This window comes from Campylobacter concisus (genome assembly GCF_003049705.1).
Classification (GTDB): domain Bacteria; phylum Campylobacterota; class Campylobacteria; order Campylobacterales; family Campylobacteraceae; genus Campylobacter_A; species Campylobacter_A concisus_AR.
Genome location: NZ_PIRF01000002.1, coordinates 1 through 115,343 on the forward strand (window position 1 = coordinate 1; position 115,343 = coordinate 115,343).

Annotated in this window: 111 protein-coding genes, 1 other RNA gene and 2 pseudogenes (1 of these 114 running past the window's edge); 81 read left to right on the top strand and 33 right to left on the bottom strand. The window is 38.3% G+C overall.

Annotated elements, in window-relative coordinates; translation table 11 throughout:
• The 3 genes from CVT05_RS01830 to CVT05_RS01840 all read right to left on the bottom strand — a co-directional run.
• A partial coding sequence (locus CVT05_RS01830; RefSeq protein WP_107697635.1) for an Rrf2 family transcriptional regulator occupies window positions 1-358 on the bottom strand: 358 nt, incomplete at its 3' end.
• Window positions 359-473: 115 nt separating this feature from the next.
• Window positions 474-1,109: an NAD(P)-dependent oxidoreductase gene (locus CVT05_RS01835; RefSeq protein WP_107697636.1), complete on the bottom strand. Its 636-nt coding sequence runs from the start codon at window positions 1,107-1,109 to the stop codon at window positions 474-476.
• A gap of 30 nt (window positions 1,110-1,139) precedes the next feature.
• Window positions 1,140-1,514, bottom strand: a complete 375-nt coding sequence (locus tag CVT05_RS01840; RefSeq protein WP_021091938.1) for a cupin domain-containing protein — start codon at window positions 1,512-1,514, stop codon at window positions 1,140-1,142.
• Window positions 1,515-1,664: 150 nt separating this feature from the next.
• Here CVT05_RS01840 and CVT05_RS01845 point away from each other — a divergent pair, with 150 nt between their 5' ends.
• The 7 genes from CVT05_RS01845 to CVT05_RS01875 all read left to right on the top strand — a co-directional run bounded on the left by CVT05_RS01845 (window position 1,665) and on the right by CVT05_RS01875 (window position 7,592).
• Window positions 1,665-2,549 carry an ABC transporter six-transmembrane domain-containing protein gene (locus CVT05_RS01845; RefSeq protein ID WP_107697637.1) on the top strand — a complete coding sequence of 295 codons (885 nt, stop codon included), beginning with the start codon at window positions 1,665-1,667 and terminating at the stop codon, window positions 2,547-2,549.
• On the top strand, window positions 2,524-3,447 hold the full coding sequence (locus tag CVT05_RS01850; RefSeq protein ID WP_234400524.1) for a cation diffusion facilitator family transporter: 924 nt from the start codon (window positions 2,524-2,526) through the stop codon (window positions 3,445-3,447). The genes CVT05_RS01845 and CVT05_RS01850 overlap by 26 nt, the downstream gene beginning before the upstream one ends.
• Before the next feature lie 80 nt (window positions 3,448-3,527).
• Complete coding sequence (lepA, locus tag CVT05_RS01855) at window positions 3,528-5,318, top strand: translation elongation factor 4 (RefSeq protein ID WP_107697639.1); 1,791 nt, start codon at window positions 3,528-3,530, stop codon at window positions 5,316-5,318.
• 189 nt (window positions 5,319-5,507) lie between these two features.
• Window positions 5,508-5,738 carry a 2-hydroxymuconate tautomerase family protein gene (locus CVT05_RS01860; RefSeq protein ID WP_107697640.1) on the top strand — a complete coding sequence of 77 codons (231 nt, stop codon included), beginning with the start codon at window positions 5,508-5,510 and terminating at the stop codon, window positions 5,736-5,738.
• Window positions 5,732-6,454, top strand: coding sequence for a hypothetical protein (locus CVT05_RS01865; protein WP_107697641.1), 723 nt, complete (start codon window positions 5,732-5,734; stop codon window positions 6,452-6,454). Before CVT05_RS01860 ends, CVT05_RS01865 begins: the two co-directional genes overlap by 7 nt.
• A gap of 11 nt (window positions 6,455-6,465) precedes the next feature.
• Window positions 6,466-7,023, top strand: coding sequence for a YajG family lipoprotein (locus CVT05_RS01870; protein ID WP_107697642.1), 558 nt, complete (start codon window positions 6,466-6,468; stop codon window positions 7,021-7,023).
• The gene (locus tag CVT05_RS01875; protein WP_107697643.1) at window positions 7,023-7,592 is read left to right on the top strand and encodes a ComF family protein; all 570 of its coding nucleotides are present in this window, start codon (window positions 7,023-7,025) and stop codon (window positions 7,590-7,592) included. The genes CVT05_RS01870 and CVT05_RS01875 overlap by 1 nt, the downstream gene beginning before the upstream one ends.
• A 97-nt stretch (window positions 7,593-7,689) precedes the next feature.
• Here the strand turns inward: CVT05_RS01875 and CVT05_RS01880 are convergent, their stop codons facing one another.
• The 10 genes from CVT05_RS01880 to murJ form a co-directional block, all read right to left on the bottom strand.
• The gene (locus CVT05_RS01880) at window positions 7,690-8,328 is read right to left on the bottom strand and encodes a YggS family pyridoxal phosphate-dependent enzyme (protein WP_199906723.1); all 639 of its coding nucleotides are present in this window, start codon (window positions 8,326-8,328) and stop codon (window positions 7,690-7,692) included.
• Window positions 8,325-9,434: an RIP metalloprotease RseP gene (gene rseP / locus CVT05_RS01885; RefSeq protein ID WP_107697644.1), complete on the bottom strand. Its 1,110-nt coding sequence runs from the start codon at window positions 9,432-9,434 to the stop codon at window positions 8,325-8,327. Before rseP ends, CVT05_RS01880 begins: the two co-directional genes overlap by 4 nt.
• A 196-nt stretch (window positions 9,435-9,630) precedes the next feature.
• Entirely contained in the window at window positions 9,631-10,176 is a 546-nt protein-coding gene (gene pgsA / locus CVT05_RS01890; protein ID WP_107687294.1) for a CDP-diacylglycerol--glycerol-3-phosphate 3-phosphatidyltransferase, read from the bottom strand.
• 33 nt (window positions 10,177-10,209) lie between these two features.
• On the bottom strand, window positions 10,210-10,998 hold the full coding sequence (locus tag CVT05_RS01895) for an enoyl-ACP reductase (protein WP_054196728.1): 789 nt from the start codon (window positions 10,996-10,998) through the stop codon (window positions 10,210-10,212).
• Complete coding sequence (gene dapA / locus CVT05_RS01900; protein ID WP_219336837.1) at window positions 10,998-11,867, bottom strand: 4-hydroxy-tetrahydrodipicolinate synthase; 870 nt, start codon at window positions 11,865-11,867, stop codon at window positions 10,998-11,000. Before dapA ends, CVT05_RS01895 begins: the two co-directional genes overlap by 1 nt.
• A 26-nt stretch (window positions 11,868-11,893) precedes the next feature.
• On the bottom strand, window positions 11,894-13,135 hold the full coding sequence (locus tag CVT05_RS01905) for a M16 family metallopeptidase (protein WP_107687277.1): 1,242 nt from the start codon (window positions 13,133-13,135) through the stop codon (window positions 11,894-11,896).
• A gap of 11 nt (window positions 13,136-13,146) precedes the next feature.
• Window positions 13,147-14,220: a quinone-dependent dihydroorotate dehydrogenase gene (locus tag CVT05_RS01910; RefSeq protein ID WP_107697645.1), complete on the bottom strand. Its 1,074-nt coding sequence runs from the start codon at window positions 14,218-14,220 to the stop codon at window positions 13,147-13,149.
• A 53-nt stretch (window positions 14,221-14,273) separates the two neighbouring features.
• Entirely contained in the window at window positions 14,274-15,998 is a 1,725-nt protein-coding gene (locus CVT05_RS01915) for an ABC transporter ATP-binding protein (RefSeq protein ID WP_107697646.1), read from the bottom strand.
• Window positions 15,991-17,385 (bottom strand): cysteine--tRNA ligase, encoded by a 1,395-nt coding sequence (cysS, locus tag CVT05_RS01920; protein WP_107697647.1) that lies wholly within the window; start codon window positions 17,383-17,385, stop codon window positions 15,991-15,993. Before cysS ends, CVT05_RS01915 begins: the two co-directional genes overlap by 8 nt.
• Window positions 17,372-18,772, bottom strand: coding sequence for a murein biosynthesis integral membrane protein MurJ (gene murJ, locus CVT05_RS01925; protein ID WP_107697648.1), 1,401 nt, complete (start codon window positions 18,770-18,772; stop codon window positions 17,372-17,374). The genes cysS and murJ overlap by 14 nt, the downstream gene beginning before the upstream one ends.
• Window positions 18,773-18,893: 121 nt before the next feature.
• Between murJ and CVT05_RS01930 the strand changes: the two genes are divergently transcribed.
• The 7 genes from CVT05_RS01930 (at window position 18,894) to CVT05_RS01960 (ending at window position 25,356) form a co-directional block, all read left to right on the top strand.
• On the top strand, window positions 18,894-20,807 hold the full coding sequence (locus CVT05_RS01930) for a flagellar assembly protein A (protein ID WP_107697649.1): 1,914 nt from the start codon (window positions 18,894-18,896) through the stop codon (window positions 20,805-20,807).
• Between the two features lie 17 nt (window positions 20,808-20,824).
• Complete coding sequence (gene ruvA, locus CVT05_RS01935; RefSeq protein WP_021091363.1) at window positions 20,825-21,379, top strand: Holliday junction branch migration protein RuvA; 555 nt, start codon at window positions 20,825-20,827, stop codon at window positions 21,377-21,379.
• Between the two features lie 11 nt (window positions 21,380-21,390).
• Window positions 21,391-22,431: a D-alanine--D-alanine ligase gene (locus tag CVT05_RS01940; protein ID WP_107697650.1), complete on the top strand. Its 1,041-nt coding sequence runs from the start codon at window positions 21,391-21,393 to the stop codon at window positions 22,429-22,431.
• Between the two features lie 64 nt (window positions 22,432-22,495).
• Entirely contained in the window at window positions 22,496-22,726 is a 231-nt protein-coding gene (locus tag CVT05_RS01945; RefSeq protein ID WP_107697651.1) for a type II toxin-antitoxin system Phd/YefM family antitoxin, read from the top strand.
• Entirely contained in the window at window positions 22,716-23,498 is a 783-nt protein-coding gene (locus CVT05_RS01950; RefSeq protein WP_107697652.1) for an alpha/beta fold hydrolase, read from the top strand. The genes CVT05_RS01945 and CVT05_RS01950 overlap by 11 nt, the downstream gene beginning before the upstream one ends.
• Window positions 23,495-24,919, top strand: coding sequence for a Mur ligase family protein (locus CVT05_RS01955; RefSeq protein WP_107697653.1), 1,425 nt, complete (start codon window positions 23,495-23,497; stop codon window positions 24,917-24,919). Before CVT05_RS01950 ends, CVT05_RS01955 begins: the two co-directional genes overlap by 4 nt.
• Window positions 24,916-25,356: a hypothetical protein gene (locus CVT05_RS01960; RefSeq protein ID WP_107697654.1), complete on the top strand. Its 441-nt coding sequence runs from the start codon at window positions 24,916-24,918 to the stop codon at window positions 25,354-25,356. Before CVT05_RS01955 ends, CVT05_RS01960 begins: the two co-directional genes overlap by 4 nt.
• A gap of 11 nt (window positions 25,357-25,367) precedes the next feature.
• On the opposite strand, the gene CVT05_RS01965 is transcribed toward CVT05_RS01960, so the two are convergent.
• Window positions 25,368-26,381, bottom strand: a complete 1,014-nt coding sequence (locus tag CVT05_RS01965) for a hypothetical protein (protein ID WP_107697655.1) — start codon at window positions 26,379-26,381, stop codon at window positions 25,368-25,370.
• 61 nt (window positions 26,382-26,442) lie between these two features.
• Between CVT05_RS01965 and CVT05_RS01970 the strand changes: the two genes are divergently transcribed.
• The 4 genes from CVT05_RS01970 (at window position 26,443) to rnpB (ending at window position 29,906) form a co-directional block, all read left to right on the top strand.
• Window positions 26,443-27,264 (top strand): thiamine-phosphate kinase, encoded by an 822-nt coding sequence (locus CVT05_RS01970; protein WP_107697656.1) that lies wholly within the window; start codon window positions 26,443-26,445, stop codon window positions 27,262-27,264.
• Complete coding sequence (gene truD, locus CVT05_RS01975) at window positions 27,242-28,366, top strand: tRNA pseudouridine(13) synthase TruD (RefSeq protein ID WP_107697657.1); 1,125 nt, start codon at window positions 27,242-27,244, stop codon at window positions 28,364-28,366. Before CVT05_RS01970 ends, truD begins: the two co-directional genes overlap by 23 nt.
• A gap of 449 nt (window positions 28,367-28,815) precedes the next feature.
• Window positions 28,816-29,433, top strand: a complete 618-nt coding sequence (locus tag CVT05_RS01980; protein ID WP_159071212.1) for a Type 1 glutamine amidotransferase-like domain-containing protein — start codon at window positions 28,816-28,818, stop codon at window positions 29,431-29,433.
• Window positions 29,434-29,579: 146 nt separating this feature from the next.
• An RNA gene (gene rnpB, locus CVT05_RS01985) (RNase P RNA component class A) lies at window positions 29,580-29,906 on the top strand.
• Window positions 29,907-29,920: 14 nt separating this feature from the next.
• Here the strand turns inward: rnpB and CVT05_RS01990 are convergent.
• Genes CVT05_RS01990 through CVT05_RS02005 form a run of 4 tightly spaced genes read right to left on the bottom strand, consistent with a single transcriptional unit; the run spans window position 29,921 to window position 32,680 of the window.
• Window positions 29,921-30,148, bottom strand: coding sequence for a hypothetical protein (locus CVT05_RS01990; RefSeq protein ID WP_107697659.1), 228 nt, complete (start codon window positions 30,146-30,148; stop codon window positions 29,921-29,923).
• Window positions 30,141-30,512 carry a flagellar export chaperone FliS gene (gene fliS / locus CVT05_RS01995; RefSeq protein WP_072594313.1) on the bottom strand — a complete coding sequence of 124 codons (372 nt, stop codon included), beginning with the start codon at window positions 30,510-30,512 and terminating at the stop codon, window positions 30,141-30,143. The genes CVT05_RS01990 and fliS overlap by 8 nt, the downstream gene beginning before the upstream one ends.
• 9 nt (window positions 30,513-30,521) lie before the next feature.
• The gene (gene fliD, locus CVT05_RS02000) at window positions 30,522-32,282 is read right to left on the bottom strand and encodes a flagellar filament capping protein FliD (RefSeq protein ID WP_107697660.1); all 1,761 of its coding nucleotides are present in this window, start codon (window positions 32,280-32,282) and stop codon (window positions 30,522-30,524) included.
• A gap of 2 nt (window positions 32,283-32,284) precedes the next feature.
• Window positions 32,285-32,680 (bottom strand): FlaG family protein, encoded by a 396-nt coding sequence (locus CVT05_RS02005; protein ID WP_107697661.1) that lies wholly within the window; start codon window positions 32,678-32,680, stop codon window positions 32,285-32,287.
• Between the two features lie 120 nt (window positions 32,681-32,800).
• On the opposite strand from CVT05_RS02005, the gene CVT05_RS02010 reads away from it, so the two are divergent.
• From CVT05_RS02010 to CVT05_RS02075, 14 genes are all read left to right on the top strand, one after another.
• Entirely contained in the window at window positions 32,801-33,145 is a 345-nt protein-coding gene (locus tag CVT05_RS02010) for an ornithine carbamoyltransferase (RefSeq protein ID WP_087577118.1), read from the top strand.
• A complete protein-coding gene (gene rsmD / locus CVT05_RS02015; protein WP_107697662.1) occupies window positions 33,142-33,708 on the top strand; it encodes a 16S rRNA (guanine(966)-N(2))-methyltransferase RsmD in 567 nt (188 codons plus the stop codon). Before CVT05_RS02010 ends, rsmD begins: the two co-directional genes overlap by 4 nt.
• Before the next feature lie 64 nt (window positions 33,709-33,772).
• Window positions 33,773-34,825 carry a flagellar basal body P-ring protein FlgI gene (locus CVT05_RS02020; protein ID WP_107697663.1) on the top strand — a complete coding sequence of 351 codons (1,053 nt, stop codon included), beginning with the start codon at window positions 33,773-33,775 and terminating at the stop codon, window positions 34,823-34,825.
• A complete protein-coding gene (locus CVT05_RS02025) occupies window positions 34,825-35,124 on the top strand; it encodes a rod-binding protein (protein WP_054196705.1) in 300 nt (99 codons plus the stop codon). The genes CVT05_RS02020 and CVT05_RS02025 overlap by 1 nt, the downstream gene beginning before the upstream one ends.
• 58 nt (window positions 35,125-35,182) lie before the next feature.
• A complete protein-coding gene (locus CVT05_RS02030; RefSeq protein ID WP_072594307.1) occupies window positions 35,183-35,386 on the top strand; it encodes a flagellar biosynthesis anti-sigma factor FlgM in 204 nt (67 codons plus the stop codon).
• A 13-nt stretch (window positions 35,387-35,399) separates the two neighbouring features.
• Window positions 35,400-35,831, top strand: coding sequence for a flagellar export chaperone FlgN (gene flgN, locus CVT05_RS02035; protein WP_072594306.1), 432 nt, complete (start codon window positions 35,400-35,402; stop codon window positions 35,829-35,831).
• A gap of 3 nt (window positions 35,832-35,834) precedes the next feature.
• On the top strand, window positions 35,835-37,706 hold the full coding sequence (gene flgK / locus CVT05_RS02040) for a flagellar hook-associated protein FlgK (protein ID WP_107697664.1): 1,872 nt from the start codon (window positions 35,835-35,837) through the stop codon (window positions 37,704-37,706).
• Window positions 37,703-38,470 (top strand): TIGR02757 family protein, encoded by a 768-nt coding sequence (locus CVT05_RS02045; RefSeq protein WP_103588683.1) that lies wholly within the window; start codon window positions 37,703-37,705, stop codon window positions 38,468-38,470. The genes flgK and CVT05_RS02045 overlap by 4 nt, the downstream gene beginning before the upstream one ends.
• 66 nt (window positions 38,471-38,536) lie before the next feature.
• Window positions 38,537-39,073, top strand: a complete 537-nt coding sequence (locus CVT05_RS02050) for a superoxide dismutase family protein (RefSeq protein ID WP_103593958.1) — start codon at window positions 38,537-38,539, stop codon at window positions 39,071-39,073.
• 154 nt (window positions 39,074-39,227) lie between these two features.
• On the top strand, window positions 39,228-39,989 hold the full coding sequence (locus tag CVT05_RS02055; protein ID WP_087577113.1) for a TSUP family transporter: 762 nt from the start codon (window positions 39,228-39,230) through the stop codon (window positions 39,987-39,989).
• Between the two features lie 65 nt (window positions 39,990-40,054).
• Window positions 40,055-40,738 (top strand): F0F1 ATP synthase subunit A, encoded by a 684-nt coding sequence (locus tag CVT05_RS02060; RefSeq protein ID WP_054196701.1) that lies wholly within the window; start codon window positions 40,055-40,057, stop codon window positions 40,736-40,738.
• Between the two features lie 162 nt (window positions 40,739-40,900).
• On the top strand, window positions 40,901-42,322 hold the full coding sequence (gene gatB, locus CVT05_RS02065; protein ID WP_103593959.1) for an Asp-tRNA(Asn)/Glu-tRNA(Gln) amidotransferase subunit GatB: 1,422 nt from the start codon (window positions 40,901-40,903) through the stop codon (window positions 42,320-42,322).
• A 12-nt stretch (window positions 42,323-42,334) separates the two neighbouring features.
• On the top strand, window positions 42,335-43,225 hold the full coding sequence (locus tag CVT05_RS02070) for an NAD(P)H-dependent glycerol-3-phosphate dehydrogenase (RefSeq protein WP_103579507.1): 891 nt from the start codon (window positions 42,335-42,337) through the stop codon (window positions 43,223-43,225).
• Window positions 43,222-44,277 carry a glycoside hydrolase family 3 N-terminal domain-containing protein gene (locus tag CVT05_RS02075; RefSeq protein ID WP_103593960.1) on the top strand — a complete coding sequence of 352 codons (1,056 nt, stop codon included), beginning with the start codon at window positions 43,222-43,224 and terminating at the stop codon, window positions 44,275-44,277. The genes CVT05_RS02070 and CVT05_RS02075 overlap by 4 nt, the downstream gene beginning before the upstream one ends.
• Window positions 44,278-44,292: 15 nt before the next feature.
• Here CVT05_RS02075 and CVT05_RS02080 read toward each other — a convergent pair whose 3' ends face one another.
• The 5 genes from CVT05_RS02080 to rarD (CVT05_RS02100) are packed head-to-tail and all read right to left on the bottom strand — an operon-like array spanning window position 44,293 to window position 49,479.
• Window positions 44,293-45,489, bottom strand: coding sequence for an McrC family protein (locus CVT05_RS02080; RefSeq protein ID WP_103593961.1), 1,197 nt, complete (start codon window positions 45,487-45,489; stop codon window positions 44,293-44,295).
• 16 nt (window positions 45,490-45,505) lie between these two features.
• Window positions 45,506-47,230: an McrB family protein gene (locus tag CVT05_RS02085; protein ID WP_107697665.1), complete on the bottom strand. Its 1,725-nt coding sequence runs from the start codon at window positions 47,228-47,230 to the stop codon at window positions 45,506-45,508.
• 45 nt (window positions 47,231-47,275) lie between these two features.
• Window positions 47,276-47,728 (bottom strand): aryl-sulfate sulfotransferase, encoded by a 453-nt coding sequence (locus CVT05_RS02090; RefSeq protein WP_107697666.1) that lies wholly within the window; start codon window positions 47,726-47,728, stop codon window positions 47,276-47,278.
• Complete coding sequence (rarD, locus tag CVT05_RS02095) at window positions 47,721-48,608, bottom strand: EamA family transporter RarD (protein ID WP_107697667.1); 888 nt, start codon at window positions 48,606-48,608, stop codon at window positions 47,721-47,723. The genes CVT05_RS02090 and rarD (CVT05_RS02095) overlap by 8 nt, the downstream gene beginning before the upstream one ends.
• Entirely contained in the window at window positions 48,592-49,479 is an 888-nt protein-coding gene (gene rarD / locus CVT05_RS02100) for an EamA family transporter RarD (protein ID WP_107697668.1), read from the bottom strand. The genes rarD (CVT05_RS02095) and rarD (CVT05_RS02100) overlap by 17 nt, the downstream gene beginning before the upstream one ends.
• Window positions 49,480-49,623: 144 nt before the next feature.
• Between rarD (CVT05_RS02100) and CVT05_RS02105 the strand changes: the two genes are divergently transcribed.
• From CVT05_RS02105 to lpxD, 12 genes are all read left to right on the top strand, one after another.
• A complete protein-coding gene (locus tag CVT05_RS02105; protein ID WP_107697669.1) occupies window positions 49,624-50,964 on the top strand; it encodes a class II 3-deoxy-7-phosphoheptulonate synthase in 1,341 nt (446 codons plus the stop codon).
• A 23-nt stretch (window positions 50,965-50,987) separates the two neighbouring features.
• Entirely contained in the window at window positions 50,988-51,944 is a 957-nt protein-coding gene (locus CVT05_RS02110) for an NAD(P)/FAD-dependent oxidoreductase (RefSeq protein WP_107697670.1), read from the top strand.
• Between the two features lie 2 nt (window positions 51,945-51,946).
• Complete coding sequence (locus CVT05_RS02115) at window positions 51,947-54,199, top strand: vesicular transport factor Uso1p (RefSeq protein WP_107697671.1); 2,253 nt, start codon at window positions 51,947-51,949, stop codon at window positions 54,197-54,199.
• On the top strand, window positions 54,196-54,903 hold the full coding sequence (locus CVT05_RS02120; RefSeq protein ID WP_107697672.1) for a tRNA1(Val) (adenine(37)-N6)-methyltransferase: 708 nt from the start codon (window positions 54,196-54,198) through the stop codon (window positions 54,901-54,903). The genes CVT05_RS02115 and CVT05_RS02120 overlap by 4 nt, the downstream gene beginning before the upstream one ends.
• Window positions 54,900-55,265 (top strand): YkgJ family cysteine cluster protein, encoded by a 366-nt coding sequence (locus tag CVT05_RS02125; protein WP_021091298.1) that lies wholly within the window; start codon window positions 54,900-54,902, stop codon window positions 55,263-55,265. Before CVT05_RS02120 ends, CVT05_RS02125 begins: the two co-directional genes overlap by 4 nt.
• On the top strand, window positions 55,244-56,509 hold the full coding sequence (locus CVT05_RS02130; protein ID WP_107697673.1) for a tetratricopeptide repeat protein: 1,266 nt from the start codon (window positions 55,244-55,246) through the stop codon (window positions 56,507-56,509). The genes CVT05_RS02125 and CVT05_RS02130 overlap by 22 nt, the downstream gene beginning before the upstream one ends.
• On the top strand, window positions 56,506-57,291 hold the full coding sequence (gene trpC, locus CVT05_RS02135) for an indole-3-glycerol phosphate synthase TrpC (protein WP_107697674.1): 786 nt from the start codon (window positions 56,506-56,508) through the stop codon (window positions 57,289-57,291). The genes CVT05_RS02130 and trpC overlap by 4 nt, the downstream gene beginning before the upstream one ends.
• Window positions 57,291-57,773, top strand: coding sequence for an HIT family protein (locus tag CVT05_RS02140; protein WP_107697675.1), 483 nt, complete (start codon window positions 57,291-57,293; stop codon window positions 57,771-57,773). Before trpC ends, CVT05_RS02140 begins: the two co-directional genes overlap by 1 nt.
• The gene (mnmH, locus tag CVT05_RS02145) at window positions 57,760-58,767 is read left to right on the top strand and encodes a tRNA 2-selenouridine(34) synthase MnmH (RefSeq protein ID WP_107697676.1); all 1,008 of its coding nucleotides are present in this window, start codon (window positions 57,760-57,762) and stop codon (window positions 58,765-58,767) included. The genes CVT05_RS02140 and mnmH overlap by 14 nt, the downstream gene beginning before the upstream one ends.
• A gap of 270 nt (window positions 58,768-59,037) precedes the next feature.
• Window positions 59,038-60,732, top strand: a complete 1,695-nt coding sequence (locus CVT05_RS02150; protein ID WP_199906728.1) for an acetolactate synthase large subunit — start codon at window positions 59,038-59,040, stop codon at window positions 60,730-60,732.
• A 2-nt stretch (window positions 60,733-60,734) separates the two neighbouring features.
• Window positions 60,735-61,196, top strand: a complete 462-nt coding sequence (gene ilvN / locus CVT05_RS02155; RefSeq protein ID WP_223154204.1) for an acetolactate synthase small subunit — start codon at window positions 60,735-60,737, stop codon at window positions 61,194-61,196.
• On the top strand, window positions 61,196-62,149 hold the full coding sequence (gene lpxD, locus CVT05_RS02160) for a UDP-3-O-(3-hydroxymyristoyl)glucosamine N-acyltransferase (protein ID WP_107697678.1): 954 nt from the start codon (window positions 61,196-61,198) through the stop codon (window positions 62,147-62,149). Before ilvN ends, lpxD begins: the two co-directional genes overlap by 1 nt.
• A gap of 122 nt (window positions 62,150-62,271) precedes the next feature.
• Here lpxD and CVT05_RS02165 read toward each other — a convergent pair whose 3' ends face one another.
• Together CVT05_RS02165 and pta are read right to left on the bottom strand one after the other, a co-directional pair.
• On the bottom strand, window positions 62,272-63,468 hold the full coding sequence (locus CVT05_RS02165; protein WP_085657298.1) for an acetate kinase: 1,197 nt from the start codon (window positions 63,466-63,468) through the stop codon (window positions 62,272-62,274).
• A gap of 1 nt (window position 63,469) precedes the next feature.
• A complete protein-coding gene (gene pta / locus CVT05_RS02170) occupies window positions 63,470-64,837 on the bottom strand; it encodes a phosphate acetyltransferase (protein WP_107697679.1) in 1,368 nt (455 codons plus the stop codon).
• A 68-nt stretch (window positions 64,838-64,905) separates the two neighbouring features.
• On the opposite strand from pta, the gene flgH reads away from it, so the two are divergent.
• The 16 genes from flgH (at window position 64,906) to hypA (ending at window position 80,194) form a co-directional block, all read left to right on the top strand.
• Window positions 64,906-65,613 (top strand): flagellar basal body L-ring protein FlgH, encoded by a 708-nt coding sequence (gene flgH, locus CVT05_RS02175; protein ID WP_072594280.1) that lies wholly within the window; start codon window positions 64,906-64,908, stop codon window positions 65,611-65,613.
• A 344-nt stretch (window positions 65,614-65,957) separates the two neighbouring features.
• Window positions 65,958-67,103, top strand: a complete 1,146-nt coding sequence (locus tag CVT05_RS02180; protein ID WP_103559628.1) for a hydrogenase small subunit — start codon at window positions 65,958-65,960, stop codon at window positions 67,101-67,103.
• 9 nt (window positions 67,104-67,112) lie between these two features.
• Window positions 67,113-68,831, top strand: a complete 1,719-nt coding sequence (locus CVT05_RS02185) for a nickel-dependent hydrogenase large subunit (RefSeq protein WP_107697680.1) — start codon at window positions 67,113-67,115, stop codon at window positions 68,829-68,831.
• Between the two features lie 9 nt (window positions 68,832-68,840).
• Window positions 68,841-69,521 carry a Ni/Fe-hydrogenase, b-type cytochrome subunit gene (gene cybH, locus CVT05_RS02190; RefSeq protein WP_107697681.1) on the top strand — a complete coding sequence of 227 codons (681 nt, stop codon included), beginning with the start codon at window positions 68,841-68,843 and terminating at the stop codon, window positions 69,519-69,521.
• Complete coding sequence (locus CVT05_RS02195) at window positions 69,521-70,063, top strand: HyaD/HybD family hydrogenase maturation endopeptidase (protein ID WP_012001820.1); 543 nt, start codon at window positions 69,521-69,523, stop codon at window positions 70,061-70,063. The genes cybH and CVT05_RS02195 overlap by 1 nt, the downstream gene beginning before the upstream one ends.
• Window positions 70,060-71,532, top strand: a complete 1,473-nt coding sequence (locus CVT05_RS02200; protein WP_107697682.1) for a hypothetical protein — start codon at window positions 70,060-70,062, stop codon at window positions 71,530-71,532. Before CVT05_RS02195 ends, CVT05_RS02200 begins: the two co-directional genes overlap by 4 nt.
• Window positions 71,516-73,741 (top strand): carbamoyltransferase HypF, encoded by a 2,226-nt coding sequence (gene hypF / locus CVT05_RS02205; protein ID WP_107697683.1) that lies wholly within the window; start codon window positions 71,516-71,518, stop codon window positions 73,739-73,741. Before CVT05_RS02200 ends, hypF begins: the two co-directional genes overlap by 17 nt.
• 45 nt (window positions 73,742-73,786) lie before the next feature.
• Window positions 73,787-74,200, top strand: coding sequence for a nickel-responsive transcriptional regulator NikR (nikR, locus tag CVT05_RS02210; RefSeq protein WP_021091291.1), 414 nt, complete (start codon window positions 73,787-73,789; stop codon window positions 74,198-74,200).
• A gap of 16 nt (window positions 74,201-74,216) precedes the next feature.
• Entirely contained in the window at window positions 74,217-74,585 is a 369-nt protein-coding gene (locus CVT05_RS09660) for a Na+/H+ antiporter NhaA (protein ID WP_107697684.1), read from the top strand.
• 95 nt (window positions 74,586-74,680) lie between these two features.
• On the top strand, window positions 74,681-75,940 hold the full coding sequence (locus CVT05_RS02220; RefSeq protein ID WP_107697685.1) for a DUF2157 domain-containing protein: 1,260 nt from the start codon (window positions 74,681-74,683) through the stop codon (window positions 75,938-75,940).
• Window positions 75,937-76,542 (top strand): GDYXXLXY domain-containing protein, encoded by a 606-nt coding sequence (locus tag CVT05_RS02225; RefSeq protein ID WP_107697686.1) that lies wholly within the window; start codon window positions 75,937-75,939, stop codon window positions 76,540-76,542. The genes CVT05_RS02220 and CVT05_RS02225 overlap by 4 nt, the downstream gene beginning before the upstream one ends.
• A gap of 170 nt (window positions 76,543-76,712) precedes the next feature.
• A complete protein-coding gene (gene hypB, locus CVT05_RS02230) occupies window positions 76,713-77,525 on the top strand; it encodes a hydrogenase nickel incorporation protein HypB (protein ID WP_107697687.1) in 813 nt (270 codons plus the stop codon).
• Window positions 77,525-77,764 carry a HypC/HybG/HupF family hydrogenase formation chaperone gene (locus CVT05_RS02235; protein WP_054196671.1) on the top strand — a complete coding sequence of 80 codons (240 nt, stop codon included), beginning with the start codon at window positions 77,525-77,527 and terminating at the stop codon, window positions 77,762-77,764. Before hypB ends, CVT05_RS02235 begins: the two co-directional genes overlap by 1 nt.
• The gene (gene hypD / locus CVT05_RS02240) at window positions 77,764-78,852 is read left to right on the top strand and encodes a hydrogenase formation protein HypD (protein ID WP_107697688.1); all 1,089 of its coding nucleotides are present in this window, start codon (window positions 77,764-77,766) and stop codon (window positions 78,850-78,852) included. Before CVT05_RS02235 ends, hypD begins: the two co-directional genes overlap by 1 nt.
• Window positions 78,853-78,860: 8 nt before the next feature.
• On the top strand, window positions 78,861-79,853 hold the full coding sequence (hypE, locus tag CVT05_RS02245; RefSeq protein WP_103579815.1) for a hydrogenase expression/formation protein HypE: 993 nt from the start codon (window positions 78,861-78,863) through the stop codon (window positions 79,851-79,853).
• On the top strand, window positions 79,853-80,194 hold the full coding sequence (gene hypA, locus CVT05_RS02250; protein ID WP_054196668.1) for a hydrogenase maturation nickel metallochaperone HypA: 342 nt from the start codon (window positions 79,853-79,855) through the stop codon (window positions 80,192-80,194). Before hypE ends, hypA begins: the two co-directional genes overlap by 1 nt.
• A gap of 225 nt (window positions 80,195-80,419) precedes the next feature.
• Here hypA and CVT05_RS02255 read toward each other — a convergent pair whose 3' ends face one another.
• Window positions 80,420-82,885, bottom strand: a complete 2,466-nt coding sequence (locus CVT05_RS02255; protein ID WP_107697855.1) for an AsmA-like C-terminal domain-containing protein — start codon at window positions 82,883-82,885, stop codon at window positions 80,420-80,422.
• A gap of 73 nt (window positions 82,886-82,958) precedes the next feature.
• Between CVT05_RS02255 and mltG the strand changes: the two genes are divergently transcribed.
• The 18 genes from mltG (at window position 82,959) to CVT05_RS02335 (ending at window position 105,125) form a co-directional block, all read left to right on the top strand.
• A complete protein-coding gene (gene mltG / locus CVT05_RS02260; RefSeq protein WP_107697689.1) occupies window positions 82,959-83,903 on the top strand; it encodes an endolytic transglycosylase MltG in 945 nt (314 codons plus the stop codon).
• 63 nt (window positions 83,904-83,966) lie between these two features.
• Window positions 83,967-86,141, top strand: a complete 2,175-nt coding sequence (locus CVT05_RS02265; RefSeq protein ID WP_107697690.1) for an NADP-dependent isocitrate dehydrogenase — start codon at window positions 83,967-83,969, stop codon at window positions 86,139-86,141.
• 4 nt (window positions 86,142-86,145) lie between these two features.
• Window positions 86,146-87,039, top strand: coding sequence for a lactate/malate family dehydrogenase (locus CVT05_RS02270; RefSeq protein ID WP_107697691.1), 894 nt, complete (start codon window positions 86,146-86,148; stop codon window positions 87,037-87,039).
• Window positions 87,040-87,047: 8 nt separating this feature from the next.
• A complete protein-coding gene (locus CVT05_RS02275; RefSeq protein WP_103604010.1) occupies window positions 87,048-87,359 on the top strand; it encodes a 4Fe-4S dicluster domain-containing protein in 312 nt (103 codons plus the stop codon).
• Window positions 87,356-88,486: a 2-oxoglutarate synthase subunit alpha gene (locus CVT05_RS02280; protein WP_107697692.1), complete on the top strand. Its 1,131-nt coding sequence runs from the start codon at window positions 87,356-87,358 to the stop codon at window positions 88,484-88,486. The genes CVT05_RS02275 and CVT05_RS02280 overlap by 4 nt, the downstream gene beginning before the upstream one ends.
• Window positions 88,476-89,321, top strand: a complete 846-nt coding sequence (locus CVT05_RS02285; protein WP_107697693.1) for a 2-oxoglutarate ferredoxin oxidoreductase subunit beta — start codon at window positions 88,476-88,478, stop codon at window positions 89,319-89,321. Before CVT05_RS02280 ends, CVT05_RS02285 begins: the two co-directional genes overlap by 11 nt.
• Complete coding sequence (locus CVT05_RS02290; protein WP_107697694.1) at window positions 89,318-89,869, top strand: 2-oxoacid:acceptor oxidoreductase family protein; 552 nt, start codon at window positions 89,318-89,320, stop codon at window positions 89,867-89,869. Before CVT05_RS02285 ends, CVT05_RS02290 begins: the two co-directional genes overlap by 4 nt.
• A gap of 305 nt (window positions 89,870-90,174) precedes the next feature.
• Window positions 90,175-90,483, top strand: coding sequence for a hypothetical protein (locus CVT05_RS09430; RefSeq protein WP_234400527.1), 309 nt, complete (start codon window positions 90,175-90,177; stop codon window positions 90,481-90,483).
• A 117-nt stretch (window positions 90,484-90,600) separates the two neighbouring features.
• Window positions 90,601-92,373, top strand: a complete 1,773-nt coding sequence (locus CVT05_RS02295; protein WP_234400528.1) for a TonB-dependent receptor — start codon at window positions 90,601-90,603, stop codon at window positions 92,371-92,373.
• A gap of 85 nt (window positions 92,374-92,458) precedes the next feature.
• Entirely contained in the window at window positions 92,459-93,298 is an 840-nt protein-coding gene (locus tag CVT05_RS02300; protein WP_107697695.1) for a class I SAM-dependent methyltransferase, read from the top strand.
• A complete protein-coding gene (locus CVT05_RS02305; RefSeq protein ID WP_107697696.1) occupies window positions 93,291-94,301 on the top strand; it encodes a FecCD family ABC transporter permease in 1,011 nt (336 codons plus the stop codon). Before CVT05_RS02300 ends, CVT05_RS02305 begins: the two co-directional genes overlap by 8 nt.
• A complete protein-coding gene (locus tag CVT05_RS02310; protein WP_107697697.1) occupies window positions 94,298-95,074 on the top strand; it encodes an ABC transporter ATP-binding protein in 777 nt (258 codons plus the stop codon). The genes CVT05_RS02305 and CVT05_RS02310 overlap by 4 nt, the downstream gene beginning before the upstream one ends.
• A gap of 11 nt (window positions 95,075-95,085) precedes the next feature.
• A complete protein-coding gene (locus tag CVT05_RS09435; protein ID WP_234400529.1) occupies window positions 95,086-95,580 on the top strand; it encodes a hypothetical protein in 495 nt (164 codons plus the stop codon).
• Complete coding sequence (locus CVT05_RS09440; protein ID WP_234400530.1) at window positions 95,520-96,098, top strand: ABC transporter substrate-binding protein; 579 nt, start codon at window positions 95,520-95,522, stop codon at window positions 96,096-96,098. Before CVT05_RS09435 ends, CVT05_RS09440 begins: the two co-directional genes overlap by 61 nt.
• A gap of 397 nt (window positions 96,099-96,495) precedes the next feature.
• Window positions 96,496-98,358, top strand: coding sequence for an 8-methylmenaquinol:fumarate reductase flavoprotein subunit (gene sdhA / locus CVT05_RS02320; protein ID WP_107697698.1), 1,863 nt, complete (start codon window positions 96,496-96,498; stop codon window positions 98,356-98,358).
• Between the two features lie 9 nt (window positions 98,359-98,367).
• Window positions 98,368-99,333 (top strand): 8-methylmenaquinol:fumarate reductase iron-sulfur subunit, encoded by a 966-nt coding sequence (gene sdhB, locus CVT05_RS02325; RefSeq protein ID WP_107687219.1) that lies wholly within the window; start codon window positions 98,368-98,370, stop codon window positions 99,331-99,333.
• Window positions 99,334-99,335: 2 nt separating this feature from the next.
• Window positions 99,336-100,193, top strand: a complete 858-nt coding sequence (sdhE, locus tag CVT05_RS02330) for an 8-methylmenaquinol:fumarate reductase membrane anchor subunit (RefSeq protein ID WP_107697699.1) — start codon at window positions 99,336-99,338, stop codon at window positions 100,191-100,193.
• Between the two features lie 225 nt (window positions 100,194-100,418).
• On the top strand, window positions 100,419-105,125 hold the full coding sequence (locus tag CVT05_RS02335; protein WP_107697700.1) for a hypothetical protein: 4,707 nt from the start codon (window positions 100,419-100,421) through the stop codon (window positions 105,123-105,125).
• Window positions 105,126-105,182: 57 nt separating this feature from the next.
• Here CVT05_RS02335 and htpG read toward each other — a convergent pair whose 3' ends face one another.
• On the bottom strand, window positions 105,183-107,039 hold the full coding sequence (htpG, locus tag CVT05_RS02340; protein WP_107697701.1) for a molecular chaperone HtpG: 1,857 nt from the start codon (window positions 107,037-107,039) through the stop codon (window positions 105,183-105,185).
• 309 nt (window positions 107,040-107,348) lie between these two features.
• On the opposite strand from htpG, the pseudogene CVT05_RS09665 reads away from it, so the two are divergent.
• Window positions 107,349-108,182 (top strand): annotated as a pseudogene (locus CVT05_RS09665) (Cache 3/Cache 2 fusion domain-containing protein); the annotation flags it as partial.
• 27 nt (window positions 108,183-108,209) lie between these two features.
• Window positions 108,210-109,262: pseudogene (locus tag CVT05_RS09670) on the top strand (methyl-accepting chemotaxis protein); the annotation flags it as partial.
• 144 nt (window positions 109,263-109,406) lie between these two features.
• On the opposite strand, the gene CVT05_RS02350 reads toward CVT05_RS09670, so the two are convergent.
• From CVT05_RS02350 to CVT05_RS02375, 6 genes are read right to left on the bottom strand one after another with little or no spacing between them, the layout of a single operon-like run.
• Complete coding sequence (locus tag CVT05_RS02350) at window positions 109,407-110,081, bottom strand: lysophospholipid acyltransferase family protein (protein WP_234400536.1); 675 nt, start codon at window positions 110,079-110,081, stop codon at window positions 109,407-109,409.
• Window positions 110,062-111,369, bottom strand: coding sequence for an SH3 domain-containing protein (locus CVT05_RS02355; protein ID WP_107697704.1), 1,308 nt, complete (start codon window positions 111,367-111,369; stop codon window positions 110,062-110,064). The genes CVT05_RS02350 and CVT05_RS02355 overlap by 20 nt, the downstream gene beginning before the upstream one ends.
• Window positions 111,363-112,028 carry a phosphoribosylformylglycinamidine synthase I gene (purQ, locus tag CVT05_RS02360; RefSeq protein ID WP_107697705.1) on the bottom strand — a complete coding sequence of 222 codons (666 nt, stop codon included), beginning with the start codon at window positions 112,026-112,028 and terminating at the stop codon, window positions 111,363-111,365. The genes CVT05_RS02355 and purQ overlap by 7 nt, the downstream gene beginning before the upstream one ends.
• Window positions 112,025-112,261: a phosphoribosylformylglycinamidine synthase subunit PurS gene (purS, locus tag CVT05_RS02365; protein ID WP_002941745.1), complete on the bottom strand. Its 237-nt coding sequence runs from the start codon at window positions 112,259-112,261 to the stop codon at window positions 112,025-112,027. Before purS ends, purQ begins: the two co-directional genes overlap by 4 nt.
• An 8-nt stretch (window positions 112,262-112,269) precedes the next feature.
• On the bottom strand, window positions 112,270-112,980 hold the full coding sequence (gene purC, locus CVT05_RS02370; protein ID WP_107697706.1) for a phosphoribosylaminoimidazolesuccinocarboxamide synthase: 711 nt from the start codon (window positions 112,978-112,980) through the stop codon (window positions 112,270-112,272).
• Window positions 112,981-112,997: 17 nt separating this feature from the next.
• The gene (locus tag CVT05_RS02375; RefSeq protein ID WP_374057345.1) at window positions 112,998-114,314 is read right to left on the bottom strand and encodes a S41 family peptidase; all 1,317 of its coding nucleotides are present in this window, start codon (window positions 114,312-114,314) and stop codon (window positions 112,998-113,000) included.
• 207 nt (window positions 114,315-114,521) lie between these two features.
• Between CVT05_RS02375 and CVT05_RS02380 the strand changes: the two genes are divergently transcribed.
• Window positions 114,522-115,343 carry the 5' portion of an ATP-dependent Clp protease ATP-binding subunit gene (locus CVT05_RS02380; RefSeq protein WP_107697707.1) on the top strand. Its footprint extends 1,752 nt past the window's final position, so 822 of the gene's 2,574 nt are visible here — the first part of the coding sequence; its start codon is at window positions 114,522-114,524; its stop codon lies off the right edge, out of view.

Below are 115,343 nucleotides of genomic sequence, written 5' to 3' on the forward strand. Positions count from 1 at the left end.
CTAAAGCTTCTTGTGCTTTTAGGAAGTGGGTGGTTAAGAGAGTTTCGATCTTGCCACCAAGCGGGCAAGCTTTGGGTGAGTCAGAGTGGATCTTGAAAAGTTTTTCTTTATTATTTACTGCTTTAAAAATTTGAAGGAGGGTTATATCTTTTGGCTCTTTTGCAAGACTCACACCACCAACTCCAGCTACGACATTCACGAGTCCTGCAGCCTTTAGAGTGCCAAGCAGACGCCTAACTATGACCGGATTTGTGTTTATACTACCTGCTATAAATTCGCTCGTGACTTTCTCGTCTTTGAAAAAACAAGCTGCTAAGACTACATGAATCGCGATTGAAAACTTAATCCCTACTTGCACAATCGTCCTTGAAATTTTTTCTGATTATACTTTAAATTTTTACTAAAAACAGTTTATTTTCAGTTTGGATTTGACAAGCCGACTTTTTGTGCCAGCTATGTCAGATCTATAATTTTTATGCTCGCTCGCTAACTGCTGTGAAGCGTTTTTGTATAAATTTTTTGTTTTTTAGCTCGTCTATGATCGCAAGCGCAAGGTCTGCATAACTTATATAACTCTCATTTTTTGAGTTTAAGATGAGATTATCTCCACCAAGCACGTATTTGCCAGTACGAGCACCATTTGCGTCGTAGTCGCCTGCTGGGCTTACGTATGTCCAAAGCAAATCGCTCCTATCTTTTAGCTCAAAATAAGACTCCGCAGTCGCCTTTGCCACACCCATATACGCAGCCGGGAAGCCTGGCGTATCCATGAGCATAGTGCCCTTGTCATCAACAAATAACGTACCAGCGCCGCCAACTACGATGAGCCTTGTACTAGTGCCTTCTAGTAAATTTATAAGGTGAGTGGCCACTTTTTTGTGAAGCGCAAAGGTATCTGGCGTCCACGCTGCAAATGCACTGATCACTGCGTCAAAGCCAGCCAGATCAGTCTTTGTAAGCTCGAAAATATCTTTATAAACGACCTTTACGCTTTTGTTTTTATACTCTTTATTTCTAACGATCGCTGTGACGTCGTAACCTTGTTTTATGGCCTCATTTACTAAATTTGCACCGCTTTTGCCGTTTGCGCCTATGATTGCTATTTTCATTATTTCTCCTTTAAATTTTGTTTTTAAATTTTACAGCCAGCTTGGCTTTACGTCATCAACTATCACGCCGTCACTCATTGTGTATTGCTCTAGGCTACCGCGTTTTGTCTGGATACAGATCATTTTGATGCCGTTTTTGCCAGCTTTAAAGCACCTTTTGCCCTCTGGATCTATGCGTACCGCATCTCCTTTGCTTACTTTTAGCACCTCACCGTCGATGAAAAGCTCACCCTCACCCTCTAGGATGATGTAAAGCTCCTCGTTTTGCTTATGTGCATGGACAAATGGCACGCTCACATTTGCTGGAAGCTCGTTTATAGATACCTCACAGCCGCTTAAATTTAAAGCCTCTTTTAGCTCGACTCTTGGCTCGTTTGCGATCTTTGCAACCTGAAAATTTTTCATTTTGTTCTCCTTATTTTTTGTTGTAATATTTTTATTTACAACTGATGAGTGAAGTATAATAATTTTTTGTTGTAATGTCAATAGTTACAACAAAAATTTTTCAAAATTTATAAATTTTGGCTAGAATTCGCGAAAATTTTAGGATTAAATTTGCAAAATAACGCCTTTAAAACGCTAAAGAGCATAGCGACCGAGCACAATAAAAATCTCATTTTGACCTTTACTTTGGTGCTAGCAGAGAACGGACTTTTTCTAGCATACCCAATATTTGCGGGCTTTGCGATCAATGCAATCATGCAAGGAAATACGTTAAATGCTCTCATTTACGCACTTTTTGTGCTCATAGCGTGGCTTGTAGGAGCCATTAGGCGCCGCGTGGATACGCAAGTTTTTGCAAATATCTACGCAAAGCTTGCTGTAAATGTCATCATGAATGAAAAACAAAATGCCAAAGACGACTCCGCCATTATCGCCAGAGTAGCGCTCTCGCGAGAGTTTGTAAATTTCTTTGAGACGCATTTTCCTATGTTTTTTACATCGGTTATTTCGATCATCGGCTCAGCGTTTATGCTCATATTTGTCGAGCCAAAGGTCGCTGTGGCGTGCTTTGCCGTGATGATCACTTTTCTTATATTTTTGCCAAGATATATCAAGAAAAATGACGACCTTTATCTTCGCTTAAATGACCGCTTAGAAAAAGAGGCAAAGGTGATAGGTGTTTTTAATAAAAGCACGCTAAATAGGCACTACGACGTCGTTTCTAAATTTCGTATAGCGATCTCAAACAGGGAGGCGATGAGCTATTTTATCATCGGCATTAGCGCTTCACTGCTCTTTTTGGTGGCGATAATAGTGCTAAGCTCGCAGCAGACAAATGCCGGCCACATCTACTCTGTGATGACCTATATATGGAATTTCGTCATCAGCCTTGACGACTCGCCAAAGCTCATCGAGGAATTTTCAAATTTAAAAGATATCGGCAAGAGGATCGATGCCCAAAAGAAGGACAATGATGCACAACAAGAGCGTTCTTAGAAATTCATTTTTTCTAATTTTCACGTTTATGATAGTTGAGGCCGTTTTTGGCTTCGTTTCAAACTCGCTTGCGCTTATTAGCGACGCATTTCACATGCTCTCAGACGCTGCGGCTCTCTTTTTGTCGCTGGTCGCTTTTAAGATCGCAGAAAAAAGGGCAAATTTGCAAAAGACCTTTGGCTACAAAAGGGTCGAGATCATTGCTGCTTTTGTAAATGCCTCGGCTCTTGTTGCTCTAGGTATTTTTGTGATAATTGAAGCAGTTGTGAGATTTTTTAACGAGCCGCAGATCGAAGCCAAAACGATGCTTGCTATTAGCATTTTGGGGCTTATTATAAATTTGATCGTAGCTATTTATATACATAAAAGTAGCGATATAAAAGAGAATTTAAATATAAAAGGAGCTTATCTTCATGTCCTTGGAGATACGTTTGGTTCGGTTGGAGCGATCATTGCAGCACTAGTCATCATGAAATTTGGCCTTACGCAGGCTGATAGTATTGCAAGTATATTTGTTTCGATACTTATCATAAAAAGTGGCTTTGGCTTGCTAAAGGATAGCTTTAATATCCTTATCGAAGCCGTGCCAGTCGAGCTTAATGCGGATGAAATTTTAGCTATCATAAAAGGCGTAGATGGCGTTAGGCAGGTGCATGATCTGCATATTTGGGCGATAAGTGCCGGTTCAAATGCAATCATCGCTCATGTGGTGGTAGATGATGAGCTAAGTGTAGGTGAAATTTCAAAAATGATAAAAGATATCGAACATGAGCTATTTCATGTTGGAATTAGTCATGTGACGCTTCAGTTTGAGAGCAAGACCATTGGGCACAAAGATGAGCTCATCTGTGAGATAAAAGGCAAAGAAGAGCATAGACACTTTGGTCACAAGCATTAACATCGCTTTTCTTATGCAAATTTTAAATCAATTTTAGGCAAAATAAAAGTCAAAAATTTAACAAAAAAGTAAAAGAGTAAATGAAAAATATTAGAAATTTTAGCATCATCGCTCACATTGACCACGGCAAAAGCACGCTTGCTGATCGCCTCATTCAAGAGTGTGGCGCCGTTAGTGACCGTGAGATGAGCTCGCAAATCATGGACACGATGGATATAGAAAAAGAGCGTGGCATCACGATCAAAGCTCAGTCTGTCCGCCTAAACTACGCACTAAATGGGCAAAATTTTGTTCTAAATTTGATAGACACCCCAGGACACGTTGATTTTAGCTACGAGGTGAGCCGTTCTTTGGCTAGCTGCGAGGGCGCGCTACTTGTCGTGGATGCTTCTCAGGGCGTGGAGGCGCAAACCATCGCAAATGTCTATATCGCACTTGAAAACAACCTAGAGATCATCCCAGTCATCAACAAGATCGACCTACCAGCGGCTGATCCTGCTAGGGTAAAAGACGAGATCGAGCATATCATCGGACTTGACTGCTCAGGGGCTATCGAAGTGAGCGCAAAAACAGGCGTTGGCATAAAGGAGCTGCTTGAAGCGATCATCACGAGAATCCCTGCGCCAAATGGCGACGCAAACAAGCCTACAAAGGCGCTCATTTACGATAGTTGGTTTGACAACTACCTTGGCGCGCTTGCTCTTGTGCGTGTTTATGATGGTGAAATTTCAAAAAATGATGAAATTTTAGTCATGGGCACGGGCAAAAAGCATATCGTGCTAGACCTCATGTATCCAAACCCTATAGCTCCGATCAAGACCAAAACGCTTAGCGCTGGCGAGGTTGGCATCGTGGTTTTGGGGCTTAAAAATGTTAGCGACGTGCAGGTGGGCGATACGGTGACGCAGGCTAGAAACCCGCTAAAAGAGCCAGTTGGCGGCTTTGAGAGGGCTAAGCCGTTTGTTTTTGCGGGACTTTATCCTATTGAAACTGATAAATTTGAAGATCTGCGTGACGCGCTGGATAAGCTAAAGCTAAATGATAGCTCCATTAGCTACGAGCCAGAGACCTCGGTCGCACTTGGATTTGGCTTTAGGGTTGGCTTTTTAGGTCTTCTTCACATGGAGGTCGTCAAAGAGAGGCTGGAGCGCGAATTCGACCTTGATCTCATCGCCACAGCGCCGACTGTGACTTATGAAGTCATCCAAACTGATGGGCTAAATTTAAAAATTCAAAACCCAAGTCAGTTGCCACCAGTCAATAAAATAGACTCGATCCTTGAGCCATACGTGAAAGCGACTATCATCACACCAAGCGAGTTTTTGGGCAATATCATCACACTCTTAAACAACCGCCGCGGCATACAAACAAAGATGGACTACATCACGACTGACCGCGTATTACTCGAGTATGACATACCGATGAATGAGATCGTGATGGACTTTTACGACAAGCTAAAGTCAAGCACCAAAGGCTACGCGAGCTTTGACTACGAGCCAAGCGACTACCGCGTGGGCGATCTAGTGAAGCTTGATGTCAAAGTGGCCGGCGAGACGGTCGATGCGCTCTCTATCATCGTGCCTGAGAGCAAGGCGCAGACAAAGGGCAGGGACTTCGTAAAGGCGATGAAAGAGATCGTGCCACGTCAGCTCTTTGAGGTGGCGATACAAGCTAGCATCGGTAATAAAATAATCGCCCGAGAAACCGTAAAATCAATGGGTAAAAACGTCACAGCTAAGTGCTACGGCGGCGACATCACGCGTAAGAGAAAGTTGCTTGAAAAGCAAAAAGAGGGTAAAAAACGTATGAAGGCGATAGGAAAGGTGAATTTGCCGCAGGAGGCGTTTTTATCCGTCCTAAAAATAGACTAATGCGTTGTCTCGCTTTGTCATACTTCGTTGTGTCTAAAATTTACTCGGTCATTACCTGCCATGGTAACTCCCATCGTAAATTTTATCCACGCCTTGTCTGACTTTGCGATACTGCCGCAGCAAGGATATTGTTTTGGTGGATAGGTCTTTGATTAAAATTTAAGTGCTAAATTTACAAAAAGGAATGCTATGCCGTTTGTGAAAATTTGCGTGACAAAAGAGGGTGATAGCCCAAGTGTGGAGCAAAAAGAGAAGATAATAAGCGGAGTTACAAAGCTAATAAGCGAAATTTTAGGTAGAAGCGCTCAAAATACCGTTGTCATTATCGATGAGATCGATACGAACAACTACGGCATTGCAGGCGAGAGCGTGAAAAATATCCGCAAAAAACAAAAAGAGCAAAAGGAAGTAAAATGCTAAGAACGACATTACTAGCAGTTTTTGTAGCTATCTTTCTAACTGGCTGCGTGGCTAAAGCTAGCCTTTGTCTATCATGTGAGGGAATAGATGGTGTGCAAAGTGCGAGCATAAACAGCGAAGATAAGATGTATTTTGAAGAGGTTATGAGGATACCGGCTGATTGCAGTGCTTGTAAAGGCAGGGGCGATGGTCTTTTTATAAATGGTGTTAAATACAAAAGTGATGTAGCAATAAACTGCTGCTTAGAAAAAAACATGATCGATACTAATGTTGGATTAAAAAAGGTTTATTTCCACAGGATCGTCGATGCTAGAAGTAGTGCAAGATCGATATATTACACAGGTGTTGAAGGAAATACTGCAGTTTTTAACTCAAACCCACGCCTTGAAGTGCTTTTTTACATGTTTTTGCAGCGTGAGTTAAATTCTCGCGGAATCGTTGTTGTCGATACTCAAACATCACCTTATACGTACAGGCTTGATTTTAGATTTGACGAGCTTAGAGGAAGCTATTCGGGAAGTTCAGAAATTTTAAATGGACATCTAAATGGGCTTCTTATTCTTTCAAATATAAATTTCAAAAAAACATTACCTATCTCGACTAGGCACCATGTGGAGAAGCTAGAGGCTTCAGAGTCTGGTCAGTTTGACTTTTTTATCGCACTTTTGGTTAAACAAGCCGCGATAAAAGTAGCCGATGAGATTACTAAACTTTAAAAGGAAAAACGATGAATAAATTTAAATTTTTAGCTATTTTTGGACTTTTTGTTTTATTTTTAACTGGTTGTGCACCAAGTCAAAGTGTTGTCGCATTTGATCCATATAAGGCTGCTGCGAGCCAGCAAAATAGCGGTTTTGAGGCCTACATAAGCGCAGTGCATGATAACCGCAAAAATAAAAGTACCATTGCTACGATCACTGATAGCAAAGGTACCGTAAAAGAATATGTCGTGCTTCAAAACGATCTTGCTACTTATTTTAGTGATTCGCTCAAAAAAGAGCTTATGGCGCGCGGTGCAAATGTAAATGGCATGGGTGGCGTTGTAGTTGAAATTTTTATCAACGAGTTTGAAGCAAATATGAGCGGATACGGCACTGATAATACAAAAGGTAATATTAAGATTACACTTAAGATCCAAAAAGGCGATCAAAGCATCGTTAAAAACATTTCAAATAATCAAACCAAATTTGAGTTGATTCGCATAGGTGGAGCATTTAAATCATTTTTAACTGAGATCATAAATGATGCCATCAAACGCACAGCAATTGCTATTTTAAATAGCTAATGTTTTGTGCGTTTTGCAAGAGCTTTACGCTAAATACATTTTGTAAAATTTGCTCACAAATTTTAAGCGAGCCAAGCCCGATAGTAAGAGAACTAGAGGGCTTTAAAATTTATAGCTTTTACGGCTACTCTGAAATAAAAGAACTCATCCACTCCAAGCACCAAATGCACGGATATCTTATATATAAAAACTTAGCCAAATTTGCATTTAATAAATTTGCTAAAAGCTTTAGCTTTCCGGAGAAAGTCTATGCTCTGCCTATAGATGATAGAGTTCATTTTGGCTACTCACACACGGCTATTTTGGCAAATGCACTAAGGGCTAAAAATCTAAAGCCCATATTTCATGCACTGCATGCAACCAGTAAGATCAGCTATAGTGGTAAGGATTTACAATTTAGACAAAATAACCCAAGAAATTTTAAAATCCTAAAAAAGATCACTGCGCCAGTTATTTTGGTAGATGATATCGTAACCACTGGCACAACGATACTTGAGGCTAAAAATACTATAGAAAAAGCTGGTGTAAAAGTACTTTTTGCTCTAGTTTTGGCTGACGCTAAATATTAAATTTTAATTTTTCGCTCAAATCTTTTTGGCTAGAAATTTACATAGCTCTAGCAGTAATCTACTTCGTTAGCAGCAAGAGCATGCAAAAGCGATAAATTTATAGATAAAGCATTGTCCCAAGGCGAATCATATTTGATCCACATTTTATTGCTAGCTCGAAGTCACTACTCATACCCATCGAGCAGATAGTCGCACCTTTTGGCTTTAGGCTATCAAAAATTTTATAAGTTAGCTCAAAGCTCTTTTGAATCTCTTTTAGCTCATCCACATGCGCTCCGATACTCATCACGCCTTTTAGATTGATATTTTTGCACTCGCTTTGGATACGCTCATAAATTTCTGCCGCATTTGCTACGCTTACGCCTTGCTTTGTATCTTCATCAGCTGAGTTTATCTGAAGCAAAGTATCTAGCTTATAGCTAAGCCTTTTATCGACTTCTACGGCTCTTTCAAAGCTATCGCAGCTTTGCCAAAGTGTAGGCTTTAGACTTACCATTTGATTTATTTTGTTATTTTGCAAGCGGCCGATCATATGCCATTTTATATCAGTAAAATTTTGCAGTTCTAGCTCTTTTTTGGCTAGCTCTTGGACTCTATTTTCACCAAAATTTCTTTGCCCTTGTGCGTAAAGCTCTCTTACTTCAGCGCTTGTGACATTTTTACTAACGGCGATGAGCGTCACATCTTTGCTTAAATTTTCTATCTTTTCAAGCAGCTCTTTTAAAACTATCATCATAAACCTCCACTTAATCTCATAATATCATTAAAGGTTGCAAGCATCATTATGCCAAGCAGTAGCGCCCAGCCGCAGTAGGTGAGCATGATGAGCACTCGCTCATTTACCTCGCGTCTAAAAATTAGTTCATATAGGTTAAAAAGTATGTGTCCGCCATCAAGCGCTGGGATTGGGAATAAATTTAAAACGCCTAAATTTACTGAGATTAAAGCGACAATCGTCAAAAGCACGCCAAGACTTATTTTTGCGGCTTTTGAAGTGACATCAGCGATTTGTACGATGCCACCGACCTCTTTTAGCGGCACAGCTCCACTTACTAGTTTGGTAAAGCTTTTAAAGATTAGTTTTGATGCCTCGATCGTCTCACTAAAGGCAAAATTTATGCCTGCAAGACCAGTGTGGTAAATTTTTATCACTTCGCCATTTGGAGAGATCCCGATCAATGGGCGCTGTACCTTTTCATTAAATAGATTTATCGTCTCGCCTATCTTTGGTGTTAAATTTATAGTCATTTGCGAGCCGTTGCGATCTATCAAAATGGTGCTTGGCTCTAATTTCACATTTTTACTGATCTCATCCCACTCGTTTATCTTTACGCCATTTATTGCTAAAATTTTATCATTTTTAGCTAGTCCAGCGCTTGCAGCTGCCGAGCCTTCAGCTATGTGGCCTACACTTGGTGCAAGTCTTTCAACTCCGATAGATCCAAGCAAAATGTATATAAAAAACGCTAAGATAAAGTTAAAAAATGGCCCTGCAAAGAGGATGTAAATTCGCTTTATAGGACTTAACACGTTATAGCTGTCCGTGTCGTAATTTTTGGCCTTTGGGTCGGTGTCGTCTTGTCCTTTTAGCTGTACATATCCACCAAGTGGGATCGCGCTTAGGCAGTAGTCGGTGCCACCAATGTTTTTGGTATAAATTTTCTCACCAAAGCCGATACTAAAGGTATTTACCTTTACTCCAAGCGTTCTTGCTGCCAAAAAGTGGCCAAGCTCGTGAAAAAATATGAGAAAACTAATGGCTAAAATGGTCACTAAAAAATAAAACGAATACGCATAAAGCCCAAGGCAAAATAGGACTAGCGTGAAGAGAATGCCTTTCAAAACTTACCTTTTTTGAAAAATTGATGAGATTTTAGCCAAAATTTATAAATTTACTCTCAAACGGCGTTTAGCTAAAAATTTCTCTTAGCTAGGAGAAATTTTTAACTTGATTTTACTTATTTTGAAAATGAAGATTTGATTATTTTATATAAGAATTTGAAAGTAAAAACTTTGGGTCTTACGAGCGAAAGAAATTTTAGCTCTTTTTCATCGCCTTTATATAGGCAAAGATATATTCAAATCCAGAATAAAGCGTAAGCGCAACAGCTATCCACAGCAAAAGCTCTCCGCCTGGCCAGCTCATCAGTAAAAATCCAACCGCAAACATCTGCGAGACTGTTTTTACTTTGCCAGCCATTGATGCAGCGACCTCGACGCCGTCACTTGCCATCACGACACGAAAACCAGTTATAAAAAATTCCCTCACCAAGATAAGATAAACAGCCCAAGCGCTCGCTCTGCCAAGCATCATAAGACCTAAAAATGCAGCCAAGATCAGCATCTTATCAGCTAGCGGGTCAAGGATAGCGCCAAGCTTGGTCTTTTGATCCCAGCTTCTGGCGATGTAGCCGTCAAAAAAGTCAGTCACCGAGGCGATCACAAAAATAAGAGCTGCAAAGTAGTTTATCCAGCTTATGTGAATCTGCGTAAAAATTCCTGGCGCATTTACAAGCATAAAAAACATAAGTGGAGCCAGTAATATCCTAAAAAATGCCAATGCGTTTGGTAAATTTAAACTCACAAATATGCCTTTATGCTTAAAATTTCAATCTTCTCATTTAAAAGTCGTGCCACCATCTATTATGAATGTATGTCCAGTCACCCAGCTAGCCTTAGATGAGCACAAAAATAGACATGCTCCAGCTAGGTCAGTCGGCTGTCCCATGCGGTTTAGTGGGCTAAGCTTTGCTGTCATATCGCGCACCTCTTCGTAGTTAGTAAAGGCTCTTAGCGCGTCTGTCTCGATAGGGCCGCCACTTACGACATTTACACGGATATTTTTCTCGCCAAGCTCGGTCGCGGCGTATCTTGCCATGGCTTCAACGGCTGCTTTTGCTGTGCCGTGACCTGCGTAGTTTTCGATATAGACTAAATTTCCAGTAGATGATAGGCTAATGATGCTACCACCGCCAACTTTTTCCATGCGTTTTGCAGCTTCTTGGGTGCCTACGACAAAGGCATTTACGGTTGCTGTAAAGATATTGTTTATGCCTCTTGGTTTTAGCTTCATAAATTTAGTGTATCCACCAGCTACTGCGCGACCTGAGATGATAGCATTTGAGATGAAAAAATCAATCCTATCAAAATCCTCGTCTATCTTTAAAAATAGCTCTTTATAAGTCTCTGGCTCGAGGATATTTAGTGCATATGCTCTTGCTTTTATCTTATAAGTAGCTTCAAGCTCTTTTGCCTGCTCTTTGGCAAGCTCTTCGTTTGAGTTGTAGGTAAATGCTATATTTACGCCGGCTTTTGCAAATTCTTCAACTATGGCTCTGCCAATGCCTCTAGTGCCACCACTGATAACTAGCGTTTTACCTTTAAATTCGTTTAGTGTGTCCTTCATTAAAAACCCTTTATTTCGTAATTTTTTATTACTTCTTCTATCTTTTTGAAATTTTCTTTACTTGGTTTGCAAAGTGGCAAGCGGTACTCTAAAGAGTCGATTAGTCCAGCTAGATACATCGCTGCTTTGATTGGTATTGGATTGCTTTCGCAAAAAAGTGTTTTATTTATCGTGTATAGATTATCATTTATTAATTTTGCTTTTTTGTACTCTTCGTTCATCGCAAAGTGCGTAAGCTCTGAAATTTGATCTGGCAAGAGATTTGCTGTAACTGAGATAACACCTTTGCCGCCATTTGATATGATAGGATAGTTGATCGCATCTTCACCGCTAATGACTACTAAATTTGGCTCGTGAGCTAGTAGATCGACGCATCTATCTATGCTGCCTGTGGCCTCTTTGATACCATAGATATTTTTACACTCTTTAAAAAGCCTAAAAACAGTCGCTGGCAAGATATCCACGCCAACTCTGCCAGGAACATTGTAAAGAAGCACAGGGATTTCAATGCTATTTGCAATGGCTTTGTAGTGCTCGTAAAGCCCTTCTTGTGTTGGTTTGTTGTAATAAGGGGCAACTGAAAGGATACCATCAGCACCATGAGCTTGGGCAAATTTAGCGATACCAATAGCCTCGTGAGTCGCGTTACTGCCAGCCCCAGCAAGTACTTTTACATTTGTACCTTTACATGCATCAACGGCTATTTCGATACAAATTCTATGCTCATCATGCGTTAGTGTTGCACTCTCGCCAGTAGTTCCAACTGGTACAACGACATCTATACCGTGCTTTATCTGTCTTTTTATTAGTTTTTCAAAACTGACTTCATCTACTTTTTGATTTTTAAATGGCGTAATGAGTGCGGTCATCGCACCTTGAAGCGAATTTTCCACGTTTATTCCTTTTTTAATATTATTGTTGTGCTGGTTTTTTCATTAAAATATCTATTTGCTATCTCTTTTAAAAGCTTGGCATCTATCTTATCGATATTTTTTTCAAGCTCGTAAAGTGGCTTTATGTCGCCTCTAGCAAGGTATGAGCCATATAAATTTGCAACCTTGCTTGCACTCTCAAATGAGTAAATAAAATCAGTTTTTATCAAATTTTTAACTCTTAAAACATCATCTTTGTCGATTGGCTTATTTTTTAAATCATCTATGATCTTTAAAATTTCAGCTTCAACTACGTTTGCTTCGACATCTGGGTTGCAAACTGCTAAAAATATAAATAAATTTTCATCAACACAGCTCATATTATAAGCATAAATTTGGTTTACAAGCATTAGCTCATCGACTAGGCGCTGCTGCAAAATAGAGCTTTTGCCAGTGGCTAGATACTCGCTTATCGCGTTTAGCCCCACTTGATCAGCGTGTTTAAAATTTGGGATTTTGTAAGCAATCGCTAGCATTTGTGTTTGGCTATCTTTATAGATGATTGCTCTTCTAGCGCCGTCTTGCTCAGGCTCTTTGCAGTGAGTTTTTGGGATAGCTCTTTTGTTTTTTATGCCGCTAAAATTTTTCTTAGCTAGCTTAAATGCCTCATCCTTGCCGATGTCGCCACTTATCATCAAAATCGCATTTTTTGGCTGATAAAAAGTAGCGTGAAATTCTTTTATGTCGGAGATATTCCAGTTTTCGATATCTTTTATAAAGCCTATCGGTGTCCAGTGATATGGATGATAGATAAATGCGTGGTTGTAGAGCCTAAAGTATAGATATCCCATAGGGTTGTTGTCTGTTCGCCACCTGCGCTCTTCATGCACCACGTCTCGCTCTGGCTGAAATTCTTTATCTTTTAGGCTTAAATTTTTCATAAGCTCGGCAAAAAGACCAAGCGTTTTGTCTAAATTTTCATTTGAGGCTTTTATGAAGTAGTGAGTGTAGTCAAAGCCTGTACTTGCGTTATTTACGCCGCCAAAGCCTTTTACGATCTCATCAAACTCCCCGGCTCGTAAATTTTTGGTTGACTTGAAATTTAGATGCTCTAGCATGTGAGCTATGCCACTTTTGCCCATTACTTCGTTTCTTGATCCAACTTTATAAAAGACATCTACGCTTATCACTTTTGAACCAGGATTTACTGGTACGTGATAAATTTCTAGTCCGTTTTCTAGTTTTGTTTTATTAAATTTTATCAATCTTTTGCCTTTTATTTTTTAACATCTATGCCGACCGCTTCGCTAATAGAGGCAAAGCCATCTCTTTTTAAAAGTTCTAAAATTTCTAAATTTATATCTCTTGCGATCATTGGCCCTTTAAAGATAAAGCTTGTAAAAATTTGGACCAAATTTGCTCCCATTTTTATGCGCTCATAAGCCTCTGCACCGCTATCTATGCCGCCACATGCGATAAGCGTCGTCTTGCCGTAAAGCTCGTCTGCCACGGCTTTAAATATCTCTTTTGACTTTTTAGCGATTACCTTACCGCTTAGTCCGCCAAAATCCTTTAAATTTGACGAGTGAGAGAGTGAGTAATCAACGCTTGTATTTGAGACAAGCACGCCACTAGCACCGTTTTCTACAGCGCAGCTGCAAAGATTGATCGCATCTTCGTGACTCATATCAGGAGCGATTTTAAAGATGATTGGCTTTTTAGTAAGTGGTAAAATGACACTAAAAAGCTCTTTTATGAAGCTCTCATCTTGCAAAGCTCTTAAATTTGGTGTATTTGGCGATGAGACGTTTATGACAAATGTGTCGCAAATTTCACTAAATTCCTTTACTAAAATTTCATAGTCTTTTATTGCGTCTTCGTTTGGTGTAACCTTGTTTTTACCGATGTTTGCCCAGATAGGTAAAGTATAAGGATAAAGTTTTTTGACTCTATTTTTAATAGTCTCACAGCCGTCGTTGTTAAAGCCCATCGCATTTTGGATGCTCTCTTCGTCTACGAGCCTAAAAAGTCTTGGTTTGTCGTTGCCAGGTTGAGGTTTTGGAGTAAATGTGCCAAATTCTAAATACCCAAATCCAAGAGCTGTGAGCGCTTCAAACATTGTGGCGTTTTTATCAAAGCCCCCAGCTATACCAACTGGGTTGTGATAAGTGCTTGAGAATAAATTTTGTTTTAGTGCATTGTCATCGACCACGCACTTATTTGCTACAAAGCTTAATGATCCTGGAAAAATTTTATTTGCTCCGATCATTGCAAGTTCTGCTATTTTATGGGCAGTTTCAGGATCAAATTTAAAAAATATAGATTTTAAAGTATCGTAGTTTAAGCTCATTTTAACCTCTTTAAAATGCCTAAAAATTTATGCAAATCTTAGCAAAAATCGCCTTAAACTAAGGCTTTGCCTTTAAGTTTTGCATAAATTTCATTTCTCTTGCTAAGCTCTTCATCACTTCCGATATCAACGACCTTTCCACCACTTAAAACCGCGATCTTATCAGCACTCTCAACCGTGCTTAGACGGTGAGCGATGACAAAGATGATCTTTTTGTTTCTTAGGTTGTTTATAGCCTTTGTGATCTCTTTTTCACTCTCGTTATCAAGCGCTGAAGTAGCTTCGTCAAAGATAAGAATTTGTGGGTTTTGATAAAGTGCTCTTGCTATTGCGATGCGTTGTCTTTGACCGCCTGAAAGGTTTGTGCCAAATTCGTTTAAAATGGTGTGGATACCATCATCAAGCTTGCTTACAAACTCATAGGCATTTGCCATTTTTAGAGCATTTACGACTGCTTCTTCGTCAAATTCTCTGCCATAAGCTACATTTTTAGCAATCGTATCATTAAAGATATAGACACGCTGTGTTACAAGGCCAATATTTTGGCGAAGTGAGTGGATCTTGATATCTTTTAAATTTGTATCATTTATTAAAATTTCGCCGCTATTTACGTCGTAAAATCTCATAAGTAGATTCATGAGCGAGGTTTTTCCGCCACCACTTGAGCCAACAAGGGCTATAAATTCTGATTTACGAGCCTCCAAATTTATACCTTTTAAAACCTCTTTATTGCCGTAGCTTAGGCAGGCATCATTAAATTTAATTAAATTTATCTCTTCACTTAATACTTTTTCGCCATCTTTTATCTGGCTTACTTTATCTATCAAGAAAAAGGTTCTCTCGCTTGCAGCGATCGCATCTTGCATTTTATTGTATATATTTACGATACGTTTTAGAGGGGTGTAGAGCATGAAAAGCGCAGTTAAAAATGAAAAGAAAGCACCCATGTTTATATTTCCGTCGATGACGTCTTTGCCGCCTATTATGATGACAGCAGCTACGCCAATTGAGCCAATTGTTTCCATTAGTGGGCTTACTAATTGCTCGATTTTTACGGTTTTAAGGTTTAACTTAAAAAATTTGTTATTTTCTTCAACAAAACGTGAATGCTCGTATTTTTGGGCATTATTTGCCTTGATGATCTCGATATTTGTAAAAATTTCACTCAAGGCTGAAGTGATATCGGATGTCTTTTCTTGCGACTGCTTTGAAATTTTTTTCATCTTCTTTGCAAGGCGCGAGATCGGATAAATGGCTACTGGCATGACCACAAGTGCAAAAAACGCCAATTTAGGGCTTTGATATATGACTACACAAAGCAGACCCATGATAGTTACAAGCTCTCTAATAAGCTCAGGTATGAAACTTGAAACAATAGATCTTATGCGCTCTATGTCGTTCGTGGTTCTGCTTATTAGCTCGCCTGTTCTAAAATCATTAAAAAATTTCATGTCCAAATTTAGTAAATTTTCGACCATCTTTTCACGAAATCTTCTAATCGTATCTTGGCCGATATATGCCGTAAAATAAGCCTGCATAAATGTGCCTATATTTTTTAACAGATAAATAGCGATGATCGCACATGGTAACAAATAAAGCAGTGTTTCGTTTTTTTCAACAAAAATTTTATTAAGTACTGGCTCCACCAGATACGCACTGACTGCTGTTCCACCACTTGCAAGCCCCATACCTATAAAGGCTAGGATAAAGTGTGGAATGTAGTCTTTAAAATACGGGCCAAAGCGCTTTAGCACATCTTTTAAGCCAAAATTATTCATTATTTCTCTCCCAAACTGCGCCATTTGGCGTATCCATGATAGAGATATTTATTTTTGCTAGCTCATCTCTTATCTCATCAGCTCTTGCGAAATTTCTCTCCTTTTTAGCTACCGCGCGCTCATCAAGAAGCTTTTGAATTTGCTCTTTTTGCTCGCCAGTTATGCCAAACTGAAAATACTCCACATAGTTTGTGATAGCAATGCCTAAAATTTCGCCTATCAGCTCTAAATTTGCCGCTACTTCGGCCTTATATGCTTTATCTTTTGGATTACTATCAAGTCTTTCATTGGCCGTTTTTACAAACTCATCGACACTTGCAAGCGCTTTTGAAGCGTTTAGATCATCGCTTAGCGCCTCAAGCAGCTCATTTTTAAAACTCTCATTTGCCATGCCTACTTGCACGCCATCAACTCTTTTTTTGAGGCGATAAATTTTATCAAGTCTCTTTTTTGAAGCTACTAGATCTTCATCTGAATAGTTAAAATGAGCCCTATAATGGCTCGTAAGCAGGTAATATCTAAGCACTTCGCCATGAACGTTTTTTAGGGCGTCTTTTACAAAAAAGCTGTTGTTTAGGCTCTTGCTCATCTTTTCGTTATTTACCTTTATAAAGCCATTGTGCATCCAGTATTTGCTTAAATTTTTGTGATAGGCGCATCTGCACTGGCTAGCTTCATTTTCGTGGTGCGGAAAGAGTAGGTCGATACCGCCAGCGTGGATGTCGATCTCAAATTTATCATTTTCTTTATCGCTTAGAAATTCTCTTATCATCGCCACGCACTCAGTGTGCCAGCCAGGGCGACCCTTGCCAAATGGGCTCTCGTACCATTTCTCGTCAAATTTCCAAAGCACAAAGTCTTTTTCATCTCTTTTCTCGCAAAAACATACTACGCGTGCGATTAGATCGGTGTTGTTGTCCTTGCCGCTAATGCTAAAATAGCCACTATCCTTGCTCGTATCAAAGTAAATTCCATCGCTCGTTTTATACGCCACACCTCTATCCATAAGCACTTTGATGTAGTTAATGATCGCCTCCAAGCACTGCGTAGCCTTTGGTTTAAAGTCTGGATCAAGCACGTTTAAAGCGCCCATGTCGCTCTCATAGTGTGCTATATATTTGCTTGTGATCTCTTCTAGGCTTTGTCCGGTTTGCGCCATTTTATTTAAAATTTTATCGTCGATGTCGGTGTAGTTTCTTGCAAATTTGACCTTGTAGCCAAGCGCTTTTAAGACCCTTCTTAAAAGATCAAAGCTAACGGCTGACTTTGCATGTCCCAAATGCGCGTCGTCATAGACCGTTGGACCGCACAGATAGATGCTAGCTTCGCCATCTTTGATCGGGCTAAACTCAACCTTTTCTCTTTTAGAAGTATCAAAAATTCGCATTAAATATATCCTTTAAAAATGTTAAACCAAAATAGAGCAAAACCGCCGCAAAAGCGATAGCGGCTATAAATTTAGGCTCGATTATAGCTAAAAATCGCTTAGCCCCAAAGGCTCTTATATATAAAATAAGCTGCAAAAATCCCCCAAGCGAGCTTGCAAATGCAAGGCCAGCTGCTCCAAATTTCTGCATCAAAATGACAGCTAGGATCAAATTTGCCACAAGGCAGATGATAGAAATTTTGGCTGCCTCTTTTTGCTTCATATTTGCGTAGAGCCAAAGTGAGAAAATTTTAGCCAGTCCAAATGGCGTAAGCCCCACCAAATAAGCACTTAGCACCTTGGCGCACTCAATGGTGTTTGCTCTTACGAAATTCCCTCTCTCAAACAAGAGCCAGATGATAAACTCACTTAGCACAACGCCTGTGATCGTGGCTGCTAGCAGGGCACAAAGGAGCGGATAAAAGCTCTTTTTCGTCCAAACTATGGCGTTTGCTTCGTCTTTTTGCTTTAAAAGTCTGGTGATCTTTGGAAATAGTGCCTGAGAGAGTGCGATCGCAAAGATGGCAAGCGGGAGCTGAAAAATTCTATTTGCATAAAAGAGGTAGCTTATTGAGCCACTTACCAAAAAACTAGCTAGCCAAGTATCCATAAATGCGCTTATCTGCATAGCACTTGAGCCAAGCAAGCCGTGATAGAAATTTATAAAAAAGCCTTTGCTCTGCGCTCTTTTGCCTTTAAAATATCCGCTTAGGCCACCCCAAAAAATTTTATTTAAGGCGTTAAATTTCATAGCGATTAGATGCACCAAAACCTGCAAGATGCCGCCTGCAACGACACCAAAACTAAGATAAAGTGCGACCACGCTCTCACTCTTGCCACGAGCTAAAAGTAGCGATGCGATCATGGCTAAATTTAGTAGCACAGTAGAAAACGCAGTCGTTGCAAAGTGCCCTTTATACTGAAGCAGTGCACCCATGAAAGTGACGATATAAACAAGGGCTAGATAGTAGAAATTTATACGCACAAGCGGCACTGCATCTATGATATTTTGCTCGCTTAAACCGCTTGCGATGATCTTTATAAAGTAGGGCGTAAATAAATTTACAAGAAGCGTCAAAACGCCTATAAAAAGTAGAAATTTGATGAAAATTTCAGCCTGAAAGATCGCTTTTTTCTTGTTATTTGTAAAATTTGGCAAAAATGCCTGTGTAAAAGCGCCCTCGCCAAAGATACGGCGAAATAAATTTGGTATCTTAAATGCTATGAAAAAAAGGTCGCTAAATATGCCAGCACCAAGGATAGAAGCCGTTAAAAGATCTCTTATAAGCCCTAAAATCCTTGAAGTCATGATGCCAACTGAGTTTGAAAAAAAGCCTTTTATAAACATCGCCCACCTAGTAAATTTAAAACGCAATAGTAACAAAAGATGCTTTAAAGCTTACATAACCCAAATTTAATAAAGTTTTAGAGATAATAAGAGCCAAAATTTTATGTGAAATGGATCAAATTTGAGCGAGAACGTGCAAGAAAACGAGAGATTTTTACCGCCAACGCAAATTCAAACTTCTACGCCTTATCTATCGCTTAAAGAGCTAAGCAAACAATATAGCGTGCCGGTGGAATTTATAGACTTTAAACTCTCAAATATCTTAACTTACTACAAAAATAAAGATAACGTCGAGCCAGTTTTTGTCCCTGAAGAAAATTTAAGCTTTTTTGATGACAACACATTTTATCTTGACGAGACGCTAGAGATCGAGCAGGTCTATGATGTGGAATTTTTTGATGTTAGGCTAAATGCTGTGCCAAAGCTTCCAAAGATAGAAATCGGCGTAAATTCAACAGTTACAAAAGTAGTCGCAAAGGTAAAAGCTACAAAAGATTGTGAATACGAACAGCATTACGAAGATAAACTTTTTGAATATATCGCCAAACAGCTTATGAAAGCTCAAATTTTAATAGGTATAAGGATTGGCAAACTAAAAGACGAGTTAAAACAAATCGCCTCAGTTGTGCATGTAAAGGGCGAACTTGATAAAGACTACATACTAAACATAACACAAGGTATAAATCCAAAAAAAGCTACCGATGCAAAGATACTTTACTACTACAAAGATAAACTTGATGCGATAAAAGAGGAAGATAAGATTGATTACGCTGATAGAGGTTTTGTTTTTGGCGTGGCACAAGATGAAGTGATAATGGAAGAGAAAAAGTCTCACGAAGGGCAAAATGGCCGTGATGCGAGAGGCAAATTATTAGCAGTAGAAAAGCCAAAAGAAGATACTGGCAAAGAGATAAGTATAAGCGAAAATATAGAGAGAGTAGAAAATGACGATAGCATAATATATATCGCTAAAAAATCAGGATATGTAGTTGAGAAAAATGGCTCATTTGATATTGAAGAGCGTATAGAGATAAATGAAGCAAATTTTAAAACAACTGGCTCTATTCAAGCAGGTACTGATACAAATGTGACTTTGGTGGTTAGGGAAACCGATACTATAAAAGATGCCATCGGCACTGGTATCATCGTGGAGGCTGACGAGATCGAGGTTAAAGGAAATGTCGGTGCAAATGCGATGGTTAAAGCAAATGAAGTAATAATCGGCGGTCAAACACACCAAAAGGCTAAAATTTATGCAAAGAATGCAAAAATTTCTATCCATATCGGTAAGGTTGAAGCTGAAAATGTCGAGATAGATAGGCTAGAAGGCGGAAACGTCGTAGCAAAAAGAGTTAAGATAAATAGCGTCGTTGGTGGCTCTATAACTGCTCAAAATATCCAAATAAATACGCTTGGCTCAAACTGCACTATCACAGCTTCACACTTAATAGACGTAAGATATCTAAGGGGCACTGACAATAAATTTATAATCGATACTAGCAAAATGCCTGAAAGTGCTGAGGCTACGCAAGAGCAATTAAATAAGATCGAATATACAAAAGCAGAGCTTGCCTCACTTCTAAAAAATATTGAAACAAAGAAAAATGTCATAAATGAAAATAAAGACTCGATTTATACCATAAAAGCAAAGGTAGAAGAGCTCTCAAAAGCTAAAGTGATACCGCCAGTTACCTTTATGAAAAAGCTAAAAGAGTATCAAGGTCTAGTCAATGAATATAACACTTTGTTAAAAATTTTTAAAGATAAAAAAGAGTTGCTAGCTACTCTAAAAGATGAGCTTGAGATCATGCAAAATGGAATATTTTCTGCAAAAGTGATAAATAGAGGCAACTGGGTTGAACTAAATGAGATTAGATTTGTTATCGTTGATCCTCCACAAAATGTCACTTATATCTCAAAACAAAATGAAACCGCTCATGCTATTACTTTGGAGAAGATCTGCGATGGCGATGAGGCTGAGTATAAGATCAAAAAGTCAAATAAATTAGAAGACTACACAGATACAAATTTTTAATAATAAAAGGTTAAATGATGATAAAAGCGATCGAAGGTATCGTCAGCAGAAAAGATCCCGCATTTGTGATACTTAAAACAAATAGCGGCGTAAGCTATGGAATTTTTATCTCGCTTTTTTGCTCGGCCAAGCTTAGCAAGGGCGAAAAAGTCGAGCTTGCCATAACACAGATCATAAGAGAGGATGCAAATTTACTCTACGGCTTTTTAGACGCAAACGAGCAAAAGATGTTTGAGATGCTTATAAAGCTAAATGGCATCGGAGCTAGCACGGCTATGGCAGTTTGCTCAAGTCTTAGCTCGCAAGCATTTACAAATGCCATAATAAGCGGCGATGCTGACACTTTTAAAAGCGTGCCAGGCATCGGACCAAAGACGGCTAGACGCATAATAGCCGAGCTAAGCGACGCAAAACTTATAAGTGATGAGAGCGTGCCAAGCTACCAAAATGAGGCACTTTTGGCACTTGAGGCGCTTGGCTTTAAACGTGAGAAGATAGTGAAAATTTTGCCTGAGTGCAAGAGTGAAAATACGAGCGATCTTATAAAAGAAGCATTAAAAAAATTAGGATAAGGATTAAAAAGATGAATTTAGGTGTGGTATTTGGAGCAAAGAGCTATGAACATGAGATAAGCATAGTTAGTGCGATAGTTTTAAAAAATGTCCTAAAACAAGAGCTAAAATTTATATTTTGCGACACAAATAGAGATTTTTATCTTATTGAGCAAAAAGATATGAGAGCAAATTTCTTTAGCTCTGGTAAATACAAAAATTCAAAAAAGCTCATTTTGTCTAAGGGTGGATTTTTCATACACTCTCTCTTTGGCGATAAAAAAGTAGAGTGCGATGTTATTGTAAATTTGATCCACGGCATGGACGGTGAAGATGGCAAGATAGCGGCACTTTTTGACTTTTACGGCATAAAATATATAGGTCCAAGGCTTGAAGCAAGCGCACTTAGCTACAACAAAGAGCTTACTAAATTTCTAGCGCAAAAAGCTGGTGTAAAGATGCTTGATTATGAGATGCTAACTCGTGAGAGCCAGCCAAAATTTCACTATCCTATTATCTTAAAGCCAGCAAGACTTGGAAGTAGCATCGGCGTAAATATAGTGCATGACGCCAGCGAACTAGCTTATGCAAAAGACGTAGCATTTGAGTTTGACAAGGATGTGCTTGTCGAGCCTTTTATAAAGGGAGTAAAAGAGTACAACCTTGCAGGCTGTAAGATAGATGGAAAGATAAAATTTTCTATCATCGAAGAGCCAAAAAAGAAAGAATTTCTTGACTACGAGCAAAAATATCTTAGCTTTTCAAATGAAAACAAGGTAAAAGAGGCTGAAATTTCTGAAGAGCTAAAGCAAAAGCTTAAATTTAACTTTTCAAAAATTTATGATTGTGGATTTGACGGAGCGATCATTAGATGCGACTTTTTTGTGATAGATGATGAGGTCTATCTAAATGAGATAAATCCAAATCCAGGAAGCCTTGCAAACTATCTATTTGAGGATTTTGAGAGTACTTTAAATGCTCTTGCAAACTCACTTCCAAGAGAGCGTAATATAAAGATCGATTATAGCTTCATAAACTCGATCACTTCAGTAAAAGGTCGCGGGAAAATTTAGACCATTTAGTAGATTATAAAGTAGTTTGTGATATTTTACGTAAAATTTTACACAAAGAGCGACAATGGTAACTTTTACAAAAGATGAAATTTATACGGCAACTGAGGTGGTTAGAAATTTTAGCTCTGTCCTTTCTCGTGTGGGAGCTAGCGAGCTAAAGCGCGCTGTCATCGTTAAAAATAATAAATTTGAAGCGGTGCTTTTAAATATGGAAGAGTATGAGCGCCTTTGCGAAGCAGTGAGCGTGCTTGAGAGTATTTATACTGCAAAAAAAAGAGAGAACGATGGCGAGTAGGGCGGTAAAATACGGCTCAGACGAGTATGAGATCAGCTACGAAGTAGTAAATCCAAAATGTAAAAAAATAGTGCTTTTCTTGCACGGCTGGGGCGCTAATAAAGAGATAATGAAAAAAGCTTTTGGCTCATATTTGAGCGAGCTGTGCCACGTTTATATCGATATGCCAGGCTTTGGTAAAAGCTCAATTACTGATCCTTTAAAAACAAGCGATTATGCAAAAATTGTTGAAAATTTCTGTGATGAGCTTGGCATAAAGCCAGATATCATCGTAGGTCATAGCTTTGGTGGCAAGGTCGCAACGCTTCTAAAACCGCCACATCTTGTGCTTTTAAGCTCAGCCGGTATAGTTGTTAAAAAGCCATTTATCGTGCGCGCAAAGATCACTATTTTTAAAATTTTTAAGCTTTTTGGATTTGGAAAATTTTATAAACTCTTTGCCACAAAAGATGTAAGCGGTATGAGTAGAGTGATGTATGAGACCCTAAAAAACGTCGTTGATGAGGATTTTACAAAGCATTTTGCCAGCTTTAGTGGCAAAGCTTTGATATTTTGGGGCGAAAATGATAAGGCAACGCCCATAACAAGCGGGGAGAGTATACATAAGCTCATAAAAAATAGTTCATTTTTTCCGCTTAGTGGTGATCATTTTTTCTTTTTACTTCACGCTAAATTTATAAGTGACGAGATAGAAAAAGGGATAAATTTTGAGCCAAATGAAGCAAAAAATGTTGTACTTGACGATGAGAGCGGTATTGAGGAGATAAGATGAATATATTTTTAAGCATAAGCACAGTTTTGTTCATCTTTGCGCTCGCTTTTTATGTGATTACTTGCTTTCAGTGGTTTTCATATAGGCCTGAGCGCGTACTCTTTCACTTCACAAAGCCTGCTTGGCACGTCCTTTTCTTCATCGTGCCTTTGGTGCTATTTTACATGACTGGCAAGTGGTTTTTTATCTATTTTTACTTTGCACTTTTGCCAGCTCTTTATCTTTGGCACAAAAAGCTTGATAAAAAGCTAGTAATTACTGGCAGGATCAAGCACTTTTTTGTAATCCTTACTTGCGCTATTATCTTAAACTACGCTCTAAATTTCATCATTCACAAGGCGTTTTTGGCTCCGATGCCACTTTTTGTCTTGGTTGTGAGCCTATTTTTTAGTGAAATTTTAGAAAAGATAAAATTTCAAGGCTTTAAAAACAAGGCACTTAAAAAACTGGGTGCAAATAAAGATCTAAAAATCATCTTGATCACAGCAAGCTACGGCAAAACTAGTATCAAAAATTTCTTATTTGAAATTTTAAAAGATAGCTTCGTCTGCTATAAAACACCACGCAGTGTAAATACAATGGCTGGCATAATTAAAGACATCAATGAAAATTTAAGCGAGCAAACGCAAATTTACATCGCAGAAGCAGGTGCTAGGCTAAAGGGCGACATCCTAGAGATCACAAAATTTCTAAACCCGCAAATCGTCATCGTTGGCGAGATCGGCGCACAGCACATTGAGTATTTTAAAACGCTTGATAATATCCGCTCTACCAAGCTTGAAGCACTTCAAAGCGCTCGTTTGCAAATGGCATTTTTACATAGCTCGACAAAGAAAGAGCCAAGCCAAAATTTAGAAATTTACGATGAAAGTCTAAAAGATATAAATGCAAATTTAGATGGAATTTCATTTATGCTTGATGACAAGAGTTACGCTTCGCCGCTGCTTTGTAAATTTAATGCTACAAATTTAGCCGTTTGTATAAAGGTGGCAAAATACCTAAAAATGAGCGATGAGGCGGTAGATAGAGCGCTATCTAAGATGAAAAACGTCGAGCACCGCCTAAGCAAGATCGAGGCTGGCGGTAAGTTGATAATTGACGATAGTTTTAATGGGAATTTCTCAGGCATGAGCGCAAGCTACGAGCTAGTAAGCACCTATGCTGGCAGAAAAGTGCTGCTAACACCTGGTATCGTAGAAAGTGATGCGGAGCAAAATGCAAGTTTAGCCAAGGTGATAAATGAAATTTTCGATCTTGTCATCATTACAAGCTCACTAAACGCCGAAGTTTTGCTAAAACACATCATAAAGCCAAAGATCATCATCTTAAAGGATAAAAATAAAATGCAAGAAATTCTAGCTCAAAATACGCGTGCTGGCGATCTCATACTATTTTCAAACGATGCACCGAGCTTTATATGAAAAAGATAGTTTTTTTAATCCTAGCTTTAAGTTTAGCATTTAGCTTTGACATCGATGATTATGACAGAGGTATTGAGGCGCTAAATGCCGGAGATTACGCAACTGCGTATGAAATTTTCTATGATGGCTGTGAGCAAAAAGATGTGCTTTCGTGCGAGGCTTTGGGTGATATGTTTGTAAATGAAGAGATAAATGAGCAAATGGATAGTGATCTAAAAAAACACTCAAATATCGAGCTTGGCGTGAGTTATTATATGAAAAGCTGCGACCTTGGCTACCAAAATGCTTGCGATGATGTGATGAGCTTAAGGGACGATTTAAACATAAGCCTTCCAGCTGGTGTTTATGAAAACGCCAAAGCAAGGTACGATGAGATAAGGCAAGAAGACGAAAAAGAAGAAGCCTTAAGCGAGCAAAATGCGACTTTGCAAAAATAAATTCTCTAGTTTTAGACTAGATTTACTTTTAGCGTATGCTCTTTTAGGCTTCCTGGAATTTTGCCATTTTCAAGCTCGATCAGTTCGCTAACTCTTAAAATATAAAAATCCTGCAAACTTCTGTTTGTAAATTTTTCAAGCTTTTTTGAAAGCGTGTCAAATATATAAAACTCAGCCTCATTGCTAGCTAGTAAAAAATCAGCCCCACTATCAAACGCATTAAAAATAATCTTACTTGCAAGTGCAAATGCAAGCTTTTCGTTTACTTTTAAAAGTTCAAATCCACAAGGAATTTTGATGTTTAGATTTATAAAATTTGCTCTAAATTTATCTAAATTTACAGGGATTTTATCGCTTACGGCTATTTTGAACTCTTTAAATTTATCCAAGCTCTTTATCTTTTCAAGCTCATTTTTTGAGGTTTCATTCTCTTTTATCTCTAAAATTTCTTTAAAAAACCTAATCGCTTCGTTATAAATTTCGCTTCCACCAAAGATAAAATCATTAATCTTGTAAGCTATCAAAATACCATTTTCATTGTTGATAAGCCTCATGATCTCATCATTTTTTTCTTTCTTATAAAGATGTTGAGCCAGTATGATAGCAGCTGCACCTATAAAATTTGGCTCATAGTCTCTCACAAAATCAGCATAAAAATATGGCTTTAAGCTTGCATAAAATTCTTTGTCTGCTTGATCGCAAAATTTATCAAATGGCTTAAATTTCTCCCAAAAGTCATCATCGTTTATCTCAAGATCTAAAACCGCTCTTTTTTCATCAAGTGGCGAAATCACAAGCTCGTCTGCAATTTTTTTATATAAATTTACTAATGGTTCAGCAGTGCTCACTACGACATCATTTACTTTCACAAAGCCAGTTATTGGCTGAAAATAGGGATCAATTTTTTTAACATGCAAAAATAGCTCGTCAAGGTTTGTGTAATCTAAAATTTCTAAAAAATATGGTTTAAAATACGACAAAATATCCTTTTTTGCATTAAATCTAAAAATTTCTATTTTTTGCATTTGGCTCCTTTTTTGGCTTATTTTATCCTAAAATTAAAAGGAGTTTCATTATAATGGCCCGATGGATAAAGAAAATTTCACGATTGAATGCTTTGGTAACGCTTATATTGGCGATGATGCGGCCGTGCTTGGCAAGCAGGTCTTTAGCAAGGATATTTTTGCTGAAAATTCGCACTTTAAGCATGGCTGGCTAAGCCTTGAAGAGATCGGCTATAAGGCGATGATCGTAAATTTTTCAGATACGATCGTGATGAATGCTAGGCCAAAATTTGTGCTTCTTGGACTTAGCTTGCCAAAGAATTTTTCGCCGCAGCAAATTAAAGAGCTAAGTGGCGGCATAAACAGAGCTTGCGAAGAGTTTGGCGTAAAGATAATCGGTGGCGACACGATAAGTAGTAAAATTTTAAATATAAGTGTTAGTGTAATTGGCGAGCTAAATGGTAAAGCTGTGATTAGAAAAAATGCTAGATTTGGCGATCTGGTGGCATTTACAGGCGAGCTTGGAGGTAGTCAAAAGGGGCTAAATTCACTTCTTAGGCTTGGCCAAATTTCAAAAAACTCACGGTTTAAAAAGCCTATCTTAAGAGATAAATTTTTTTACGAAGCAGCTCATCTTATAAACTCCGCTATGGATATCTCAGATGGACTAAATGCTGATCTTGTTAGGCTTTTAAAAGCTAGCAAAAAGGGCGCTAAATTTACAAAAAAACTAAGCAGATCCGAGCTTAGTAGCGGCGAGGAGTACGAGGTTTTATTTACCTTTAGTCCTAAAAATTTAAATGCTATTAAAAGGATTGCCGCAAAAACTAGGACAAAGATTAGTATCTTTGCAAAAATTTCACACAAAAGGTTAAGACAAAATGCAAGAAGCCACCACTTTTAAGCCACTTTATGCACTCACTCATGCGCCTATCGAGGCCTACTTTTCTAAAAATTCAGATGATTTTGTCGTGCGCGAAATACCACTTTATGAGTTTAGCGGTGACGGTGAGCACTTAATCGTTGAAATTTCTAAAAAAGATATGACGACACAAGAGGCCTTGCATGTCTTAAGCGAGGTTACAGGAGCTAAGATGCGTGATTTTGGCTACGCTGGGCTAAAGGACAAGCAAGGCATGACGACTCAGTTTATCTCGATGCCACGTAAATTTGAGAGCAATCTAGCAAACTTTAGTCACGAAAAGATGAAAATTTTAAGCCTAAATGTGCATCAAAATAAGCTTCGCATCGGACATCTAAAGGGAAATAGCTTTTTCATTCGCTTAAAAAAGGTGCTACCAAGTAATGCCAAAAAGCTAGAGCAAGCATTTGTTAGTATCGATAAAATGGGCTATGCAAACTACTTTGGCTATCAGCGTTTTGGTAAATTTGGCGATAATGCTGAAACTGGACTGGAGCTACTTAAAAACGGGACGATAAACGGCAAAAAGAGTAAAAATCCAAAGTTAAACGACTTTTTGATCTCGGCATATCAAAGCGATCTTTTTAACCGTTGGCTTAGCAAACGCGTGGAGATTTCGAGATTTGCGCAGGATTTTAGCCTCTCTGAGCTAGCTCAAATTTACCCGTATCTGAGCGGCGAAAATTTGAAAAATTTAAAATCGCAAAAGAGATTTTTTAAGCTAATTGAGGGCGAAGTTTTGGGTCACTATCCGCACGGCAAGTGCTTTTTGTGCGAGGATTTGGACGCAGAGGGCGCGCGCTTTGACGCTAGAGATATCACTAGCTGCGGGTTGATCGCGGGCGCGAAGGCGTATGAGGCGCAGGGTGCGGCGAGAATGGTTGAGGATCAAATTTTCGCGCAGGCAAATGAATATAAATCTAAAATGACGGGCTCAAGGCGCTTTGCGTGGTGCTATTTGGAGGATACGAGCTACAAATATAACGAGGAAAAAGCGCACTTTACGATAAATTTTACGCTGCAAAAAGGAAGCTACGCGACTGTTGTGCTAGAAGAAATCTTGCATAAAAATATCTTTGAGTAGGGCGGCGGCTTGTCTTGCGAGCGCTTTTAAATGATTTTTGCATCTATGCTCGCAAGTGCAAGCAGAGTATAAATTTTACTCTGCGATAGGCTGTATGCCTTATTTTTGGACGAAATTTACTTCTTTTGTTTAGCTACCGAGCATAGTGGCACATAAAACATTTAAAACCATCTCGCAAAACTTCGCCTTAACTTTCTTAAATTTTGTAAATCAAAATCTGCCTCGCCTAATGCTCTTTAAAAGCTGTGAGCCAAGCGGTGCAAAAACTTTACATTGTCGTTTTAAGCTCAAATTTGAGGAAAAATTTATCAAATTTTTATACCAACATCCATATCTTAAATTGCTAAAATTTATCCGTGGAGCAAGACGCGAGCGACGTGAAATACAAGCGTTTTTAGGCTCGTTTGGATATAATGGGTTTACAAATTTATATTTTAAAAGGATTAAAAATGGCAAATATTTTTCTTTGCTCTTACTTTGCGGAGGTTGCGAGCAAGATTAATGAAGTGGTAAATTTTCAAGGCAAAGATATTGTTTTTATAGATACTGCGGCCAAATTTGAAGAGGTAAATTTCTACGTCGGCGAAGCGGTGGAAATTTTAGAAAATTTTGGTGCGAAGCTAAGACGCCTTGACGTCTCTTGCGCCAAGAATTCGGCGGCACTAGTATCTAGCCAAGATGAGCCATCTTGTGAAGATGAAATTTTATCTGCCATTAGTCAGTGTGATATCATTTACGTTAGCGGTGGAAATACATTTTATCTGCTTAACGAGCTGCGAAAATCGTGTGCCGCCCAAGCTATAAAAAATGCAGTCAAAGCGGGCAAAATTTATATCGGTGAGTCGGCGGGAGCGATCGTGGCCGCACCAGATACGAGATATGCTACGCTGATGGATGAAAATAGCGCGAAAACGAGTGATTTTACAGGGTTAAATTTGGTTGATTTTTACATCGTACCGCACTTTGGTTGCGAGCCTTTTACGCAGGCCACGCACGAGATAATGGAGAAATTTGGGAATTTGTACGATTTACGACCTATAAATAATGCTGAATTTATTGCGCTTTGAGATAAATTTTTAACAAAACATACGCTAAATATTTACTCAAAGCACTCTATCTGTTTGCAAATCTGCCTTTTAAATAAAAAACATAAAGTTAAAAGTCTAAAGCTTTTAAAGCTAGAAATTTAAGCCAAAGCCGCTATAATTTCGCTCTGGCACGGTAAGCGATCGCTTTTGATTTTTGAAAAAGAGGAAAGTCCGAGCTGCGATAAGACAAGGTTCCATCTAACGGATGGCTAGGGAAACCTAAGGGATAGTGTAACAGAAAGTAGACTTCCGCTTCGGCGGTAAAGGTGAAACGGCGGAGTAAGAGCCCACCGGCACGCTTGGTAACTTGCGTGGCCATATAAACCCAACCTGCAGCAAGAAGGGATGGTTTTGGTCTTATATTAAAACCCTTCGCTAGAGCTTGTTTGTAAAAGCAAGCGTAGATAAATGATCGCTCAAGACAGAACTCGGCTTAACGCCGTGCCTTTAAATTTATAAAAACAGATTAGTTTGTTACGTATTTTTGAGCTTTTTGTAGTTTTATAAGCTCATTTTGGATGTGTGAAGACTTGCTTTTTAAAAGCTCTATTGCACCGCCAATTAGTGCTTGTGCTTCTTGCGCTAGAGCTAGGCTTGTAAACATATCTTCACTAAAATTTTCTGACAAAGCAGCTATCTTGCTCGTGTCTTCGTTTATCAATGCTAATTTAAATTCATTGATCCAACTATTCACCTGAAGTTACCTCTCTCCATGCTTCAGATAGTTGCTTTACGACATTGGTTACTTCATTTAAGGCTGCGACATCGTTTTGTATATTTGCCATAGCAAGAAGCTGCATTTGTCTTGTATAAAGGCCGCTAAGATAGTGAGCTACGTCGCCTTGAGAATAATCAAGCGAATTTAAAAGCTCAACAAAAATAGCGTTTGTCCTATTAATATAATAAACTTTTTTCTCTATATCTCCAGCTTCTATCGCCTTTTTTGTACGAAATATAAATTTTAAAATTCCATCATAAAGCATTTCTATTAATTTAGTTGGGGACTCTATGCCCCCAAAACTAGACTGTGCGTATGCACTATATGCACTTTGATTCATCTTTCTCTCTTATTTTCTGCTATTTATCTCTGCATCGATCATTGATTTTAGTGTTGAGAACTGATTTTCTAAACTCGCGATGATAGCGTTATACTTAATAAAACGCTCTTGCATTGTTGTGTATTTCTCATCTAAAAGCTTTTGTGTGCTCTCTTTGTTTTTTGTGATCGACTCGTTTTCGTCTTTTAACTGATTTTGCATAGCAACCATCGTGCCACTTTTGCCAACGACACCATCAAGCATTTTAGCTAACTTTGTAAATAGCCCATCTGTCTTTTTGGTTACTGGATTTATAGTAGCTTCATTCATGCCTAGAGTTGTTAAGGCTGAATTTTTACCTTTTACCTCGATATTTTCGCCATCGCTTCTTTTTAAGACGATTCTTTTGCCACTTTTATCAAGACTAGCTGTAACCCCAGTTATGCCAGCGTCATTTATAGCTTGTTGAAGCTTTAGTGCGTTCTCTTCGGCTGTGGCTGTGGCTGTAGTTGAGAATGTAACTGACTTGCCGTTTATCGTAAGATCACCAGCTTTTATGTCTAGTGCTCCAGCGCTAACAGTCGATGCTCCCATATAGCTTATTGGCTCGATCTTGCTTGATCCCATGAAAAATTTCTGAATCTCTTCAGGATCTTTGCTAAGAGCTGCATTTAGTTTATTTAGATCAAGCTGAAGCTGTCCGTCTTTATCAGGCACTATGCCATATTTGCTTAATGCTTTGCCTTCGCTATCTTGTCCATTTACAAGACGACCAATGTTTGATCTTAAGCTTGAAATTTCGCTAACGCCTTGGAAAGTGCCAGCTCCTTTTTCCTCGTCATATTTTGTAGCTATACCAAGGTTCATGGTCATTAGGTTGTAGTCTTTGATAAATTCTTCAACCGCTTTTATTACCTCTTTTGTATCTTGAGAGACGCTTACGTTTGTTTTACCAGTTTCATTTAATGTAATAGAAATTCCCGGCCTTAAGTCGTTGAAGGTGTTTTTGCTTCTTTTTACATTTACTCCGTTATATGTAAATTCCGCATCTTGTGCCTTTAAAATTCTATTTTTTTCAAAATTTGATGTCATCTTTGGTGTGCCATCAGGATTTGTTAGTAGAGTGCCATTTGCATCTTTATCCTGAAACTGTGTACTATCCCAGCCAAGCTTATCTAAAACACCAGCCGTATCATTTGAAAATTTAATAGTCTGTGTTGCACCAGTGTTGCCTGATTGAAGCATGATTTGATTTGGCTTATCTCCGCCAACATTTAAAATTCTAGCTTGTAATTTACCGCCACTGATATCATTTATCTTGTCTACAATATCTTGATATGTGGTTGATCTAGTTACGCTAATAGAAAATTTTTGTCCATCGATTTCAACGTCAAAAGAGCCGTTATTTGTCGCACCTACTAAGCTTGAAGTGTTTTTGAAATTTGAGCTTTGAAATGTGTCTTTTTGAGCAAGTTTTTGCACATCGATACTAAAATTTTGCACGCTAACGCCATTTGCTGCTGAGGCTGTTACGCTTTTGCCAGCATTATTTGTAGTTCTTTTTAGATAAAGTGCCTCTCCGCCAAGTGTTTTACCACTTACATTTACGTTGCTAACTAGAGTTTTTAGCGCTGCAAGGTCTTTTTGCTTTAGGTCATTTCTTTCTAGCCTTTTTGTTAAAGGCTTGATCTGTCCTGCTTCATCTGCTTCTTTTAATTTCTTGATAAGATCATCATTTAGTCCGCTATTTTTTGTGCCGATGCCTAAATTTGTTACATTACCTACTGCCATTTTTAACTCTCCTTGTCAAAAAGTATTCCGATACTTTCCTTGAAATACTCACTTATTCTTATAGCTTCTTTGCTTGGAAGTTGTGTTATCTCCTCGCCAGTTTTAGCGTCTTTTACTTGCACGACCATTAAATTTAGCTTCTCGTTGTAAGCAAATCTTACATTAGTATCGAGCTGCTGCATTTGATAGTTTAGTCTATCGGTGACCTCTCTTGTTCTTTTGGCAAGCTCTTCGTTGCTAAGTCCGTCTAGCTCGTTAACATCTTTGGTTTCATTGTTTTTATCAGCATTTAATTTTATATCAGAATGCTCAATAGGTCTGCTGTCTATTTGACGCTGAGCAGATGTGCTCATGCTCGTATCTAGTACCTGATTTGCTGCTGCCTTAAAGATTTCCATAGTTTTACTCCTTAAAACTTACGTTAGTTTCTACATCGGTAAAATTTTAAAATCCTTTAGTGTTTATATAAATTTTTGATTATTTAGGCTAAAATCGAGCAAAAATTTATAGGAAGAGATATGAAAATTTCATTTGAGTGCGAGTGTATTTTACTTCAAAAGACACTGCTGCTTTTTTGTGGAAATTTAGCTGCTCATCATAAGGATTGTGATTTTGTAGTGAGTGACCGCGAGATTGCGACAAAAAAACCACTATTTATAATAGGAAAAAATGCTCATCTTTCTCATCCTTTTACCAAAATGGCACTTCTTGATACGCTTGAAGAATTTTACTCAGCTATGCAAATTTCAAAAGCAAATGAGCTAAATGAAGCTAAAAATGAAAAGGGCTTAGAAGAGAAAATTTCACTTTTGATAGATAAATTTAAAGCCGATCTGCTTGAAATTTTAAGGGCAAATCAGTGAAGCTTTACACTAAAATTTCAAGTGGTAAATTTAAAGGCAAAAGGCTTGAACTACCAAGTCTAAGCACGACTAGAAGCACAAAAAGTATCGTAAAGGAGTCCTTCTTTAACGTCATTAGAGATGAAATTTACTCGCTTACATTTATAGAGGGCTTTGGTGGAAGTGGTGTGATGGCAAGCGAGGCCGTTAGCAACGGAGCACGTGAGGCTATCGCTATCGAAAAAGACAGAGCCGCTTTTAAGATCACGCAAAGCAACCTTGCAAGCCTAGGGTGCTCAAATTTAAAAGCGATAAATGGTGATTCCTTTTCTGTCTTGCCTGATCTTATAAATTCTCAAAATGGCAAGGTCTTGCTCTATCTTGATCCGCCATTTGATATAAGAGCTGGCTTTGATGATATCTACGAAAAGCTTGTAAATTTAATCTCACAGCTAAAAAAAGAGAAAATTTATATGATAGTTTTTGAGCACAACAGCGACTTTAAATTTAGCGATGAAATTTTTGCATTTAAGCTTGTAAAATTTAAAAAATTTGGAGCTACTTCACTCTCTTACTTCCAATAATTTATAAAAATTTGGAACATCTTTTGCTTTAAAAACCTAAAATAGCTAAATTTTAGGAAAAAATATGAAAAAATTTTTATCTTTTGTAGCAGCTTCGGTGATAGCTACTTCAGCCTTTGCTACGCAGATAAAAGAGCTTGCAAGCATAGTTGGCGTAAGGGATAACCAGCTAATAGGCTATGGCCTTGTAGTTGGGCTAAATGGCACAGGTGATGGCTCAACGTCAAAATTTACGATTCAGTCTTTATCAAACATGCTTCAAGGCGTAAACGTAAAGATAAATCCAGATGATATCAAGTCCAAAAACGCAGCTGCTGTTATGGTAACAGCTAAGCTTCCTGCATTTGCAAGGCATGGCGATAAGCTTGACGTCGTGATCTCATCTATTGGCGATGCAAAAAGTTTGCAAGGTGGTACGCTTCTCATGACACCACTAAAAGGCGTTGATGGTGATATTTACGCTTTGGCTCAGGGTGCTTTAAGTATCGGCGGAAAAAGCATGGGTAGATCAGGTGGCAACCACCCAACTGTTGGCTCTATCCTAAATGGAGCTTTGGTTGAGCGAGAAGTTACTTATGACATTTACAATCAAGATAGCATAAGACTAAGCCTAAAAGATACAAATTTTAAAACCGCTCTTGATATCCAAAACGCCATAAATGCAAACATTTCAGACGATACTGCAAAGGCGATCGATCCAAGAACGGTCATCGTTAAAAAGCCAGATGATGTTAGTATCATCGAGCTTGCAAGCGCTGTGCTTGATCTTGATGTGGAGTATAAGCCAGATGAGAAGATAGTGGTTGATGAAAGAACTGGCACAATAGTAAGCGGCATAAATGCTGTGGTTAGCCCAGTTGTCTTAACGCATGGTGCAATCACAATAAAAATAGAGCCAAATAGCTATGACGAGGCAGCGCAAAATGATGTAAATATAGGAAGCGATACGTCGGTCGCACCTAGTCAAAATTTACTTAAAATTTCAGGTGAAAAAACAACCGTTGCAAATGTAACAAGAGCGCTAAATAAGCTTGGGGCAACACCAAGTGATATCATATCGATACTTGAAAATTTAAAGCGAGTTGGTGCGATACAAGTTGATTTGGAGATAATATAATGCAAATAGATAACACCTTAGCGCTAAATTCATACAATGAAATTTCTACAAATAAGATAAAAAACGCAAATGCTAAACAAGATGCTCTTTTAAAAGAGCAAACTGATGCATTTGAGGCTTATATGGTAAAGGCTGTGCTTGATATTGCTTTAAAAGAAGATGAGCACAACTCGCTATATCCAAAAGCTGCTGGTAGCGACATTTATAGGTCAATGTATAACGATGCAATGAGTAAAGCATTGAGTGGAAATCTTGGTTTTTCAGAACTTTTGTACGATTTTTTAAAGAGAGACTCTTAAGTAAATTTATATTCTGCCGATGTAGTGATATAAACATTTTATTTTAAGAGGTATGAATATGATAAGGCCTTTGAACCAAAGACCAAATTTTCAGGCAAATACGCTAAATAAAAATAGCGATGCCAAGGTCGAAACTCAGAGTAAAGAAGTAAGAACAAACGAAAACGCAAAGCTAAAAGAGATAGCTGATGCCATAGCAAATGGCACTTATCAGGTTGATATCTCAAAAACGGCTAGGGCTGTGGCTGATGCGTTGCTGTAATTAAGGAATTTAAATGATTAAAAAGCTTTTGGACGAGGCTATAGGCGAGCTTGATGAGCTTATAAATTTAACCATACAAGATATCGCAAATATAAAAGAGGCTAAACACTCAAGCGTTGATGAGAGTGTAAAGAAAAAAAATGCCTTAGTTCGTGCATTTGAAGATACAAAAAGAGCACTAGATAAAGAGCTTTTAAAGGTATCAAAAGAGAGCGGTACGACTACACTTGCTAGTGTTTTAGACGATGAAGTGAAGTCAAAGCTTGTACTTATGCGTTCAAAGCTTGAAAATTTACATAAAGTTAATAAAGAATATGCAAGGCATGTCGTTGCTGTTAAAGAATTTTTTGACTCACTTAATGAAAAAATTTTTGGCACTAAAACAAGTGAATACGGCCAAGATGGAAACAGCATAGATAATAATTTTTATAAATCAAGGGTTTAAAAAATGGCTAATATTTTTATGTCATTAGGCACGGGTGTTTCGGGACTAAATGCAGCCCAGCTTCAAATAAGTACAACCGGAAATAATATAGCAAACGCCGATAGCAACTACTATACAAGGCAACGTGTTGTCCAATCTGCATCTCCAGCGATGAATACAGTCCCTGGCGGAGTTGGTACAGGCACACAAGTAGATACTATAACAAGACTTCATGATGAGTTTGCCTACTCAAGATTAAAATACTCATCATCAAATTTAGAAAATACAGCCTATAAACAAAGAATTTTGCAAGAAGCTACAAAATATTTTCCTGATCTAAAAGATAATGGAATGGTGAAGGACATTCAGGAGTATTTTTCCGCGTGGAATAACTTTGCTTCAAATCCTAATGCTGGTGCTCAGAAAGTAAATTTGATAAATAAAGCAAGTGTATTGACTGCAAGTATCAACCGCTCATCAAAGATGCTTTATGATATGCATGAAAAGATTGATGAAACAATAAAAATAAATATAAAAGAGATAAATTCTCTAGGCAGACAAATAGCAAACATTAATAAGCAAATCCAAAGAATAGAATCAGGCGCAGACGCTGGTATAAAAATAAATGCAAATGATCTTCGTGATAAACGTGATGAATTAGAACTTGCTATGTCAAAGCTAGTAAATACAGCTGTTTATAAAAGCGATCTAAAGAGCAATTCTAGGGTAGATACAGGAATAACAGATCAAGGAAAATACTACAATCTAAATATTGGCGGTGTAAGTATCGTTGATGGTGTAAATTTTCATGAAATTTCTATGAGTTCAACTGAAAGTGGACGATATACAAAAATTTATTATGAAAGAGAAGATGGCAGAAGAATCCCAATGGAAGAAAAGATCATAGGTGGTAAAATCGGAGCTGCACTTGATCTTAGGGGCCGAAACTACGAGCCAGATAATGATAAATTTAGCGACGGAACGATCCAAAAATACATTGATAATTTAAATACATTTAGTAAAACCTTGATAACAAGTACAAATAATATCTATGCCGAATCTGCAGTTGAAATTTCTAACTCAGATCCGATAAGCTATTTAGAAGGTGATAAGACATTGATGAATCATGATAATAGTATAAGAAACGGAAGTTTTGAAGCTATTGTTTATGATAACAAAGGCAATGTCGTGGCCAGAAAAACTATAAATGTAAATGGAACGACGACGATGAATGATACAAGATATGGCAACTCTATCGTCAAAGACTTTAACTCAAACTCAGATGACAATAAAGACAATAATATGCTAAATGACGTTGATGACTTTTTTGAGGCGTCATATTTTTATGATAAAAATACTAAAAAAGGCACATTTTCTCTCATTCCAAAACAAGCTCAAGGGCTTTATAGCATATCAATAGTCGATCACGGCACAAATTTCCCAGGTGCTGTTGGTATAAATAGATTTTTCTCAGGTACTGACTCAAATAGTATCGGTATAAATCAAAATTTTACCCAAGACCACACAAATCTTCGTGCCTACTCAAAGCCAGTTATCGGAAATAATGAAGTTGCAAATAAAATGATCCAGCTTCAGTATCAAAAGCAGACCTTTTACTCAAGTGGCATAGCGCTTGATAGAGATGAAACGATCGAGGGATATTACCGCTATCTTACGACTGACATGGCGAGTGATACAGAGGCAAATAATACTATCCACGACACAAATACGTCTTTGCAAAAGACAGCTGAAGAAGAATTTCAATCAACAAGTGGCGTAGATACAAATGAAGAGCTTACAAATTTGATCCGCTTTCAAGCAAGTTACGGCGCAGCGGCAAAGATCATCACGACAGTTGATCAAATGCTTGACACGCTTCTTTCACTAAAACAATGATCGAACTAAAGAGCCTTTTAGACTCACACGTACTTAGCAAAAATACAAATTTGGGGCTGTTTGAAGCCCCAGATCCACTTCAGGTAGCCACTAAATTTAAAGAGCCAAACATAGCGCTCATTTGTGCGTTATTTGCTTATGGTAATGCAAAAATGATAGTGAAATTTCTAAATTTACTTGATTTTAGTTTGCTTGATGAGAGCGAGCAAAATATCAAGAAAAATTTATCAAATTTCAAATATCGCTTTCAAAATGAAAATGATGTAAAAGAAATTTTCATCACTCTCTCACGCCTTAAAAAAGAGGGCGAAATAGAGGAAATTTTACGCCAAGGCCTTGCAAAAAATGGCGAGATGATAGAGGGCGTAAATGAGCTTATAAAATTTATATATAAGCTAAATTCTTACCGCTCTGACGGATATGAGTTTTTCTTTGGTAAGAGTTTTGACAAAGAGCCACAAAGCCCATATAAACGTTACAATATGTATCTTCGCTGGATGGTAAGGGATAGCGACATTGACCTTGGACTGTTTAAAAATTTACCAAAAGATAGGCTTTTGATGCCACTTGACGTGCATACGCATAGAGTTTCTTTAAATTTAGGACTTATAAACAGAAAGAGCTACGATTTCAAAGCAGTCATGGATCTTACAAAAAAACTTAGAGAATTTGATGAGTTTGATCCGATAAAATACGACTTTGCGCTTTATAGAATAGGGCAGAGTAAAGAGTTAGAAACTATCATAAAAAATCTTAATCAATAAAAATTATTGCTAAATTTTTAAATTTAGGGTAGACTTGCCATACAATTTTATCCATAAGGAGCTTGTATGAAAAAAATCGTTTTACTAAGTGCAGTTTTAGGAACTTTGCTTTTTGCTCACGAAGGCCATCACTTTGATCCAAAGGCTGGAGAGCATCTAGTTATACCTGTTAATGAGCTAAGCGAGAAGGGCGATAAGAGTGTCGGCGAAGTAGTAGCTGTTAAGACAAACTACGGCGTTGCATTTTTTCCAAATTTAAAAGGACTTACTGCAGGGCTACACGGCTTTCACATCCATGAAAATGCTGACTGTGGTGCGACTGAAAAAGGTCTTGGCATGAAAGCAGGTGGCCACTGGGATCCAGCTGGCACAAAAATGCACTCTTTTGCCTGGGATGATAAAGGTCACAAAGGTGATTTGCCAGCACTTTATGTAGATGCTGAGGGCAATGCGAACTATCCAGTACTAGCCCCAAAGATAAAAAATCTTGACGAGCTAAAAGGTCACTCACTAATGGTTCATGTTGGTGGCGACAATCACAGCGACAATCCAAAAGCACTTGGCGGTGGTGGCGCTAGAATGCTTTGTGGCGTTATTAAGTAATCACTTTAATAAACGAGTCTTTGAGCTAGATCTAAAGGCTCGTTTAAATTTATAAATTTTAAAAATCTCTCATTTTAAATATAAAAATTTTACAAAAAGATAAGTACAAATAAATTACAATCTGCTTTTATTTCAATTATCAAAAGAGCAAAAAATGGAATTTGATCTACTTAGCTATGTCGTTTTTTTTGTAGCTGCGTTTTTAGGTGGTTTTATCGATTCTATCGCTGGTGGAGGTGGGCTTATAACGCTTCCAGCTATTATGGCGATGGGCGTACCACCACACCTTGCACTTGGTACAAATAAGCTTCAAGGAGTTTTTGGTAGCTTTACAGCGACTCTAAATTTCACAAAACGGGGATTAATTAATTATAAAGAGTGCTTTGTAGGTATCGTTTTTACTTTCATTGGAGCTATCATTGGAGCAGTGGTTATTCTATTTTTAAATACAAATTTTTTAAAGATAATTATCCCATTTTTGCTGATTGCTATTTTCATCTACACGCTTTTTATGCCAAAAGTCGGCGAAAATGATAGAGCCGCAAAGATGAATGAAAAGCTATTTTATGTAGTTTTTGGACTAATGCTTGGCTTTTATGATGGTTTTTTTGGTCCAGGAACAGGCTCTTTTTGGACATTTGCGATAGTGGCATTAATTGGGCTAAATTTAAAAAAGGCTGTCGCTCATACAAAACTCTTAAATTTTACTAGCAATATCGTTGCTCTTGGCATTTTTATAGCTGGTGGACAGATGCTTTGGGCTGTTGGACTTTTAATGGCAGTTGGTCAAATTTTAGGCGCATATTTTGGATCAAATCTTGTCATTAAAAAAGAGGTTAAATTTATTAGAACAATGTTTTTAGTGGTAGTTGCAGTGACTATTTGTAAATTGATTTTCGATTATTTCAGAGTTTAAAATTAAAAATGTTTTAACAATAATTTTGTTACAATCACGCAAAATTCTAAATCCAAGGTAAATTAATGAAAGATTTGTTTCTATTTTCAAATTTCCTAAATAGCTCCCACGCCTTTATCTATGCGTTTCACTTTCTGCTTGTAGCTTTGATTGTTATCATAGTTGCTTATATAGCAAGGAGTAAGATGCAGCTTGTACCAAGAGGTCTTCAAAATATAGTTGAAGCCTATTTAGAAGGCGTTATATCTATGGGAAGAGATACTTTAGGTAGTGAAAAACTAGCAAGGAAATATCTTCCACTTGTTGCAACTATCGGTTTTATCGTATTTTTTTCAAATGTTGTAGGTATTATTCCTGGATTTGAGTCACCAACATCAAGTCTAAATTTAACTCTAGTTTTGGCTTTAGTTGTATTTGTTTATTATAACTTTGAGGGCATTAGAGAAAATGGATTTTTTAAATACTTTGGACACTTTATGGGGCCGAATAAATTTCTAGCTCCTATTATGTTTCCAGTTGAAGTCATCTCGCATCTTTCACGTGTAGTTTCGCTATCATTTCGTCTTTTTGGTAATATCAAGGGAGATGATTTATTCTTGCTAGCAATGCTTACACTTGCACCTTGGTTTGCTCCACTTCCAGCTTTTGCACTTCTAACGCTTATGGCTGTTTTGCAAACATTTATCTTTATGATGCTAACTTACGTTTATTTAGCTGGTGCTGTTGCTATTAGTGAGCACGAGCATTAAAATTTAAAGCCATATTTTTATATGGCTTTTTCCTTTTTAAACTATTTAAATTTTTGAATCACCTTCTTTATTTTCCAGTCAAAACGCTCATTTTTAGATATTTTAAAAGAAAGTATCGCTAAAATACGCCTTAAAAATTTGCATAAATTTAAAGGTAAAAATATGTTTGAAGTCGTTATCGGTTTAGAAGTTCATACTCAGCTTAATACAAAAACTAAAATTTTCTGCTCTTGCTCGACTAGCTTTGGCGACGAGGCAAACACTCACGTTTGTCCGACCTGCCTAGCTCTACCTGGAGCGCTACCTGTGCTAAACAAAGAGTCCGTTAAAAAGGCGATCAGCTTTGGCACAGCGATAAACGCTAAGATAAATAAAAAATCAGTCTTTAATAGAAAAAACTACTTCTATCCAGACCTTCCAAAGGCATATCAAATTTCCCAGTTTGAGATCCCTATCGTAGAAGGTGGCGAGCTAATAATCGACGTAAATGGTACTAAAAAACGTATCGGTGTAACAAGAGCACACCTTGAAGAGGACGCTGGAAAGAACATCCATGAAGAAACCGAGAGTTTGGTTGATCTAAATAGAGCCGGCACGCCACTTCTTGAGATAGTTAGTGAGCCAGATCTTAGAAGCAGTGATGAGGCGGTGGCTTATCTTAAAAAATTGCACTCGATCCTTCGCTTTTTAAATATAAGTGATGCAAATATGCAAGAGGGCAGCTTTCGCTGCGACGCAAACGTCTCTATCCGTCCAAAAGGCGATACCAAGCTTTACACAAGGGTTGAGATAAAAAATCTAAACTCATTTAAATTTATCCAAAAAGCGATCGATTACGAGGTGGAGCGCCAAAGCGCAGCTTGGGAAGACGGCAAATACGACCAAGAAGTCTATCAAGAGACAAGGCTGTTTGATACGACAAATTTAGTGACAAGATCTATGCGTGGCAAAGAGGATAGCGCGGAGTATAGGTACTTTCCTGACCCTGACTTGCTGCCTGTTGAAGTGTCAGAGCAGATGTATAACGAAGCGATAAAAATTCCAGAGCTTGCCGAGCAAAAGGTCGCAAGATATGTTAGCGAGCTAGGCGTAAAAGAGAGTGATGCACTAAATTTAACTCAAAGCGTTGAGATGGCTAGATATTTTGAAGAGCTGATCGCCGCTGGAATTCAACCAAAGCTTGCTACTACTTGGCTCATAGTCGAGCTTCTTGGTCGCTTAAATAACGGCGTAACGATCGAGACAAGCCCAGTTAGCAGCGCTAAGATGATAAATTTACTAAAACGCATAGAAGATGGCACGATAAGCGGCAAAGCTGCAAAAGAGGTGCTAGACTATCTAATGGAAAATGACGCGGACGTTGATAGCGTCATCGAAAAGCTTGGCTTAAAACAAGTGAGCGACGACTCAGCGATCATCGCGATCATAGATCAAATTTTAGCTGCGAACGCCGACAAAGTCGAAGAGTATAAAAACGGCAAAGATAAGATATTTGGCTTCTTTGTGGGTCAGGTGATGAAAGAGGGCAAGGGTGCCTTTAATCCAGGCAAGGTCAATGAGCTTTTAAAGGCCAAAATAGGCTAAAAAAGGGCTAAAATGAGCATAGCAGTCATCGGAGCTGGCAAGTGGGGCAGTGCGCTATTTCACGCATTTAGTGAAAATAACGAGTGCGTCATCAGCTCAAGAACGCCAAGAGAGATGCCAAATTTTGTAAGCTTGGATGAAGCTTTGGAGTGCGAATACCTAGTCTGCACGATCCCAACGCAAGCTACAAATTTATGGCTAAAGCAAAACTACAAAAACAAAGGTCAAAAGATCCTAGTCGCCAGCAAGGGCATAGACACGGCAAATCTTAAATTTCTAAATGAAATTTATGAAGACTTTGTTAATAGAGAAAATTTAGCCTTTCTTTCGGGACCAACCTTTGCAAAAGAGATCATGCAAAAGCTGCCTTGCGCCTTGGTAGTAAATTCTAAAAACCAAAATTTAGCTTCAAAATTTGCCTCATTTTTCCCAAGCTACATGAAAGCCTACACCTCAGATGATGTGATCGGCGCTGAAGTATGTGGGGCGTATAAAAACGTGATCGCCATAGCTGGTGGCATCTGTGACGGCCTTGGCCTTGGCAATAACGCAAGGGCGAGCCTCATTTCACGTGGGCTTGTCGAGATGGCTAGATTTGGCAAATTTTTTGGCGCAAAAGATGAGACATTTATGGGGCTAAGCGGCGCAGGGGATTTATTCTTGACCGCTTCATCGATACTTTCACGCAACTACCGCGTAGGTCTTGGCATTGCAAGGCACGAGAGATTAGAAAAAATTTTAAATGAGCTTGGCGAGGTGGCCGAGGGTGTAGATACAGCAAAGGCAATTAGCAAGATCGCCAAAGAAAAGGGCATATATGTGCCGATCGCTAGCGAGGTTGAAAATATGCTAAATGGCAAAGATGTTTTTGAGAGCGTTAAATCACTTTTAGGAAGAAGATGAGAGCTTTTAAATTTATACTTTTTATGGCTATTTTTGCTTTGGGGCTTAATGGCGCAGAAGTGAGCCTAAGAGCCAAAGTCTCGCAAATGATAATGGTTGGCTTTAATGGGGCTAGCACAAAAGATGCTGCATTTCGCGCGATGTTAAGCGACGCTGGATATGAGAGATTTGGCGGTGTGATGCTACTTGGCAGAAACGTTACCAACAAAGCCCAGCTAAAAGCTAGCATAAAAGCAATCAAAGAAAAAAGTCCTAAAATTTTTATCGCTATTGATGAAGAGGGCGGCAATGTAAGTCGCATGAAGGATAGTAGCTTTAACGGTCCATATCCTAGCGCATACGAGGTTGCAAGTACGCTTGACATCAAAAGCGCATACGATCTCTACTCGAAAATGGCTATAAATTTAAAAGAGTGTGGCATAAATTTAAATTTCGCTCCAGTGGTCGATCTGCACGATGAAAACTCGCCGATCATCGCCGCTAAGCAAAGGGCGTTTAGCGAGTATGCAAGCAAGGTGGTGATCTATGCTGATGCTTTTATGGACGCATTTAAAGAGCAGGGTGTGATAACTACGATCAAGCACTTTCCGGGGCATGGCAGCTCAAAAGAGGACTCGCATAAAAATAAGAGTGAGATCACGCTAAGCAAAGATGCGCTACTACCATATAAAGACGCCATAAGCACAGGTAGAGCGCAGATCATCATGGTAGGGCACCTTTTTGTAAAAGGTATTGACGAGGACAATCCGGCTACACTTTCTAAAAAAATAATAACCGATCTACTGCGAAATGAACTTAAATTTAATGGCGTAGTTATCAGCGATGATATGCTGATGAAAGGCGTTGGCGACGATGCTTTGGCGCAAAAGGTAGTGAAATTTATAAACGCTGGAGGCGATATCTTACTTTTTAGTGAGTTTAAGATAAACAACCAAAGAACGGCTGATCTAGTTACTCAGATGATAATTGACGCTGTAAATGAGAAAAAGATCAGCAAAGAGCGAATAGACGCTTCATACAAGAGGATAATGGCTCTAAAAGCGAAGCTTTAAATTTGACTTTTAAAGTTATGTTAGTAAATTTGCGTTATTTTCATCTTTTTCAAGTTCAAAATATAAAATTTCAAGTTGCATATTTTTTTCATATTCAAATTTCATAGGCTCTTGTTGTATGCCGTCTATCTTTGGATAGATGAGGTATAGCTTGCCGTCACACTGATGCTTTTTTCCGTAAGCATATAGCTGATACAAGTCGGCTTGTGAGATATTATTACTTGAGCTTATGATCTTCCATTTTGTGTCAGCTATAAATTTGCTTTCTAAAAATATATCAGGCTTTAGTCTAAAGCTCCTTGGATTTTCTACGAGGTGTTTTTCTGAGTGTTGCAATATAATATCTGGAAGCTTTTTCTTTATGAAATTTCCGACATAGCTTTCAAAAAGCGTATTCATATCAAACAGCAAAGCAAAGGCCACATCGTTACCTCTATACGGGCCAAACGACTTGTTTTGTAAAAATATCTTGCTCCATAAAAGCGCTTGCTCATAGTGTTTTGTTTGGCGATTTAGTTTTAAGCGGCTAAAGTCCGCGTTTATATCGGAGCTAGATAAAATTTCATCAAAAATAAATAAATATTCCCTAATAAGCCGTTGATTTTTGCTTGATTTTGAGCGTCTGTATAAAAACTCGAGCGTACTTTTTATGAGGCGATTTTCGGCTCTATCTATGGAAAATTCCTGATAACAAACGTAAAATCTCTCTTTATGGACGATATTTTTACGTATTTGCTCCGAGATTTTAAGCTTTCCTTTTAAAAATTTTAGGTTATCTTCTAGCTCTATGTAGTCGCTTTTTATTCCTATTTTTATGAGTTTTGATACTTCGTCGAGGAACATTGATATAAAAATTTCAAAAAGCGGTAAATTTAGGCTTTTTAAATTCGCTATGTTTATATTTTTAAATGGATGATTTTTTAAAGTTTTTAACATTCTCAGTAAAATTCTTTTAGAATTTTCTACCGCTTCTTTATTGCTGCCATTGTCGTTATCATGGATTTTTGGAAGTATCTCAAGGCTATCGCCACTTTTTGTCTGGATGATACCGACGTAGTTTTGAGCTTGTAAAAAATCGCCCTTTTTGTCTCTGCCGGGCCTTAGAAACTCTACTGTGGCAAAATTTTCTCTAGTAAATGCATCTACTGCGTTAAATAGGTCTTGGTCGTCTTCCGGGCGAAATTTTTCAAACTCTATTAAGTATTTGGTCATTGCTTTGCGTTTTTTTTCATTCGTAAATTTTTATATAGCTTTGAGGATTGTTGAAAATTTCTTGGTCGCTTATCTCGTATAAGACTTTATCGTCTATATCGTCGATTTTTGATCCAAATAATTCTTTTACAACCATATTTTTCTTGACTTTAATAAACTGCAAATCCTCATCTTTTTGATTATCGCCCAGAACTAGTCTTATTTTCTCCCAATCGTCATAAAAATACTCTTGTAGCAGCGGTAAAATTTTGTTTTTAAAGACATTTGCAAGCATTTCCATGTCTGACACATTTATAAAATAAGCATGTCCTATCGTGTGATCTCTGTCGTAAAGATACTCTATGCGCTCATTTATCGTTTTTAGCATTTCTCCTACATTGATGCCTTCAATGACTGTTTCATTTAGCGTGTCGTATTCTGGCATCATCTCCACAAACTCAAACCTTCTTCTAAGAGCCGTATCCATAAGGGCTATGCTTCGATCTGCCGTATTCATCGTGCCTATTATGTATAAATTTGACGGCACTCCAAATTTCTCTTTTGAGTATGGCAGCTCGACCATTATCTCATCATCTGCGCCGAGCCTTTTTGACGGCTCTATAAGAGTTATGAGCTCACCAAAAATTTTAGATATATTTCCGCGGTTGATCTCGTCGATAAAGATGGCATATTTTGGTGTATCGTCATTAAAAAACTTTTGTCGCTCATATTTTGGCAAATCGCAAAAGTCCTTAAGTTTGCCTTTGTAATCACTAAGAAGTAAAGCATTTTCGCAGCACTGATAAAAAATTCCTTTTGATATTTCATAAGTTATATCGCCATCTTCGTTTTCACTATCAAATAGAGGCTTTATGCCCTCAACAAATTCCTCATATCCATAGCTTTGGTGAAATGTTATAAATTTTATTTGTCTACTTCGTATATATTCATCAAATTTATTTTTTAGATCATTTCTGTTTTCGCTTATATCAACTTTTCTTTCTTCTATTATCTCAATAGCCTTTACTACTGTGGTGTATGTCTTTCCAGTTCCTGGAGGGCCGTATAAGATTTGATTAAGTGGATAAGTTAATTTCTTGTCATTGTCGGTCATTTTATATCCTTCATTATCACTATTGTTTAGTATATCGTGTGTTGACTTATTTTCCTTTGCATATTGGTTCCATAATAGAGACGAATATTCATAAAAGTCCATATAACTCGGCTTATTTTTTAGTAGTTCTTTTTGAATTTGTGATATGTTTTTTGATTTTATATTATTTTTTTGAGCCAAATACTTGAAAGCTTCTTTTGAGACAATGTGTAGAAGTGTTTTGTCTGGTGCATATAAAAAGGCTATTTTCCATTTTATGGCATTGCCAAGATCAATATCATCTATACTTTCAAATTCTTTGTTTTGTGCATATTTTATAATTTGTAGAATAAGACTTTTTATTTTTTGAAATGCTTGATTTCTAGTCTCTCCATATTTTTCATACCATCCATATTCTGCATCACCAGTTTGTCCACTTTTTAGTTCCTTTTCGACATCGTTTTGTGCTCTTTTAAAAATTCCAAATTTATAAGCAGATCCACCCCATATACTTATAAGATTTTCCGTTTTACTTTCAAGCCAAAAGGTAAAAGTATCCTTGCTCTTAACGCCTGTGTATTGCTCTAAGGTCATATTTTCTACAGCTTGAAAAGGCCATCTTTGTTGAAAGTCATCCCTTAATTTCAAGCGTTCTTGCCATGAAACCATTTTTGCTCCTTGTTTATTTACTTAAATTTAGTGTCCTATTTTATCTCACAACCCATCAAATTCTTTTTTTAGTTCGCCCCTTAGCTCTTCAGCTCTATCTTCGCCGTTTTTGAAATTTGCCTTTACAAAGCCATCGATCTCGTCTAAAATTTCAATAAGTTCGCTCTCCCAATTTGCGTTTTCTTGTTTCAAAAGTGCTTCTAGCTTGTCTCTTGTCTGCTCAAGCTGATCTAGTGCTTTGTCCTTGTCGCTAGCCTCATTTAGCGCATCTTCAAAGAGTATGTCTTGTCTTAAAGCGTTTATCTTTTTTTGTATGACATTGCAAAATTTAGGGTATTTCTCAGCGTTGTTTAAATTTTGCAAAACCTCTTGCGCAGCTTTTTGATAAGCTGGCACTGCTCCTTCATCGTCAAGTTTTTTTGTGAGTTTTTGTATCTGAAAATATAAAATAAGCGCCGCAAAAAATGCAAGCAGCAAATAAATCGTAACGCTATTCATTTTTACTCCTTTTTCTAAATTTATCTACGCTAATTATCGCAAGCGCCAGCCAGATCATACAAAATGAGATGACCTTGTAGCCGTCTAAAATTTCGCCGTAAATGAAGACCGCACAAAGGATCGCTATGGTTGGCGAGATGTATTGCAAGTAGCCAATCGTTGTTAAATTTATCCTTGTAGCAGCTGCGTTAAAAGCGACAAGTGGCACGATGGTAACGATACTTGAAGCGATCATTAGTAACGAGTCTTCGTTTAGCCCAAAGTGGCTTTTGCCTAAAAATGCTATGTAAAAAACGTAGCCAAGCGCAAATGGGAACATAAAAAATGTTTCGATAAAAAGCCCATTAAATGCACTGATCTTCGCTGCCTTTCTAACCATCGCATAAAATCCAAATGAAAGTGGCAAGATGATAGAGACAAGTGGCAGGCCGCCTTTGGCATAAATTTGTACGCAGACTGCTGCGATGACGATGCAAACGGCTATGGCGCTAGCTTTGCTCAGGCGCTCTTTAAAGATGATGACGCCAAGGAGCATGCTTATCAAGGGATTTATAAAATATCCCAAACTCGTGTCTAAAATTTTGCCGCTACCCACCGCATAGACATAAATGCCCCAGTTTATGGTGATAAAAATACCACTTAAAAATAGAGCCTTTAGCGAGCGGATATCTTTAAGAAGCGCAAAAATTTCGCCCATTTTGCCATTAATGCAAAGCACTGCCGCCATCAAGAAAAATGACCAGATGATCCTGTGGGCTAAAATTTCATAAGCATCGACATCTTTGCTAAATAGGTTGAAATAAACCGCCAAAAACCCCCACATAAAAAAGGCGCTAAGCGCGAGAATAACGCCTTTTTGGCTCTCATTTAGTCTTGGTATTTTTGTCGCCTTTTATAGAATTTATACTATCTATCATCAAAAGTGTGACAGAGATGGCTAGGCAGATCATCAAAAAGTATGAGCTTTTCTCCAGTCTCTCGCCGATGGCAAATGAGACAAAAAGCATCATTATAGGCTCAAAATATGTAAGCAAACCTAGTACATTTATCGGCACGAGCGTGCTTGAGAGGATCTGGGCGATGAGGGCTATGCCGCTGATAGCACCAAGCAAGATGAGCAGATAGTAGATGTTTGGATTTTGGCTCATTACGTAGTCCATATCGGCTGTGAGCGCAAAATAAAATGAGAATAAAAACATAAAAATTATCTCGATAACAAAGCTTGAGAAATTTGCAAGGTTGTAGTACTTTCTAATGGTAAAATAGACTGGATAAAGGCAAAAAACTACAGCGCTCTCCCACGAGATGCCGCCGCTTAGTATAGCTGTGCTAAAGACGCCAAGGGCTGCAAAAAATATCGAGGCTAGCTTTGTTTTAGAGAGGTGCTCTTTAAAAAATATCCGTCCAAAAAGGACCATGACTATTGGCATGATGAGGTAGCCGATAGAGACTTTTAGCGCTGATCCGTTGCTTGGAGCCCAGAGATAGAGCCACATCTGAAATGAGACAATGAGCGAGGTAGCTAGTAAAACTAGTAAAATTTTAGGTTTTAGCTTTATTTTTAGAAGTAAAAATTTGAAATTTCGCTGCTGTTTTAACAAAAAAATGGCTGCGATGACAAAAGGCATGGCAAAGATCATGCGGTATCCAATAAGAGCTTGCGTGCTGATGGGGTTCATGAGCACTGACATGTAGTAGATGCAGTTAAACAAAACAGATGCCAAAAGCGAATAAAATATGCCTTTTATCATGAAAAAATTCTGCTCCTTTTTGGGTAAATTTAAAGTAGCGATTGTAGGCAAAATATCTTTAATAGCCCATTAATGGCTTTTATTTTTTAAGTTTGCCGTGATATAATCAGCGTCTAATTTAAGGCAAAAAAGATAGGAAAATAAATGACTTGGAACCGCGATAGCTGGAGAGAATTTAATATCTTGCAACAACCAAAATACCCAGATTTAAAAGAGCTTAAAGAGATCGAAGAAAAATTAAAATCACTTCCTCCTTTGGTCTTTGCTGGCGAGGCTAGAAGTTTAAAAGAGGAGCTTGCAAAAGTTTGCAATGGCGAGGCATTTTTGCTTCAAGGTGGCGACTGCGCTGAGAGCTTTACAAATTTTAATGCAAATAACATCAGAGATATGTTTAAGGTTTTACTTCAAATGGCGATAGTTTTAACCTTTGCTGGTGGCTATCCAGTGGTCAAAGTGGGCCGCGTGGCAGGGCAGTTTGCAAAGCCTAGAAGTAGCGATTTTGAAGAGGCAAATGGCATTAAGCTTCCAAGCTATAGAGGCGACATCATAAATGGCTTTGAATTTGACGAAAAAGCAAGAGTGCCTGATCCAAAACGTATGATAGAGGCGTATTATCAAAGCGCATCTACGATGAACTTACTTAGAGCCTTTTCAAGAGGCGGTTTGGCCGATCTTCATCAAGTGCATAAGTGGAATTTAGGCTTTGTCAAAAAGCCAGAGATCGGCGAGAAATACGCAAAACTAGCTGATGAGCTAACAAAGACGCTTTCATTTATGGCAGCTTGTGGTATCACTTCAGCAAATACGCCAGTCATAAATCAAACCGCGGTTTATACATCTCACGAGGCACTTTTACTACCTTATGAAGAGGCATTGACTAGGGTTGATAGTCTTAGCGGTGAGTGGTATGACTGCTCGGCTCATATGCTTTGGATAGGTGAAAGAACGCGTGGTATAAATGACGCTCACGTACATTTTTTAAGTGGTGTGAAAAATCCTATCGGCGTAAAGATCGGACCAAGTGCAAAGGCTGAAGATGTCGTCGCGCTTGCAAATAAGCTAAATCCAGAAAATGAAGCTGGCAGACTAAACGTGATAATTAGAATGGGTGCTGATAAGATAGGCGAAAATTTACCAAAAATTTTAAGAGAGCTAAAGCGAGAAGGGCTAAATATTGTTTATAGTATCGATCCGATGCATGGCAACACTGTAAAAACCTCAAATAACTACAAAACTAGAGAATTTGACAAGATAATAAGCGAAGTTAGAAGCTTTTTTGAAATTCACAAAGCTGAGGGTACAAGAGCTGGCGGTGTGCATCTTGAGATGACAGGACAAGACGTGACTGAGTGCACGGGTGGGGCATTGAATATCACTGAAAGTTTGCTTGAGCAAAGGTATGAAACACAATGTGACCCAAGGCTAAATGCTGATCAGGCACTTGAGCTTGCATTTTTGATGGCTGATCTGGTTAAAAAAGCTTAAAATTATAAAATTTGGAGAAAAAGATGGTAAATGTTTATGACTTAATCGTTGTTGGTGGCGGACCTTGTGGAATTGCTAGCGTAGTTGAGGCAAAAAGAAATGGCTTAAATAATGTTTTGCTTCTTGAAAAAGGCGATAATCACAGCCAAACGATCAGAAAATTTTATAAAGATAATAAACGTGTAGATAAAGAGTATAAAGGGCAAGATAGCACGATACATGGCGTAGTTTCATTTGAGGATGGTACGAAAGAGAGCACGCTTGATTATTTTGATAGGCTGCTTGATACTGAAAAGATTGAAGCTTTTTTTAACTCTGAAGTAGAGAGCGTGAAAAAAGATGGAGAAATTTTTAAAGTAACTACCTCAAAAGCCGTCTATGAAGCTAAAAATGTGATGATATCAATTGGCAAAATGGGACGACCAAATAAGCCTGATTATAAAATCCCACCTTCACTAAACGCGGTTGTAAATTTTAACCTTGATAGCTGTACAAACGGCGAAAAGGTGCTTGTCGTAGGTGGCGGAAACTCAGCAGTTGAGTATGCGATCGAGCTTTGCCAATACAATAAAACCACAATCGCTTATAGAAAAGATAATTTTAGCCGCGTAAATGAGACAAATTTAAGCGCACTTTGGGAGCTAGAAAAGCACGGCAAGATAAAAGTTAGGCTAAATCACGATATAAAAGAGATAGATAACGAATCAGGCAAAGTTAGAGTGCATTACGAAAATGGCAAAATTCGCGTTTATGATAGAGTTGTTTATGCCATAGGCGGCTCAAGTCCGGTTGATTTTTTACAAAAATGTCAGATAAAAATCGATGAAAAAGGCACTCCAATAGTTGATAGCAACTACCAAAGTAGCGTGCCAGGACTTTATGTGGGCGGTGACATCGTGCTAAAAAATGGTGGCTCAATAGTCGTTGCTCTAAATCACGCTCATCACGTCATAAAAGACATTTTAAAGGGCAAGGTATAAGCTTGATAAATAAAATTTTACTAGCTATTTTTTGTTTGATAGTTGGCTTTTGCCTATCGTTTTTTAAATCTCCAAAAGAAGATGAAGCGCCAAAAGATACTAATCAAACGATTTATTCTATAAATTTTGACAATTTGCCAGAAGAAGAGAGACAAAAGTACATCAGCAAAGATGATCTTTACGAATATGGTGGATATATAACTCCAAAAAGCTATATCCAAAATTTTACTGAAACGAACGATCAAAATTTATCAAATGATGTAAATGAACTTCAAGAACAAGTTCGTGAGCTAAGTAAAAAAAATAAAATTTTAGCTACTGATAATGTCGATATCAGCGAGAAAAATTTAGACTTTATAAGCAAAATTTCAGAGATGAAAAAAAATATCGAAAATGAAAAAAATGAGATAGTTGAGAAAAATCAAAAGACACTAGGCGAGCTTGAAGCGCAACACTTTGAAAATATACAAACTCTCACAAAACGGCTAAATGAAGCTCAAGCTGATATGATTGAGAGCTCAAAAGCCTATGAAAAAAAGATAATAGACCTTGAAAATGCGATAAATGAGGCAAAAAATGGCGATGAAAGTAAGGTAAAAGATATCGAAGCAAATTTTGCTAAATTTAAAGAGATGGCTGAGGCAAATTACACAGCTTTAAAAGAGCAAAATATAGAGCTAAATACGACACTGGCTCAAAAAGACGCGCTAATAAAAGAGTACGAAAATACTCAAAATGAAAAAGATAAAAACGAAAAAAGAGAAATTTTGCTTTTAAAAGAGGAGATTGAGCGAGCAAAGAGTGATGCTAAGACACAAAAATTTAGCTACGAAAAAGAGATAAATGCACTAATTGATGGCTTTGAAACGCAAAAGAGTGTTATGGAGGATGAGCTTTCCAAAAAGGCAAATAAGATAATTGATCTTGAGGAGGCTCTTGAGTCAAGCAAGACTGCCTTAAAAGATAGAATTTATGAACTTGATGAGATAAAGAAAAATTTAAACTCAAAAGATTTGGCAGTTGAGAACTATAATGGTAAAAATTTAGAGCTAAACGCCTCTCTTGCGGCACTTCATAAAAGTTTTAATGATCTAAAAGAAAAAAATCTTAAAAGCGAGCAGGAAAATAAACTCGCAAATGAAAATATAAATTTGCTTAAAAAAGAGCTTGAACGGATAAATTTGATAAACAAAAAGCTAGAGAAGCAAAATTTAGATGCAAATGCAAGTCTAAGTGAGCTAAATAAAAAGCTAAATTTAAGTGAAGAGAGCTTTAAAAATGCACGAGATGAGCTAAAGACGCTTGATGCAAAGACGAATAAATTTTTAAAAACTTTGTTTGAGCAAAATCAAACTATCTCTTTGCAGACTCAAAAGCTTGGTTTAAATGACAGTGAGTTAAAAAATTTAAGTGCAAAGATAAACTTAAAAGATGAAAAGATAAAAGAGCTAGAAAATAATCTCACGCAAACAAGTCAAATGCTAGCAGCAAAGCAAAGTGAGCTAGAAGCTCAAAAAAGGACGCTAAAGATCGATATGCAAAATTATGAAATTTTGCGTCAGCAAATAAATATTTTGCAAAAAAAGATAGCCGATACGTCGGCTCTTTTTGCTGATAGTAATAAAAGTGGTGGTAAAAATTTACTAAGCTTACAAAATGAGCTAGAGAGTGCAAAACATAAGTTAAACGAGAGCAATAAGACGATTGAAAGGTTAAATTCTAAAATAAACGAACTTAGCTCATCTAGCGCAAAAGGAAGTCCAGTAAATGCCAAAATCATCGAACTTCAAAAAGATATCGAGCAAAATTTAAATAGGCAAGATGAGCTTGAAAATGAAAATGTGAATTTAAAAAATATCTTACAGGCGACAACTAAACCAGAGACGCCAACAAAGCTAGTTTTGATCTCTAGCCTTGAGTGTGATGACATGGACGCAAAAGATAAGATTAGCGTGATGTGTAAGAATAGAGTGAGCGAATTTTTGCAAAGATTTAACTCAAACTACCTTTATGAGATAATTCCGATCGTAGATAAGAAAAATTTTGTCATCCCATCAAATGTGGCTCAAAGCATCAAAAAAGATGATCTTGGCAGGCTAAACAACTATGTAAATTATGGCGTTGGTAAAGAGCGCGCAAAGGCAGCAGCCGAGCTTATAAAAGAGGAATTTGGCGATTTTGCAAGGATCAGCTTTAGCTCAGAAGTGATCGTGAAAGATGTCACGCGCGGCTTTATTATCAAGGTTTATAGATGATCTTGGCTCAGCTAAAAAGTGGCTATCGCTACAACAGCGATACGCTGGTACTTTATGATTTTATAAGCTCAAGTTTGAAAAATTTTTCAGGCAGGATTTTAGACGTTGGCGCAGGATGTGGGATACTTGGGCTTTTGCTTAAACGCGACTTTAAAAATTCTAGCCTAAGCTTGCTTGATATCTTGCAGATAAATGGTGAAATTTCTAAATTTAATGCCAGCCAAAATAACCTGAAAGCAGAAATTATAAATACTGACTTTGCAAAATTTAAAGATAGCGAGAAATTTGACCTCATCGTATCAAATCCTCCATTTTATCACGAGGGTACGAAACAAAGCGAAGATGAGCATATAAAGGCTAGTAGATACACAAGCTCTTTGGATTTAAAAGACTTTATAAAAGCTATAAGTGTAAATTTAAAGCCTCACAAAAGGGCATTTTTTTGCTATGCACCTGATGATCTTGGTCAGATTGTAGCGTGCCTAAAAGAGTTTAAGCTAAATTTAGTAAGCCTAAAATTTATTCATACAAAGGCTGATAAACCAGCAAATTTGGCCCTGTTTGAGGTAAGAAATAATTCAAACTCAAAGCTAAAAGTTTTGCCGCCTTTAGTGATGAGTGAAAATGGCTCGCATACAAAAGAGGCGATTGAAATTTTAAAAAAAGCTGATACAAACAGCGTTGATTATCAGGAGCTAGCGTGAGAGTGCAAGGCTTTAGCTATGAGTTTGATGCCAGCTTTTGCGAGAGCTGTGGCGGCAAGTGTTGCACGGGAGAGAGTGGCTACATTTGGATAAACGAAGAAGAAATTTCAAAATTTTGCACCGCATTTCATATGAGTAAAGATGAGTTTGAAAAGCAGTTTTTAATAAGAGTTGGGCTAAGGTGTAGCATAAAAGAGAAGCCTTATGAAGATGGCTTTGCTTGTGTATTTTTTGATGAAAAAAATAAAAACTGCTCAGTTTATGAGCTAAGGCCACAGCAATGTAGGACTTTTCCGTTTTGGAATTATTTTAAAAAAAATTTAAAGGAGCTAAAAGCAGAATGCATTGGCGTAAAATTTTAGTATTTTTTATGAGCGTATTTTTTAACTCTCAGCTACTTTTGGCTGACGATAATAAAAGTATAAATTTACGCCTAATGCAGGCTTTATTGTTTCAAGATAGTGGAGATGTGAATGCTAGCATTCAAGCTTACTCAAACATTTTTAAAGATACGAATCAAAAAGCTTATTTAAAAGAGGCGATCAAGCTCGCCTTTGCTACAAAAAATGAAAATTTAGACGCTTTGATAAATGAAGGCGAAAAAAGCTTAAAAGACGATAGCGATTTTATCCGTATAAAGGTGGCAAATTTAGTAAATCTTTCAAAGCTAAATGAGGCTAAAAGTTTAATGCAAGAGCTTGCTACAAAAGAGCCAAATGCCCAAAATTTACTCATGCTTGGCACAATTTGTATGATGCAAAATGAAACAACGACTGCACTAAAATACTTTGAAGAGGCATACTCACTAAAGCAAGAAGAAGAAAATTTGCTCCGCATCGTTGATATTTTGATAAATCGCATGGATAAGATAAAAGACGCTACAAAATATCTTGAGAAATTTAGAGATGAACAAGGTTGCACGCTAAAGACTTGCGAGCTTTTGGCTGAAATTTACTCCCAGCAAAGAAATTTCCCAAAAGTGATCGAACTTTTTGAAGAGCTCTATGAGCTAAGTCACGACACTTCGTATATTGATAAGATCGTGCAGTTTTTTATCTATGATAAAAATTACAAAGCAGCAATTGAAATTTTAAAAAAATATAGCTACAACGATATGGCGCTTATGGATCTTTATGCGGCAACTAGTAATTTTGGTGATGCATATATACTTGCTGTTAAAATTTATAACGATAGCAGGGATTTAAATTTTTTAGCAAAAGCCGCGATTTACGAATACGAGATGAATAAAGATAACTTGAACGAACAAAAAATGTCTGAAATTTTAGACAAATTTGAAGCTAGCGTGCCAAAGCTAGAAAATGATATGTTTTTTAACTATTATGGCTACTTGCTGATAGATCATGATATTGACCCTAGAAAGGGTATAGAGCTTGTGCAAAAGGCGCTTGCTATCTCGCCTGAGTCGCCTTATTATGAGGATTCGCTAGCGTGGGGATATTTTAAGCTTGGTGAGTGCAAAAAGGCAAAGGGCATTATGCAGCACGCGATGAAAGATATTGATTTTAGAGCTTCAAAAGAGGCAAAAGAGCATTTGCACCTCATAGAGCGCTGTATAATAAATCTAAATAAAAGGCTTAAAAAATGATACTTGATGAGATAATTAAAAAAACTAAAGATGATCTTGAAAAAAGAAAAGCAGACTTCCCTGAGGAGTGGCTTGGTCGCTCGCTCGCGTACAATCCATACGTGCCAAGAGATGTTTTAAATGCTCTTAGAGCAAGTCAAAATGAGCCTATAAAAATCATAGCCGAGATCAAAAAAGCAAGCCCAAGTAAGGGCGTGATAAGAGAGGATTTTGAGCCTATAAAGATCGCTCAGGAATACGAGCCATACGCAAATGCCTTTAGTATCTTGACTGAACCACATTGGTTTAAAGGCAACATCGAGTACATCACGCAGGTTCGTCGCTACGCATCAAGGCCGATCCTTAGAAAAGATTTTATCGTTGATAAGTATCAAATTCTTGAAGCTCTTGTTTATGGGGCAGACTTTATCTTGCTTATCGCAAAAGCATTAACTCAAAACGAGCTAAAAGAGCTTTTAGACTACGCTTATCATTTAGGTCTTGAAGTTTTAGTTGAAACTCACGATACGAGTGATGTGAAAAAAGCTATCTTTGCAGGAGCAAATATAATAGGTATAAATCACCGAAATTTAGATGATTTTACGATGGATATGAGCCTTTGTGAGAAGCTCATACCGCTTTTACCAAATGGCAAGATAATAGTTGCTGAAAGCGGTCTTTACGAGCATGAACAGCTTAGAGAGCTAAGCAAAATAGGCGTAGATGCTTTCTTGATAGGAGAGCATTTTATGAGGCAAGACGATATAAAAAATGCCGTTAAAAAGATAAAGGAGGGCGAGTAATGCAGCACCTTTGTGCCCCTTGGAGAAGCGAATACTTTAGCGCTAAAAAAGATAGCTGTGTTTTTTGTGATGTTATAAACTCAGATTATGATGATAAAAATGGCGTACTTTTTCGAGCTAAACATTGTTTTGGGATTATGAATTTATATCCGTATTCTCCAGGTCATTTTATGATAATACCAAATCAGCATACCGACAAGATCGAAGAGCTTGATGAGCAGACTTGGTTTGAGATGAGTAAATTTGTAAGGCTTGGAGTTGAAATTTTAAAAAAAGAGCTTTATGCTAATGGCGTAAATATAGGTATGAATTTAGGCAAAGCAGCAGGAGCTGGCATAGCTGAGCACGTGCATTATCACCTTGTGCCAAGATGGAGCGGGGATACAAATTTTATAACCACCATCTCTGATGTGAGAGTAAATGGCACGCCATTTCATCCACTTTTTGAGAAACTAAAAAAGGCATTTAGTGCCGTTATTTGAGCTTGATGTAGAGCAGTGGCTAGAGAAAAGAAGCTCTTTTGAAATTTTAATAGACGCAAGATCACCACATGAATTTTTATATTCTCACATAAAAGATGCCATAAATTTATACGCTTTAAATGACGCGGAACATAAAGAGGTGGGTACGATCTATAAAAGCGATAGATCCCTAGCAAAGAGTCTTGGTGCAAAGTATATTTGCAAAAATTTACAAAATATCATTGATGAGGTTTATAAAAGAGCCAAGGTTGGTTCAGCTATTGGCATCTACTGCGCTAAAGGTGGGCTTAGATCAAATTCTGTTGGCCATGTGCTTAGCATGATAGGATATAGAGTTTTTAGGCTTAGTGGTGGCTATAAAGCTTATAGAAATCATGTTTTAGAATTTCTAAATCGACCTTTAAGCACAAAATTTATCACTCTTTTTGGAAATACTGGCTGCTATAAAAGTAAGCTAATAAGGGCTCTAAGCCCGTCAATAGACCTTGAAGCTATGGCAAATCATTTAGGATCTGTCTTTGGGGCGATAAATGGCGCGCAGCCAAGCCAAAAAAGCTTTGAAGATGCGTTGTTTGAAAAGCTCATCATGCTAAAAGATGAAATTTGCTTTATCGAGGGTGAGAGCAGAAGGATAGGCTCGTTAAGTTTGCCAAAAAGTCTTTATGAGGCGATGCGTAGTGGCATAAATGTCGAAGTGAGCGCAAGTTTGGAAAAAAGAATTTCTTGTATAGTAGATGACTATAAAAGTGTGGATAAAACCTTTTTTGACGAATGTATGAAGAAAATTTCGCCATTTATCGATAAAAAAGCTAGAGATGAAGCTGTGGCTAAATTTAATGAAAATGATATTGCTAAAGTAGCTGAAATTTTACTCACAAAATACTACGACAAAGTCTATAAGAAAAATGAAAATATTAATGTTTTCATAAATTCTGATGACTTTGACGAAGCCGTTAAAAAGCTAAATGATATAAAAAATGAAGCAAAATTTTAGGCTTATTTTAATTAAAAAATTAAGCCTAAAATTTATACAAATGAATTTTGTCTCTTAAAATTTTATAGCCTTTGCTCACTTAAATTTATCAATTTTACTAGAAATAATATGTTTAATTTTATGTAAAATATTTCGTATTATTCTTTTAAACTAGTTAAAAATTTTTCAATAAAATCAAAGCAATACCTAAAATTCGCTAGAAAGTTAAAATGGATTTAAAATGCTTTGGGATATAATCTGCGATAAATTTATCAAAAGGCTAAAGTGATGATAAAACAGATTTCTGGTTCACAGATGATAAGCGAGGCCTTGCACGAAGAGGGCGTTGATATAGTTTTTGGCTATCCTGGCGGTGCAGCTTTAAATATCTACGACGAAACATATAAGCAGACTTATTTTAAACACGTTTTGGTTCGCCACGAGCAAGCAGCCGTTCACGCGGCCGATGGATACGCTAGAGTCAGTGGTAAAGTTGGCGTTGCTTTTGTGACAAGTGGCCCTGGCTTTACAAATGCTGTCACTGGCCTTGCAACAGCTTATAGCGATAGTATTCCGATCGTGCTTATAAGCGGTCAGGTACCAACATTTATGATCGGTACAGATGCTTTTCAAGAGATCGATGCGGTCGGCATTTCACGCCCCTGTGTTAAGCATAACTTTTTAGTTAATAGCGTTGAAGAGCTACCTCGTATTATAAAAGAGGCCTTTTACATCGCAAGATCAGGCCGCCCAGGACCAGTTCATATCGATATCCCAAAAAATATCACATCAAGACTTGGTGACTTTGTATATCCAAAAGAAATTTCTATCCCAAGCTATAAGCCAACTTATAAAGGCAACCAAAAGCAGATAAAAAAAGCAGCGGTTGCGATAAATGAAGCTAAAAGGCCGCTTTTATACATCGGTGGTGGCGCGGTCGCATCTGGAGCTAGCGAGATCATCCGTAAATTTATGCAAAAAACTGGTATCCCAGCGGTTGAGACGCTGATGGCGCTTGGCGTACTTGATGCAAAAGATAAGCTAAATTTAGGCATGGCAGGTATGCATGGTAGCTACGCTTCAAATATGGCTTTAAGTGAGTGCGACCTTCTTATCTCACTTGGAGCTAGGTTTTGTGATAGGATTACTGGTAGAACGGATGAATTTGCAAAACATGCAAAGATAATTCACATTGATATAGACCCAAGCTCTATTTCAAAGATCATAAACGCCCATTTTCCAATAGTTGGCGATCTTACAAACGTGCTAACTGAGCTTTATGAAGAAGTCAATGCAAAGCCTGAAAACTACGCACCTTGGAGAGAAATTTTAGATAGATATTCTAAACTAAATCCACTTGGCTACACAGATAGCGACAAGGTCTTAAAGCCACAATGGGTCATCGAAGAGACCGCTAAGATAGCAGGAGCTGATGCGATAATCTCAACAGACGTCGGGCAGCACCAAATGTGGGTAGCACAGTTTTATCCGTTTAACCGAGCAAGACAGCTTGTCACAAGTGGTGGACTTGGCACAATGGGATACGGCCTCCCTGCAGCAATCGGCGCAAAATGTGCAAAACCAGACAATCTTGTTATAAATTTTACAGGTGATGGCTCGATACTTATGAATATCCAAGAGTTAATGACGGCTCATGAGATAAATATGCCTGTTATAAACATCATTTTAAACAACAACTTCCTAGGTATGGTGCGCCAGTGGCAAACATTTTTCTATGAAAAACGCTACTCATCGACTGATCTTAGCTTGCAGCCTGATTTTGTAAAGATCGCTGAAGGATTTGGCGGAGTCGGCTTTGTTTGCAAGAGCAAGGATGAGTTTAGAAAGGCTTTAAAAGAAGCGATCGATAGCAAAAAATCAGCGATGATCGATGTTAGGATCGACCGCTTTGAGGACGTACTTCCTATGGTTCCAGCTGGAGCTGCGATTTATAATATGATATTAAAGAGCAAGGAAGAAAAATGAGTATCAGAAGAACGATTTCGGTTATAGTTTTAAATGAACACGGCGTTTTGGCTAGAATTTCTGGGCTTTTTGCAGGCAGGGGCTACAATATTGACACGCTTACAGTTGCTCCAATACCTGAGAGCAACTTCTCAAGACTGAGCATCGTAACTAGTGGCGACGAGAGGGTTTTAGAGCAGATCGTAAAACAGCTTCACAAGCTCATACCAACGTATAAAGTCATAGAAAGTGGCGAATTTGTCGAAAAAGAGATGGCTCTTGTGAAAATTCCGCTTGGTGAAAATTTTGCCGGTCTTGAGGCGATACTAAAGTCGTACAATGGTATCGTTACAAATACAAACGAAAACTACATCGTTGTCATGGTGGCTGACGATGCGAGTAGGATCGAGAGCTTTTTAAAATCGATAAAGAAATTTAACCCAGTTGACGTCGTACGCGGCGGATCTGTGATAATGGATATATGATGAAACTAAGTGAAATAGCCTCAAAAGTAAACGCTACTTTTAGCGGAGAAGATATAGAAATTTTTGCCTTAAATTCTTTAAAAAATGCAAATAAAGCTGAGCTAACATATTGTGACGGCGAGAAAAATGCAAAATTTATAAGTACATCAAACGCTGGAGCCATATTGGTGACAAAATCGCTTTTAGACTTGGTGCCAGCTGGTATGGTCGCACTTGTGTGTGATAACCCGCACCTTGCATTTGCCTTGCTTAGTAAAGATTATGCTAAGCCACTTTTTTGTGAGCCAAAGCCATCAAATATCGCCAAGAGTGCAAAGATAATGCCAAATGTCTATATAGGCTCAAATGTGAGCGTGGGCGAAAATACGGTAGTAATGGCTGGGGCATTTTTGGGCGATAACGTGACTATCGGCAAAAACTGCATCATCCACCCAAACGTAGTCATTTATAACGACTGCGTCATCGGTAACGAGTGCCATCTGCTGGCAAACTGCGTTATAGGCAGTGACGGTTTTGGCTATGCACATACAAAAACTGGCGAGCATGTAAAAATTTACCACAATGGCAACGTAGTTTTAGGCGATTTTGTCGAGATCGGTGCTTGTACGACGATAGATCGTGGTGTTTTTGAAAGCACAATGATCGCAAGCTACACAAAGATAGACAATCTCGTTCAAATAGGTCACAACTGTGAGCTTGGAAATGGCTGCCTCATCGTCTCACAAACTGGCCTTGCTGGCTCAACAGTGCTAGGCAGAAACGTTGTAATGGGCGGACAAAGCGGCTCAGCTGGTCATGTAAGTGTTGGAGACTTCGCGCAGATCGCAGCACGCGGCGGTGTTAGCAAAGATCTGCCTGGTGGCAAAAAATACGCTGGAGCTTATCCTATAATGGAACTTTCAGATCAGTTTAAACTCCAAGCAAAAATTTTGAGATTTTTTAAGAAAAATTAATTGCAAGCTTTTGCGAGCTTAAAATCGCAAAAGCTCTTTATCTCGTAGCCTAAAAATGCTAATTCTATTTTAAAACTAATTAGGCTTAAAATTTATATATCAAGTCTGGCTTAAACATCTATTTATTTGGCTTTACTCTCTTTTATTACTCTAGCCGTTTCTATCGCGATTTCTAGCTCTTCGTTTGTTGGGATGATGAGTGTTTTTATCTTAGCGTCATCCCCGTCTATGCATCTCTCACCTCGCATGTCTTGGAAATTTAGATCGTGATTTATGTGAATGCCAAGATGTTTTAATTCGTCACAAATTTTTTGCCTTGTATTTGGTGCATTTTCGCCGATACCGCCAGTAAATATAAGTGCATCAACGCGTCCTAAAATGGCGTAATATGAGCCAATATATTTTTTTACTCGGTAGCAAAACATCTCAAATGCAAGCTTTGCTCGCTCATCATCTTGCATTTTGGCCACAACCTCTCTCATGTCGCTTGAGCCACAAATTCCAAAAAGTCCGCTTTTTTTATTTAAAAAGTTATCGATCTCGTTCCACTTTAAGACGCCGATATTTAGCAGATAGATGACCACGGCTGGGTCCATATCGCCGCTTCTTGTGCCCATTATGAGCCCTTCAAGCGGACTAAGACCCATCGAGGTGTCGATGCTTTTGCCATTTTGCACTGCACAAGCTGAGGCGCCGTTGCCTAGATGAAGCGAGATAGCGTTAAATTTATCAAATTCTATGCCAAGCATTTTGGCCGCTTGCTTGCAGACATATCTGTGTGAAGTGCCGTGAAAGCCGTATTTTCTGATGTGATGAGTCTTGCAAACGTCATAAGGTAGAGCGTAGCGGTAGGCGTACTCTGGCATGCTTTGATGAAATACCGTGTCAAAAACGACCACGTGAGGTACATTTTTGCTCTCTTTCATCGCGTTTTTAATGCCAGCAAGGTGCCCTGGGTTATGAAGTGGGGCAAGTGGGCTTATCTCCTCGATCTTTTTGATGACGCTTTCATCAACGATCATTGAGCTAAAAAAGCTCTCACCGCCGTGAACTATCCTGTGTCCGATACCATCAAGCTCGCTTAGATCGTGCAATGTGTGTGATGTAACAAAAAGCTCGTTCATCGCCTCAAGTCCGTCATGGTGGTCTTTTATAAAGCGTTTTATCTCGTAGGTTTCGCCATTTGCTTTTAGTACCGCTCTTGAGCTGGAGCTACCGATTTGCTCGACTAGACCGCTTGCTAGACTGGTTTTGGTATCCATTGCAAAAAGTTGAAATTTTATTGAGCTACTACCCGAGTTTAAAACCAAAATTCTCATATTATTCTCCTGCTTGTATGGCACTGATTAAGATGGTATTTACCACGTCTTCAACGAGGCAGCCGCGACTTAGGTCATTAACCGGCTTTTTTAGCCCTTGAAGTATCGGACCCACAGCTAGAGCGTTTGCACTTCGCTGAACCGCTTTATAGCAGATGTTTCCACAGTTTAAATTTGGAAAGATAAAGACATTTGCACGTCCAGCAACCTCTGAGTTTGGCATCTTTTTGCTAGCCACGCTTAGATCAACGGCTGCGTCAAACTGAATTGGCGCTGCGATCTTTAAATTTGCATCAAGCTCTCTCGCCTTTTTGGCAGCTTCTTTTACAAATTCCACATCAGGTCCACTTCCACTATCAGCCGTAGAGTAGCTCAGCATAGCGATCTTTGGGTTAAGGCCAAAGGCACTTGCCGTTTGAGCGCTGCTTAGCGTTATGCTAGCTAGCTCATCTGTGCTTGGATTTGGCGTGACAGCGCAGTCTGCAAAGAGCAAAATTTCTTCTTCAAGTGCCATAAAAAATGCCCCACTTACCACACTTACATTTGGCTTTGTTTTTATTATCTGCAAGGCTGGGCGGATCGTATCAGCCGTGCTCATCGTAGCGCCACTTACCAAGGCATCGGCTATGCCTTCATGAATTAGCATCGTAGCAAAGTAAATTTTATCTTTAGCAAGTGCGTTTGCCTTGACTTCGTCCACGCCTTTGTGCTTTCTAAGCTCATAAATTTTCTTTACAAATTCCTTTGTTAGCTCGTTTTGTGCTGGGTCGATCACTTTGGCTTTGCTTAAATTTAGCCCCAAAGCGGCCACTTTTTTTGAAATTTCATCTTTAAGTCCTAGCAAGATGATATTTGCCGCCCCTTTTTCTAATACGATGTGAGCCGCTTTTAAAATTCTCTCATCGTCACTCTCTGGTAAAACAACGGTTTTGTTTGCAACTTTAGCTCTTTTTAGAAGCAAGCTTTGAAATTTAAATTGTGTGATGATATCTGCTTGATAGTTTAAAATTTCGTCGATCTTATCGGTGATTAGAAGCTTTGAGTTCGGATTTAGCGCTTTTAGCTCGCTTGCATTTTCATCAAAGACTGGAGTATTTAAATTTCTAGCTAGCTTTAAATTTAGCTCGCTTTTGCCAAAGACACTAAAACTCTCACAGCCAAGAACTATGACAAAGTCGCTTTTGGCCTTTAGCTCTTCAAATTTGTCTATAAATTTTAGAAAAAACTCTTTTTCATTTGAATTTATTAAGTTATTTTTATCGTTTTCATCTGGGATTATCTTAAAAATCTCAACTTTTTTGAATTTTGTAGCTATAATTTCTTGCAGATGTGCTAAATTTTTGTCTGTAAAAACGTAACAACTTTTCATTTGCGACCTTTTTAGGAACTTAAATTGCTTAATTCTAGCACAAAGATACTTATTTTAAGGCATTTTTTATGAACCATAAAACGATTTGGCTCGTCTTATCTGCGGGCATTATTTGCACTGGCTGCACACCAAGTGCTGATCCTCATATCAATATGAAACCCCCGGTTTATGTCGAGCAACTCCCTTCAAAAGATAGTGGAACCGGACAAAGCAACGCTGGCAGCCTCTTTGGAAAGGGCGAAAATCCTCTTTTTTCAGATAGAAAAGCGATGAATGTAAATGACATCGTGACTATCGTTATCTCAGAAAATGCAAGCCAAACTTCAACTGGTAGCAAAAGTACAAATAAAGATAGTACTATATCGCTTGGTGGCGGTGTATTTACGGCTGGAGCTGCTCCACTTTCAAATATAGCTGATAATCTAAACAAATACGGCGACATAGGCTTTAAAGCAGGTGGTGGTAATAAATTTACAGGTAGTGGCACGAGCAACAGAAGCGAGAAATTTACCGCAACCATTTCAGCCAGGATCATAAAAATACTAAATAATGGCAATTACTTTATCGAGGGTAGCCGTGAGCTACTTATAAACGGCGAAAAGCAGATTATGCAAGTAAGCGGTGTCATCAGACCTTACGACATCTCACAAAATAACGAAATCGACTCAAAATACATAGCTGATGCCAAAATTTTATATAAAACAGAGGGCGAGCTAGACAAATCTACCAAAAAACCTTGGGGCACAAGGCTTATGGAAGCTATCTGGCCATTTTAATGCAACTTTAAAAGCCTAAATTTCATCCATTTGGGCTTTTAAAAATTCATATCTCAAAAATTTCTCTCGCCTTAAATATGCTAAATTTTTAAAAATCATTAAAAATTATAGTTGATATTTACTTTCAGAATAATATGCTTAAAATATTGAAAATTCATCAAAACAAAATAAAATTTCTCAAAATATTATTTTTTATATTTTGAAAATATATCGCAAAAAAGGGATTTTAATTTTTTTAATTAAAATTTATTTAATTATAAATATTAATTTTTTAAAATAATTTTTTACTTCTTTAAACAAAGATATTATTAACAAAAGTAAAATTTTCAAGCAAAGGAGCTTATATGAATAATGACTTGCGTCAAAAGATAGATAGACGCTTAAGTGAGCTTAGTGCGTTACCTAAGATGAAAAGCGACTCGAGTATTGCGCAGCTTTTAAAAGAGAAAGGCTTTACGAGGCGTGATTTTATGAAGTGGGCTGGTGCAATGACAGCTTTTATGGCTCTACCAAGTGCGATGACACCGATGGTTGCTCGTGCTGCTGAGCTTAGCGATAGGCTTCCTGTGATATGGCTTCATATGGCAGAATGCACAGGCTGTAGCGAGAGCTTGCTAAGAACTGATGCTCCAAGCATAGATAGTCTTATATTTGACTACATAAGCCTTGAATACCACGAAACTATTATGGCAGCTTCTGGTTGGCAGGCTGAAGAAAATTTAGAGAGCGCGATCGAAAAATATAAAGGCAGATACATTTTGCTAGTTGAGGGCGGTATCCCAACTGGTGCGACTGAAAATTTCTTAACAGTAGGACCTCATGGCACAACAGGTAAAACTCATGCTGTAAATGCTTCAAAAGACGCAGCTGCTATCTTTGCGATCGGCACCTGTTCTAGCTTTGGTGGCATTCAAGCAGCTAAGCCAAATCCAACAAATTCAGTCGGTCTTTCAAAGGTGACTGATAAGCCAGTCATAAACGTGCCAGGCTGTCCTCCAAGCGAGAAAAATATCGTTGGCAACGTGCTTCACTACTTGCTATTTGGCACCTTGCCTGCACTTGATGTTTATAACAGACCAAAATGGGCTTATGGCTTAAGAATTCACGATCTTTGTGAGAGACGCGGACACTTTGACGCTGGCGAGTTTGTCCAAAACTTTGGCGACGAGGGTGCAAAAAATGGCTACTGCTTATACAAAGTAGGTTGCAAAGGTCCATATACATTTAATAACTGCTCACGCGAGAGATTTAACCAGCACACATCATGGCCGGTTCAAGCGGGACACGGCTGTATAGGCTGCTCAGAGCCAGACTTCTGGGATACGATGGGACCATTTGAAGAGCCTATGGCAGATAGACTCTTTGATACTGTTTTAGGTCTTGGGGCTGATAATGTCAGCGATAAAGTTGGCATTGGAATTTTAGCTCTTACTGGCATTGGTATAGCAGCTCACGCTGTTATAGCTTCTATGAGTAAAGATAAAGAATAAGGCGAAAAAATGAGTGAAAAAAGAATAGTAATAGACCCTATAACACGTATCGAGGGGCACTTAAGAATAGAAGTTGTTGTAGATGACAATAATGTCGTAAAAGAGGCGTATTCTGGCTCAACTCTTTGGAGAGGCTTAGAGCAGATTGTAAAAGGTAGAGATCCAAGAGATGCTGGCTTTTTCATGCAAAGAATTTGTGGTGTTTGTACATACTCACACTACCGAGCAGGTATTATCGCAGTTGAAAATGCTCTTGGCATCAAGCCTCCATTAAATGCTGAGCTAACTAGAACGCTGATGAACGCAGCTTTATATCTTCACGATCATATCGTGCATTTTTATCAGCTCCACGGCATGGACTGGGCGGACGTAGTCTCTGCACTAAGCGCAGATGTGCATAAAGCTAGCGAAGAGGCGTTTAAATACACTGATTTGCCATTTGCCACAGGAGCTGACAAGCTAAAAGAGGTAAAAGAGAGAGTTGAAGCCTTTGTTAAAAAGGGCAACCTTGGACCATTTGCCAACGCATACTGGGGACATAGTACATATAAATTTACGCCAGAGCAAAATTTAATCGTCCTCTCACACTACTTAGAGTGCTTAAGGATTCAAAGAACAGCAGCTCAGATGATGGCTATCTTTGGTGCTAAAAACCCACATCCACAAAGCCTAACAGTTGGCGGTGTGACTTGCGTGATGGACCTTATGGATCCAGCTAGAATGGGCGAATATATGAGTAAATTTGCTGAGATCAAAGAATTTGTTGATAGAGCTTACTATCCAGATATCTTGATGGCAGCTAAAGCTTATGGTAACGAGCCAAGCGTTCTAAACGATGTTGGTGTGGCAAATTTACTCTGCTACGATGAGTTTTTGATCGGCAAAAATGATCATCTATTTAAAGGTGGCTATATCTTAAATGGCGATCTTAACAAGGTTTATGATATCGATGAAAATAAAATCACTGAAGAAGCTACTAGGTCTTGGTATAAAAACGACAAAGCACTTCACCCATATGACGGCGAGACTGAAGCAAACTACACAGGCCTTATTGATGGCGAGAGCATAGACGCCGAGGGCAAACTAGCTCACAGTAAGCTTTTTGATACAAAAGGCAAATATAGCTGGATCAAAGCACCAAGATATGATGGCTTGCCTATGCAAGTAGGACCGATCGCAAGCATCGTCATAAACTACGCTAGAGGCAACGAGAGAGTTAAAAAAGTAGTTGATGAATTTTTAGCAAAGAGTGGCTTGCCACTAAGTGCAGTTTTCTCAACTCTAGGCAGAACCGCTACTCGTATGCTTGAGGCAAAAGTAGTAGCAGAGCACACTATGGACGCATTTAATGCCTTAGTAGAAAATTTAAAATCAGATCAAGAGACCTGCGCAAAATATGTAATCGATAACAAAAAAGAGTACAAAGGAAATTTTCAAGGCAACGCTCCAAGAGGTGCGCTTAGCCACTGGTGCCGCATAAAAGATGGCGTCATCACAAACTGGCAAGCGGTCGTGCCAAGCACTTGGAACGCCTCTCCAAAAGACGCACAAAATCAAATGGGAAGCTACGAAGCGTGCTTAGTTGGTTTAAAGATCGCTGATCTTTCAAAACCACTCGAAATAATACGAAAAATTCACTCTTACGATCCTTGCATCGCATGTGCTGTGCATGTTATGGATACGAAGGGAAATGATTTGAGTACCTATAAGATAAATCCAAATTTGTAAGGAGAGAATATGTCACATAAAAATGCTGACAGGATCAGCGAATACGAATTCTCCATCGGCGTTAGGCTGACACACTGGATTAGATTTGCAGCGATCACACTTTTGGTTGTGAGTGGCTACTATATCTCGTACGTTTTTGTGAGTCCAGAGATCACGAGCGAGCCTACAAATTTTATGCAAGCAAAGTGGCGTATGGCTCACCAGATCGCTGGCTTTGTGCTGATAGCGGCGTTTATCTTTAAATTTTATCTATTTGTCTTTGATAAACATAGCAAAAAAGAGTGGATGAGTGTGGTTGATTTTCTAAATCCAAAAATTTGGATCGCACAGATCAAATACTATCTTTTTATGGGGCCACACCCGCATTTAAGGGGTGTTTATAACCCATTGCAGTTTGCCTCATACTTCTTCTTTTACGTCATCTTAGCACTTATCTGCCTAACTGGCCTAGTGCTTTACGCTCACGTTTATCACAATGGACTTGGCGGAGCGATCTACGAGCCAGCAAGATACTTTGAAGAGCTTATGGGCGGACTAGCAAATGTTAGGACGATACATAGAATTTGCATGTGGATCATCATGATATTTGTGCCAATTCACGTTTATATGGCGATATTTAACGCCGTTAAAGGTAAAAATGGAGCGATGGACGCCATCGTTAGTGGCTATAAATTTGTAAAAGAACACTGATGAGAGTGCTTGTTCTTGGCATTGGCAACGTGATGTTTGCTGATGAGGGCATAGGTGTTCATTTTGTAAATTTGATGGCTAAAAACTATAAATTTACAAGCTCTAAAAACGAGCTTACTTTAATGGACGGGGGCACTTTAGCCCTCGCTCTAACTCACATAATAAGCGAATTTGACTATCTTATCGTCGTTGATTGTATCAGCGCAAATGGTGCAAGCGTGGGCGATGTTTATTTTTTCGACTTTCTAAACGTACCAAATTTTATCAGCTGGGACGGCTCGGCTCACGAGATCGAGATGCTTCAAACCCTTCATCTAATGGAGCTGGCAGGCGACAGGCCGACAACCAAAATCCTAGGCATCGTGCCTAGCCGCATAGAGTCATCAAATTTTAGCCTCTCAGATGAAGTGATAAAAGCTTCTAACATCCTAGAAAAAACGCTGCTTGATCACTTAAAAGAGCTTGATTTTAAGTGCGAAAAGGTAGCAAATTTCACCCTAAACGACACCCTCGATGACTACGCCAAAAAAGGTTTAAAATGATACTTGCTTTTAAATTTGACTGCTTTAAAGAGCCAGCCTTTTTGGCACCATTTTTACGCTCATTAGCTAAAGATCTTAAGCACTCTATAAGCTGTAAAAATGATCAAATTTGCCTAAAAGTAAGTGGCTTTGCCAATGAGCTTAGTGCCCTAGCAGATAGAGCTAGCGCCATTTTGCCTTATAGCCTTTTTATAAAGCATAGCGAGGTTGATACAGCAGACGAGCTTGACGAGGCGGGCGAAATTAAGAAGGTAAAATTTGGCACGCTTAGCCCATCTCAAGCGGCGGCATTTTTGGCTAATGGCAAGGCTATTTTAAATGAAAGTGGCGTGCTTACTTGGAGTAAATTTGAGGGCGAGATAACGCTTGGTAATTTTAATGAAAAGCTAAAAGCTTGCCTAAATTTATTAAAAAACGGCAAGGGCGTTTGCATAGAGCAAGATGAAAATTTATATGAAATTTCTTTTGGGGTAAATTTTGACGCAAATTTCTTGATGCCTGTAAATTTAAAGCAGCTACCAAAAATTTTTATCGCCGATGATAGAGCTTTGACATTTCTAGCTAGCTTTGAAAAACCACTTTTAGCACTAAAAACTACAGCCATTTATAGGCAAAATCATGAGGATGCACCGCTATTTTTTGACGTGATGGCGCCAAATGACCTTTTTCTTTATGCCATTTGCGAGCAGCTAAATAAAGAGGGCTTTAGCTTTTTAAGCGTTAAAGTAAAGGAGCAAAAAAATGCTATTTCAAGGCTTACTTTGCTTGAAAGTAGCGCAGTTTTAAGCCCATTTTTCTATGCAAAAAACGAGGAATTTGAGCTTAGTAATTTTGGTGATATAGCTTTGGGGCTAAAATTTAGCAAATTTAGCGATGATGAAATTTGCCTGCTTTCAAAATCAAGCAAAACGCAGCTTCTATTTTTGCCAAAATTTAGTAGCTTTGAAGAAATTTATGAGCTCATAAGAGCCGAGGAAGGCGGCGAAAGGCTACTTGAAAACTTCAGTAAAGAGCACACCTTGCCAAGCGGTAAATTTAGCTCAAATGCTAGCTTTTTCTCGCTATTTTGCATAGCTGGACGCTTGCTTGGCACAAGCAGTGATTTTAAAAAAGCAGGGGAGAATTTGCTTCTTATGGCAAGCGATTTTAGCGGTCAAAAGGGCGTTAGGATAGATTACAAAATGAAAGATGACTTTGGTTTAGACGGGGTTAAGTTTGTAAAAAGTATCATTTCGTTTGTCCTTGCTGGCGCTGGAGAGAAGAATATCAGCTTTGGTTGCACCGAGTCTTTGGCGCATTTTTTGAGCGATTTTAGCTATGAAAAACGAGATAAATTTAATATCAAAAATATTACTTTAAGCGGGGATTTATTTTATAATAAGGTAGTTAGCAACTTGATAAAAAAGCACCTAAACCCAAATATAAAAACAAATTTTGACCCCGGATTTGGCGTTGAGATCAAGCTTTAGATATGAGATCAAAGGCTTAGTTCAAGGCGTAGGTTTTAGACCTTTTGTCTATACTTTGGCGGACAAATTTAAGCTAGTTGGCGAAATTTACAACGACGATGAGGGCGTGAAGCTAAATTTTAGTGGCGAAGAGGCTAGCTTTTTGGCTTTTGAAAAAGAGCTTTATGAGAAGCTACCAGCCCTTGCTAGGATCGATGAGCTAAAGAAGATTAAGATAGATAAAATTTATGAAAAGCTTGAGATCATCGCTTCAAAGTCGGCAACCAAACAAGCGCCTATCTTGCCTGATTACGCGCTTTGTGACGACTGCTTGCGCGAGTTTTATGACCCCACAAATCCACGCTACAAATACCCGTTTATAAACTGCACCAACTGCGGACCTAGATTTTCGATCATCAAAGCATTGCCTTATGACAGGGTAAATACAACGATGAACGAGTTTAAGATGTGTGAGTTTTGCGAGAGCGAGTACAAAGACCCGCTTAATCGCCGCTACCACGCAGAGCCGATCTCTTGTCCAAACTGCGGGCCAAAACTCTATCTAAAAGATAAATTTGGCAAAGTCTTGGCTAGTGGGAACGAAGCGGCCAAAGATGCGGCTAAGCTCATAAACGAGGGCAAAATCTTAGCCATTAAAGGGCTTGGTGGCTTTCATTTGATTTGTGATGAGACAAATGAAGCCGCAGTTAGCGAGCTAAGAGCTAGAAAGCACCGCCCAAGCAAGCCCTTTGCCCTAATGAGTAAAAATTTAGAAAATGCTAGGGAGATAGCACAAATTTCAGAGGCGGAGGCCAGGCTTCTTACTTCAAATTTAAAGCCAATTGTCTTGCTTGAAGCAAAAAATAGCTCAAATATTGCAAAAAGTGTCGCTCCAAATTTAAACAAGCTTGGCGTTATGCTCGCATTTAGTGGCATACATCTTTTGTTGTTTGACTATTTAGAACACGACATCATCGCAACTAGCGCAAACATCTCAGGCGAAGTTGTGATAAAAGATGAGAGCGAGCTAAGAGAAAAGCTAGGTGACGTCATAGACTTTTACCTTGATCACGACCGAGAAATTTACTCGCCAAGTGACGATAGTATCGCATTTTGCGTTGAAGATGAGACTATTTTCACAAGAACGAGCCGTGGCTTAAATCCAAATTTCATCCATACAAATTTCAAGCAAAAAGGGACATTTTTAGCCCTTGGAGCGGAGCTAAAAAGCTCATTTTGTATCTATAAAGATGGGCTTTTGATGATTAGCCCGTATATCGGCGATCTAAAAAATGTGGCGACTTTTGATAGATTTAAAGATATTTTTACCCTTTTTGATAAGACTTACAACCTAAAAATCGATAAAGTTATAGCCGATTTACATCCAAATTTTTTAAATACAAAATGGGCAAAGGATCAGGGCTTTGAGCTAGTTCATCTTCAGCATCACTACGCGCATTTGCTAAGCGTGATCTTTGAAAATGATCTAGCAGATAAAAAATACCTTGGCTTTTGTTTTGATGGCACTGGATACGGGGAAGATGGCAAAATTTGGGGTGGCGAGGTCTTTAAGCTAGATAAAAAGAGTTTTAAAAGAGTTTATCACTTTGATGAATTTAGCCTATTTGGGGGCGAAAACAGCATCAAAAATATTTATTTAATCGCATATTCTATTATTTTAAAATACTCTCTTGAGGACGAAGCTGGTAAATTTTTAGTAAATTTTGATGAAAAAATGCTTGCAAATTTTAAAAAAATGGAGCAAAAAGGATTAAACTTAGTAAAGACTAGCTCAGTTGGTAGGATATTTGACGCATTTGGGGCGATTATTTGTGGGCTTTTTCACTCGAGTTTTGAGGGCGAGAGTGGTATGAGACTTGAAGCACTTTATGATAAAAATTTAGATGTGTGTTATAAATTTAGCCTAGACAATGGAGTGATCGGCTTTAAAGAGGCTTTTAAAAGTGCTTTAAAAGATGAGCCAAGAGTGGCTGCAACGGCATTTATAAATGGCTTTGCTGATATTATTTTTGAAATTTCAAAAAAAGAAAAAATGGAAATTTTACTAAGCGGTGGAGTTTTTCAAAATAAGACTTTGCTTGAACTTATTTACAAAAAATTTACTAAAGCAAATTTGAAATTTTATATCAATAAAAAATTCTGTAGCAACGATTCTAACGTAAATTTAGGGCAAATTTATTATTATTTATCCACATTTTCTAATAAGTGATGTATAATGATTATAAACGGTAATCAAACGAGAAAGGAGCAGAAAATGGATAGTGTTATACGTTTTAGTGTTTCTTTACCTAGTCAGTTACTTGACGAACTAGATAAAAAGGTTAGCGAACAAGGCTACGCTTCTAGGAGCGAATTTACGAGAGATTTGATACGCGAAAAGATCGTAAGTGATAGCTGGAAGGACGCTAGTGAGGAGTTGATCGGGGTTTTGACGCTCATTTATATGCATCATCACAACGATTTGGTGAATAAAAAGATGGATATAGAGCATAGCTCTGATGTGAAAATCATCTGCACAAACCATGTTCATGTCGATCACCATAACTGCTTAGAAACGATTTCAATAAGAGGCGAGGCTGGCAAAATTGAACGCTTTGCTGAAAGGATCGCCGGCTTAAAGGGTGTAAAATTTTCTAAACTCACAAGGGCAGCTATTCCTAGGTTTTAGTTTTTTAAGGGTCTTTATGGGTTTTAGGAATTTTTGGGATTTTTTTATAGGTGAAGCTAGCGGTGGTATCTTTCTTATCGCTGCTGCTTTAGTGGCTTTTATCTTTGAAAATGTTTTTTTAAGCAGTTTTTATAACTCATTTTTACAAATCGATACAAGGCTAAATTTTGGCAGATCGCCGATACAAAAGCCCCTTATCCTTTTGATAAATGATAGTTTGATGGCCGTTTTTTTCTTTTTACTTGGGTTTAGACTTAAGCGAGAAATTTTTAAAGCAAAGCTTAGGAGCCTGGCCCAAGCTACCTTGCTAAAAATTTTTATTATCGGCAGCATTTTAGCTTCTGTATTTTTTTATATTTTAAATCACAATTATATTTTTTGTTGAAAGACTAAGGCAGTGTCAATGGACATGAATACGGCATTTAAGACACTTGCTGGAAATTTAGTGTTTTGTATATCTTATAAAAGAGAGTGTGAATAATGAACTTTTTAAATAGAATTTTTCTAGCAAAAGAGCTGGATCGGTGGCAAAGTGACGGCATAGTCGATAAAGAGACAGCTATAAAAATAGCAAATTTATACGACATCGACCCTGACGCCCACAGCGATAAAATGAGTTTTGTCCTAAAGCTCGTAGCATATCTCTTTTTTGCGCTAGCCTTTTTTACGCTCGTTGGTGCAAACTGGGAAGAGATACCAAGACTAGGACGTTTAGCACTTGTGTTATTTGTGCTTGGGCTTGTAAATTTTGGTGGAATTTACTATCTCGTAAAGGGAAAGGAAAATCTATCAACGGCGATGTTTTTTCTTGGAAATTTCTGCTTTGGTGCGGCGATTGCTCTTATTGCTCAAATTTATAACATTAGTGATGAGCCAAGCGGCGGTATCTTGCTTTGGAGTATCGGAGCGTTTGCGGTTTCTTTTGCTAGTAAGAAAGGTGTATTGGTAGCCCAAAGCCTTATCTTTGCGACAGTTTGGTTTTTTATGATAGCTTATCAGGGTGATTTTGGCTTTGGCTTTATCATTTTTATAGCACTTGGCGCATATACGCTTTACAAAGACGACTCAAAATGGCTTGCTTTTGTGCTTTTTATAGATATTTTTATATACATCATTTCATTTTGCGGCTACATTAGTGGTCTTAGAGCGATATTTGATTATGGATTTTTGTTTGGGCTTCCGATGGTTGCGATCGTATCGCTATCTTATGCGCTTTTACTTATTAGCATTTCGCCGCTACTAGATAAATTTAGAGTAGGGCTTGGCGCATTTACGAAAGAATTTGGTAAAAATTTTGGCGTTTTTGTGTTGTTATTTTGTCTATTTTTATTTGAAGAAAGAAATTTATTTGAGGTTGGAGATGAAGAGTTTTGGTTTGTAAAGTCATTTTTTAAAAGTAACTTTGGCTTTGTCTTTATTTTATTTAGCGTTGCTTATTTTGCACTGTTTTTTAAAGAAAAAAACAAGAGCGGTTTGCTGCTTGGGGCACTGCTCGTGTCGTTGCCATTTGTCTTTAGCTACGGGCCTGGCTATGCAAATATATTTTTCTCGCTCGCAAATATCATAACAGCTGCGGTTCTTATCAAAAAGGGTGAGTTAAAACTTGGTCTTTGTATGATATTTTTGGTCGCAGCCGTGAGGTATTTCCAACTCATAGGCGATTATATTGGTGCTACGGCGCTATTTATGGTATTTGCTTTCATAGTGCTAGTTGTCGCTAGAAAAGGACGTAAAAAATGAAGATAAAAGTCTTAATAGTAGCTGTAATTTTTCAAATTTTGCTTATTGGCATTATGCTTGGCTACGCGCTTATGCCACTTTATTTTGGACAAGAGGTAAGAGTGAGAGTCAATCTTTATGATCCAAGAGATCTTTTTCGCGGAAACTATGTTGATTTAAACTATGAATTTTCAAATTTTCATTCAAGAAATTTTGACGAAAATGATAAAGATGACCGCTATATCGACCAATATGATGAGAGAGTAAGAGATGGGGCTAGAGTTTATGCTGTTTTAAAACCAGATATTAATGGCACTTACGGCTTTGCAAAATTTAGTGCAAGCAAGCCAGAAAATGGAGTGTTTTTAGCTGGTAGATATGATGGCTACTCACTCGTAAAATACGGCATAGAGCACTTTTATATGTCACCTGATAGTGCAGCCAGTACCGAAGATGAAATGAGAGAAGAAGACGTTGATGTCTATGCTGTTTTGATGGTGATGGATAATGGCAAGGCTAGACTAAAGGATCTAATAATCCAAAAGAATGCCCAAAAAAATAGTAAAAAACTACTTGGTGATGAAAATTTTGATAAGTTGGATGAGATTAGGCAAAAAGAGTAAAGTAAATTTAGTCAAAATTCTTATGCAAATTTTATTTATATTTTTAAATTTAAATAAAAATTTAAATAAATTAATTAATTTTGATCTATTTGCAAAAACTCCTAAATTTTAATTTTATTTTTAAATTTAAGAGTTAAAATCTCCATAAATTAATAAAAAAGGATGAAAAAATGTGTAAAGATTGCGGTTGTTCAATGGGTAATCACGCCCACACTCACACTCACGCTGATGGCACCACTCACTCGCACCCACACACTCATGATGGACAAACAGAGCATGCTCATGACGCACATGAGCATAGCCACGAGGCTCACGCACACCCTGTGTTAAATGAGAGCAAAACCATAGACGTGATAGAGAAAATCCTCTCCGAAAACGACAAAGAGGCCGCTCACAACAGGGCTCATCTTGATGAGAAAAAGATACTTTGCGTAAATTTGATGAGTAGCCCAGGCGCTGGTAAGACGACGCTTTTAGAGGCTACGATAAAGGCTGGTAAATTTAAAATAGGCGTTGTTGAGGGCGATTTGGAGACAAATCAAGATGCCGACCGTATAGTAAAAGCTGGTGCAAAGGCTCATCAGATAAGCACAGGTCAGACCTGTCACTTGGATGCATTTATGGTGCATGAAGGGCTTCATCATCTGCCACTAAACGAGCTTGATCTAGTCTTTATAGAAAATGTTGGAAATTTAGTCTGCCCTGCAAGCTACGACGTTGGCTCACACTTTAACGCTGTGCTTCTTTCAGTGCCAGAGGGTGATGATAAGGTGAGCAAATATCCAGTGATGTTTAGGGCTGCTGACGTGCTTCTTATCACAAAAGCTTCGCTCGCACCACACTTTGACTTTGATATCGAGCGAGTGAAAAACGACGCTAGAAAGCTAAATCCAAAGGTCGATATCTTTGTGATAGATAGCAAAACAGGCGAAGGCATTGATAAATGGATAAGTTATTTGGAATTTAAAAAAGAGCTAAGATAATGTGCCTCTCGATCCCTTCAAAAGTAATAGAAATAGATGAAAATAACGTTGCTACTGTTGAGACCTTGGGCGTTACTAGAAAGGTAAGCCTAGATCTCATCTCTGAAGAGGTAAAAGTTGGCGAATACGTGCTAATCCACGTTGGATACGCTATGCAAAAGATCGATACGCAGTTTGCGCTTGAGAGCTTAGAGGTCTATCAAAAGATCGCTGATGATATGAACGCGGGGAAAATTTGATGGATCTTATCAATGACTTTCGCGATAAAAATTTAATCCTAGCCCTTTCAAAGCTCATAAAAAAAGAGAGCACAAAGCCCCTAAATATCATGGAAATTTGCGGCGGCCATACGCACAGCATTATGAAATTTGCACTGCCAAGCTTAGTTGGAGAGCATATAAATTTCATCCACGGCCCAGGCTGTCCGGTCTGCGTGATGCCAAAGAGCCGCATAGATGAGGCCTGTAAGCTTGCTAGCATGGATAATGTGATCTTTTGCACGCTAGCTGACATGCTAAGAGTGCCTGGCTCAAAGACAAGCTTGCAAAAACTTCGTGGCGAGGGGCATGATATAAGAGCACTTTACACGCCACTTGATGCGCTAAATATAGCTAAGCAAAATCCAGACAAAAAGGTTATATTTTTTGCCATTGGCTTTGAGACAACGACGCCAATGAGCGCAAATTTGGTTGAAAAAGTGGTGCAAGGGGGCATTAAAAATTTATACTTTCATATAAATCACGTAACCGTCCCAGCACCAGTTAGAGCCATAATGAGCGATGAAAACGTGAGGATAGATGCATTTTTAGGCCCAAGCCATGTGAGTGTCATCACTGGAAGTAAAATTTATAAAGAGCTAGCAGATGAGTTTAAAAGACCGATCGCCATTAGCGGTTTTGAGCCACTTGACATCATGGCAAGTGTGCTAAATTTAGTCCGTCAGCAAAATGCAGGCACATATGAGGTCTATAACGAGTATGCAAGGGCGGTTAAAGAAGAGGGCAACGTCAAGGCAAAAGAGCTCATCGCTAAGTACTTTGAGCCGTGCGACTTTGTCTGGAGAGGGCTTGGCGAGATAGTACAAAGCGGTATGAAGCTAAAAGACGAGTTTGCCTATCTTGACGCTAGAGTGCAGTTTGACTGCAGCGTAGAGAGCGCTGGCGAGAGCAAGGCATGCATTTGTGGGCAAATTTTAAGAGGGCTAGCAAAGCCAACAGAGTGTAAAGTCTTTGGCAAGGTTTGCAACCCGCAAAATCCGATAGGATCGTGCATGGTCTCAAGCGAGGGCGCTTGTGCGGCATATTTTAAATACGCAAGAGTTGGTTAAGGAATTTAATGAAAAAGATAATGCTAAGCCACGGCGGCGGCGGCGAGGAGATGAACTCGCTTATAAACGAGACGATATTTAAAATTTTCGATAACGAAATTTTAAGACAGAGCAACGACTCGGCGATATTAAATTTAAACGGCAAGATCGCATTTAGCTCCGATAGCTTTGTGGTAACTCCCATTTTTTTTAATGGCGGCGACATCGGCAAGATCGCGGCTTGCGGCACGATAAACGACCTTGCGATGGTTGGAGCAAGCGCAAAATACCTAAGCTGCTCGCTCATCATCGAAGAGGGGCTTAGTATAGAAGAGCTTGAAACGGTACTTGGCTCGCTTGCAAAAACTTGTAAAGAGAGTGGTGTAAGCGTAGTTTGTGGCGATACAAAGGTCGTGCCAAAGGGCAAATGCGATAAGATTTTCATAAACACAGCAGGCATCGGCGAGATAGTTTGCGAAGGCGTGGAGCTTAAAAATTTAAAAGCAGGGGCAAAAATTCTCATCTCTGGAGATGTTGGCAGACACGGCGGCGTGGTGCTTGCAGCAAGAGAGGAATTTGAGCTTGGGCTTGATCTAAAAAGTGACTGCAAGAGTTTAAAAGAGGTCGCTTTAAGGCTATTTAGCGCTGGTATAAAGCCGCAGTGCATGCGTGATGCGACTAGAGGTGGACTAAGTGCAGTGCTAAATGAATGGACTAAATTTGCTAAATTTGACATCTTGGTCTTTGAAGAAAATATCAAGGTCGCAGACGAAGTGATGGGCGTTTGTGAGCTGTTTGGATTTGAGCCTTATGAGCTTGCAAATGAGGGCACTTTTGTGATGGCTGTTGATGAGAGCCAGGCCGAGGACACACTTGGGATTTTGCGAGAATTTGATAAAAATGCGATGATAATTGGTGAAGTAATGGAGGCAAAAAACGAGCGTGTCATCATCGAAAACTCCTATAAATCAAGAAGATTCCTCGAGCCGCCAAAGGGCGAGCTACTGCCAAGGATCTGCTAATGCACGAGCTTAGTATCGTTCAAAATTTAGTTAGCCTTTGCGAGAAAAATGCCGCCAAAGAAAATGCCAAAGAGATAAGCAAGATCGAGATAAAGGTTGGCCGTTTAAGCGGAGTGGAGCCTCATTATTTGCAGAGTGCATTTGATGTTTATAAGGCTGGCACGATCTGCGAAAACGCTGAGCTTGTCATAAATTTACAAGGCATTGTGATCGAGTGTTTGGAGTGTGGATTTGGCGGAGAGCTTAATGAAAATGACTTCACCTGTCCAAAGTGTAAAAGCCAAAATTTAAAGGTAACTGACGGCGAGGATATGTATCTTATGCGCCTTGAGATGAAGTAAATTTTGCGTATTATAATACGCAAAATTTTATGCTTTTTGTCAAAATATTTTAATAGCACTAGTATCAAAAAAAATAGCTACCAAAACCTTGATCTTTAGCTTTCGATATCCTTTTTACGCACTTTGCGAGCCGAGGATAATAAAAATAATCAAAAATGAGCACCACTCTTGGCTTTAGAAGCAGCCAATAATTTTTCTATAATTTCCATGCGTTGCAGATTTAAACTACTCAAATATCAAAAACGGAGCCTGAATCACGTTTCTTATTATCTTTAGTGGCGAGAGCAGGGCGTCTTGCAATATCTGCGTCGAGTATTCAGGCTTATCGGTAGTGCCTCGTATGGCGATGACTGTTGAGAGCGAGCGGTCCTTGCCAAGGATTATTTGATTTACCAGTGGAATTTTATCAATGATACTGCTAGCGTCTTTTAGTAGCTTTAGCTCAAGGTCGATGTTTATCTTTTTACTCTTTAGATTGATCGTACCACGTCCGCCGATATCTGCGCTTGTGCCTATCATTTCAATCGCTAAAAATTCGATCATATCGCCATTTCTAGTGAGTAAAATTTTACCATTTTTAACAGTAAAGCCCTTGTCGTTAAAATCAGGTGTTTTAAAACTAAGAAGAGATGGAACCGAGTTTAAAAAGCTAAGTAGCCTTTGATAAAAGATATAATCCTTTAAAAAAGTATCAAAAAATCTCACCTCAGCTTTGAAATTCTTCGAGTTTTCTCCAAGCATTTTTAGGCGAAATTTACCACCCTCAAAGCTCTTGATGCCAAAAAGGTCGTTGATAAATTCTCCGCTTATGTCGGTTGCGTCTAAATTTATACTCTTTTCATCGTTAAAATAGCCAACTCTTCCTTGCTGCGCCAGCCCATTTAGCGAGGTGCTTTTGCCCTTTTTCTCGGCACTAAAGCTAGCAAATGGCAAGGTCTTGTTTAGATCCCTTAAAATGATATCACCATTTTTTGCTAAAAGCTCAAGCGGCGTGCTTTGCTCGCTGGTTTTGTTATCATCAAGCACTAGCAAATTTAGATCTTTGGTTTTTACGTTTATAGCTTTTTCTTTAATGTCTAGGCTTAGCTTTTTACTTGCGCTATCTACCTTTACGCCAGCTTTTGAGACTAAAATTTTAAGATCATCGTTTTCATATTTTGAGCCATTTTTATCTAAAAACGGCAAATCAAAGTTTGCCTCTTTGGCAAAAATTTCAAGATCAGTAAAATCCTTGCTTTTTATGCTAAGCTCATCAAAACCACACACACCGTTTTGCTTTAAAACAGGCGAGTTCTCTATGAAAAATTTACTATTTTTTGTTGTTATTTTGCTTTCACTACCAAAGCTCATATCAAGCCCAAATGGCTCTATTTTAAGTAAAGTTTCACCGGCCTTGCTAAAGTCTAAAAATGCGCTAAATGGCTCATTTTTAAAGGCTAAAATTTCATCATTTTTCTCTTTTAGATCAAAGCTTTCTATCACGCCTTTTATCTCGCCAGTACTTTTTTGTAAATTTATATCAGCCTTGGCATTTGCCTTAAAAAACTCAAGTCCAAAGCCGGTAGCATCGATACTTAAATTTGTCGTATTTATGAGCTTTACGAGAGCATTTTTGGTATTAAATTTACTTCCAGCTATTTCTAAAACCGCGTCACTTAGCTTAAATTCTCCATTTGCAATGACGCTTTTTTCATCAAAATTTTCTAAGCTTTTCTCGTCTAGTTTTATTAAAATTTTTAAGCTAGCATCCATTTTTCCGCTAAGCTGCCTTACTGGCACGATGATTTTATAAGCTTTTAATATCTCATTTATAGCTTCATCATAGATCGATTTTGTCTTTATAAGTAGCTCTAAATTTGCGCTTTTTTCATCAAAGATATTATTTATCACAACGCTTGAGCCATCAAGCTTTTTGCCATTGTAAATAGGCGAAATAAGATCAAATTTAAGCTTTGAGTTTTTAAGCGTGATATTTGCCTCGCCTACATTTACGGCCGGCAAGTCTTTTTCAAATTTAACGAGCAAATTTTTAGTATTTGCGGTGGCATTTAGATCATTTAGATAAAAGTTATTTTTGGCTAGATCAGCCTTGCCATTTATCTCTTTAAGCTCGTAATCATCAGCAACGATGTATCCATATATCCAGTTTTTAACTTCACTATTTAGCTCTATGCGTCTATCAAGTTCATCAATGAAGTTTTTAATACTTCCAGCCTCGACATCGTAAGCTTTGTAGGTTAAAAATGTATCTTTTAGAGCAAAATTTAGCTTACCGTGCAGCTCATGAGAGGTGAAATTTCCCTCAAATTTATAGTCATTTTTATCAAAATCTGCACTCCCTTCGCCACTAATGCTGACGTTAAAATCCTTAAAGCTTAAATTTCTAACGCTAAAAAGATCTATTCCGTCTTGCTGTTCGTTTTGGAATTTTATATCCACGTTTAAATAAGGGCTATCAACAAAAAATATATCATCTAAAAATAGAATTTTTAGTTTAAAATCATCTCCTATTTGCACATTTTCAAGTGAAATTTCTTGAAAAATCGTATCTATAAAATCTACGCTTTTACTAAGATTTAAAAGGCGCTCATCGCTGCTTTTTTGCTTGCTCTCTTTCTTAAAATTTGGGAGCTTTATCTGCTTTGCTCTTGCAATTATTTTTTTATCTAATTTTATATATAATTGCTCCAATTTTACGCCGTAAAACTCGAAATCGTTAATTTTTATGCCGTATTTTAAAAGTAAGATAAATGAAAGAATCAAGATGATAAAAAATTTTATGAAAAAGCCATATTTAGACATTTTTTTTGATATTGTAGCCATCATTTTCCTAAGTATTTTTGTCTATTTGGCACGCCCTATAAACACAAGCAAGGTCGTTTTTATACCAAAGGGAAGTGTGGGCGAGATTATATCTTATTTAGCTAATCGCAACTTTAACTTAAGCGTGATAGACAAATACGCCATACTTTTTATCGGCTCTCCACAATCTGGCTGGATAGAGATCGGCCAAGATAAAATTTCAAGGGTTGATTTTTTAAAAAAACTTGCAAAATCAAAAGCAGCTTTAACTGAGATAACGCTAATACCAGGCGAAACGACTATCGTTTTTTTAAACCAGATCGCCGCCCAGCTAGGACTTGATCCCATTAAGCTAAATAGCGAATATAACGCTCTTGCTCCAGTGAGTGATGGCTTTTTGATGCCAAATACATATAAAATTCCAATAGGCATCAGCGAAAGGCACCTTGCTTTTTATCTTGTAAATTCATCAAAAAAGGCTCAAAGCGAGATCAGCAATAAAATTTTTGGCGAATACAACGAGAAAAAATGGTTTAAAATTTTAACGATCGCTTCGATCATCCAAAAAGAAGCGGCAAATGAAGCTGAGATGCCACTAGTTGCTTCAGTTATATATAACCGCCTAAATAAAGGCATGAGGCTGCAAATGGACGGCACATTAAACTATGGAATTTATTCACACGATGTGATCACGGCTGAGCGCATAAGAAGCGATATGAGTGAGTTTAATACCTATCTAAACGACGGCATTCCGCCAAGTCCGGTCTGCTCGGTCTCGATAAGTGCGATCAAAGCGGCGATAAATCCAGCAAAGAGCGATTATTTATATTTTGTGCTTGATAAAAAGGCGAAAAAACATATTTTTTCAAAAACCTTAAGCGAGCACAACCAAAATATCGCAAAATAGGGCTAAGATATAACGAGTTTTAATAAAAAAAGTGATAAATTCTTAAAAAATAAAAGGGCTAAAATGAGTGACATTATCTGGACCAAAACTGACGAAGCACCGCTTTTTGCAAGCTACTCTCTCTTTTCTATCGTAAAGAGCTTTTTATCACGTGCTGACATTAGCATAACTAGGGCTGATATTAGCTTGGCTGGGAGAATTTTATCTCTTTTTAGCAAAGAGCTTGGGCTAAACAAGGCTGACGAGCTAGAGCTTTTGGGCGAACTGACTGCGCACAAAGAGGCAAATATCATAAAACTGCCAAACATCTCAGCCACGCTCGTTCAGCTAAAAGCAGCCATTGAGGAGCTTAGAAGCAAGGGCATAAACGTGCCGTTTTACCCAGATGAGATCATCACAGACTACGACGAAGAGATCGCTAAAAAATACCAAAAAGTGCTAGGAAGCGCGGTAAATCCAGTGCTTAGGCAAGGAAACTCAGATAGAAGAGTCTTGCCTCCGGTTAAAGAATTTGCCAAAAAACATCCTCACAGCAACGGTGACTGGAATAAGACAAATAAGACAAAAATTTGCTACATGCAAAAGGGCGATTTTTATGAGAATGAGCACTCTATTATCGCCAGTAAAGATGAGAAATTTTATATAAATTTCATAAGTGCGAATGGCAAAAAAGAGCTTTTAAAAGAGCTTGCCGTACAAAGTGGTGAGATAGTTGATGCTACATATTTAAGCGTAAACGAGCTTGATAAATTTTATGAAAGATGTTTTGAAGAGGCAAAAAAAGAGAATTTGACCTTGAGTCTGCACCTAAAATGCACGATGATGAAAGTTAGCGATCCAGTCATCTTTGCTCACGCGATAAAAAGCTATTTTAAAGAGGTTTTTGAACTATTTGACGAAGAGTTTAAAACTCACGGCGTGGAGGCTAAAAACGGTTTAAAAGATATGTTTTCTAAAATTTCAACTCTTAAAAACAAAGATGAAATTTTGGCTAAATTTGATGAAATTTTGAGCAAAAAGGCAAAAATTTGGGCGTTAAATGAAAATGCCAGTAATTTTGACATACCAAATGACGTCATAATAGACGCCTCCGTACCAACACTCATTAGAAACTCTGGCAAGGTAAAAGATAGAAGCGGCGAGCTAAATTTCTCGCTTTGCATGATCCCAGATAGAACATACGCTAGGGTTTATGAGGCTTGCGTAGCGGACTTTAAGGAGCATGGTGCGCTTGATGTAAGCAGCATAGGCAGCGTAGCAAACGTGGGGCTAATGGCTAAAAAGGCCGAGGAATACGGCAGTCACGATAAGACTTTCATCACAAAAGAGGACGGAGAATTTGTAGTTTTTGACGAAGCGGGCAAGAGCGTCTTTAAATTTAGCGTCAAAAAGGGCGACATTTTTAGGATGACGCAGGCAAAAGATGATGCGATAAATGCGTGGTTTGAGCTTGCTTTAAAAAGAGGCGAAATCTCAAAAGATGAGCTTATATTTTGGCTAGATAATAGCCGTGCTCATGATAGAAATTTGATAGCTAAATTTGAAAGATTTAAAGAGAAATTTGCTAACGCTGGCGTAAAATTTGAAATTTTAAACTACGAGCAAGCAACCACAAAAACGCTTAGCTTGATAAGAGCTGGCAAAAACATTATAAGCGTAACTGGTAACGTTTTAAGAGATTATTTAACCGATCTTTTCCCGATCTTTGAGCTAGGTGGTAGCTCAAAAATGCTCTCAGTTGTGCCGCTACTTGCTGGTGGAGCGATGTTTGAGACGGGCGCTGGTGGAACGGCCCCAACGCTTGTAAAAGAGCTAAAAGAGAGAAATCACCTACTTTGGGATAGTCTCGGCGAGTTTTTAGCGCTTAGTGCTTCGCTCGAGCATTTGGCATTTGTTAAGCAAAAAAAAGAGGCAAAAGAGCTAAGTGATGCGCTAAATAGAGCGGTTGCTAGCTATCTAGACGAAAACAAAACTCCAAATGCCACTCTTGATACTAGGGAGTCACACTTCTATCTAGCGCTATTTTGGGCAAGAGAGATGGCAAAAAGTGGTGGAATTTTGAGCAAAGTTTTTGAAAATTTAGCAAACGAGCTAGAAAAAAGTGAGAGTGAAATTTTAAAAGAGATAAGACAAAATGATGGTGCAAGCGCGGAATTTGGCGGATACTACATGCCAAATGAAGCAAAAGCAAATGAGGTCATGAGACCAAGTAAAATTTTAAATCAAATAATAGGATGATAAAATGAAAATAAGTATAGTTGGAGCTGGAAACGTCGGTGCGAGCATAGCTTATGCGCTTTGCATGAGAGAAGTTTGCGATGAGATCGCGCTTGTGGATATATTTGGTGACGTGGCACGTGCAAAGGCTATCGATCTAGCACAGTCAAGCTGCGTTTTTGATGCTAAAACTATCGTTTGCGGTGGTGATGACTTTATGCTAATAGAGGGCAGTGATATCGTAGTGGTAACTGCTGGAAGCCCAAGAAAAGAGGGTCAAACAAGAGAGGACTTGCTTCTTAAAAATGCCGTCGTTGTAAAACAAACAGCTCAAAATATCGCAAAATTTGCACCAAATGCGGTGATAATTGTCGTGACAAATCCGCTTGATGTGATGGTATGGACGGCTCATAAATTTAGTGGTTTTAGCAAAAATAAAGTGATCGGCATGGCTGGTGAGCTGGATGGTGCAAGATGCAGATATGAGCTAGCACTTCTAAAAGATAAAGATGCAAAAGAGCTAAAGACAAAGATAATTGGCGCTCACAACGACGAGATGATCGTATCTGCTAGTAATATCAGCGAAAATTTAAACGAAAATGAGTTAGCAACTCTTAAAAAAGAGACAAGTACAGGTGGCGCAAAGATCGTTAAGCTCCTTGGCACTTCAGCTTACTATGCACCAGCAGCTGCTGTTGTGAAGATGTGTGAAGCGATCATGGGCAAGAGTGATGAAATTTTAAGCGCTAGCGTGCTTCTTGATGATGAGCTAAGTTGCGGCAGGCTAGTAAGGCTTGGACGCGAGGGCTTAAAAGAAATTTTAGAGCTAAATATAAATGAAAGTGAGCAAGAGCAGCTAAGTAAAAGCGAAGCTGATATTAGAAAAAACATTAAATTTTTAAAAGAAAATTTAGATTAGGAATATAGATGATAGTAAAAGAAAATGTACCTGTTTGGGTCGATGAGAGCAGGTGTAAGGCCTGTGATGTCTGCGTGAGCTACTGCCCAGCTGGTGTGCTAGCGATGAGGCTTGAGCCAAAAGCGGTGCTTGGTAAGATGATAGAGGTCGTCTATGCTGACTCATGTATAGGCTGTCGCGACTGCGAGCTTCACTGCCCTGATTTTGCCATTTATGTGGCTGAAAAAGGCTTTAAATTTGCAAAGCTAACCGCTGAGAGCAAAGAGCGAGCTGCGGCCGTAAAGGCAAATAAATTTGCAAAGCTTGGAGAGAGCGCATGAGAGAGCTAGTATCAACTGGAAATGCCCTAGTAGCAAGGGCTGCGGTCGAGTGCGGCTGTAACTTCTTTGGCGGATATCCGATCACTCCAAGTAGTGAGATTGCCCACGAGCTAAGCGTGCTTTTGCCAAAACATGGCGGTACATTTATACAAATGGAAGATGAGATAGCTGGGATTTCAGTAGCTCTTGGCGCAAGTGCGAGCGGTGCTAAGGCAATGACTGCTAGCTCAGGTCCAGGAATTTCACTAAAGGCTGAGCAAATAGGCCTTGGCTTTATCGCTGAGATACCACTTGTCATCGTAAATGTCATGCGTGGTGGCCCTTCAACTGGCTTGCCAACCCGCGTCGCACAAGGCGATATCTTGCAGGCTAAAAACCCAACTCATGGCGATGTAAATATGATAGTTTTGGCCCCTAGCAGCCTAGAGGAGTGCTATACGCAGACGGTTCGCGCATTTAATCTCGCAGCTAGGTTTATGACGCCAGTTATGCTGCTACTTGATGAGACGATAGGTCACATGCAAGCAAGGGTTAGTTTGCCAGAGATCAGCGAGCTAGAAATTTATAAAAGAAGAGAATTTAGTGGCGAGCCAAAAGAGTATAAGCCTTACGAGGCAGCAGCTGATGAGCCAGCCACGCTAAATCCTTTCTTTAAAGGCTATCACTACCACATAACTGGGCTTCATCACGGCGCTACTGGCTTTCCAACAGAAGATGGCAAAATAGTTGAATACTCTATGAATAGGCTGTTTAACAAGATAAATTTACACACTGACGAGTGCGAGAAATTTGAAGAGTTTATGCTCGAAGACGCTGAAATTTGTATCATCGCCTTTGGTAGTGTGGCGCTTTCGGCTAAGCAAGCGATACTAAATTTACGTGAAAAAGGGCTAAAAGTAGGGCTATTTAAGCCACTCACACTCTTTCCAGCTCCAGCTAAAAAGCTAAAAGAGATATCAGATAAATTTAAGAAAATTTTAGTCTGCGAGCTAAATTTAGGTCAATATAGTGGCGAAATTTCAAAGATCATCTTAAGAGATGACTTTGCAAAACTGCTAAAAGCAAACGGCAGACCGATAAGCCCAAGCGAGATCGAGGCGAAGATAGGAGAAATTTATGGCTTTTAATTATGATAAATATTTACGAACAGATAAAATGCCTACTCTTTGGTGCTGGGGCTGTGGCGATGGTGTCATACTAAAGGCGCTCATCCGTGCTATCGACACCATGGGCTGGGACATGAACGACGTTTGCGTGGTCTCAGGCATAGGCTGCTCTGGCCGCTTTAGCGGATATCTTGACTGCAACACCATCCACACAACTCACGGCAGAGCCGTAGCTTACGCGACTGGCGTAAAGATGGCAAACCCAGACAAACACGTCATCGTAGTAACTGGCGACGGCGACGGACTAGCGATCGGAGGCAACCACACGATACACGGATGCCGCCGAAATATCGGACTAAATCACATCTTAATCAACAACTTCATCTACGCGCTAACCAACTCGCAAACCAGCCCAACCACGCCAAAAGGCATGTGGACGGTCACAGCGCAATACGGCAACATCGATCCTAGCTTTGATGCCTGTATGCTCGCAACTGCCGCAGGAGCTAGCTTTGTCGCACGTGGTAGCGTCATCGAGCCAGAGAAGCTTACAAAGCTCTTTGTAGAGGGCTTTAGCCACGATGGATACAGCTTTTTTGATGTATTTTCAAACTGCCATATAAATTTAGGCCGCAAGAACAAAATGGGCGAGGCGGTGAAAAATTTAGAGTGGATAAAGGGCCGCACAACGAGCAAGGTCAAATTTGACATGCTAAGTGATGAGGAGAAAAAGGGCATTTTCCCACTTGGCGTGCTGCATAAAGATGAAGAAAAGATCGAATACACCAAGGCTTACGACAAGGTAAGAAAGGCTGCTATGAGCAATGAAGCGATAAATTTTGAGGAGCTAGCATGAAGTCACAATTAAGATTTGTCGGCGTTGGCGGACAGGGCGTCATACTAGCTGGCGAGATCCTCTCAGCTGCCAAGATAAAAGCGGGCGGATACGGCGTCAAGGCCTCTACCTACACATCTCAGGTACGTGGCGGCCCAACGAAGGTTGATATCATACTTGATGAGAAAGAAATTTTATATCCTTACGCAAACGAGGGCGAGATAGACTTTATGCTTGCCACCGCGCAGATAAGCTACGATGCCTTTAAAAGCGGCGTGAAAGAGGGCGGTGCGATCGTTGTTGAGCCAAATTTAGTAAAAGTGAGCGATGAAGATAAAAAGCGCTGGAAAATTTATGAAATTCCTATCATCTCTATCGCAAAAGACGAGGTCGGAAATGTCATCACTCAAAGTGTCGTCGCCCTTGGCGTGGCGGTGGCTATGAGTAAATGTATGGATGAAAATTTAGTGTGTGAAGAGATGTTAGCAAGCGTACCAGCTAAGGTCAAAGAAGCAAATGCTAAAGCTTACGAGCTAGGTCTAAAATACGCAAAAGAGCTTTTAAAATAAATTTTGGCTAATTTTTAGCCAAAATTTCTACTATAAACAGAAAAATTAACCTTTATTATATTTTTGTCAATTATTACTTTTCTTAAAATTTTAAGTATCACTTTTTGATATAAAAGATTATATTTATAGTATTTATTTATCTTGCCAAAGCTATGAAATTTTTAAAAATCGTTCTCATAATGCCCTATCATAGCTTTTTTAAATAAAATGTATTTTTAAATATTTAATAAATTAATTAATAAATTATATTTAATATTTGTTTTAGTAACATTTCAGACGTAAAATTTTTATAAAAGGAGTAAAAATTGAGTTACAAAATCTCGGTTGCAACATGTGCTGCACTTTTGATGTGCAGTGGTTTTTTAAGTCAAGTTTTTGCTGTGCAAACGACAAGGCTTGAGGGTATTGAAGTAAATTCGGTCGGTGACAACATCAGTGAGAGCGGTATTGATGAGGGAATTTTAAACAAAAGAGTAGCCGCTGGTCCTTTGGCTGACAAAAAAGTCTTAGATATGCCTTATCAAGTAAATACGATCTCAAAAGAGGTTCTTGATAACCAAGGTGTTCAAGGTTTTGAAGATGCAGTTAGATACTTCCTTTCAGCACAAATTTAATATCGTGGTGGAGCTGAGATTGGTCGTCCACAAACTCGTGGTTTTCAAGGTAGTGTAATCGGTAATGTCTTTTGGGATGGTTTTTATGCTGCATCAACTACAGCTATACCTATGGCGATGTTTGAGAGCCTTCAAGTGCAAAATGGACTTGCTGGCTCACTTTATGGTGCTGGTGCGCCTACAGGGTATTTTAGTTACTCTCGTAAGCGCCCAGTTTCACTTCAAAACATCATCTGGACTGATTACAGCTCAAGATCAAATTTAGGCGTAGGTCTTGATACTTCAAATAAATTTGAAAAAGTTGGATATAGAGGCGTCTTTTACTACTCAGGCGGTGAAAAGAATGCCAAAGATAGTAAATTTTCTCGTCGTTTAGCCTCACTAGGACTTGATTTTTATCTTACAGAGAATTTGACACTTGAGACAAACTTTAGCCATTACGAGCATAAAAATTCAGGTATGCCGGGTGGATTTAGTATGCCATTAACTAATGGAGTGGCGAATTTTGATGTACCAAGCCCTGTAAAAGATACTAAAAGGGAACTTGGTCAGACTTTTGGGGGTAATTATCTAAAAACTCAAACAGCTAGTGTAAAACTAAAATACGCTCCAACAGACAACTGGTATTTTGAAGGTGGCTATCAGTGGCAAAATGCTTTAAGAAATATGTATGGTCCTAGTAATACTTTTTTAAATAGTGACGGCAAGTTTAATGTAAAAGAAGATTATACTCGTAGCGGTGCTTCTGGTAAATTTCAAGTCCATAGTTGGTTTGCCAAAGCTAACACCAGTTTTGAAACAGGAAGCATAGTGCATAACGTAGGTTTAGCAACTAATGGATATAGATTTAAAATTTATTCAGGAAAAACTACTGGCGACAAAAAAGATTACGGTAATTCTTATTTAAGCAACCCAGTAGTGTTTAATGATGCTCATGTAAATAGAGGCGATGGTTTATATAAATCAAGATACTCTGATACTAAAAACGTAATATTGGTAGATGATATAGCTTTAAACGATAAATTTAGCACTATCTTATCTTTCTCAAATTCATGGTTTCAAAGCAATGTCATAAATAAAAATACTGGCAAAAAGACAAAAACTTATGATAAAAACGGACAAAGTTATGCGGTCAGTTTTGTTTATAAGCCTATTGAAAATTTAAATCTTTATACAACTTACGCAGACAGTATCTCAGATGAACAATCGTCATACACATTTCTAAACTCACATCCAAGACGAGGAGAAATGATCGTAATAGAACCTATCAGAAGTAAACAATATGAGATCGGTGCAAAAGCAAGACTAGGCGAGCTTGATCTATCAGCTGCGATCTTTGAGATCAAACGTCCAGTAGCATATCTAGTTGGTAGTGGAGCAAGTGCAGAGTATAAAATTCAAGGCACACAAAGAAACCGCGGCTTTGAGCTAACTACTGGTGGAAAGCTTGTTGATACTTTAAGTATGTATGGTGGCTTTACACTTCTTGATGCTAAGATAAAAAATGCTAAAGATGGCGTATCCGAAGGCAAAACAGTTATCGGTGAGCCAAAATTTCAAGCAAATATCTTGTTTGACTACGCAGTTCCTAGCACAAACAAACTTGCATTTACAACAAATTTTCACTACACAGGCAAACGCTACATCGACAATGCCAACGCTCATAGCGTAAATGGCTACTTCACAACAGATGTTGGAGCTAGATACACTACAAAAGCTTGGTTAGGCAAAGAGACAACTATAAGATTTGACATAAATAACCTCTTTAATAAAAAATACTGGGCAGGAATGTTCCCATCTGATGTAGATGGAGCGATTGCTGGACGCGGAACCTCGCTTTTCTTAGGACAAAGCAGAACCTTCATGCTTTCAGCTCAAGTTAAATTCTAAAAACCAAAGCCAAATTTATTTTGGCTTTAGGCTCTTTAAATTTGCCCTTTTTGTAGGGCAGATTTAAATAACCAAAGGGAGAAAGATGCAAGGGCTGGTTGATTATCAAGCGATTTTAGAGAGAGTGTTTTCGCCTACTTTGCAAAAAGTAAAGGGCAAAGATGGTGGCGTAAACTGGGATGATTACGCAGATATGTATAACGAGATGACTGGCATGGAGACGGCTTCTACACTAAATTTGCTCTCAAATTTGCCTATCACAAAAGATGATAGCGTGCTTGACGTGGGATGTGGCCCAGCAAGGCTTAGCGTGCCACTTGCAAAGCTAGCAAAGAGCGTAAGCGCGCTAGATCCGTTTGCAAAAATGCTTGAATACGCTAAGAAAAATGCAAAAGAGGCTGGAGTAAAAAATATAAATTTCATCCAAAAAGACTGGAGCGATGAGCAAAGCATAAAAGACTTACCAAAACACGATATCGTGCTAGCATCACGCTCAGTTGGGCTTTTTGATATAAAAAAGCTTTGCAAATTTGCTAAAAAATATGTCGTGATGACCTCTTTTTTAATGGATTATCCAAACTTAAAAACGTTCTGGCAAGACTTCCTAAAAGGAGTAAAAGATGAAAATGAGGCAGGTCTAAGCGATAGGAGATTTGGCTATAACTTTATCTTTAATATCGCTTACGACATGGGAGCAAATCCAAATTTAAAGATAATCGACACCATTTTTGTGAGGGATTTTGCTAGCCTTGAAGAGGCGTTTTCTTATTTTAGATTTGTCGGTGAGATCACGCCTGAAAAAGAAGAAATTTACAAAGAAAATGTAAAAAGCTACCTCACAAAGACCAAAAGTGGCTTTAAATTTAAAAGAGAAACCAAGAGCTATCTTATCTGGTGGGACGTGCGGGAGATGAAATTTGAGTAGTAAAAAGGTCATTTTCGCATTATTTGCGCTTCTTTTGCTGGTGCTCTTTTTTTCATTAGGTATCGGACGCTACGAGATAAGCTACGCTCAAATTTTTGAGTTTATAAGATCAGCCATTTTAAACGAGCAAACAAGCGACGAGCAAGGATATACGGTCTTTACGCTCATTCGCTTGCCAAGGGTGCTTTTTGCCGTCCTTGTCGGTGCAGCGCTTGCTAGCTCTGGAGCTGTCTATCAAGGCCTTTTTAAAAATCCTCTAGTCTCGCCTGACATCCTTGGTGTCTCAAGTGGCGCAGCTGTTGGAGCGAGCGTGGCTATCATCTTAAATTTTAACTACATAGGCGTGCAGCTTAGCGCCTTTGGCTGCGGTCTTTTTGCTGTTTTTGCCGTCGTTTTTATAAGCAGCGTCATCGCAAAGGGCAGGCTAAATTTACTCGTGATGGTGCTAACTGGCATCGTCATCTCATCTCTTTTTGGAGCGCTTAGCTCGCTCATAAAATTTCTAGCCGATAGCGAAGATAAGCTACCAGAAGTCACTTTTTGGCTGATGGGAAGCCTTGCAAGAAGCGGCGGATATAAAAATTTAGCTCTACTTTTTTGCGTAGTTATGATCTGCCTTGTGCCACTTTTCATGCTTCGCTATAAGCTAAATACGCTTAGTTTTGGCGAAGAAGAGGCTAGGGCGATGGGGCTAAATGTCAAATTTTACAACATCATAATAATCATCGCCTCGACACTTCTAACCGCTACTTGCGTCTCATTTTGCGGTATCGTGGGCTGGGTGGGGCTCGTCATCCCTCACATTATGCGCTTTGTCGTGGGAGCAAATTTCATCACGCTCTTTCCAGCTTCGCTGCTTGGCGGAGGGCTGTTTTTACTGATAGTTAATACCACTTCACGCAGCTTAATGGCAAGTGAGATCCCACTTGGCGTCATCACATCACTAGTTGGCGCACCTCTTTTTGTCTATCTGCTCTATAAAAGCAAAAAGGGTTTTGCGTGAAATTTGAGATAAAAAATTTAAGCTGTGGCTACGACAAAAAGATCGTTATAGAAAATTTCAATGCAAATTTACAAGACGGCGACATCTTTTGCCTGCTTGGTAGCAATGGCGTTGGCAAAACGACGACGTTTAAGACGATACTTGGCTTTTTAAAACCACTTGGGGGAGAAATTTTAATAGACGGCAAAGACGCGCTAAAGATGAGTGAAAAAGAGCGAGCAAGCTTTATAAGCTACGTCCCGCAAGCTCACACACCGCCATTTGCTTTTAGCGTTTTTGACGTTGTGATGATGAGTGCAAATGCAAGGCTTGGTATATTTGAACGGCCCAGCAAAAAGGATGAAGAGATAGCGTTAGATGCATTAAAGACGCTAAATTTAGAGAGTTTTAAAGATAAAATTTACACCGATCTAAGCGGTGGCGAGCGGCAAATGGTGCTGATAGCTAGGGCTTTGGCGCAGCGCTCAAAGGTGATGCTGCTTGATGAGCCAACGGCAAATTTAGACTTTGGCAACCAAATGCGAGTTTTAAAAGAGATAAAAAAGCTCGCAAAGCAAGGCTATATCATCATCCTCACCTCTCATCAGCCAGAGCAGGTCTTTTATCTAAACGCGAAAGTTGCAATGCTTGGTCGTGATAAAAACTATATCTACGGCGAGGCTAGCGAGGTGATGAACGGCGAAAATTTAAAGAAAATTTACGGCGTAGATATACGAGTGGTGAAAAATATCATCGATGAGCGCGAGCATTACTCTTGCGTGATGGTGGATTGAAAGGAGAAAATATGTTTAAGAAAATTTTGCTTTTGGCTTTTTTGCTTGTTAGTTTGCAAGCAAGAGTGGTGCTTGATAGCGACGATAAAAAGGTAGAAGTGCCTGATGTGATCGAGCGTGCGACGCCTTTGATAGGGGCTTTTGTGCAGGTCTCTGCGATGCTTGGCAACGAAGATCATATAATTAGCGGTGCGCCAAAACTGCCTCCACTTATGTCTAAAATTTTTCCAAAGATAAAAAGCAACGACAATAAAAGTGGCATGCTAAGTAGCAGCGTCGAGACGATCATCGCGTCAAAAACGCAAGTTGTTTTTGGGCCAATTGGTATGATGTTTGATGAAAATAGCAAGGCTCAGTTAGAGAGCACTGGCATCGCGGTTGTGAAGATAGATAAATTTCAAAGTATCAAAGAGATACAAGATAGCTTTAGTAAGATCGCTGAAATTTGGGGCGAAAAGAGCGTAAAAAGGCACGTGAGTTTAATGACTATTTTAACGACAACATAAAATTTGTAAGCCAAAAAACAGCAAATTTAACGCCAAAAAAGAGAGTTTTGGTGCTTAACTATAGCTCAGGAAACTTTAGCACCATTAGCTCAAAAGATATCGGCGCTGAGTATATTAGCGTGGCTGGTGGTATAAATTTAAGCTCAGAACTAAGCTATGGGGTTTTAAAAATTTCAAAAGCGATAAATGAAGAGCAAGTCATCATCTTTAACCCAGATATCATCATCACAAATTCACAAAAAAGTGCCGATGCTATCGCTAAAAACGCATCATTTGCCAAGCTAAAAGCTGTGCAAAATGGAGAAATTTTTGTAGTGCCAAGTGGCGTTTATCTTTGGAGCGTAAGAAGTGCTGAAGGTGCGCTCTATCCACTTTGGCTGGCTAAGACATTTTACCCAGAGCAGTTTAGCGATCTAAATTTAGAGCAAAAAACAAGAGAGTTTTACGAGAGATTTTATAACTACAAGCTAAGTGATATTGAGCTAAAAGAAATTTTGCACCCAAGTGGTGAATTTTGATAATAGGACAAAAATAATGTTATTTATTATATTTAATATATTTATTTAAGTATAAAAGTAAATTTATCTTTCTAATATCCTAAAAAATAGCTTCTAAAGCTTAAAAACTCAAAAATAAAAATAAACTTCAAATCAGTAGAAATTTTTATATATCTTATAAATTTTTCTACCACTAAATTTATAAAAACTACCTTGAAAAGCCCATTCTATCCTTTTTGATTTTAATATCAGCTCTCATTTCTTAATCTAAAATAAATCTTTATGTTTCTTTTAAGTAAATTTAATGTAATGTTTCATTATTAATTATTTAATTAATATAGTTGTTTTAAAAAATATTAAGAAATGAACTGGCGGTGCGTTTTAAACGCTAAAAATTTACTAAGATAGGAAGTTATCAATGAGTGAAAAATTTACCAGAAGAGAATTTCTACAAAGTGCCTGTATCAGCGTAGGTGCGCTAGCTACAACGGCTGGTGCGACCAACGTTTTTGCTGGCGAGTTGCCAAAGGGCAATGAAAATGGCTTACCATCTGTTGATGTGCTAATAATCGGCTCTGGTGGTGCTGGACTTCGTGCAGCAACAGCCGTTCGCAAGCAATATCCAAACTCAACCGTAGTTGTTGCTACAAAAATGATGCCATCTCGCAATGCGACCTGTATGGCGGAGGGCGGAATAAACGGCGTTACTGACTTTAGTAATGGTGATAGCTTCAAGCTTCACGCTTATGACACAGTTAAAGGTGCGGCTTATCTTGCCGATCAAGATGCAGTTGTGAAATTTTGCGAGGCAGCAGGTGCAGTCATTCACGAGCTAGACCACAATGGCATGCTCTTTTCTCGTATAGACAATGGTGACGTGTCCCGTAAAGATAATGGTGATGTTGCGTTTCGCTTCATGGGTGGCGCTAGCAAAAAGCGCTGTAACTACGCAGCTGATAAAACTGGCCATATTTTGATGCACGCCTGTCTTGATGACGCTATCACGGCTGGCGTTAAATTTCTAATGGATCATGAGCTACTTGAGATCGGTCTTGAGGATGGCAAGGTTGAAGGCGTCGTTCTTCGCAACATCCAAGATGGTCAAATTTACCCAGTTCTATGCAAATCTCTTGTCATCGCAACTGGCGGATACACTAGAATTTTTTATAACCGCACATCAGTTCCATTTATAGCAACTGGTGATGGCATCGCTGCTGCGCTTAAAGCAGGTCTTGGTTTTGAAGACCCTGAGATGCTTCAGTTTCACCCAACTGGCGTTCAAAATGGCGGTACACTAATCACAGAAGCAGCCCGCGGTGAAGGTGGATACTTATTAAATAACAAGGGTGAGCGCTTTATGAAAAACTATCACGAAAAGATGGAGCTAGCTCCTCGTGACGTCGTCGCTCGTGCAATCGAGACAGAAATTCGCGAAGGCAGAGGCTTTGGCGAGGGTATGAGCGCTTACGTGCTTTGTGACGTTCGCCACCTTGGCAAAGATACTATTATGAAAAAGCTTCCAAAAATTCGCCACACAGCTATGCTTTTTCAAAATATCGATCTAATCGAGCAACCAGTGCCTATCCGCCCAACAGCTCACTACTCAATGGGTGGCATAGAGGTAGCTAAATTTGATGATATGAGCACAAAAATCCCTGGAATTTACGTAGGTGGCGAGGCTTCATGTGTATCTATCCACGGTGCAAACCGCCTTGGTGGAAACAGCCTAACTGACGCAGTTGTAACTGGCGATCTAGCTGGCAAGGGTGCTGGTGCTTACGCTCAAAATGCAAAATTTGCAAGCGGAAAGAAAACTTCTGAGCTAGCAAAAATGTGGCAAGATAAATTTAAATCTATCGCAACAGGCGAGGGTGGTGTAAATGATATGTATGCACTTCGTGAAGAGCTTGGTAAAAACAACTGGGATCTAATGGGTATCTTTAGAACTGGCGCAAAACTTGATCAGCTCTCTAAAAATTTAGAAGCTATCCAAGCAAAATATGACACCCTCAAAGTGCCAAATCAAAACCCAGTCATGAACACAGCATTTACTGACTATGTCGAGCTTGGCAACCTTATACTTCTTTCTCGTGCAGCATGTCTTGCAGCGCAAAATCGTCTTGAGAGCCGTGGTGCTCATACAAGAGAGGACTATCCAAAAAGAGATGATGTAAATTTCTTAAAACACAGCATAGTCACACTAAAAGACGGCAAGCTTGAACTTAGCTACAAAGATGTTGTGACAGGCATATTTTCACTTGACGGCAAGAAGCCAGAGTAAGGAGCTAGGATGAAAATTATTATCGACCGCTTTGACGGAACTAAAAAATATGAATCAACTTATGAGCTAACAAATGAAGAGATCAAAGGCAAAACTCTTTTAACAGTGCTTCTTGATATCAAACAAAAAAAGGATGCGACGTTAAATTTCACAGCATCTTGCCGCTCAGCGATATGTGGAGCATGTGCTGTTAGAGTAAATGGTCACTCGTATCTAGCTTGCGATACGAAGATGAACGAGCTTTTGGCTGAGTATGACAATCCAGAGAGTATAAGAATTTCTCCACTTGGAAATTTCAGGGTCATCTCTGATCTTATGGTGGACTGGGAGCCAAGTATCGAAAATTTACGCAAGATAAAGCCTAGCATTACTGCTAAGTCAGAATTTAGCGCAGAAAAAGGCTGTAAGCAAAGTCAAAAAGAGTATGAAAAAGTAGCGCTTGAATGGGACTGCATACTTTGCGGTGCGTGCGCTAGTGAGTGTAATAAACTTGAAGCTGATGCGAGCGATTATATGCAGCCATTTGTATTTGTGCATGCTTATAGAGCGGCATTTGACTCACGTAGCAAAGATCCTATGCCGCATCTAAAACCAGCTATCGATAATGGCCTTTGGATGTGTGTAAAGTGTCAAGAGTGTGCTGACCGCTGTCCAAAAGGTATAAGCGCATGTAAAGATATAACTGATCTTCGCATTATGGCTATACAAAAAGGTTTTGATGATGGCATGGGACCAGATCACGCTGAGGCATTCTTAACTGATCTAGTTGATGGTTCAGGCAGACTAAATGAGATCAAGCTTGCACTTCGCTCTGAGGGAGTGTTTAGAAATATGGGCAAAATGGATATCGCTGCAAATTTAATGCTTGCAGGTAAGATGAATCCGCTTCATATTTTCGGAGAAGAGGACATAGAAGGACATGATGATCTAGTAAAAATGATAAATGCGGCTCGCAAAGCTGCTAGTAAGGAGTAACTATGCAAAACGAATTCGCTTTTTTCCCAGGATGCGTACTCTCTCAAGCAGCTAAAGAGGCTAAGATGTCGCTTGAGGCTATCGCTCCGATACTTGGCTGGAAGCTTCACGAAATAAAGGGCTGGAGCTGCTGTGGTGCCCAACAAGCACAAGACGTTGATCCTATCGCTACGCTTGTGGCAAATGCTAGAAATATAGCACTTGCAGAGCAGATGAATATGCCGATGCTTACTACATGCTCAACTTGTATGCTAACTCTAACAAGAGCTAAAACTACGCTTGATAAGGGTGCAAAGGACCGCATAAATACTTTCTTGGCTGAAGGTAATATGAAATATAATGGCTCAACCGAGATCACAAGCCTTCTTTGGGTGCTTTATCAAAACGTAGAAACGCTAAGAGCAAAGGTTGTTAAGCCACTTAGTGGGCTAAAAGTAGCGCTATTTTACGGCTGTCATAGCCTAAGACCTGAAAAAGATCTTCATAACAGGGAAAGCTCAGTCAATCCAAAGAGCTTTGAAACTGTTGTAGGCGCACTTGGTGCTACTATCGTGCCATTTGAGAAAAGACTTGACTGCTGTGGTTTTCACGCTAGTTACCCAGCTGGCACATCTGTAAGAAAAATGTCAAGCCAGATCGTAAATAATGCCGATGAAAACGGCGCTGACGTAGTTGTCACACCATGCCCACTTTGTCAAATGCAACTTGACATCTACCAAGAGAGATATCAAGATGAAAACCACTCAAATGTGAGAAAGCCTATCATTCACCTCTCTCAGCTTGTAGGTCTTGCACTTGGACTATCTGTTGAAGATCTTGGACTTGATCTAAATATCATCGACGCTACAAAGATGGCGTAAATTTATCCCACGTCTTTTGGCGTGGGAAATTCTTAAAATTTATTTTTCTATTACAAACAAAGCAAATTTGGCATTTTATAAAAATTTTAATTTATTTTTTAATATAAAAATGGGTCAAAAATAATAAAATTTATTATGTAAATTCTTTTATTTATATAAAATATTTTTTAGCTATAATCGCGTGAAATTTTAAATGGATTGATTATTAAATTTAAAGGACTAAATATGCAAAACGTTGGTATAGTCGCAAAAATAAGTGGAAAAGTATTTGTAAAACGCAATGGAAAGTTGATCACACTAAAACAGGGAGATGAGATATTTTTAGGCGACGAGATCATAACACAAAGTAGTGGTGATACAGTCGTTATAAATTTCTATCACGCTTCGCCTATTGCACTACTTGAGCCCCAAACTATCGTCATCACAAAAGAGCTATCAAAAGCAAATTTTAATACGCAAGGCAGCGAAGCCCAGATAGAAGAAGATAAGAGAAATTTTCTTGTTGAGAATGAAGAAACAAAAAACAAAGGCGAAGACGACAGCTCTCATAACGCAAGTCATAGTTCTTATGGCTCAAACCACGGTAGTAGCTTTGCAAGCATAAATGGTTTAAATTTTGATACACAAGGTCATATCTCAAATATTATTAGTGTTGATGGTGGTGCGGTTGTACTGCCAGTCATATTAAAAGAGTCGGCATTGGCACATAGGTCTATTAGCGGTGCGGTAGCAGCGGTAGAGCAAAAAGAGAGTATTCCAGTTATTACAGCACCAAGTGTTAGAATTTTAAAAGATATTGATAGCGACGGCTATATAAATATTGCAGAAGCAGGTGGTGATCCAAACCATACAAGTATAGTGGTTGCTTTTAATAATGACTTCAAGCCAAATGATAAAGTGACATTAGAAGTCATAAACAACGGTGTAAAGACTATGCTTGTTTATAAAGTTGATCAAGCTGGTACAAGCGTGATAAATATAAATAATCCAAGTGAAATTTTACCTATTTCGTCAAATGCTACAAAACCAGAGCAAAAAGAATTTATCATTCCAAGTGTCGCTGTCACTCCAAATGCTACATTTAGTGTAAATTCTAGTATCGCCCTGGCAAATGGCACTAGCTCATCTGTGGCAAATGTAGCCACAAGTGTTGACACTATTACTCCTGCTCTTGCTTTTACAAAGATAGTTTTGGGTAAAGATTTAAACCGAGATGGCGTCATAGATGCAAGCGAAAATAGCTTTAATCCAGCAATTAGCACACCAAGTGATGATGCAAAGGTCATCTTATCGCCAAATATGAAAATAGGTGACAAGATAAAACTAACTACCACTGATCCTGACGGAACTTTACATGAAAAAGTGCTGGTTAAAACATCAGGCAATATACTTGTAGATAAAGAGAGCGGCGAGAGCTATTCGCTTACAAGTGAAAGTGGTGGAAATGTCGGTTTTAACGTAGCAAATGCGGTTAAAATTTCATCTTCAACTCCAACAAATGTAAATATCCAAATGATAAGTAAGTCGGGCAATCCAGGTGCAACTGAAACCATAACCATTGCAAACAATAACAACCCAATCGCTGTTTTTACGCTTGATGAGAATAAAGATGGCATGATAAATTTAGCCGAGCTCGCAAAAAGTGGTGGCATAGCCTTGATGATAGATATTTATGTGCCAAACAATGCTACGGCTGGCGACAAGATCCGTATCAAAGTTGATGATCCAGCTAGCACACCAACAAGCGTAACAAAGACATATACCATCTCATCTGACGGACTTACCGCTACGCTTGATGGTGGAACGGAGATTATCCCTATAGAAAATGGCAAGATAACAATTGCTGATCCAACAAACTCGAGCGATCCAAGCATAAAAAGACTAAGTACGACGATCATTGATGGTACAACTGGCACACCAAAAGCTTCAAGCGTAAGTGAAATTTCAAGCGATACAGTTGCACCTATTAAGTCCCCACATGTACAGTTTGTAAAAGATAGCGATAAAGATGGTGTTCTAACCAGCAAGGAGGGTGGCTTTAGCCCTGATGGCGTAAAGACACCGATAAAGATAAAAATTCCAAACGATGCAAAAGATGGTGATAAATTTGAGATAGATATCGCAGGAAGTGATGGTAAAACAGATAAAATCACTATTAAAATTTCTCAAAACGCATCTGGTGTATATAGTGCCACGAGAGATGATGGTGTGCCTATTAGTGTAAATAATGGCACTATAGAGACCACCACAAGGCTTTATGGGCTTACAACAAATTTTACAACTACATTTACTGACAAAGCTGGCAATAAAGCGGCCCCAGTCACAGACAAGATAACTCTAGATAATAGTATAAAGGTGCAATTTGCAAGGGATAATGATGGTGATGGACTGATAGATAGTATTACAGCTCCTTCTGGCTCGTCATCGACTCAAAGCGATCTTGATATCTACCTACCTAATAATACAAAACCAGGAAGCAATATAAGTGTCACGATCTCGACTCCTACTATACCATCTGTTACAACAACTGTCAAATATATCATAAGCGACGATGGGCTAACAGCCGTGCCAAGTGATGGCTCAGCACCACTTCCAATAGCTGGTGGTAAATTTAGTATACCAGACGTTCCTATTTCTATGGATCATTCTACGCCGGTTAGAGCGACTATCACAACACCTGGCGAGGCTACGACGACTGATGGTATCCGCGGTAGATTATTTGACTTTGGAATTTTAGAGTATATTGACGATGTAAAGCTTGCTACGCAGATAGATGGAGGAGTTATAAATATCGCAAAATACTTAAGGGCAGGAGATAATGAAAAAGTTATTCAGAAAAATAACTTTGATAATGAGAGCAAAACTATAAAAGAGTACAATATTTCGCTTACTAACGATGAGCAGCCAAATATAGTCTTTGGTGTAGACCGTGCTCCTGGAACCAAGCTTCGTTTAGCTCTTGAAGATAATCTTGGTAATGCTAAAATTTTACCAAACGGACAAAACTATATAGACCTAGTTGTAGGTGCGGACAAGCGTGTAAATATGGACTTTGAAGCGCTTGGGATAAAGCTAGATGAAAGATACTCAAATATTAGAGCGACTGTTTTAAAAAGTGATGAAACAAAAGATGATGATCTCTTGGTTCGAGTCGATCTTGATGCTACTCCAGATGCGATAGGAACACCAAATGCCACGTCTAATGTTACTAGTGTAGATATTTCAGGCAGTATCGGAACCGACTCAAATGGCAATAACACTCTTAATAAAAATACCATAAATAAAGTTGATCTTTATGATTTGCTAAATTCTGTTCACAAAAGCTCGTCTCTTGATAATACACATAGCTATTCTGAAAATTTTGCCCTATCAGCCAATAGCACTGGGGCAAATTTTATGATAAAAAATTCTGACGCCGCAGGAAACGTATCTATTAGCACTGTTACATTTATTGGCAACAGCGGTCTTGATGCTGATATGTGGTTTTACAACTACGTAGATCCGTCATGGAGAGCTAGAGTTGGTAATAATTCTGGTGTTTATAGTACGCGAGGAGGTAAGTCTATTTATAAAGACTATATGGAAATTTATTCCCCAAGTGCCTCTACTACCTATGATGTTGTGCAGTTTGCTTCAGGAACACACTATAAGACTTTGTCTAATCAAGGAAATATGCATGCAGAGGATTTAGCTAGAGTTGGTAGACACGGAGATAGTGCCTTATACGATGCGTCTAATCCATATGCACCAAAGAAATTTAGAAATGGCGTCGATACTGCTGCTGGTACTGGTGATAATATAGGCTTTGCAAATGGTGTTTTAAAAGGTAGACCCGGCAACTATACTCTTGGTGAGTCAAATCCTGTTGGTTCTGATCTTGTTATGAAGATGAATGGCTGGATATATGTAAGTGCACCTGGAATATACTCTGTAAGAGCAGCATACTTACATAACTATGCAGAGCTTACTATAAATGGAACGACACAAAAATTTGGAAGTCCAACAACATATATAAACCCAGCTACCGAAGCATCATATGGTAAAAATGGCCAGTGGTGGAGTAGGGATTTTACATTTGATAAAGCTGGTTTTTATAAACTTGATATGGAGTATATGGACGGAACTGGTGAGATGAACTTATCTTTATATATGCTTCCAAAAAGTGTAGCAAACACTTATGGCCCTCAAGATCCATATCCTTCATCTATGCTAGTTGGAGCACAAGGTAGCGGCACGCATCTCTTTAGTAATAATTACGTTGAAGCACTTATTCAAAATGGACATTTAAAAAAGATAGGGACTACAAATTCTTACGAGCTAAGTGACGCTAGTAAATACGGCGAATCAAATTTTGGCGATCTAGTATATCTAAGACAAGAGGGTGATATAAAAGGTGGCAACCTAGACGATGCTTTTGTTTATAGTAAGGGTAGAATGATAGATGGCAGAGGCGGCGTGGACACTCTGATAGTTATTGATGATGTGGATTTTTCAAATTTAGATAACGTTAAAAAGATAAATAACTTTGAAAAGATCCAGCTAGGAAGTGCCGATCAGGCGGTATCTATAAAATTTAGCCCAGATGGTGTCTTTGATATTATTGATAGCAGAAACACAAGGGATGCAAGCAATAGTGCAGCTAGTGAGAGTGTAAATACAGTGTTAAAAGTCATAGGCGATAGCAAAGACCTAGTACAGCTCACACATGACTTTGTAAAAGCTACAAAAGCTGATGTTGCTACGCTAAATAGAAAACATAGTGTTGTAGGTGACATATATAACAAAGTAGATGTCACAAGCGAGGGTGACGCAGTAAATCAAGTCTATAAAGCGACATTTAATCGCCAAGAAACTATCAATGGAAATACAATAAACACAAGACACACTGTTTTTCTTGAGATCCAAGATGGTGTACAGGTCGATCTATTATAGAAATTTAAATTTTATAAAGAAGAGTAAAGCCCAAAATTTCTCTTGGGCTTTATAAATTTAGATAGCTTTTAACATGACTTTCGTTAATAGCTCTGAAAATTTAGCAGGATTTTCTAGGCTCATGCCCTCATTTAGCCTTGCCATATCAAGAAGTAAAGGCGCGATGTCATAAACCATCGCCTCATTTTTCTCAAGTTTTGCAAAGATTTCATGATCAGCGTTGATCTCCAAGATCGGTTTAACTTTTGGAGCATTTACGCCTTGTCCCATTTGTTTTAGCATCTCTTGCATAGCGTAATCAGGATCGTTTTTATCGTAAATTAGCACCGCAGCCGAGCTTGAGAGTCTTGAGCTTAGTCTTACATCTTTGACTTCATCTTTTAAAATTTCTTTCATTTTAACAAGCGTGTTTGCAACCTTGCTCTCATCGACCTTCTCACCGCTTTTGATCTCATCATTTATATCAGCGTGTGAGACTGATTTTAGAGGTGTTTTGTCAAATTCATTGACCATTGGCATAACGATCGTATCGATCTCTTCATCCATAATAAGAACCTCAATATCATTTTTCTTAAAACTCTCAAGAAGCGGAGAATTTCTTAGCATATTTTCATTGTTGCCGCTGATGTAGTAGATCGACTTTTGATCCTCTTTCATCGCTTCTTTGTACTCTTTTAGGCTGATAAGTCCGTCTCTTTTTGAACTTTTAAATAGGCAAAGATCTAAAATTTGCTCTTTTTCAGCGTTAAATCCATAAAGCCCCTCTTTTAAAACCTTGCCAAATAGTTTGTAAAATTTTATGTATTTTTCGCGGTCGTTATCTTTTAACTTTGCAAGCTCGCTTAAGATTTTTTTCACGCTTTGCTCTTTGACACTTCGCATGATCGCATTTTCTTGTAAAATTTCGCGGCTAACATTTAGTGGCAAGTCCTCAACATCAATGATACCCTTGATAAATCTTAAATATGGCGGCAAGAGTTCTTTTGCATCATCTGTGATGAAAACTCTTTTCACATAGAGCTTCACGCCACTTTGGTAATCAACTCTAAATAGATCAAATGGCTCGGTGCTTGGCGCATAAAATAGAGTTGAGTACTCGATCTTACCCTCAGCTTTTGTGTGGATGTAAAGGAGCGGGTCGCTGCTATCGTGAGAAATTTGCTTATAAAAGTCGTTATAATCTTGCTCTTTAAGGCTAGCTTTGTTTAGCCTCCAAAGCGCATTTGCCTTGTTTATTTGCTCATTTTTAGTCTCATATGTGCCTTCTTTTTCGCCTTCTTTTGGAGCGACATAGCTTTGTTTATCCATAAATATAGGATAAGGAATGTGATTTGAATACTTCTTGACTATCTCTTCGATACGCCAAGAATTTGCAAACTCATCGTCATTTAAATGTAAGATGATGTCCGTTCCAAAGCTATCTTTTTGGGTGTCTTCGATCTCATAGCTTTTTGCATCAGATGTCCATTTATAGGCTTTGTCGCTAAGTGCTCGTTTGCTTATGACCTCGATCTTGTTTGCCACCATAAATGCTGAGTAAAAGCCAACACCAAACTGACCGATCAGCGAGCTATCTTTTTTGGCATTGCCGCTTAAATTTTTCATAAAACCTTTTGTGCCACTTCTTGCTATCGTGCCTAAATTTGCGATAAGCTCGTCTTTATCCATGCCGATACCATTGTCGCTGATGGTTAAAGTCTTAGCCTTATCATCTACTTTGATGTCGATCCTTGGAGTGTAGCTTAAGCTTTTATACTTTTCATCAGTTAAGCAAAGATAGTTTAGCTTGTCAAGAGCGTCATTTGAGTTTGAGATGAGCTCTCTTAAAAATATCTCTTTATTTGAGTAAAGAGAGTGGATCATCAAATTTAAAAGGTCATTGACCTCGGTTTGAAATTCAAATTTATCTGCCATTTTTCTTTCCTTGTTTTAAAATTTTTGGCAGATTATAACACAAAGTGATAAAAATATACTTAACCTTGATAGTATTACTATCAAGGTTTTTAAATTAATTTTTTAAAATAATTTCAAAAAAGTTATAGTTTATGAATAAAATAATAATGATAATTTATTAATTATTATTAATTATGCATTCTTGTATAAAGTTTATTTAAAATGGTGCTATAATCAAGACGAAAATTTTTAGAAAAAGGAGACAAAATGAATTTACGAAGCATTTTGGTAAAAGTTTCAGCAACGATTGCTACGGTTTTGGCAGTATCTATGACATGTTTTGTTGTATATACATCAAATATTTTAGAGCGCGAGATAAAAGATGGTGTGCTTACAACAGTAGAACAAAACGTCCAGCTTGCTATGAATACGGTTAAATTATTTGAAAAAGATAATGTAAGTAGTGCAGAGCTGATAATGAGTGTTTTTAAAGAGATGATTGGAAAAATTTCAACTAATCACCAGATGAGCAAGACTGACAAATACGAGGCGATAGATCTAATATCTCAAAGTGGTATTTTAAACAACAACTACGATATTCTAGATAAATTTAATAAAGCTACAAAAGGTGGAATTTCAACCATTTTTGCAAAATCAGGTGATAATTTTTTAAGAGTTAGTACATCGGTGACGAAGGCTGATGGTAGTAGAGCTGTTGGTACGATGATTGACAAAAACGGTCAAGCCTATAAAAATATCATGAATAAAGAGAGGTATATAGGCGTTGTAAATTTATTTGGACGCAACTATATGAGTATTTATGATCCTATTATTGAAAATAACGAGGTAATAGGAATTTTATTTGTTGGTTATGATCCTACCGAGGGATTAAACAATATGAAAAAGACTTTTTCTGAGATGAAACTTGGTAAGCATGGATATTTTTCTCTTTACAATACTAAAACTGGAAAATTTGACTTCCATCCAACTAAGGCAAATCAAGAGCTAAGTAGTGAATTAAAAACTACTATGGATAATATTGTTAAAAAAGGAAAGGGTATTGAGCCTATTATAATTGATGGGGTTGACTGCATAGTTGCTTTTGAGTCATTTGATAAACTAGACTGGATGGTTTTAGGTTCAGCTGTTACTGATGATTTTTTAACACCATTAAAAGTAGTTAGTAAAAATTTCATCATAGCAAGCATCATAGTTACCTTACTTTTGATAGCTGTTTCAATGCTCTTGCTTAAGAAGATGGTTGCAAATCCTATCGATAGACTAGGAACAAATTTAAATGCGATAACATCTGATTTTACAATTAAAATTCCTATTTATGGTAAAGATGAAATAGCTAAAATAAGTAAAGATATAAATGATTTTATTGAAAGAATAAGAATACTAATAAGTGATACAAAGCACCTTTCAAGTGAAAATAGCTCCGTTGCAAATGAGCTTAGTTCTACATCTCTTCAGACAGGCAAACGTGTAGAAAAATCAACCGAAATAGTGGAAGAGACAAATCAAAGATGTAAAGTAATGCAAGAAAATATGAAAGAATCTTTAGCAGTAGCTCAAGCTGGCAAAGATGACCTTCAAAAGGCTAGCACACATATAAAAACGGCAACTGAAGCTATAAGATCGCTATCAGCGCAGATTATTGATTCTGCTAATGTAGAAAATCAAATGGCTGATAAGATCGATCAGCTTAGCCGTGATGCCGAGCAGGTAAAATCAGTCCTTGTTGTTATCAATGATATAGCTGATCAGACAAATTTACTTGCACTTAACGCAGCTATCGAGGCTGCAAGAGCAGGTGAGCATGGACGTGGCTTTGCTGTTGTTGCTGATGAAGTTAGACAGCTAGCTGAGAGGACTCAAAAGAGTTTAACTGAGATAAATGCTACTATTAACGTCATTGTCCAAGCGATCAATGATAGTAGCGAGCAAATGGGTATCAACTCTAAACAGATCCAAGAGTTAACTCACGTGGCAAGCGACGTTGAAAAAACTATAAATGTTATGAGTGAGACAATGAATAACGCTATAGCAATGTCTGATAAGACTATGCAAGACTACATCGCAACTGGCAAAAATGTAAATGAAATCATGGAAGGTATCTCAAATATCAACCAAATTTCATCTGAAAATGCTAGAAGTGTCGAAGAGATAGCTTCAGCGGCAGAACATCTAAACAAGATGACAGATGCATTAAATTCAAAACTTAGTGTCTTTAGGACTTGAGAGCTTACCTCTTAAGCTAATATTTTAGGTCTAGCCCTTGCTAGACCTTTTTAAATTTATTGATAAAATTTCTAGTATATAAAATCAAATTTTTATAGATAATGATATAGAGCAGGGGGGCTTTGTAAATTTGCAAAGCCAAATTTATTTTCTATTTTTGTCTAGAACTTTTTGCATACTCTCTCTAGTCGCCTCTAGCCAGTTTTCTTTTGAAGTATCGACTAAATCAAGGCAAAAGAGCTTGATATCCGCTTTTTTAAAGCTAAATTCTTTCACTTTCATAGCATCGCTTCCTACTATAACGATAGGCTGAACTTTTAAATTTAGTTTTTCAACTAATAGTTTTGCACCACCTTTAAAAGGCAAAAGCTTATTGGTTTGAGATCTTGTTCCTTCGGGAAATATCGCTAAAACACGACCATTTTCAACCCTATCTTTTGCTTCGCTTAAAAGCTTTATAAGTGAGTGTTTATTTTCACGCTCAACCGCTATCATTTTTGGCAAACTTAAAATTTTACCAATTATAGGAATTTTACCGATCTGTGCCTTTGCGATCCAGCAAACATTTTTTGGGTGTAGCTCTTCGATGACAATGATATCAAGCATACTTTGATGGTTTATAAGTAAGATATTTGCTTCATCACTAAAATCGCCTATCACTTCAAGTTTATATCCACCAAAAAACCTTTGTGATCTTCCCCAAAATTTTCTTATGGCTCTATTTTTATCATTAAATAGCCACATAAAAAAGACGACTAGAACAACGCTGATAACAAACTCAATAGCAAAAAATAAAGCTCTAATTTTTGACAAGATTATCCTTTTTTACCCAGCCAATCTTACCATCAGCAAATAAAATTTTTGAGTAGTCGCCTTTTGTGTCTAAAATTTCTACATTTTCATTTTTACGAGATGTGTAAAAAATGGTTGAGTTTTTTGTAGGCAAGATCGAAACGCTAATATCTGGTTTTAGAACAGCCTTACCAAAAGGGTTGTAGGTATAAATTCCAAGTGCTATAAAAATGGTTGCTACGAAAAAGTAGCTAAGCCTTCTGCGCCAAACAGCTAATAATATAAAAATTACCGCGCAAGAGTATATCGTGATATCTTTATAGGTGCTAAATTCACTTTGTTTTGGATTTAGTCCGATCTGTGTGCTGACATCGTCATCTTCAACACTCACCGGCAAAGAAAAACTTTCAAATTTAGCCTTTTTTAGGTTGTAGTAGTTAAAGTCAAGCGATTTTTTATTTGGCTTAAATACTGCAAAATAATATGCACTTTGTGAGTTAAAGTCGCCATTTATCGTATCTACGCCTTGCTTTAATATCGTTTTATTTTCAATATTAAAAGCACTTAGATCTACGTTGTTGCCATAAATTTCTACAACCATGATATTGTTTATATCATCAAATTTTGTTGTCTTAAATTTCTTAACTTCAAGATTATCAGCCACGATATGGTTGTAGTTCTCATCACTTCTAAGCTCTTTTAGCTTTGGTAAAAAGATATTTATACTTGAGCTTTGATAGTTTTCGCCATTTCTTTTTAGATCCAAGCCAACTTTTAAAGTCTTTGCATCAATGCTTGTTGCCTCAAGATAAAAAGTACCTACATATTTGTTGTCTTCGCTTTTTACCCATTGAAAATTTTTCTTATTTAGCCATTTGATATTTGTTTCATCAAGCTGTGTCTCAAACTCAAACTCAAGGTCACTTTGCGTATCAGCTACGATCTCAACACTAAAAATTTCTCCTACGACGACATTTTTAGGAATATTTGTCGCTTTTAAAAGGAGGTCTTTTATTTTTATCTTGTCATAGACTTGATTATCAGGGACGCTGATGTCTGGTTCGTTTGTCGGAACGATATTTCGCATCTGCTCTGGAGTGATACGCTCTGGCTGTGGGGCGATAGAGCGTGGTGAGACGAGCTTTCTTGATATTTCTTCTTCGCTTGGAGTCTTTGTTTGAGGCTTTGAACTTGGGCTATTTACAAATTTATCCTCTCTTGCCTCATCCATCATGTCAAAAACGCTGACTTCATCGGTGTTTGCAGCAAATAAATTTAGCGCGAGTAGGGCGATAAAAAGTGTTCGTTTTACCAAACTAGCCCTTTTAACATCTTCATGCCATCATCTGTGCCTAAAATTTTCTCGCAAGCGCGTTCAGGGTGAGGCATAAGACCAAAGATCCTCTTACTCTCATCGCAAATCCCAGCTATGCTATCAACTGAGCCATTTGGATTTATCTCATTGCCGTGGCTGTCGCAGTACTTTAGCAAGACTTGCTCGTTATCATATAGGCTTTTTAGCGTATCTTCGTCGGTGTAGTAGTTGCCCTCGCCGTGAGCGATAGGGATATTTACCACTTCGTCTTTGGCTAAATTTGCTAGGAATTTATTGTTATTTGAGATCACTTTTAGATGGTGATATTTTGAGACAAAATTTAAATTTTCATTTCTTCTCATCGCACCTTTTAAAAGTCCAAGCTCAAGAAGCATCTGAAAGCCATTGCAAATTCCTAAAATGTAGCCACCTTTTTTCGCATGCTCTTTTACAGCCTGCATAGCTGGGCTAAATTTAGCTATCGCAGCCGTTCTTAGATAGTCGCCATAGCTAAAACCACCAGGCAAAACGACTAGATCAGCATCGATTCTATCTTCTTTGTGCCAGATGATCTGCGTTTGGCAGCCAAGTAGCTTAAAGGCGTGAGCTGTATCTTCTTCGCAGTTTGTGCCAGGAAAAAGTATGATGGCTACTTTCATAGCACGATCTCGTAGTCTTCGATGACGGTGTTTGCTAGAAGCTCTTCACACATCACTTTTAGCTGCTCTTTTGCCTTGCTTTTATCGCTCTCGTCGATATCTAAAACGATTTGTTTGCCTATCCTGACATTTGATACACCGCTAAATCCGAGAGAATTTAAAGCGTGCTCTACTGCTTTGCCAGCAGGGTCAAGGACCCCACTTCTTAATGCTATATTTACAACAGCTTTCATTTTTGTCCTTACGATAAAATTCTTCTTAAAACTTCTTCGTAAGCGACTTTTACGCTACCAAGGTCTTGTCTAAATATATCTTTGTCAAGTTTTTCATTAGTTTTAGCATCCCAGAATCTACAACTATCAGGGCTTATTTCATCAGCTAGAATGATATTGCCGTCTTTGTCGATACCAAATTCTATTTTAAAATCAACTAGTTTTAGGTCTCTTTCGGCAAAAAATTTAAATAATATAGAGTTGATCTCTCTTGCTGTGTGTCTTAGAGTTTGAAGATCTTTTTCGCTCTTTACTAATCCCATAATGATACAGTGCTCATCTGTTACTAATGGATCGTGCAAATCATCGTTTTTGTAGTAAAACTCAACAAGAGTAAAAGGTAAAACTGTGCCTTCTTTTATGCCAAGCCTTTTGCTAAGTGAGCCAGTTGCAATGTTTCTAACAACAACTTCAAGAGGAATAATCTCGCATTTTTTGACTACTTGCTCAGTGTCGCTGATAGTCTCAACTAAGTCAGTCACGATGCCTTTACTCTCCAAAAGCTTAAAAAGCTGTGTTGAAATTTTATTATTTAATGCGCCTTTTCCAGCTTCGTTGCCTCTTTTTTGAGCATCAAATGCTGTTAGATCGTCTTTAAATTCAGCCACAAGCAGATTTGCATCGTCTGTGGCATACATTTTTTTACCTTTTCCCTCGTAAATAAGTTCTCTTTTTTGCATGGAGATCTCCTTCTAATTTATTGTTTTATTTTTAAAATTTTGATCGTGTCAATCGCTGTTTTTAATTGAATATCTTCATCAACTTTCTTTTGCGTGATTATCTTTTTATCATCTTTTGCTTCAGTTTTATTGCCCTCGCTTGTAGGATTTATCTTGTTTAGCTCGCTTTTTAGGTGCGCTTTTAGCTCACTTTCTTTGATGCTAAACGCACTATCGTCGCTTTGTGGCACTTTACCAGGATGCACTACTACATCAGGTGTTACGCCAACCGCTTGGATAGTTCTGCCACTTGGCAAGTAGTATCTTGCGATGGTTAGCCTTAATGCTTCGGTGTCATCTATCGGAAGGATCACTTGGACGCTTCCTTTTCCAAAGGTGTTTTCGCCAATTATTACAGCACGTTTATGGTCTTGAAGTGAGCCACTTACGATCTCGCTAGCACTAGCACTTCCGCCATTTACTAGTGCAACAAGCGGTAGTTTTGAAAGAGTTTTACTAGCACTTGCTTTGTACTCTACATTTTCAGATGCGTCGCGACCTTTTTGAGAGACGATGACGCCGTTATCTACAAAAAGATCAACTAGATCAACAGCTTGATTTAAAAGTCCGCCAGGATTGTTTCTAAGATCAAGTATGATGCCACTTGCTTTTGGATACTCTTTGATCGCTTCTTTTACCTTTGTAACAACATTTTTGTCAAAATTTGTAACACGCACGTAAAGAATGTTGTCATTTTCTATCATTTTTGCATAGACAGACTCAACCTTTATTAGATCTCTTATAATCTTTACATCAAATGGTTTTTGCTCACCTTTTCGCAAAATTGTGATAGTTATTGGAGTTTTTGGCTTGCCACGCATTTTATTTACAGCTTCATCTATCGTTGTGCCGATAGTTGAGTTGCCATCTATTCTTAAAATAATGTCGCCTGATTTTATACCTGCTTTATCAGCTGGGGTATCTTCTATCGGTGAAATAACGGTTAGTGCGCTATCTTTCATGCCAACTGTTATGCCAAGGCCACCAAATTCTCCACTTGTTTGCACCTGCATATCTTTGTAAGCTTTTTCATTTAAAAAGCTTGAATGAGCATCTAAATTTTGCATTAAACCAGCAATGGCTTTATCGATGATCTCTTTAAATTTAATATCATCAACATAGTATTTTTCAACGGTTGAAATTGTTTTTGTAAGCTTTGAAAGTGCTTCAAGCTTCGCACTTGCTTCGTCTTCACTCTTTGCAAAAAGTGCATTCACTGCTACGCTTGAGATAAGCAAGGCACCTGTAATTTTTAGTGCAAAAAATCTACTAAATTTATTCAAAATTTCTCCTATAATTTTTGGCTCAATTCTATTAGCTTTTGGCTAAAAAAAGTATAAATTTAAGCTTATATTTTTGCTTTTGGATAGCTTTTGATACAAATTTATAACAGCAAATTTTAGCAATTAAATAAAAAGAGTGACAAGCATTATAAAAATACTTGACAATATAAGACTAAAGTTATATAATGGCAACCATATAAAATAACCCAAGGAGATTTAATGGCTGATATAACAGAAAATTTAACAGCTCAGATGCAAGAAACTCTTGAAAAAGGTATTAGTTTAGCGATATTTTCTAAAAATCCGCAAGTTGTTCCGCTTCATATTTTTTGGGCTTTACTTGCAGATAGTAATTCCATTTTAAACCAAGTGTTTAATAAAATGAATGTAAGCAAAGACGCCGTCGAGCTTGAAGTAAAAAGTAAAATTTCTTCACTTCCAAGCAGCTCAAATGTCACAAAAGATAACGTTTCGGTTTCAAGAGAGCTTATAAACTCTCTTGAAAATGCAAAAGCTTTGATGGTAAGCATGGGCGATAGCTACATAGCTGTTGATACATGGATCATCTCTACTCTTGAGCTTAGTGAGATCAAACAAATTTTAAGCAAATTTTGCGACATCTTAGAGATCAAAAAGAACCTTGAGAGCATAAGGGGCGGCAAAAAGATAGATAGCCAAACTGGCGATGATACGCTTGATAGCTTGGAGAAATTTGGTATTGACCTCACGCAAAAAGCGCTTAATAAAGAGCTTGATCCAGTCATCGGCCGCGATGAAGAGATCACTAGGATGATGCAAATTTTAATAAGAAAGAGCAAAAACAACCCTATATTATTAGGTGAGCCAGGCGTTGGTAAAACAGCCATCGTTGAGGGCTTGGTTCAAAAGATAGTCGCTCGTGATGTGCCAACAAGCCTTGCAAACAAGCGTGTCATCGCACTTGACATGAGTGCAGTCGTAGCTGGTGCAAAGTATAGAGGCGAGTTTGAAGATAGGCTAAAAGCCGTCATCGACGAGGTCAAAAAAGCTGGCAACATCATA

What these genes read in the sequence shown, in the direction of transcription:
- CVT05_RS02045 (WP_103588683.1), top strand. Translation starts at nt 37,703, where the DNA reads ATGATCGAACTAAAGAGCCTTTTAGACTCACACGTACTTAGCAAAAAT.
- CVT05_RS01850 (WP_234400524.1), top strand. Translation starts at nt 2,524, where the DNA reads ATGATGCACAACAAGAGCGTTCTTAGAAATTCATTTTTTCTAATTTTC.
- sdhA (WP_107697698.1), top strand. Translation starts at nt 96,496, where the DNA reads ATGAGTGAAAAATTTACCAGAAGAGAATTTCTACAAAGTGCCTGTATC.
- rarD (WP_107697668.1), bottom strand. Translation starts at nt 49,479, where the DNA reads ATGATAAAAGGCATATTTTATTCGCTTTTGGCATCTGTTTTGTTTAAC.
- CVT05_RS02085 (WP_107697665.1), bottom strand. Translation starts at nt 47,230, where the DNA reads ATGGTTTCATGGCAAGAACGCTTGAAATTAAGGGATGACTTTCAACAA.
- flgK (WP_107697664.1), top strand. Translation starts at nt 35,835, where the DNA reads ATGGCTAATATTTTTATGTCATTAGGCACGGGTGTTTCGGGACTAAAT.
- fliD (WP_107697660.1), bottom strand. Translation starts at nt 32,282, where the DNA reads ATGGCAGTAGGTAATGTAACAAATTTAGGCATCGGCACAAAAAATAGC.
- CVT05_RS02275 (WP_103604010.1), top strand. Translation starts at nt 87,048, where the DNA reads ATGATAGTAAAAGAAAATGTACCTGTTTGGGTCGATGAGAGCAGGTGT.
- murJ (WP_107697648.1), bottom strand. Translation starts at nt 18,772, where the DNA reads ATGTTTATAAAAGGCTTTTTTTCAAACTCAGTTGGCATCATGACTTCA.
- CVT05_RS02195 (WP_012001820.1), top strand. Translation starts at nt 69,521, where the DNA reads ATGAGAGTGCTTGTTCTTGGCATTGGCAACGTGATGTTTGCTGATGAG.
- CVT05_RS01945 (WP_107697651.1), top strand. Translation starts at nt 22,496, where the DNA reads ATGGTAACTTTTACAAAAGATGAAATTTATACGGCAACTGAGGTGGTT.
- CVT05_RS02300 (WP_107697695.1), top strand. Translation starts at nt 92,459, where the DNA reads ATGCAAGGGCTGGTTGATTATCAAGCGATTTTAGAGAGAGTGTTTTCG.
- CVT05_RS02090 (WP_107697666.1), bottom strand. Translation starts at nt 47,728, where the DNA reads ATGAATAGCGTTACGATTTATTTGCTGCTTGCATTTTTTGCGGCGCTT.
- CVT05_RS02130 (WP_107697673.1), top strand. Translation starts at nt 55,244, where the DNA reads ATGCATTGGCGTAAAATTTTAGTATTTTTTATGAGCGTATTTTTTAAC.
- CVT05_RS02140 (WP_107697675.1), top strand. Translation starts at nt 57,291, where the DNA reads ATGCAGCACCTTTGTGCCCCTTGGAGAAGCGAATACTTTAGCGCTAAA.
- CVT05_RS02020 (WP_107697663.1), top strand. Translation starts at nt 33,773, where the DNA reads ATGAAAAAATTTTTATCTTTTGTAGCAGCTTCGGTGATAGCTACTTCA.
- CVT05_RS09435 (WP_234400529.1), top strand. Translation starts at nt 95,086, where the DNA reads ATGTTTAAGAAAATTTTGCTTTTGGCTTTTTTGCTTGTTAGTTTGCAA.
- CVT05_RS02335 (WP_107697700.1), top strand. Translation starts at nt 100,419, where the DNA reads ATGCAAAACGTTGGTATAGTCGCAAAAATAAGTGGAAAAGTATTTGTA.
- CVT05_RS02080 (WP_103593961.1), bottom strand. Translation starts at nt 45,489, where the DNA reads ATGACCAAATACTTAATAGAGTTTGAAAAATTTCGCCCGGAAGACGAC.
- CVT05_RS02220 (WP_107697685.1), top strand. Translation starts at nt 74,681, where the DNA reads ATGAACTTTTTAAATAGAATTTTTCTAGCAAAAGAGCTGGATCGGTGG.
- CVT05_RS01910 (WP_107697645.1), bottom strand. Translation starts at nt 14,220, where the DNA reads ATGAGCTTAAACTACGATACTTTAAAATCTATATTTTTTAAATTTGAT.
- CVT05_RS01865 (WP_107697641.1), top strand. Translation starts at nt 5,732, where the DNA reads ATGCTAAGAACGACATTACTAGCAGTTTTTGTAGCTATCTTTCTAACT.
- gatB (WP_103593959.1), top strand. Translation starts at nt 40,901, where the DNA reads ATGTTTGAAGTCGTTATCGGTTTAGAAGTTCATACTCAGCTTAATACA.
- sdhB (WP_107687219.1), top strand. Translation starts at nt 98,368, where the DNA reads ATGAAAATTATTATCGACCGCTTTGACGGAACTAAAAAATATGAATCA.
- purS (WP_002941745.1), bottom strand. Translation starts at nt 112,261, where the DNA reads ATGAAAGCTGTTGTAAATATAGCATTAAGAAGTGGGGTCCTTGACCCT.
- CVT05_RS02025 (WP_054196705.1), top strand. Translation starts at nt 34,825, where the DNA reads ATGCAAATAGATAACACCTTAGCGCTAAATTCATACAATGAAATTTCT.
- flgH (WP_072594280.1), top strand. Translation starts at nt 64,906, where the DNA reads ATGAACCATAAAACGATTTGGCTCGTCTTATCTGCGGGCATTATTTGC.
- CVT05_RS02235 (WP_054196671.1), top strand. Translation starts at nt 77,525, where the DNA reads ATGTGCCTCTCGATCCCTTCAAAAGTAATAGAAATAGATGAAAATAAC.
- flgN (WP_072594306.1), top strand. Translation starts at nt 35,400, where the DNA reads ATGATTAAAAAGCTTTTGGACGAGGCTATAGGCGAGCTTGATGAGCTT.
- CVT05_RS02050 (WP_103593958.1), top strand. Translation starts at nt 38,537, where the DNA reads ATGAAAAAAATCGTTTTACTAAGTGCAGTTTTAGGAACTTTGCTTTTT.
- purC (WP_107697706.1), bottom strand. Translation starts at nt 112,980, where the DNA reads ATGCAAAAAAGAGAACTTATTTACGAGGGAAAAGGTAAAAAAATGTAT.
- CVT05_RS02070 (WP_103579507.1), top strand. Translation starts at nt 42,335, where the DNA reads ATGAGCATAGCAGTCATCGGAGCTGGCAAGTGGGGCAGTGCGCTATTT.
- CVT05_RS02110 (WP_107697670.1), top strand. Translation starts at nt 50,988, where the DNA reads ATGGTAAATGTTTATGACTTAATCGTTGTTGGTGGCGGACCTTGTGGA.
- CVT05_RS01860 (WP_107697640.1), top strand. Translation starts at nt 5,508, where the DNA reads ATGCCGTTTGTGAAAATTTGCGTGACAAAAGAGGGTGATAGCCCAAGT.
- CVT05_RS02030 (WP_072594307.1), top strand. Translation starts at nt 35,183, where the DNA reads ATGATAAGGCCTTTGAACCAAAGACCAAATTTTCAGGCAAATACGCTA.
- CVT05_RS01970 (WP_107697656.1), top strand. Translation starts at nt 26,443, where the DNA reads ATGGATAAAGAAAATTTCACGATTGAATGCTTTGGTAACGCTTATATT.
- purQ (WP_107697705.1), bottom strand. Translation starts at nt 112,028, where the DNA reads ATGAAAGTAGCCATCATACTTTTTCCTGGCACAAACTGCGAAGAAGAT.
- pta (WP_107697679.1), bottom strand. Translation starts at nt 64,837, where the DNA reads ATGAAAAGTTGTTACGTTTTTACAGACAAAAATTTAGCACATCTGCAA.
- CVT05_RS02290 (WP_107697694.1), top strand. Translation starts at nt 89,318, where the DNA reads ATGAAGTCACAATTAAGATTTGTCGGCGTTGGCGGACAGGGCGTCATA.
- CVT05_RS01960 (WP_107697654.1), top strand. Translation starts at nt 24,916, where the DNA reads ATGAAAAAGATAGTTTTTTTAATCCTAGCTTTAAGTTTAGCATTTAGC.
- CVT05_RS01980 (WP_159071212.1), top strand. Translation starts at nt 28,816, where the DNA reads ATGGCAAATATTTTTCTTTGCTCTTACTTTGCGGAGGTTGCGAGCAAG.
- nikR (WP_021091291.1), top strand. Translation starts at nt 73,787, where the DNA reads ATGGATAGTGTTATACGTTTTAGTGTTTCTTTACCTAGTCAGTTACTT.
- hypD (WP_107697688.1), top strand. Translation starts at nt 77,764, where the DNA reads ATGGATCTTATCAATGACTTTCGCGATAAAAATTTAATCCTAGCCCTT.
- trpC (WP_107697674.1), top strand. Translation starts at nt 56,506, where the DNA reads ATGATACTTGATGAGATAATTAAAAAAACTAAAGATGATCTTGAAAAA.
- CVT05_RS01895 (WP_054196728.1), bottom strand. Translation starts at nt 10,998, where the DNA reads ATGAAGGACACACTAAACGAATTTAAAGGTAAAACGCTAGTTATCAGT.
- CVT05_RS01870 (WP_107697642.1), top strand. Translation starts at nt 6,466, where the DNA reads ATGAATAAATTTAAATTTTTAGCTATTTTTGGACTTTTTGTTTTATTT.
- CVT05_RS01875 (WP_107697643.1), top strand. Translation starts at nt 7,023, where the DNA reads ATGTTTTGTGCGTTTTGCAAGAGCTTTACGCTAAATACATTTTGTAAA.
- lepA (WP_107697639.1), top strand. Translation starts at nt 3,528, where the DNA reads ATGAAAAATATTAGAAATTTTAGCATCATCGCTCACATTGACCACGGC.
- sdhE (WP_107697699.1), top strand. Translation starts at nt 99,336, where the DNA reads ATGCAAAACGAATTCGCTTTTTTCCCAGGATGCGTACTCTCTCAAGCA.
- CVT05_RS02270 (WP_107697691.1), top strand. Translation starts at nt 86,146, where the DNA reads ATGAAAATAAGTATAGTTGGAGCTGGAAACGTCGGTGCGAGCATAGCT.
- mltG (WP_107697689.1), top strand. Translation starts at nt 82,959, where the DNA reads ATGATAAAAAATTTTATGAAAAAGCCATATTTAGACATTTTTTTTGAT.
- CVT05_RS01950 (WP_107697652.1), top strand. Translation starts at nt 22,716, where the DNA reads ATGGCGAGTAGGGCGGTAAAATACGGCTCAGACGAGTATGAGATCAGC.
- hypA (WP_054196668.1), top strand. Translation starts at nt 79,853, where the DNA reads ATGCACGAGCTTAGTATCGTTCAAAATTTAGTTAGCCTTTGCGAGAAA.
- CVT05_RS02280 (WP_107697692.1), top strand. Translation starts at nt 87,356, where the DNA reads ATGAGAGAGCTAGTATCAACTGGAAATGCCCTAGTAGCAAGGGCTGCG.
- CVT05_RS02075 (WP_103593960.1), top strand. Translation starts at nt 43,222, where the DNA reads ATGAGAGCTTTTAAATTTATACTTTTTATGGCTATTTTTGCTTTGGGG.
- CVT05_RS02285 (WP_107697693.1), top strand. Translation starts at nt 88,476, where the DNA reads ATGGCTTTTAATTATGATAAATATTTACGAACAGATAAAATGCCTACT.
- hypB (WP_107697687.1), top strand. Translation starts at nt 76,713, where the DNA reads ATGTGTAAAGATTGCGGTTGTTCAATGGGTAATCACGCCCACACTCAC.
- CVT05_RS02180 (WP_103559628.1), top strand. Translation starts at nt 65,958, where the DNA reads ATGAATAATGACTTGCGTCAAAAGATAGATAGACGCTTAAGTGAGCTT.
- truD (WP_107697657.1), top strand. Translation starts at nt 27,242, where the DNA reads ATGCAAGAAGCCACCACTTTTAAGCCACTTTATGCACTCACTCATGCG.
- CVT05_RS01915 (WP_107697646.1), bottom strand. Translation starts at nt 15,998, where the DNA reads ATGAATAATTTTGGCTTAAAAGATGTGCTAAAGCGCTTTGGCCCGTAT.
- CVT05_RS02055 (WP_087577113.1), top strand. Translation starts at nt 39,228, where the DNA reads ATGGAATTTGATCTACTTAGCTATGTCGTTTTTTTTGTAGCTGCGTTT.
- CVT05_RS01835 (WP_107697636.1), bottom strand. Translation starts at nt 1,109, where the DNA reads ATGAAAATAGCAATCATAGGCGCAAACGGCAAAAGCGGTGCAAATTTA.
- CVT05_RS02105 (WP_107697669.1), top strand. Translation starts at nt 49,624, where the DNA reads ATGACTTGGAACCGCGATAGCTGGAGAGAATTTAATATCTTGCAACAA.
- dapA (WP_219336837.1), bottom strand. Translation starts at nt 11,867, where the DNA reads ATGACCGCACTCATTACGCCATTTAAAAATCAAAAAGTAGATGAAGTC.
- fliS (WP_072594313.1), bottom strand. Translation starts at nt 30,512, where the DNA reads ATGAATCAAAGTGCATATAGTGCATACGCACAGTCTAGTTTTGGGGGC.
- CVT05_RS01840 (WP_021091938.1), bottom strand. Translation starts at nt 1,514, where the DNA reads ATGAAAAATTTTCAGGTTGCAAAGATCGCAAACGAGCCAAGAGTCGAG.
- CVT05_RS02120 (WP_107697672.1), top strand. Translation starts at nt 54,196, where the DNA reads ATGATCTTGGCTCAGCTAAAAAGTGGCTATCGCTACAACAGCGATACG.
- cysS (WP_107697647.1), bottom strand. Translation starts at nt 17,385, where the DNA reads ATGCGAATTTTTGATACTTCTAAAAGAGAAAAGGTTGAGTTTAGCCCG.
- htpG (WP_107697701.1), bottom strand. Translation starts at nt 107,039, where the DNA reads ATGGCAGATAAATTTGAATTTCAAACCGAGGTCAATGACCTTTTAAAT.
- cybH (WP_107697681.1), top strand. Translation starts at nt 68,841, where the DNA reads ATGTCACATAAAAATGCTGACAGGATCAGCGAATACGAATTCTCCATC.
- CVT05_RS02265 (WP_107697690.1), top strand. Translation starts at nt 83,967, where the DNA reads ATGAGTGACATTATCTGGACCAAAACTGACGAAGCACCGCTTTTTGCA.
- CVT05_RS01955 (WP_107697653.1), top strand. Translation starts at nt 23,495, where the DNA reads ATGAATATATTTTTAAGCATAAGCACAGTTTTGTTCATCTTTGCGCTC.
- ruvA (WP_021091363.1), top strand. Translation starts at nt 20,825, where the DNA reads ATGATAAAAGCGATCGAAGGTATCGTCAGCAGAAAAGATCCCGCATTT.
- hypE (WP_103579815.1), top strand. Translation starts at nt 78,861, where the DNA reads ATGAAAAAGATAATGCTAAGCCACGGCGGCGGCGGCGAGGAGATGAAC.
- CVT05_RS02295 (WP_234400528.1), top strand. Translation starts at nt 90,601, where the DNA reads ATGTTTGAGAGCCTTCAAGTGCAAAATGGACTTGCTGGCTCACTTTAT.
- CVT05_RS02225 (WP_107697686.1), top strand. Translation starts at nt 75,937, where the DNA reads ATGAAGATAAAAGTCTTAATAGTAGCTGTAATTTTTCAAATTTTGCTT.
- CVT05_RS01965 (WP_107697655.1), bottom strand. Translation starts at nt 26,381, where the DNA reads ATGCAAAAAATAGAAATTTTTAGATTTAATGCAAAAAAGGATATTTTG.
- CVT05_RS02060 (WP_054196701.1), top strand. Translation starts at nt 40,055, where the DNA reads ATGAAAGATTTGTTTCTATTTTCAAATTTCCTAAATAGCTCCCACGCC.
- CVT05_RS01940 (WP_107697650.1), top strand. Translation starts at nt 21,391, where the DNA reads ATGAATTTAGGTGTGGTATTTGGAGCAAAGAGCTATGAACATGAGATA.
- CVT05_RS01880 (WP_199906723.1), bottom strand. Translation starts at nt 8,328, where the DNA reads ATGATGATAGTTTTAAAAGAGCTGCTTGAAAAGATAGAAAATTTAAGC.
- CVT05_RS02185 (WP_107697680.1), top strand. Translation starts at nt 67,113, where the DNA reads ATGAGTGAAAAAAGAATAGTAATAGACCCTATAACACGTATCGAGGGG.
- lpxD (WP_107697678.1), top strand. Translation starts at nt 61,196, where the DNA reads ATGAAACTAAGTGAAATAGCCTCAAAAGTAAACGCTACTTTTAGCGGA.
- CVT05_RS02005 (WP_107697661.1), bottom strand. Translation starts at nt 32,680, where the DNA reads ATGGAAATCTTTAAGGCAGCAGCAAATCAGGTACTAGATACGAGCATG.
- CVT05_RS02200 (WP_107697682.1), top strand. Translation starts at nt 70,060, where the DNA reads ATGATACTTGCTTTTAAATTTGACTGCTTTAAAGAGCCAGCCTTTTTG.
- CVT05_RS02010 (WP_087577118.1), top strand. Translation starts at nt 32,801, where the DNA reads ATGAAAATTTCATTTGAGTGCGAGTGTATTTTACTTCAAAAGACACTG.
- CVT05_RS02165 (WP_085657298.1), bottom strand. Translation starts at nt 63,468, where the DNA reads ATGAGAATTTTGGTTTTAAACTCGGGTAGTAGCTCAATAAAATTTCAA.
- CVT05_RS09660 (WP_107697684.1), top strand. Translation starts at nt 74,217, where the DNA reads ATGGGTTTTAGGAATTTTTGGGATTTTTTTATAGGTGAAGCTAGCGGT.